General features: G+C 43.8%; 107 protein-coding genes and 1 pseudogene (1 of these 108 running past the window's edge). 40 read left to right on the top strand and 68 right to left on the bottom strand.

Translation table 11 applies throughout. The annotated features are described in order from the left end of the window. Positions 1 to 681: the 5' portion of an amino acid ABC transporter permease gene (locus R7Q39_RS17820; protein WP_005377325.1), read on the bottom strand. The gene continues 267 nt to the left of window position 1, outside the view; 681 of the gene's 948 nt are visible here — the first part of the coding sequence; it begins with the start codon at positions 679 to 681; the stop codon falls past the left edge of the window. A gap of 135 nt (positions 682 to 816) precedes the next feature. Beyond that, positions 817 to 1,605, bottom strand: coding sequence for a transporter substrate-binding domain-containing protein (locus tag R7Q39_RS17815; protein ID WP_005377324.1), 789 nt, complete (start codon positions 1,603 to 1,605; stop codon positions 817 to 819). A 461-nt stretch (positions 1,606 to 2,066) separates the two neighbouring features. On the opposite strand from R7Q39_RS17815, the gene R7Q39_RS17810 reads away from it, so the two are divergent. Next, positions 2,067 to 2,411, top strand: a complete 345-nt coding sequence (locus R7Q39_RS17810) for a DUF3316 domain-containing protein (RefSeq protein ID WP_005377323.1) — start codon at positions 2,067 to 2,069, stop codon at positions 2,409 to 2,411. Between the two features lie 606 nt (positions 2,412 to 3,017). On the opposite strand, the gene R7Q39_RS17805 is transcribed toward R7Q39_RS17810, so the two are convergent. Together R7Q39_RS17805 and R7Q39_RS17800 are read right to left on the bottom strand one after the other, a co-directional pair. Beyond that, a complete protein-coding gene (locus R7Q39_RS17805) occupies positions 3,018 to 3,992 on the bottom strand; it encodes a porin (RefSeq protein ID WP_053304411.1) in 975 nt (324 codons plus the stop codon). A gap of 140 nt (positions 3,993 to 4,132) precedes the next feature. Next, positions 4,133 to 5,056, bottom strand: coding sequence for a LysR family transcriptional regulator (locus R7Q39_RS17800; protein ID WP_005377321.1), 924 nt, complete (start codon positions 5,054 to 5,056; stop codon positions 4,133 to 4,135). Between the two features lie 378 nt (positions 5,057 to 5,434). On the opposite strand from R7Q39_RS17800, the gene R7Q39_RS17795 reads away from it, so the two are divergent. The 3 genes from R7Q39_RS17795 (at position 5,435) to R7Q39_RS17785 (ending at position 10,832) form a co-directional block, all read left to right on the top strand. After that, positions 5,435 to 6,604: an efflux RND transporter periplasmic adaptor subunit gene (locus R7Q39_RS17795; protein ID WP_318076510.1), complete on the top strand. Its 1,170-nt coding sequence runs from the start codon at positions 5,435 to 5,437 to the stop codon at positions 6,602 to 6,604. Between the two features lie 12 nt (positions 6,605 to 6,616). Further along, positions 6,617 to 9,757 carry an efflux RND transporter permease subunit gene (locus R7Q39_RS17790; RefSeq protein WP_170897337.1) on the top strand — a complete coding sequence of 1,047 codons (3,141 nt, stop codon included), beginning with the start codon at positions 6,617 to 6,619 and terminating at the stop codon, positions 9,755 to 9,757. A 145-nt stretch (positions 9,758 to 9,902) separates the two neighbouring features. After that, positions 9,903 to 10,832: a LysR family transcriptional regulator gene (locus tag R7Q39_RS17785; RefSeq protein WP_025768139.1), complete on the top strand. Its 930-nt coding sequence runs from the start codon at positions 9,903 to 9,905 to the stop codon at positions 10,830 to 10,832. Between the two features lie 1,240 nt (positions 10,833 to 12,072). Here the strand turns inward: R7Q39_RS17785 and R7Q39_RS17780 are convergent. After that, the gene (locus tag R7Q39_RS17780; RefSeq protein WP_170897336.1) at positions 12,073 to 12,963 is read right to left on the bottom strand and encodes a LysR family transcriptional regulator; all 891 of its coding nucleotides are present in this window, start codon (positions 12,961 to 12,963) and stop codon (positions 12,073 to 12,075) included. 112 nt (positions 12,964 to 13,075) lie between these two features. Here R7Q39_RS17780 and eamB point away from each other — a divergent pair, with 112 nt between their 5' ends. The 3 genes from eamB to queC all read left to right on the top strand — a co-directional run bounded on the left by eamB (position 13,076) and on the right by queC (position 15,031). Continuing rightward, positions 13,076 to 13,660 carry a cysteine/O-acetylserine transporter gene (gene eamB / locus R7Q39_RS17775; protein ID WP_318076509.1) on the top strand — a complete coding sequence of 195 codons (585 nt, stop codon included), beginning with the start codon at positions 13,076 to 13,078 and terminating at the stop codon, positions 13,658 to 13,660. A 308-nt stretch (positions 13,661 to 13,968) separates the two neighbouring features. Then, positions 13,969 to 14,307 (top strand): helix-turn-helix domain-containing protein, encoded by a 339-nt coding sequence (locus R7Q39_RS17770; protein WP_005388200.1) that lies wholly within the window; start codon positions 13,969 to 13,971, stop codon positions 14,305 to 14,307. Between the two features lie 67 nt (positions 14,308 to 14,374). After that, positions 14,375 to 15,031 carry a 7-cyano-7-deazaguanine synthase QueC gene (queC, locus tag R7Q39_RS17765; protein WP_213965647.1) on the top strand — a complete coding sequence of 219 codons (657 nt, stop codon included), beginning with the start codon at positions 14,375 to 14,377 and terminating at the stop codon, positions 15,029 to 15,031. Positions 15,032 to 15,298: 267 nt separating this feature from the next. Here the strand turns inward: queC and queE are convergent, their stop codons facing one another. Beyond that, a complete protein-coding gene (gene queE, locus R7Q39_RS17760) occupies positions 15,299 to 15,949 on the bottom strand; it encodes a 7-carboxy-7-deazaguanine synthase QueE (protein WP_005377296.1) in 651 nt (216 codons plus the stop codon). A 216-nt stretch (positions 15,950 to 16,165) separates the two neighbouring features. Here queE and R7Q39_RS17755 point away from each other — a divergent pair, with 216 nt between their 5' ends. Then, positions 16,166 to 16,975 carry a Cof-type HAD-IIB family hydrolase gene (locus R7Q39_RS17755; protein ID WP_318076513.1) on the top strand — a complete coding sequence of 270 codons (810 nt, stop codon included), beginning with the start codon at positions 16,166 to 16,168 and terminating at the stop codon, positions 16,973 to 16,975. Positions 16,976 to 17,135: 160 nt separating this feature from the next. Here the strand turns inward: R7Q39_RS17755 and R7Q39_RS17750 are convergent, their stop codons facing one another. From R7Q39_RS17750 to R7Q39_RS17705, 10 genes are all read right to left on the bottom strand, one after another. Further along, positions 17,136 to 18,581, bottom strand: a complete 1,446-nt coding sequence (locus tag R7Q39_RS17750; RefSeq protein ID WP_213986812.1) for a bifunctional NUDIX hydrolase/phosphatase PAP2 family protein — start codon at positions 18,579 to 18,581, stop codon at positions 17,136 to 17,138. Between the two features lie 385 nt (positions 18,582 to 18,966). Continuing rightward, positions 18,967 to 20,298 carry a trypsin-like serine protease gene (locus R7Q39_RS17745; RefSeq protein WP_318076508.1) on the bottom strand — a complete coding sequence of 444 codons (1,332 nt, stop codon included), beginning with the start codon at positions 20,296 to 20,298 and terminating at the stop codon, positions 18,967 to 18,969. 191 nt (positions 20,299 to 20,489) lie between these two features. Continuing rightward, positions 20,490 to 20,969 carry a GNAT family N-acetyltransferase gene (locus R7Q39_RS17740; RefSeq protein WP_005377290.1) on the bottom strand — a complete coding sequence of 160 codons (480 nt, stop codon included), beginning with the start codon at positions 20,967 to 20,969 and terminating at the stop codon, positions 20,490 to 20,492. A 189-nt stretch (positions 20,970 to 21,158) separates the two neighbouring features. Next, positions 21,159 to 23,036: a propionyl-CoA synthetase gene (locus R7Q39_RS17735; protein WP_318076507.1), complete on the bottom strand. Its 1,878-nt coding sequence runs from the start codon at positions 23,034 to 23,036 to the stop codon at positions 21,159 to 21,161. A gap of 57 nt (positions 23,037 to 23,093) precedes the next feature. Beyond that, positions 23,094 to 24,290, bottom strand: coding sequence for a 2-methylaconitate cis-trans isomerase PrpF (gene prpF, locus R7Q39_RS17730; RefSeq protein ID WP_017633776.1), 1,197 nt, complete (start codon positions 24,288 to 24,290; stop codon positions 23,094 to 23,096). Between the two features lie 9 nt (positions 24,291 to 24,299). After that, the gene (gene acnD / locus R7Q39_RS17725) at positions 24,300 to 26,891 is read right to left on the bottom strand and encodes a Fe/S-dependent 2-methylisocitrate dehydratase AcnD (RefSeq protein ID WP_318076506.1); all 2,592 of its coding nucleotides are present in this window, start codon (positions 26,889 to 26,891) and stop codon (positions 24,300 to 24,302) included. Between the two features lie 156 nt (positions 26,892 to 27,047). Next, positions 27,048 to 28,190, bottom strand: coding sequence for a 2-methylcitrate synthase (prpC, locus tag R7Q39_RS17720; protein WP_005377283.1), 1,143 nt, complete (start codon positions 28,188 to 28,190; stop codon positions 27,048 to 27,050). A 132-nt stretch (positions 28,191 to 28,322) separates the two neighbouring features. Further along, a complete protein-coding gene (gene prpB, locus R7Q39_RS17715) occupies positions 28,323 to 29,219 on the bottom strand; it encodes a methylisocitrate lyase (RefSeq protein ID WP_005395068.1) in 897 nt (298 codons plus the stop codon). 12 nt (positions 29,220 to 29,231) lie between these two features. Further along, positions 29,232 to 29,945 carry a GntR family transcriptional regulator gene (locus tag R7Q39_RS17710; RefSeq protein WP_005388183.1) on the bottom strand — a complete coding sequence of 238 codons (714 nt, stop codon included), beginning with the start codon at positions 29,943 to 29,945 and terminating at the stop codon, positions 29,232 to 29,234. Positions 29,946 to 30,209: 264 nt separating this feature from the next. Continuing rightward, a complete protein-coding gene (locus R7Q39_RS17705) occupies positions 30,210 to 30,608 on the bottom strand; it encodes a GFA family protein (RefSeq protein WP_053304399.1) in 399 nt (132 codons plus the stop codon). 266 nt (positions 30,609 to 30,874) lie between these two features. On the opposite strand from R7Q39_RS17705, the gene R7Q39_RS17700 reads away from it, so the two are divergent. From R7Q39_RS17700 to R7Q39_RS17680, 5 genes are all read left to right on the top strand, one after another. Continuing rightward, entirely contained in the window at positions 30,875 to 31,846 is a 972-nt protein-coding gene (locus tag R7Q39_RS17700; RefSeq protein ID WP_238854697.1) for a tripartite tricarboxylate transporter substrate binding protein, read from the top strand. A 238-nt stretch (positions 31,847 to 32,084) separates the two neighbouring features. Next, the gene (locus R7Q39_RS17695; protein WP_005388179.1) at positions 32,085 to 32,579 is read left to right on the top strand and encodes a tripartite tricarboxylate transporter TctB family protein; all 495 of its coding nucleotides are present in this window, start codon (positions 32,085 to 32,087) and stop codon (positions 32,577 to 32,579) included. Between the two features lie 19 nt (positions 32,580 to 32,598). After that, the gene (locus R7Q39_RS17690; protein WP_005388177.1) at positions 32,599 to 34,125 is read left to right on the top strand and encodes a tripartite tricarboxylate transporter permease; all 1,527 of its coding nucleotides are present in this window, start codon (positions 32,599 to 32,601) and stop codon (positions 34,123 to 34,125) included. A gap of 279 nt (positions 34,126 to 34,404) precedes the next feature. Next, on the top strand, positions 34,405 to 34,920 hold the full coding sequence (locus R7Q39_RS17685) for a hypothetical protein (RefSeq protein WP_064353969.1): 516 nt from the start codon (positions 34,405 to 34,407) through the stop codon (positions 34,918 to 34,920). Positions 34,921 to 35,001: 81 nt separating this feature from the next. Then, a complete protein-coding gene (locus R7Q39_RS17680; RefSeq protein WP_047102688.1) occupies positions 35,002 to 35,772 on the top strand; it encodes a sulfite exporter TauE/SafE family protein in 771 nt (256 codons plus the stop codon). A gap of 293 nt (positions 35,773 to 36,065) precedes the next feature. On the opposite strand, the gene R7Q39_RS17675 is transcribed toward R7Q39_RS17680, so the two are convergent. The 15 genes from R7Q39_RS17675 to sctW all read right to left on the bottom strand — a co-directional run bounded on the left by R7Q39_RS17675 (position 36,066) and on the right by sctW (position 48,711). Then, on the bottom strand, positions 36,066 to 37,037 hold the full coding sequence (locus R7Q39_RS17675) for a TAXI family TRAP transporter solute-binding subunit (RefSeq protein ID WP_005388171.1): 972 nt from the start codon (positions 37,035 to 37,037) through the stop codon (positions 36,066 to 36,068). A 259-nt stretch (positions 37,038 to 37,296) separates the two neighbouring features. Then, the gene (locus tag R7Q39_RS17670; protein WP_053350348.1) at positions 37,297 to 37,662 is read right to left on the bottom strand and encodes a hypothetical protein; all 366 of its coding nucleotides are present in this window, start codon (positions 37,660 to 37,662) and stop codon (positions 37,297 to 37,299) included. Positions 37,663 to 37,668: 6 nt separating this feature from the next. Beyond that, positions 37,669 to 38,691 (bottom strand): hypothetical protein, encoded by a 1,023-nt coding sequence (locus tag R7Q39_RS17665; protein ID WP_047009803.1) that lies wholly within the window; start codon positions 38,689 to 38,691, stop codon positions 37,669 to 37,671. 357 nt (positions 38,692 to 39,048) lie between these two features. After that, positions 39,049 to 40,053: a type III secretion system translocon subunit VopD gene (gene vopD, locus R7Q39_RS17660; protein WP_005377262.1), complete on the bottom strand. Its 1,005-nt coding sequence runs from the start codon at positions 40,051 to 40,053 to the stop codon at positions 39,049 to 39,051. Between the two features lie 10 nt (positions 40,054 to 40,063). Then, positions 40,064 to 41,263, bottom strand: a complete 1,200-nt coding sequence (gene vopB / locus R7Q39_RS17655) for a type III secretion system translocon subunit VopB (protein ID WP_054575027.1) — start codon at positions 41,261 to 41,263, stop codon at positions 40,064 to 40,066. 7 nt (positions 41,264 to 41,270) lie between these two features. Next, positions 41,271 to 41,756 carry a SycD/LcrH family type III secretion system chaperone VcrH gene (gene vcrH / locus R7Q39_RS17650; RefSeq protein ID WP_005377258.1) on the bottom strand — a complete coding sequence of 162 codons (486 nt, stop codon included), beginning with the start codon at positions 41,754 to 41,756 and terminating at the stop codon, positions 41,271 to 41,273. A gap of 12 nt (positions 41,757 to 41,768) precedes the next feature. Beyond that, positions 41,769 to 43,592: a virulence-associated V antigen gene (locus R7Q39_RS17645; RefSeq protein WP_318076505.1), complete on the bottom strand. Its 1,824-nt coding sequence runs from the start codon at positions 43,590 to 43,592 to the stop codon at positions 41,769 to 41,771. Between the two features lie 10 nt (positions 43,593 to 43,602). Continuing rightward, entirely contained in the window at positions 43,603 to 43,887 is a 285-nt protein-coding gene (locus tag R7Q39_RS17640; RefSeq protein ID WP_005395092.1) for an LcrG family type III secretion system chaperone, read from the bottom strand. Positions 43,888 to 43,947: 60 nt separating this feature from the next. Continuing rightward, positions 43,948 to 44,361, bottom strand: a complete 414-nt coding sequence (locus R7Q39_RS17635) for an LcrR family type III secretion system chaperone (RefSeq protein WP_005377252.1) — start codon at positions 44,359 to 44,361, stop codon at positions 43,948 to 43,950. After that, positions 44,361 to 46,487, bottom strand: a complete 2,127-nt coding sequence (vcrD, locus tag R7Q39_RS17630; protein WP_318076504.1) for a SctV family type III secretion system export apparatus subunit VcrD — start codon at positions 46,485 to 46,487, stop codon at positions 44,361 to 44,363. Before vcrD ends, R7Q39_RS17635 begins: the two co-directional genes overlap by 1 nt. Continuing rightward, complete coding sequence (gene vscY / locus R7Q39_RS17625) at positions 46,471 to 46,812, bottom strand: type III secretion system chaperone VscY (RefSeq protein WP_005377248.1); 342 nt, start codon at positions 46,810 to 46,812, stop codon at positions 46,471 to 46,473. The genes vcrD and vscY overlap by 17 nt, the downstream gene beginning before the upstream one ends. A gap of 5 nt (positions 46,813 to 46,817) precedes the next feature. Beyond that, the gene (gene vscX / locus R7Q39_RS17620; protein ID WP_005377246.1) at positions 46,818 to 47,195 is read right to left on the bottom strand and encodes a type III secretion system protein VscX; all 378 of its coding nucleotides are present in this window, start codon (positions 47,193 to 47,195) and stop codon (positions 46,818 to 46,820) included. Beyond that, positions 47,192 to 47,566, bottom strand: coding sequence for a type III secretion chaperone SycN (gene sycN / locus R7Q39_RS17615; RefSeq protein ID WP_017634544.1), 375 nt, complete (start codon positions 47,564 to 47,566; stop codon positions 47,192 to 47,194). The genes vscX and sycN overlap by 4 nt, the downstream gene beginning before the upstream one ends. Next, entirely contained in the window at positions 47,553 to 47,837 is a 285-nt protein-coding gene (locus R7Q39_RS17610; RefSeq protein WP_005377239.1) for a TyeA family type III secretion system gatekeeper subunit, read from the bottom strand. The genes sycN and R7Q39_RS17610 overlap by 14 nt, the downstream gene beginning before the upstream one ends. Next, the gene (gene sctW, locus R7Q39_RS17605) at positions 47,818 to 48,711 is read right to left on the bottom strand and encodes a type III secretion system gatekeeper subunit SctW (RefSeq protein WP_318076503.1); all 894 of its coding nucleotides are present in this window, start codon (positions 48,709 to 48,711) and stop codon (positions 47,818 to 47,820) included. Before sctW ends, R7Q39_RS17610 begins: the two co-directional genes overlap by 20 nt. Positions 48,712 to 48,896: 185 nt before the next feature. On the opposite strand from sctW, the gene vscN reads away from it, so the two are divergent. From vscN to R7Q39_RS17555, 10 genes and pseudogenes are all read left to right on the top strand, one after another. Further along, positions 48,897 to 50,219 (top strand): SctN family type III secretion system ATPase VscN, encoded by a 1,323-nt coding sequence (gene vscN, locus R7Q39_RS17600; protein WP_318076502.1) that lies wholly within the window; start codon positions 48,897 to 48,899, stop codon positions 50,217 to 50,219. After that, on the top strand, positions 50,216 to 50,677 hold the full coding sequence (locus R7Q39_RS17595; RefSeq protein WP_318076501.1) for a type III secretion protein: 462 nt from the start codon (positions 50,216 to 50,218) through the stop codon (positions 50,675 to 50,677). The genes vscN and R7Q39_RS17595 overlap by 4 nt, the downstream gene beginning before the upstream one ends. Before the next feature lie 9 nt (positions 50,678 to 50,686). After that, positions 50,687 to 51,898 (top strand): type III secretion system needle length determinant, encoded by a 1,212-nt coding sequence (locus R7Q39_RS17590; protein ID WP_318076500.1) that lies wholly within the window; start codon positions 50,687 to 50,689, stop codon positions 51,896 to 51,898. After that, positions 51,895 to 52,863, top strand: a complete 969-nt coding sequence (gene vscQ / locus R7Q39_RS17585; RefSeq protein ID WP_318076499.1) for a SctQ family type III secretion system cytoplasmic ring protein VscQ — start codon at positions 51,895 to 51,897, stop codon at positions 52,861 to 52,863. The genes R7Q39_RS17590 and vscQ overlap by 4 nt, the downstream gene beginning before the upstream one ends. Continuing rightward, the gene (vscR, locus tag R7Q39_RS17580; RefSeq protein WP_005377232.1) at positions 52,860 to 53,510 is read left to right on the top strand and encodes a SctR family type III secretion system export apparatus subunit VscR; all 651 of its coding nucleotides are present in this window, start codon (positions 52,860 to 52,862) and stop codon (positions 53,508 to 53,510) included. Before vscQ ends, vscR begins: the two co-directional genes overlap by 4 nt. Positions 53,511 to 53,523: 13 nt before the next feature. Beyond that, on the top strand, positions 53,524 to 53,790 hold the full coding sequence (gene vscS / locus R7Q39_RS17575) for a SctS family type III secretion system export apparatus subunit VscS (protein ID WP_005377227.1): 267 nt from the start codon (positions 53,524 to 53,526) through the stop codon (positions 53,788 to 53,790). Then, on the top strand, positions 53,787 to 54,572 hold the full coding sequence (gene sctT, locus R7Q39_RS17570) for a type III secretion system export apparatus subunit SctT (RefSeq protein WP_033906165.1): 786 nt from the start codon (positions 53,787 to 53,789) through the stop codon (positions 54,570 to 54,572). The genes vscS and sctT overlap by 4 nt, the downstream gene beginning before the upstream one ends. A gap of 15 nt (positions 54,573 to 54,587) precedes the next feature. Further along, positions 54,588 to 55,637 carry a SctU family type III secretion system export apparatus subunit VscU gene (gene vscU / locus R7Q39_RS17565; protein WP_318076498.1) on the top strand — a complete coding sequence of 350 codons (1,050 nt, stop codon included), beginning with the start codon at positions 54,588 to 54,590 and terminating at the stop codon, positions 55,635 to 55,637. A gap of 102 nt (positions 55,638 to 55,739) precedes the next feature. Beyond that, positions 55,740 to 56,450: a helix-turn-helix domain-containing protein gene (locus tag R7Q39_RS17560; protein ID WP_130546118.1), complete on the top strand. Its 711-nt coding sequence runs from the start codon at positions 55,740 to 55,742 to the stop codon at positions 56,448 to 56,450. Positions 56,451 to 56,582: 132 nt separating this feature from the next. Then, a pseudogene (locus tag R7Q39_RS17555) lies at positions 56,583 to 57,458 on the top strand (DMT family transporter); the annotation flags it as partial. An 89-nt stretch (positions 57,459 to 57,547) separates the two neighbouring features. Here R7Q39_RS17555 and R7Q39_RS17550 read toward each other — a convergent pair. The 20 genes from R7Q39_RS17550 to R7Q39_RS17455 all read right to left on the bottom strand — a co-directional run bounded on the left by R7Q39_RS17550 (position 57,548) and on the right by R7Q39_RS17455 (position 73,656). Then, positions 57,548 to 59,026 (bottom strand): CesT family type III secretion system chaperone, encoded by a 1,479-nt coding sequence (locus tag R7Q39_RS17550; RefSeq protein ID WP_318076497.1) that lies wholly within the window; start codon positions 59,024 to 59,026, stop codon positions 57,548 to 57,550. A 9-nt stretch (positions 59,027 to 59,035) separates the two neighbouring features. After that, positions 59,036 to 59,494: a CesT family type III secretion system chaperone gene (locus tag R7Q39_RS17545; protein WP_005377211.1), complete on the bottom strand. Its 459-nt coding sequence runs from the start codon at positions 59,492 to 59,494 to the stop codon at positions 59,036 to 59,038. A 230-nt stretch (positions 59,495 to 59,724) separates the two neighbouring features. Then, positions 59,725 to 60,702: a type III secretion system effector VopR gene (gene vopR / locus R7Q39_RS17540; RefSeq protein WP_054579503.1), complete on the bottom strand. Its 978-nt coding sequence runs from the start codon at positions 60,700 to 60,702 to the stop codon at positions 59,725 to 59,727. Between the two features lie 10 nt (positions 60,703 to 60,712). After that, positions 60,713 to 61,159: a type III secretion system chaperone gene (locus R7Q39_RS17535; RefSeq protein WP_033906168.1), complete on the bottom strand. Its 447-nt coding sequence runs from the start codon at positions 61,157 to 61,159 to the stop codon at positions 60,713 to 60,715. A gap of 255 nt (positions 61,160 to 61,414) precedes the next feature. Then, on the bottom strand, positions 61,415 to 62,578 hold the full coding sequence (locus R7Q39_RS17530; RefSeq protein ID WP_318076496.1) for a VopS family T3SS effector adenosine monophosphate-protein transferase: 1,164 nt from the start codon (positions 62,576 to 62,578) through the stop codon (positions 61,415 to 61,417). 3 nt (positions 62,579 to 62,581) lie between these two features. Continuing rightward, a complete protein-coding gene (locus R7Q39_RS17525; RefSeq protein ID WP_005377206.1) occupies positions 62,582 to 63,013 on the bottom strand; it encodes a type III secretion system chaperone in 432 nt (143 codons plus the stop codon). Positions 63,014 to 63,198: 185 nt separating this feature from the next. Continuing rightward, positions 63,199 to 63,837 (bottom strand): HrpE/YscL family type III secretion apparatus protein, encoded by a 639-nt coding sequence (locus tag R7Q39_RS17520; RefSeq protein WP_005387146.1) that lies wholly within the window; start codon positions 63,835 to 63,837, stop codon positions 63,199 to 63,201. Beyond that, the gene (gene vscK, locus R7Q39_RS17515; RefSeq protein ID WP_005377204.1) at positions 63,816 to 64,481 is read right to left on the bottom strand and encodes a SctK family type III secretion system sorting platform protein VscK; all 666 of its coding nucleotides are present in this window, start codon (positions 64,479 to 64,481) and stop codon (positions 63,816 to 63,818) included. Before vscK ends, R7Q39_RS17520 begins: the two co-directional genes overlap by 22 nt. Then, a complete protein-coding gene (gene sctJ, locus R7Q39_RS17510) occupies positions 64,474 to 65,220 on the bottom strand; it encodes a type III secretion system inner membrane ring lipoprotein SctJ (protein WP_086012989.1) in 747 nt (248 codons plus the stop codon). The genes vscK and sctJ overlap by 8 nt, the downstream gene beginning before the upstream one ends. Further along, positions 65,220 to 65,564: a SctI family type III secretion system inner rod subunit VscI gene (vscI, locus tag R7Q39_RS17505; protein ID WP_005377202.1), complete on the bottom strand. Its 345-nt coding sequence runs from the start codon at positions 65,562 to 65,564 to the stop codon at positions 65,220 to 65,222. Before vscI ends, sctJ begins: the two co-directional genes overlap by 1 nt. 8 nt (positions 65,565 to 65,572) lie before the next feature. Further along, positions 65,573 to 66,208: a YopR family T3SS polymerization control protein gene (locus tag R7Q39_RS17500; protein WP_005377201.1), complete on the bottom strand. Its 636-nt coding sequence runs from the start codon at positions 66,206 to 66,208 to the stop codon at positions 65,573 to 65,575. Further along, positions 66,205 to 66,564, bottom strand: a complete 360-nt coding sequence (locus R7Q39_RS17495) for a YscG family type III secretion system chaperone (protein WP_005377200.1) — start codon at positions 66,562 to 66,564, stop codon at positions 66,205 to 66,207. The genes R7Q39_RS17500 and R7Q39_RS17495 overlap by 4 nt, the downstream gene beginning before the upstream one ends. Before the next feature lie 3 nt (positions 66,565 to 66,567). Next, positions 66,568 to 66,816, bottom strand: coding sequence for a type III secretion system needle filament subunit SctF (gene sctF / locus R7Q39_RS17490; protein ID WP_005377199.1), 249 nt, complete (start codon positions 66,814 to 66,816; stop codon positions 66,568 to 66,570). A gap of 18 nt (positions 66,817 to 66,834) precedes the next feature. Continuing rightward, positions 66,835 to 67,038, bottom strand: a complete 204-nt coding sequence (locus tag R7Q39_RS17485; protein ID WP_005377198.1) for an EscE/YscE/SsaE family type III secretion system needle protein co-chaperone — start codon at positions 67,036 to 67,038, stop codon at positions 66,835 to 66,837. Beyond that, on the bottom strand, positions 67,025 to 68,326 hold the full coding sequence (gene sctD / locus R7Q39_RS17480; RefSeq protein WP_005377197.1) for a type III secretion system inner membrane ring subunit SctD: 1,302 nt from the start codon (positions 68,324 to 68,326) through the stop codon (positions 67,025 to 67,027). Before sctD ends, R7Q39_RS17485 begins: the two co-directional genes overlap by 14 nt. Before the next feature lie 5 nt (positions 68,327 to 68,331). Then, positions 68,332 to 70,206 (bottom strand): type III secretion system outer membrane ring subunit SctC, encoded by a 1,875-nt coding sequence (gene sctC, locus R7Q39_RS17475; RefSeq protein ID WP_411979164.1) that lies wholly within the window; start codon positions 70,204 to 70,206, stop codon positions 68,332 to 68,334. Next, positions 70,203 to 70,631, bottom strand: a complete 429-nt coding sequence (locus tag R7Q39_RS17470) for a YscB family type III secretion system chaperone (protein ID WP_005377195.1) — start codon at positions 70,629 to 70,631, stop codon at positions 70,203 to 70,205. Before R7Q39_RS17470 ends, sctC begins: the two co-directional genes overlap by 4 nt. A 12-nt stretch (positions 70,632 to 70,643) precedes the next feature. Next, positions 70,644 to 71,624, bottom strand: a complete 981-nt coding sequence (locus R7Q39_RS17465) for a T3SS regulon anti-activator ExsD domain-containing protein (protein WP_005377193.1) — start codon at positions 71,622 to 71,624, stop codon at positions 70,644 to 70,646. 148 nt (positions 71,625 to 71,772) lie between these two features. After that, positions 71,773 to 72,633, bottom strand: a complete 861-nt coding sequence (locus tag R7Q39_RS17460; protein WP_005377191.1) for an AraC family transcriptional regulator — start codon at positions 72,631 to 72,633, stop codon at positions 71,773 to 71,775. 609 nt (positions 72,634 to 73,242) lie between these two features. Next, complete coding sequence (locus tag R7Q39_RS17455) at positions 73,243 to 73,656, bottom strand: YscW family type III secretion system pilotin (RefSeq protein ID WP_031778954.1); 414 nt, start codon at positions 73,654 to 73,656, stop codon at positions 73,243 to 73,245. 388 nt (positions 73,657 to 74,044) lie between these two features. Between R7Q39_RS17455 and exsC the strand changes: the two genes are divergently transcribed. Then, the gene (gene exsC, locus R7Q39_RS17450; protein ID WP_318076494.1) at positions 74,045 to 74,491 is read left to right on the top strand and encodes a type III secretion system regulatory chaperone ExsC; all 447 of its coding nucleotides are present in this window, start codon (positions 74,045 to 74,047) and stop codon (positions 74,489 to 74,491) included. An 8-nt stretch (positions 74,492 to 74,499) separates the two neighbouring features. Further along, positions 74,500 to 74,805, top strand: coding sequence for a T3SS regulon translocated regulator ExsE2 (gene exsE2 / locus R7Q39_RS17445; protein WP_318076493.1), 306 nt, complete (start codon positions 74,500 to 74,502; stop codon positions 74,803 to 74,805). A 126-nt stretch (positions 74,806 to 74,931) separates the two neighbouring features. Here exsE2 and R7Q39_RS17440 read toward each other — a convergent pair whose 3' ends face one another. Further along, positions 74,932 to 76,452 (bottom strand): aldehyde dehydrogenase family protein, encoded by a 1,521-nt coding sequence (locus tag R7Q39_RS17440; protein WP_005377169.1) that lies wholly within the window; start codon positions 76,450 to 76,452, stop codon positions 74,932 to 74,934. A 239-nt stretch (positions 76,453 to 76,691) separates the two neighbouring features. Between R7Q39_RS17440 and R7Q39_RS17435 the strand changes: the two genes are divergently transcribed. Then, positions 76,692 to 78,458, top strand: a complete 1,767-nt coding sequence (locus R7Q39_RS17435) for a sigma-54-dependent Fis family transcriptional regulator (protein ID WP_005377167.1) — start codon at positions 76,692 to 76,694, stop codon at positions 78,456 to 78,458. Positions 78,459 to 78,519: 61 nt separating this feature from the next. On the opposite strand, the gene R7Q39_RS17430 is transcribed toward R7Q39_RS17435, so the two are convergent. After that, positions 78,520 to 78,657 (bottom strand): hypothetical protein, encoded by a 138-nt coding sequence (locus tag R7Q39_RS17430; protein WP_005377165.1) that lies wholly within the window; start codon positions 78,655 to 78,657, stop codon positions 78,520 to 78,522. Positions 78,658 to 79,235: 578 nt separating this feature from the next. Between R7Q39_RS17430 and R7Q39_RS17425 the strand changes: the two genes are divergently transcribed. Next, positions 79,236 to 79,439: a hypothetical protein gene (locus tag R7Q39_RS17425; RefSeq protein ID WP_005377162.1), complete on the top strand. Its 204-nt coding sequence runs from the start codon at positions 79,236 to 79,238 to the stop codon at positions 79,437 to 79,439. Positions 79,440 to 79,449: 10 nt separating this feature from the next. Here R7Q39_RS17425 and R7Q39_RS17420 read toward each other — a convergent pair whose 3' ends face one another. From R7Q39_RS17420 to zwf, 4 genes are all read right to left on the bottom strand, one after another. Continuing rightward, on the bottom strand, positions 79,450 to 79,977 hold the full coding sequence (locus R7Q39_RS17420) for a hypothetical protein (protein ID WP_005377161.1): 528 nt from the start codon (positions 79,975 to 79,977) through the stop codon (positions 79,450 to 79,452). Between the two features lie 226 nt (positions 79,978 to 80,203). Then, positions 80,204 to 81,652, bottom strand: a complete 1,449-nt coding sequence (gnd, locus tag R7Q39_RS17415) for a decarboxylating NADP(+)-dependent phosphogluconate dehydrogenase (protein WP_005377160.1) — start codon at positions 81,650 to 81,652, stop codon at positions 80,204 to 80,206. A 38-nt stretch (positions 81,653 to 81,690) separates the two neighbouring features. Continuing rightward, positions 81,691 to 82,407 carry a 6-phosphogluconolactonase gene (pgl, locus tag R7Q39_RS17410; RefSeq protein WP_005387158.1) on the bottom strand — a complete coding sequence of 239 codons (717 nt, stop codon included), beginning with the start codon at positions 82,405 to 82,407 and terminating at the stop codon, positions 81,691 to 81,693. Beyond that, positions 82,404 to 83,906 carry a glucose-6-phosphate dehydrogenase gene (zwf, locus tag R7Q39_RS17405; protein ID WP_213907339.1) on the bottom strand — a complete coding sequence of 501 codons (1,503 nt, stop codon included), beginning with the start codon at positions 83,904 to 83,906 and terminating at the stop codon, positions 82,404 to 82,406. Before zwf ends, pgl begins: the two co-directional genes overlap by 4 nt. 537 nt (positions 83,907 to 84,443) lie before the next feature. On the opposite strand from zwf, the gene R7Q39_RS17400 reads away from it, so the two are divergent. Both R7Q39_RS17400 and R7Q39_RS17395 read left to right on the top strand, forming a co-directional pair. Next, a complete protein-coding gene (locus R7Q39_RS17400) occupies positions 84,444 to 85,409 on the top strand; it encodes a helix-turn-helix domain-containing protein (RefSeq protein WP_318076492.1) in 966 nt (321 codons plus the stop codon). A gap of 99 nt (positions 85,410 to 85,508) precedes the next feature. Then, entirely contained in the window at positions 85,509 to 87,644 is a 2,136-nt protein-coding gene (locus R7Q39_RS17395; RefSeq protein ID WP_318076491.1) for a TonB-dependent siderophore receptor, read from the top strand. A 91-nt stretch (positions 87,645 to 87,735) separates the two neighbouring features. On the opposite strand, the gene R7Q39_RS17390 is transcribed toward R7Q39_RS17395, so the two are convergent. Both R7Q39_RS17390 and R7Q39_RS17385 read right to left on the bottom strand, forming a co-directional pair. Next, complete coding sequence (locus tag R7Q39_RS17390) at positions 87,736 to 88,422, bottom strand: response regulator (protein WP_167415241.1); 687 nt, start codon at positions 88,420 to 88,422, stop codon at positions 87,736 to 87,738. Continuing rightward, on the bottom strand, positions 88,419 to 90,038 hold the full coding sequence (locus R7Q39_RS17385) for a sensor histidine kinase (RefSeq protein WP_213898659.1): 1,620 nt from the start codon (positions 90,036 to 90,038) through the stop codon (positions 88,419 to 88,421). The genes R7Q39_RS17390 and R7Q39_RS17385 overlap by 4 nt, the downstream gene beginning before the upstream one ends. 476 nt (positions 90,039 to 90,514) lie before the next feature. Between R7Q39_RS17385 and R7Q39_RS17380 the strand changes: the two genes are divergently transcribed. The 5 genes from R7Q39_RS17380 to R7Q39_RS17360 all read left to right on the top strand — a co-directional run bounded on the left by R7Q39_RS17380 (position 90,515) and on the right by R7Q39_RS17360 (position 95,609). After that, entirely contained in the window at positions 90,515 to 90,742 is a 228-nt protein-coding gene (locus tag R7Q39_RS17380) for a hypothetical protein (RefSeq protein WP_005377125.1), read from the top strand. A gap of 130 nt (positions 90,743 to 90,872) precedes the next feature. Beyond that, on the top strand, positions 90,873 to 92,288 hold the full coding sequence (locus R7Q39_RS17375; protein WP_053306992.1) for a TolC family protein: 1,416 nt from the start codon (positions 90,873 to 90,875) through the stop codon (positions 92,286 to 92,288). A 3-nt stretch (positions 92,289 to 92,291) separates the two neighbouring features. Further along, the gene (locus tag R7Q39_RS17370; protein ID WP_054867010.1) at positions 92,292 to 93,272 is read left to right on the top strand and encodes an HlyD family secretion protein; all 981 of its coding nucleotides are present in this window, start codon (positions 92,292 to 92,294) and stop codon (positions 93,270 to 93,272) included. A 22-nt stretch (positions 93,273 to 93,294) separates the two neighbouring features. Then, a complete protein-coding gene (locus tag R7Q39_RS17365) occupies positions 93,295 to 94,461 on the top strand; it encodes an ABC transporter permease (RefSeq protein WP_318076490.1) in 1,167 nt (388 codons plus the stop codon). Further along, complete coding sequence (locus R7Q39_RS17360) at positions 94,458 to 95,609, top strand: ABC transporter permease (RefSeq protein ID WP_318076489.1); 1,152 nt, start codon at positions 94,458 to 94,460, stop codon at positions 95,607 to 95,609. Before R7Q39_RS17365 ends, R7Q39_RS17360 begins: the two co-directional genes overlap by 4 nt. A 286-nt stretch (positions 95,610 to 95,895) precedes the next feature. On the opposite strand, the gene R7Q39_RS17355 is transcribed toward R7Q39_RS17360, so the two are convergent. The 6 genes from R7Q39_RS17355 to aspT form a co-directional block, all read right to left on the bottom strand. Further along, positions 95,896 to 96,804, bottom strand: a complete 909-nt coding sequence (locus R7Q39_RS17355) for a LysR family transcriptional regulator (protein WP_017821360.1) — start codon at positions 96,802 to 96,804, stop codon at positions 95,896 to 95,898. A 142-nt stretch (positions 96,805 to 96,946) separates the two neighbouring features. Beyond that, positions 96,947 to 97,375 (bottom strand): hypothetical protein, encoded by a 429-nt coding sequence (locus tag R7Q39_RS17350; protein ID WP_047102715.1) that lies wholly within the window; start codon positions 97,373 to 97,375, stop codon positions 96,947 to 96,949. Between the two features lie 17 nt (positions 97,376 to 97,392). Beyond that, positions 97,393 to 98,562, bottom strand: coding sequence for a patatin-like phospholipase family protein (locus R7Q39_RS17345; protein WP_017634571.1), 1,170 nt, complete (start codon positions 98,560 to 98,562; stop codon positions 97,393 to 97,395). Between the two features lie 210 nt (positions 98,563 to 98,772). Next, entirely contained in the window at positions 98,773 to 99,630 is an 858-nt protein-coding gene (gene pdxY / locus R7Q39_RS17340; protein ID WP_005377109.1) for a pyridoxal kinase PdxY, read from the bottom strand. A 125-nt stretch (positions 99,631 to 99,755) separates the two neighbouring features. Next, the gene (locus R7Q39_RS17335) at positions 99,756 to 101,351 is read right to left on the bottom strand and encodes a bifunctional aspartate transaminase/aspartate 4-decarboxylase (RefSeq protein WP_053350320.1); all 1,596 of its coding nucleotides are present in this window, start codon (positions 101,349 to 101,351) and stop codon (positions 99,756 to 99,758) included. 95 nt (positions 101,352 to 101,446) lie between these two features. Next, on the bottom strand, positions 101,447 to 103,162 hold the full coding sequence (aspT, locus tag R7Q39_RS17330; protein WP_318076488.1) for an aspartate-alanine antiporter: 1,716 nt from the start codon (positions 103,160 to 103,162) through the stop codon (positions 101,447 to 101,449). A gap of 426 nt (positions 103,163 to 103,588) precedes the next feature. Between aspT and R7Q39_RS17325 the strand changes: the two genes are divergently transcribed. The 6 genes from R7Q39_RS17325 to R7Q39_RS17300 all read left to right on the top strand — a co-directional run bounded on the left by R7Q39_RS17325 (position 103,589) and on the right by R7Q39_RS17300 (position 111,798). After that, positions 103,589 to 103,801, top strand: coding sequence for a DUF1656 domain-containing protein (locus R7Q39_RS17325; protein WP_033005140.1), 213 nt, complete (start codon positions 103,589 to 103,591; stop codon positions 103,799 to 103,801). 10 nt (positions 103,802 to 103,811) lie between these two features. Then, positions 103,812 to 104,672 carry an HlyD family secretion protein gene (locus R7Q39_RS17320; RefSeq protein ID WP_318076487.1) on the top strand — a complete coding sequence of 287 codons (861 nt, stop codon included), beginning with the start codon at positions 103,812 to 103,814 and terminating at the stop codon, positions 104,670 to 104,672. 13 nt (positions 104,673 to 104,685) lie between these two features. Next, positions 104,686 to 106,041, top strand: coding sequence for an FUSC family protein (locus R7Q39_RS17315; protein WP_318076486.1), 1,356 nt, complete (start codon positions 104,686 to 104,688; stop codon positions 106,039 to 106,041). A gap of 301 nt (positions 106,042 to 106,342) precedes the next feature. Then, complete coding sequence (locus tag R7Q39_RS17310; RefSeq protein ID WP_318076485.1) at positions 106,343 to 107,995, top strand: hypothetical protein; 1,653 nt, start codon at positions 106,343 to 106,345, stop codon at positions 107,993 to 107,995. A gap of 210 nt (positions 107,996 to 108,205) precedes the next feature. Continuing rightward, on the top strand, positions 108,206 to 110,245 hold the full coding sequence (locus R7Q39_RS17305) for a carboxylesterase family protein (RefSeq protein ID WP_318076484.1): 2,040 nt from the start codon (positions 108,206 to 108,208) through the stop codon (positions 110,243 to 110,245). Positions 110,246 to 110,346: 101 nt separating this feature from the next. Continuing rightward, positions 110,347 to 111,798, top strand: a complete 1,452-nt coding sequence (locus R7Q39_RS17300; protein WP_318076483.1) for a phospholipase D family protein — start codon at positions 110,347 to 110,349, stop codon at positions 111,796 to 111,798. A 58-nt stretch (positions 111,799 to 111,856) separates the two neighbouring features. Here R7Q39_RS17300 and R7Q39_RS17295 read toward each other — a convergent pair whose 3' ends face one another. The 3 genes from R7Q39_RS17295 to R7Q39_RS17285 all read right to left on the bottom strand — a co-directional run bounded on the left by R7Q39_RS17295 (position 111,857) and on the right by R7Q39_RS17285 (position 115,112). Next, positions 111,857 to 113,515 (bottom strand): autotransporter assembly complex protein TamA, encoded by a 1,659-nt coding sequence (locus R7Q39_RS17295; RefSeq protein WP_285335375.1) that lies wholly within the window; start codon positions 113,513 to 113,515, stop codon positions 111,857 to 111,859. Between the two features lie 336 nt (positions 113,516 to 113,851). Next, the gene (locus tag R7Q39_RS17290; RefSeq protein WP_005377099.1) at positions 113,852 to 114,316 is read right to left on the bottom strand and encodes a DUF2846 domain-containing protein; all 465 of its coding nucleotides are present in this window, start codon (positions 114,314 to 114,316) and stop codon (positions 113,852 to 113,854) included. 169 nt (positions 114,317 to 114,485) lie between these two features. Next, on the bottom strand, positions 114,486 to 115,112 hold the full coding sequence (locus tag R7Q39_RS17285; RefSeq protein ID WP_215809988.1) for a LysE family translocator: 627 nt from the start codon (positions 115,110 to 115,112) through the stop codon (positions 114,486 to 114,488). Positions 115,113 to 115,343: the final 231 nt, after the last annotated feature.

The raw sequence follows: 115,343 nt of genomic DNA, 5'->3' as shown, positions 1-115,343 counted from the left end.
GGGATAATTCATTCCTAGTGAACGCGCCGCTTCCATTTGTCCTCTTGGGATTGACTGGATTCCTGACCGCACAATTTCTGCGACATAAGCAGCGGTAAACACGGAGAGCGCTATCACTCCCGCAGTAAAACGCTCAAGGTCAAGCACAGTACCAATAAAGAAGTAAACGATAAAAATCTGTACTAAAAGAGGCGTTCCACGAATAACCTCGACATACACAAGCGCCAGCTTTTTTAATGCCGGATTGCTGGATATGCGCATTAGTCCGACAACTAAGCCCAACGCTAGAGCAATGATAAGTGACCAGAGTGAGATTTTAATGGTCGTCACAACACCATCTAAAATTGGGCCAGAGCGCCACTCTTTTATAGTTGCTAAGGTATCTCCTTCAAAAATAAGATCACCTTCATAGACGTCCACAGACTTATATTGGCTTAGTTCAAGAACAATATCACCATGAATACTCTCCAGAGCCAGTTGGTTATTCTCGTCGAGAATGATGTTCCCATCGACAGGCGCGGTAATGGATGAAGCAGCGTTAGTGGCAATATAAGGAAGGACACGCTCCCAATTCCAGCTGTAATCGATTCGCTTACCTGACAGATAGACAAGACCGCAAATTGATAGCAAAACAAGAACAAAAACAGCGTTCCACAATAGGGATTTAAAGTTATTTTGCATGTGATTCCGAGAATGACTTTGATTAAAGTTGGTTGGGTATTTGAATAAAGAAAAGCGTTAGCTTCACAGCGCGAACCGTTTGGTTGGCGATGAACCAAGCCAGAAGCTAACCGCTCCTCTACAATAACAATATGATTACTTGACTTGCTTTAACCATTTATCGTCGTTAAACCACTTATCGTAAATGCGATCGTAAGTTCCATCGCCCTTAATTTGACGTAAATAGTTGTTTAAGAAGTTGAGCGTATCTGGATTTCCTTGCGGCACAGCCCAACCCAAAGGCTCGTAAGTAAACGGTTTAGCCAAGTGCATTAACTGCCCTTTGTTTTCCGCCACATAAATAGAGTTGTAAGGAAAGTCATAAACAAACGCATCTACCTTTCCGTTGGCAACCTCAAGTACCGCTTCAGACTGAGTTTCGTATAGATTTATCTTAGCTTTCGGAAGGTATCGTTTTACCGCTTGCTCACCCGTTGTCCCAAGCTTAGTTGCAACAACATATTCTGGACTATTGAGATCACGGTAACTAGACACTTTACCTTCATGTTTGAGATCTACGAGAATGGATTGGCCAATAACCACATAGGGATCAGCGAAATTCACCTGAGTATTTCGCATAGGTGTGATAGTCATCCCGCCCATAATCATGTGACACTTACCAGTCAACAGTGTTGGGATAATGCCATCCCATGAAGTGTTTACCGGCACAAACTTAACATCCATGGCACGCGCCATTTGCTTACCCAAATCGATATCAAACCCGATGTACTGCCCATTTTTTGCTGTCATTTCAAAAGGCATATACCCAGAATCAAAGCAGACTTTTAGCTCCCCTGTACTTTTGATGTCGTCTAAAATTGGGTCTGCATTAACCGTCGTCGAAACAGCTAACCCCAGTGCAGCAAAACACAATAACTTTTTCATGGATATTCCTTTATCATTTGTTGTAAAGTTTTTTTATACACGACAATAGAATAAAAAACCACAAAAAATGACTTTTTAATCACTAGAATTTGTAGGATCGTTACTAAGCTGGAAGATCTGAATGAAAATCTATACCAAGCCATTGCAATTGAATTGCATGCATTAAGTGATTAAGTTGTAGGCAGGTCACTATAACGACAAGAAACATACGCTTTGACTGAATAGTCAGCGTTTCCGAGAGTGGTTTAATTATTAACGAAACCATACAGATATTCACTTTTTCACATTGACCGTAATGTCAAAAGTGCTTGAGTTTTATTGTTGACAATTCTTCCATAGTCAATGGTCACAAATGTGATGTACAGCACATTTCTATAATGGCACTATCACCTTTGTCGAGAGATATTAACAAGGATTCGTTGGACATCTTGACTTTGTAATACAAATAAAAAGGTGACTATATGAAAAAACTAATGACGCTCTCATCACTATTATTATTCAGTTTATCTGCTACTGCTGGTATTCATGTCGAACACTCTACAAACAAAGTTGTTCTCAATGACTTTACGACAAAAGATGCCGCTTATAGCTCTGCGTTTGATCTTGTCGATGAATACCAAACGCTATCAAAACATGAACTTAGAAATCGTCTAAACATCATTGGAAGCGGTTTCCCTCGTGATATTGCAATCGATGATAGTAAGGTGAGAGTTGAAGAATACGCACTTAACCGTGATGAAGTTAAATATCGTGCAATCATAAACTTCGATTATCACTTCAGAACAAGTGACGGCGGTAAAAACTAAAAATCATCTGCACCTTTACTTTCTTAGAGCCCTTCCTATTTTAAGAAAGTAAAGGTGTCTAATCATATTGAAACGACGGCTTTTCATAAATCGCTCTCTCCTTACATAAGCAGTATCAATACCTACCTCTATCGTTTACATAAGAATCTTTTTTCCAATCTTCATTGAGATACATTTCGTCGTTTGGCGCTTTGTCATTCGCTTGGTGCGCCATATGGACTCCACATCACTTAAATGAAAAAGACACTTGAAATGGAGTTTAATTTTCTATGAAGATTAACTAAATCTAAGATCGACAATTGTCGTTACATTTTTATCGTTTGTAGCAATATATAAAATGACTATTTTTTTAATTAACCATAAAGCGTGAAAATAAAAAAGGCAACAAGACATTTCTTGTTGCCAAAGAAAAAATACATCATTCAAAAAATATGAAAATGAAAACTAGCAGTGGACTAGCTAACAAAACCATTATATTCAAAACACTTAAACAAGTAACGATCAATATAATCCATTATATATGGATGAAAATCAGCACTTATGAAATTACACCGACAAATAAAAAAGCCTGAAAATAGTTTCAGGCTTTTTAGCTTTATTAATTTTTTAGAATGAATATCTCGCAGCTATTGCAAGAATATCGTCTTCATTGTCTACATCTGTAATTCTGTATTCTGCTAGTGCTTTAAAATTAGAAGTCAAATCGTACTCTGCACCTAGTGAGTAGTAATCGACGACATCTTCATCATCACGCTCTAGATTGTTATAGCCAACTAGTGCCCAAAGCTTATCTGTTACTTCATAAGTGGCAACTGCTTCAATACCGGTGTAATCAATATTACTTTCAGAACCATCTTTAGCCCAGTTTTCACCATCACTGTATAAAACAGAGGCATAAAACTTGTCGTATTCAAATGCAATAGCACCCGTTAGCAGCTCTGCATCTTCTGCACCCGATTGCCCTTCACCTTCGTTGTAACCAAGCGCAACTTTGAAGCCATATGGCAACTTGTAGTCAGCCGCCGCACCATAAGAGGCTGCATCTGTTGACACTTCATCGTTTTCAGCCTGATAGCTAACATGAATATTCAAACCTTCATAGCTTGTCGTTAGCTTAAATACTGAATCGGAGCGACCGGTACCATATAGATCCGCACTTACGCCAGCAGCTTCATTACCAAACTCCGGGAAAATATCCGTGTAGTCAGATACTAAAGTGACCGCACCGTATTGACGTCCATAACTTACTGTTCCGTAATCTGCACCAACTCCTACATAGCCTTTTCGGATATCAAATTCATCATCTTCAATCCCATCAGCATCTCTGCGATTAGACTTAAATTCCAACTCATATAAGCCGAATGCATAAAGATCTTCATTTATTTTAGACTCACCTGAAAGTCCTACACGAATGTAGCTATTATCTCCGTCAGCATTTTTATCATCAGAGAAATAATACATCCCTTGCGCTCGGCCATGAATATTTAATACTGATTCTTGATCTTCATAAACTATGGCTGAATTTGCAGCACTTGCAGAGAAAAGTGCAGCGATTGCGATCGACGTTCTTGTCATTTTCATTTAATTACCACTACTTGTGTTGTTTGAATCGAGTGAAATTATGAACAGTGGCAATTATTTTTAAAGTGCAAATTCAACCATATTCTATGGATAAATATAAACAAGCCCTCAATCTAAAACATTATGTCCTAGTACTCATATTAGTTGAGATAATCCATCCAAACAGGAGGTGTCCCTATTATTTTTTGAACAGTATCAATGAACAGTTTGGCTAATGGTTGTTGATTTCGGTGAGTATACATTGCATATATTTCTCCTATTGCGGGAAGATTATAATCAGGAAGCAACTGTACAAGATCTTGTTTACTCAAACTCTCCTGAAGAAAGAACTGCCCTATTAAAGCATACCCTAGATCAGATTTTACGGCATCCAGCATTAACTCAGTTTCATTCACGAAGTACTGCCCGTTGATATTATACGTTCTAACGTCGCTTGATGACTGGCTTGGCGCTATACGTAGCTTATCCGCCTTAAAGTTAGCATTAGAGTATATTACTGCTGGCATTTTTATAAGCTCTTCTGGAGAGCTCGGAGTTCCATACTTGTCAATAAAACTCTTTGATGCAACCAGTGCCATATTATTGCTTGCCAACTTACGTACTATCATGTTGGACTCTCGGATTGGTCCGATACGAAACACAACATCAAAACCTTCGTGGATAACATCGACTCGATTATCATCGAGCAGCAGCTCTACAGTAATGTTTGGGTACTGTTTTATAAACTCTTTAACTGCCTGATTTAAGTATGCTCTGCCAAAGAAAGTGGAGCTTGATATTTTCAAGTTACCCTTCGGTTCATCCTGAAATGTAGCAGCAATACTACGAGTTTCAGTTAGAACCTCTCTTACTTTCTTAGCTTGCGCCACCATCTCAACACCTGCATTGGTCAGGGATAGAGAACGTGTGGAACGGTTTAACAGCCGTAAGCCCAATTCATCCTCTAGCTTTTTGATCTGTTTTGACAAAGCTGAACGATCTATATGATTTCTGTCAGCAGCCTTAGCAAAAGTTCCGTATTCAGAGACATCCAGTAGTAATTCAAGTTGGCTTGCGAGATCCACTGCACAATTCCTTATTTAGTTTTTATTCTTTATGTGATGGGAAATGGATTTTACAAAATTAATTTCAATTTTTTATGGTTCAAATTGCATCAGTGAATTGCAAATAATGCACGAATTAAAAACGCTTTAATTTTCGTCGCTATCTTTAGCTTCTGTTTAGTTATTCCTATCTATTATGGCTTATTACATTTAACAATACTCCACGTCTTTAAAACCCTAAACTGACCTTTTTCAAACCAAAAAGTGAGCATTTTGACCAATATTTAATCGTGCATTTTTATCACTACTCTATGTTCGCTGAGGGCCTATTTACCCATAGGTACAATGAATACAATGCCGTTCCTTTTAGTATGAACAGAATCATTTAGGGCGCGACAAATGTTAAAGAAAGTTTTCGGCATTGGCCTTTTATCCGTTTTAGCTGCTTGTGCAGACGAAGAGATAACCAAACAACCTAATACTCCCTTACCTATGATAGACGTCTCCAAAGTCATCTATGAGCCCGTTCAATCGTGGTTCACCTTTACAACAAGGCTTCAAGCACCAGAGAAAGTTTCTTTAATGCCACGCGTTTCCGGAGTTATTGAAACGGTAGAGTTCAAAGACGGACAGAGTGTCAACAAAGGCGACTTACTCGTCACTCTTGATGATCGAACCTTCAAAGCTCAGGTCTCACGACTTGAAGCGCAAGTTAAGAGTGCTCGAGCTGCGCTAGAGCAAGCAGCAAACGAACAAAAGAGAGCCGCTCAACTGGTTAAGCGAAAAGCCATCTCAGCGGAACAAGCAGAGGCCCGAGATACCGCAGTAAAGCAACGCTCTGCAGAACTAATGGCTTTGCGTGCTCAGTTAGAATCCGCAAAGTTAGATCTTGAGTTTACGAAGATATATGCCCCTATTAGCGGCACTATTTCAAGAGCATTCATTACTAAAGGAAACAATGTAAACGCAAATCAAAGCGTTATATCAAACATTGTCTCTAACGATCAGGTATATGCATACTTTGATGTCGATGAGCGAACTTGGAACCGTTACTTCTCGACAATCAATGCCGACTCTAACTTACCTACTCGTCTTGAACTATCTGGACAAAATGGGCAGGAGTTTTTTGGACGCGTTGACTTTGTCGACAACTCCATCAACGAAAACACCGGTACTTTGCAGGTTCGAGCGGTATTCGATGCAACAAAATCAAACTTAAAAGTGGGATCGTTTGGCCGAGTTCAGATATCAACAACCAAACCAGTTGAACGAGTTCTCGTTCCAGAGCGTTCTATTGGCACAGATCTAGAAAACCGCTTTGTATTAACACTCAATGAAGAGAATACGTTGCAATACAGCATCGTAACCTTAGGCGAACGTTACGGAACATTTCGTGCCATCGAGAATGGCTTGAACGCCGACTCAGTTATTGCGGTAAATGGCCCAGCAAAAGTTGGCCCAAATAGCAAAATCACACCAAAAAATGTCACGCTAGATATTAGCAACACTTCATTGATTATGGCTTCAAACTCAACATCGTTGCCAAACAAACGTTTAGCTCAAGACTAAGAAGACAACCGAATGAAATTTGCACACTTTTTTATTCAAAGACCCATATTTGCCTCTATGTTATCGCTATTGATATTAATAGTAGGCGCAATTTCACTTTTACAGTTGCCTGTGAGTGAATATCCAGAGGTTGTCCCTCCTACAGTGGTAGTTACAGCAAACTATCCTGGTGCGAACCCAAAAGTAATCGCAGAAACAGTTGCTACGCCTCTGGAGCAAGAAATTAATGGTACAGAAAACATGTTATATATGTTTTCGCAGGCAACCAGTGACGGCAGAATGACATTGACCGTAACCTTTGCTTTAGGTACGGACTTGGACAAAGCTCAGGTTCAAATTCAAAACCGCGTCACTACAGCTTTGCCCCGATTACCAGAAGCCGTCCAACGGTTAGGAGTTGTTGCCGAAAAAGCCTCTCCTGATCTCACTATGGTTGTGCATATATATTCTCCAGATTCTAGCCGTGAAGTCAGTTATTTAGCTAACTACGCTAATTTAAACTTGAAAGATGAGATAGCTCGGCTCGGAGGCGTTGGTGATGTGCGCCTTTTCGGTGGTGATGAGTACTCAATGCGCTTGTGGTTAAATCCAGATGAGCTCGCTTCTAGAAATCTAACCGTAATGGACGTTGTCTCAGCCGTCCGATCTCAAAACCAACAGGTGGCAGCAGGCTCATTAGGTGCGCAACCAGCCGCTAATGAAAACCAATTCCAAGTTTTGTTGAACGTAAAGGGCCGTTTGGAGAATATTGATGAATTCAACGACATTGTAGTAAAAGTTGACGAAACAGGGGCTTTGACACGTCTTAAAGACGTTGCACGCGTAGAGCTAGGTCAAAACTCTTATGCACTGCGCGCCTTGTTAAATGGTAAACCAGCGGTGGCGATGCCCGTATTCCAGCGCCCTGGTGCTAATGCTATTGAGCTATCTAATCAGGTTCGTTCAACCATGGACCGTTTACAAACAGCCTTTCCAGCTGGAGTTTCATATGAAATAGCCTACGACCCGACCGTCTTTGTTCGTGGTTCGATAGACGCGGTGGTTCATACTCTGCTAGAGGCAATTGTACTTGTTGTTGTCGTAGTCATTTTGTTTTTGCAAACATGGCGCGCGTCTATCATCCCTATCATTGCGGTGCCTGTTTCATTAATCGGTACGTTCGCCGTAATGCAAATGCTTGGAGTATCGATTAACACGCTTTCGTTGTTTGGGCTTGTTCTCGCCATAGGCATCGTCGTCGATGACGCCATTGTCGTCGTCGAAAACGTGGAACGGAACATCCATAATGGACTTGCACCACTAGAAGCAACGAAACAAGCAATGACCGAAGTTACCGGGCCAATTATTGCAATTGCTTTAGTGTTATGTGCGGTGTTCATCCCGACGACCTTTATTACAGGGTTATCCGGTCAGTTTTATAAGCAGTTCGCACTAACAATTACGATCTCGACGATTATTTCAGCAATTAACTCGTTGACGTTATCGCCTGCTTTATCAGCACTGCTATTACAAGATAAGAACGCAAAACCCGATCGGCTAACCAAGCTCTTGGATGCGGTTTTTGGTAAGTATGTTTTTGCGCCATTCAATAGAATTTTTGAGTATAGCTCGAACCAATATCAAGCTCTGGTCAAGAAGCTGATTCGCTATAGCCTTGTTGTTGTGGTGGTATACATTGCGTTACTCGGGGGAACGGTTTCTCTATTCAAAGCTGTTCCTGGAGGATTCATTCCTCAACAAGATAAGCAGTATTTAGTTGCGATCGCCCAACTTCCAGATGCAGCAAGTTTAGATCGAACAGAGTCCGTTATTAAAGAAATGGAAAACCTCGCGCTGGCAACACCTGGCGTAGCACAAACCATTTCTTTCCCAGGCTTATCGGTCAATGGTTTTACTAACAGTCCGAATAGTGGCATCGTTTTTGTTACGCTTGAGGACTTCGATAAACGAAATGATCCAACTCTCGGAGCAAATGCGATTGTTGCATCTTTGAATAAGAGCTTTTCAATCATTGATGAAGCCTTCGTTGCGATTTTTCCACCACCACCAATCCAAGGACTTGGCTCTACTGGCGGCTTTAAACTTCAAATCGAAGGCCGTGCGAACAAAGGGTTTGATGAGCTCTTCAAGCAATTGAACTTGATAATAAGTGAGGCATCAACAAGACCCGAGCTGATGGGATTATATTCTACATTTCGCATACAAGTGCCGCAGATGGACATCCAAATAGATCGTGAACAAGCGATGCTGCAAGGTGTTCCTCTAGAGCAGGTTTTTGATGCGCTTCAAGTTTATTTAGGATCATTATACGTCAATGACTTCAATATGTTTGGTAGAACATACAAAGTGAATGCCCAGGCAGACATGAACTATCGTCTCGAACCTGACCAAATACTTAACTACAAAGTAAGAAATGCTGCCGGACAAATGGTTCCTCTCGGCGCTGTACTGGAGATCATACCCACGATTGGGCCTGACCGCGTGATGCACTATAACGGCTACCCTAGTGCAGAACTAAACGGCAGTCCTGCTTTTGGTTACAGTTCAGATCAAGCCCAAACGGCTATTGAGGAAGTACTGGATAAAAACCTAGCAGAGGGAATGGTTTATGAATGGACTGATGTAACCTACCAGAAGATTTTGGCTGGTAACACGATGGTGTATATATTCCCACTTGTTGTTTTGTTAGTTTTCATGGTGCTAGCTTCGCAGTACGAGAGTTTAAAACTGCCATTCGCTATCATTTTGATCGTTCCTATGACCATTTTTTCTGCACTAGCAGGTGTTTGGTTCATTGGTGGTGACAACAATATATTCACACAAATTGCTTTGATTGTCCTTGTGGCTCTAGCGTGTAAAAATGCCATCTTGATGGTGGAGTTCGCTAAAGAACTTAAAGACAATGGCCAAGATACCTTATCAGCGATTTTGGAAGCATGTCGTTTACGTCTTCGGCCGATTCTAATGACATCAATTGCATTTACCGCTGGTGTTATTCCATTAATGATTGGTACAGGGGCCGGAGCGGAAATGCGACAAGCAATGGGTATTGCCGTATTCTCGGGTATGGTAGGCGTAACGGTATTTGGATTACTACTCACACCTGTTTTTTATATGTTAGTCAGTCGAAACAAAAAACGTCAAACACTATAACCATAATATAAATACTCATTTAAATTCATACTAAAGGGAGCTATTGCTCCCTTTTCTTTTGGTTATTAAGTATATTAATAATTTCTAGACAGAGCAGCAGTTATACATGAAACTAATACGCTAATATCTAACTTGGATAAACATTGTGGATTTAGCAAATAAACTACACCTGCTTTTAGAAGTCTCTAAAGCTGGATCTTTTGCAAAAGCAGCAGATGGGATGAATATCGACCGCTCTGTTTTATCTAAACACATCAAGCAGTTAGAAGAGCACTTAGGCGTTAGGCTATTAAACAGAACGACTCGCTCTCTTTCATTAACACAAGTAGGCAAGCAAATAGTAGAAAAAGCAGACCAAATATCTCAACTCCTTGATGATACTCAACAAATAGCGGAGAACTTTCAGACTGAGCCTTCAGGGAAAGTACGAATTTCAAGCTCAACATTATTTGGAAAACTCTATCTACAACCTTCGATAGAGAAGTTTTTACATAAGTACCCAAAAGCAAGTGTTGAACTAATGCTAGATGATCTTCATGTAGACGTGATTAGAAGTAATTTTGATATTGCTTTTCGAATCGGACCTATGAGGGATTCATCAATGGTAGCAAGAAAATTAGCAAAAAATACGACTGCAATCATTGCTTCTCGAAATTTAATTGAAAAACATGGTAACCCAGAAACGCCTGATGAGTTAGTTAAGCTACCTTTTATTATTTATTCAAATGGTAATTTTATTGTCGATAAACTTAAATTCTACGACAAAGCAAAATCAGATGGTTTAGATACATACCCAATATCAGGGTCATACATGGTAAATGAAGCTGAGCTAATAATTGAAAGCGTAAAGTCAGGTCTGGGCGCAGCACTTATAGGTCAATTTATGCTCCCTAATAACCTAGAGTCTTCTAATTTAGTTCAACTTTTACCAGAATATGAAACTCAAGATTTTGGTGATATTTATGCCATGTACTCACACCGTCAGCAATCACCATTGGTTAGGGCATTCATTGATATCGTTCAAGAAGAAATTGGCATACCACCAATATGGGAAAAGCATTTCAATAAAAGCTAGGTGATTCTATTTAACCAAAATTAACAGTAAATAAAAATCAAATAAAATCAATAATTTAAAACAGGAACATTTAAAATTCATAGAAGTTTAATGTTAAGTGAATTAAGTTCCATTCTAAATGGCGCTTAATTCACTAAATATAAAACATTCTTGATTTATAATACTAACAAATCCATCACCTATACAAGTTACGATGTATATTAAAGAAAAACACACCTCGGTCACTAGTTTGTTAGTATATAAAATATCTTATCTTATTTTTTTGGTTATTTATACGTTAGCAACGATTTATTTTAGCGTACAAATGGACAAAAGCACATCGGAGAACTCTCTTATAGAAATGACTCAAATAGCATTTGTGCTTTTTTCATCGTTAATGTGTTTGTATAAATCTAAGGAATATCTTGAACTCAAACACATATTAGTAATAATGTCTTCATTTTTTATGGTTATATTCGTTAGAGAAATGGACTACCACATAGAGCAGTATTTTCCTCACGGTTCATGGAAGTACCCTGCTTGGATTATAATAGTCTCGGTCTGTTATTTTTGTTTTAATAACATAGTTAACATAAAAAATGAGGTAAAATTTTTCATTTCTCATTCTAGCTTCACGACATTAACAATTGGATTTTTCATTGTTTTCTTATTCTCACGCTTTGCAGGGTATGGTGATTTTTGGGTCGAGTTCATGGGGAACTCATACAATAGAGATGTGAAAAACTTGGTTGAAGAAAGCTTAGAGTTACTAGGTTACGCGATACTTTTAAACGGTGTTTTACTTATTAAAGTAGAAAATCACTAAGTATAAATAAGAGTTCAGAGCTTGTAGTTCAAGCTTTGAACTTTTTGGTTAAAAAAAAGCAGCAAATTATATTTGCTGCAAATGATGAAAAAAACAATATGCGTAAGTTAACTTCCTAGCAATGGATGCGTTAACGAGTTAATAATAACGAACCGTAACAATTAAGTCTCGTTGAAAATAATCCATAAAGAATGGCATTTATTACACTGTTAATTATGTAACCTTATCTAATCTAGTTATCACACGCCGTCGTTTTTATATCTTATCTCTTTCCGTCAATAAATAGCTCTTCACCTCAGATCCCATTTATCATCCCACAACAGTCGGATTCACAACAAAGCAATAAAAATCAATAAATTATAAGTAGCCACTTAAAAAGTAAAAAGGAGTAAAAACGAAACTATGTCAGATAGAACATATTAAAGATCACCGACTCTAAGTAGAAAACCGTTCATACTCGTTACGCATACAATCAATAAAGACTTCCATCGCCGGCGTCACACACTTCCCAGCATGATAAGCACAGAGTGGCTTGATCATCTGTGAAAACTCGGTGAATTCAAGCTCTTGTAAACTGCCCTCTTGCAACTCTTTTTCAACCGTAAAACGAGGTAAGTAAGAGATACCAATATTACTCTCAACGCAATTTTTGATCGTATTAATACTGCTAAGTTCGATCATGTTGTCGATGCTAATATCACGCTCCTGAATAATGCTCTCAAACATCCGTCGAAAAAGGCACTTAGGGCCATTGCTTATAAACCCTAAATCAATATGTTGCTCTCTCTTCTTTAAATCTAGCCCTTTTAAAAGCGGTGAAGCAACCAATACCAGTGGCTCCTGCTCAAACTCGTGGACCTTGAGCGTATCGTCATTACCTACTCGATAAAACACACCTAAATCAGCTTTATCCGCTATCAACTCATCTCGAATCTGATAGCAATTTTGTGATTGCAGAGAGAGTCGGACATTGGGCGCCCTGATCCTGAACTCTTTTAAAACATTAGCCATCTTATAAGCAAGTTGAGTCTCAGCAACCAGCACTTTCAATTCACCGGTCGGCTCCGAGTTTTCTTGCTGTGCTGTTCCCTCAATATTTTCCATCACTCGCGCCAGTTCATAGACGTAAGGCAGTATCTTTTCTCCTGCTTGAGTCAAAACCATCTTACGCCCTATTTTTTCGAACAGCTGCAAAGACAGATCTTGTTCCAACTGCTTGATTTGAAAGGTGACGGTTGATTGCGTGCAATAAAGCTTCTGTGACGCTTTTAGAAACGATCCTTCTTCAACAATAGCTTTAAAAGTAAGAAAGCGTTTTAGATTCATGACTAGACTCCACAACCAACAGTTCAATAAATTAAAAGTCTAAGTTTTAATTTATTCAATTTTTTAATCAATTGTAGCGAAGTATAGTGCAGTAAAAACAGGAGAGATAGAGATGACCGCCATCTACACCGCATTTTTTACTTACGTAATCATTACTTCAATTACACCAGGGCCAAACAACATTTTATCGCTCAGCATCGCGACGCAATATGGACTAAAACGCTCTACAATAGTGATTTCGGGGATGTTTTGTGGCTATGTTGTTTTGATGCTACTTTGTGGCGCTTTCACGTATAACATGATCAGCCTCTTGCCCGTGATTACACCTTGGCTAACATGGATTGGAGCAGCTTACATTGTTTGGTTGGCTTGGGGGCTTGCTACGAGTGAGATCAAAACTTCATCGGATAATTCTAAAGGTATCAGTTTCTTAACAGGTTTAGGTTTGCAGTTCGTTAATGTGAAAATCATTCTTTATGGAATTACCTCTATTTCTACGTTCGTACTGCCCCACACTCAGAATATCTACTGGATCTTAGCGACTAGCCTCATTCTTGCTTTGATCGCACTTCTTAGCAACGTAGTTTGGGCCGTTGCAGGAAAGCTACTTCAATCGCAATTCCAGAGATATGGCAAAGTCATCAATATGAGCTTAGCAGCAGCTCTGATCTATTGTGCGACACAGTTATTTACTTAAGTATATAGTTGATCATCAAGAACAATATTGCTCTTCAACTTAGACGACTACGTTTATGTGAAGAGCAAATTCTGCTCTACAAATCGCTGCGGTTTCTCGTGCCCTTACTCGCTCCTCCCGCGCCTCCATACGGCAGTTTTTGAAGAAGTAGATTCAACGTCACTTAATCAACCTAAAGATACGAAATCTTGTTTAGCTATACATACACGGCCTTGGCGACCTCGGCAATAACTAAGCATTACTTAGTATACACAAATCAGAAAAACTAAGATAATCTTAGTCATCCAAGTCCTTCGTATGAACTTTAAGTGTTGTTTAATAACCCACTCCCAGCCCGCCTTAAGCATGCGCGTAAACAAGCGAATCTGTCCCAAAAAGCACTGGGCATCCGTATCGGCATGGATGATAGTTCTGCAAGTGCAAGGATGAACCAATACGAAAGGGAGCGCCATACTCCCGACGTAAAAACGCTCAAACTTATCGCAGATGAGCTAAACGTACCTCTAAACTATTTTTTTTGTGAAGATGAAATCACCGCTGAACTTGCTGTGAATCTCCACAAGCTGTCAAATGATGACAAGCAAAGAGTGCTTGAGAGCACAGCCCAGCTGATTGCGGACGCAATCGCCACGAAGTCGAGTACGTAATTGGGATTAAACGCCTAAGAATACGTATCAATACCAAAGAATCAAAGAGCATAACTAAGGGTTCAACATGGCTACAACAAAAGCACTTGTGGTTTTTTCCGGTGGGCAGGACTCTACGACCTGCTTAATCGATGCATTAAATAAATATGATGAGGTTCATGCTATAACGTTTGATTATGGCCAGCGTCATTCAGATGAAATAGATATCGCTATCGAATTAGGTAAGCAACTTAACATCAAAAGCCACAAAGTCCTGGATGTAAAATCAATTAATGAGTTAGCGATAAGCTCGCTGACAAGAGACAACATTCCGGTATCTAATGACTTAAGCGACGCTAACGTACCCAATACATTCGTTCCAGGGAGAAACATCCTCTTTCTTACTTACGCATGTATCCATGCTTACCAGCTCGGCATTCAAGACATCATTACGGGAGTTTGCGAAACAGACTTTAGTGGTTACCCTGACTGCCGAGACAACTTTATTCGCTCTCTAAATCTCTCTTGCAATTTAGGTATGGATAAAGCCTTCAATATTAAGACTCCTTTAATGTGGCTTACTAAAGCAGAGACCTGGGCTCTAGCTGATAAGCACAATATGTTGGAGTTTGTCCAAAACAATACGTTAACATGTTACAACGGAATCGTTGGTAAAGGCTGTGGTGAATGCCCAGCGTGCCTACTGCGACAAAGCGGCTTAGAAGAATACTTAGCGAGCAAATAGTCTTTGTTAACGGTAATAGCGGTGGGATGAAACCTTTTGCGTTAGCTTTTAAACGCTTTATCTCAGCGTGAAACTCCAGCCAACAGAGCTTCATTTTGATGCCGCCAGATTGGTGGCATCAATTAAATGCGAAACGATTGTCGAACCAAAGATAGCACCACACCACAGCAGTCAACACTTCTTAGCTTTTACAACGCTATAAACTGTTTAGATATATCGACAATGTTTCGATAGCAAAGCTACCTCGAATGATGACGAGTCTCTCGTCTAAGCAATACTCAAATATTTATGAGTTTGAACAGACAAACGCCAATTGCGGGCAATGCACGTATCAATACACAATTGCGTAGCACGAGGCTTCTGGCTAATTGGTTGTAGTGCAATGATAGTCTCAGCCGCTACGTTCGCATTTGCTAAAAGATCATCAAGGTGGTCGATGTCTTTCTGGGTACCGACTGGATGCTTAATCTCATTTGCCCGCTCTAACGCGCTATTAAGCACTGGTAATTTACCTTTCATTGCTACTTTTGGTGACACTGTCACCCACGTATTTTCTGAAGTAATCACTTCTGATGTGCCACTGGTTTCAATTTGGCATTGGCACCCCATATCTTCAAACGCCTTTGTTAAAGGGCGCAGATCATAAATACAAGGCTCTCCACCAGTAATCACGATATGCTTAGCATTAAAGCCTTGCTGTTGATATTGCTCTACGATGTTCTCGGCAGATGCAACACACCACGTCGGAGAGTCTTCCGTTTTCACCAGAATATCGCCTATTTGACGTTGATCATTCTCATCTGCATACCACGTTTGTTTGGTATCGCACCATGAGCAACCAACCGGACACTCTTGAAGCCGAACAAAAACAGCAGGGACTCCAGTGAAAACCCCTTCCCCTTGGATGGTTTCAAACATCTCATTTAGCTTATACAACGCAGAACTCACTCAACTCATAACATTTCGAGGCGAAGACCATAATGGACACGCGTGTCTAGGTCAATTTAAACCAAAAATTAATTGTTAAAATAGACCATTTTGTAGTTTCATAGCGTAATGAATATAGGTTTCTGGTTAACGTTAAACCAAGCCTTATTCACTGACAGCTCCCAAAAAACTTTAAGGTAAGAAATGATGTATAAACTGATCGCACTAGATATGGATGGCACGCTACTCAATAGTGATAAAGCCATTTCTGAAGAAAACAAACAAGCGATCGCAAAAGCTCGAGAAGCAGGCGTTACTGTCGTTCTCGCTTCTGGTCGCCCATTAGAAGGAATGCAAGACAAGCTCGACGAACTGAATATCCATTCCGATCGAGATTTTGTTCTTTACTACAACGGTTCGATGGTCAAGAACGTAGGCACAAACGACATCATCCACCAGCAAATCATAGAAGGTAAAGCTGCAAAATTGGTGGCGCGAAAAGCCGAAGAGCTAGGTGCGTACGTCCATGCTTTTAGTCAAGTTCATGGTTTAATCACCAACGAACACAACCCTTACACCGATATTGAAGCAAAGATAAATGGCTTAAATGTCACCGAGATGAACTTCGAATCACTAGAAGACGATCATCCAATCATCAAAGCTATGATGGTTGCAGAGCCAAGCAAACTAACAGAAGTTATAGCAGCACTGCCAGCTGAAATGCGCGAAGCGTTTACGGTTGTTCAAAGCGCTCCGTTTTTCCTTGAGTTTCTTAACCCTGTGAGCAACAAAGGTATTGGTGTTGCCGCAATTGCCGAGTATCTGGGAATTAAACCGGAAGAAGTTATCTGTATGGGTGACGCAGAAAATGACCACCACATGCTGAAATACGCTGGCCTTGGTATCGCGATGGCAAATGCAATGGAAGAAACCAAGCAAATCGCTGACTACATTACGGCAAGTAATGATGAGCACGGTGTCGCTAAAGCTATAGAAAAGTTCGTGCTCAATGCATAGCCCTTTCCGCCATGTCTGTTGCGTTAAGCCTCTTACGTTTAACACCCCTAGCCGTCCAAGATAGGCAAGCGGCGTTGTTCGTGGACTAAACGTGTAAAAGCCTTGCTGTAATGCAAGGCTTTGTTTTTACTAAAATACTAATAGATAACAAATACAGCCATCAATCTAGCAACGTTTTGCTCGGTTGGTTTTCACAAGTCAGCTGCCTTGCAAGCAGCATAAATAACAACATTAATAATGGATAATGTAACGTCGACAAGACTAATGACCACAAACCGCTAAACGATACGATATTAGCCGAGTACAAATAGAGTTGATCAACAAGCAACAATGCCAGCGTCACAAAGATCATCTGCCGAGTATCTAAATGTGCTTTTGACTCTTTAAATGTCATGACCAACGCTGATGCAGTGATTAAAATTGCTAGCCAGCGACCAAACACAGGTAATGGCCAGATGACGGAGATGACCGCTGTTGCCGCAGTCATAATTAACCAGACGCCTTTTGAGCTTAGAACTTGATCAACGTTCACATCTTGATTTGTTTCCAGTCGAAGAACATGCCAAGCCACCAAGCTGCCTAACAGCGCGCCAAATAACATATCTAAAATAAAGGCACTGCCGAGGAAAAACTTACCTAACACCACAGTAAGAGTGATGAACACGAAGACTGCCGTTGTTCCATTCAAACCAAAATACTGGGTTCTATGAAACAAGAACGTCAGCACACAAAACCACACAGCGATAGGCAAGCTAGGAAAACTAAAGCCAAAGCTGTGCGTTAACTCCATCATTGGTATATAGACATGTGGGCGCGGTAGCGAAAAGCCTTGTTGAGCGACAAGCACCATAAGCGACGTTGTACTAATTGCGAAAAAGAGTCGGTACACAAACCGGCTACCAAAGCGCATCATGGCAAAAGGAAATAGAAAGAGTAGTACCGTCGGTTCTATCAGATCTATAACGAGTTTCGAGATCTGACTAGCTACCTCGTAACTCGTTTCTGACAACGCCCCTACCCAACTCTGTAAATCTATCAGCCACGCCAATTCAACCTGACGAAATGAAGGCGCGGATTCGATCAACTGAGTCACATAAGATACTGATTGCTTGGTAGCTTGATCAAAAAACTGAGTGGCTTGTGGCCATTGCTCAGGATAACGATATAAAGATGATGGTAATTCAGATGGGCTAAGCAACATCGCTGACGCAACTTCTACTCCATAATGAGGGGCAAACCAAATAGGCAGTTCATTTCCACCTAAAGAATTATTCATAGAAAAAGCGATAATGTCAGAGTCTGATATACAGTCGTAAAAAACCGCAGTGTCCGTTCTGCCAAGCTCCTCTCCAACCGTAACCACTATACCGGTTTCTTCCCACGTTTCTCGTTGAGCAGCAACTTGTGGAGACTCACCATCAATAATGGTTCCGCCAGGTAGAGAAATCTTATCCGTTAATACTTCATGAACTAGCACTAACTTGTCATCAGCGCGAACAATACAGAGCGCTCCTTTAACTTCGCTCGCAGTGGCTTTAGCCGTAGAAATCGGTGAAACAGGTAACAAAATAAAACAAAGGATGAGTAATAACAGCTGTCTCAACACAAAATATGACCTTAAATAAACATAATGATAACCAATGAATCATGGCAGTTAATCTTATCTTTTTCGACAAAAATTAAGTAACGAGTTATGCCAAACTGAGTTGATCGCGTAAAACCTGATCTCAACGCTCACTGGAGAATAATTTAATGCAAACCTGACAAAAATCAGACAAAACATAAAATGTTGATCGCAATTCTGCCAGTTATATAAAGATAACGTCAGGACAAAGTCATACACATTTTGTGGGTTCTCATAGTTGACACAATAAAAAAGGGCTTATTATTCGCAAACAATAAACCCCAGTTATGGTAACTATGTACTGATCGTTGAAACCAAGAATGAATCTTATCTCATGGTCAACGAATCAAATTCACTGGCCCGATCGTTAGTTAGACGTGCAATTCGCATCGCCGACTTTTTGCCAAACACCCCAAGGCCCTGAGTCTGCTGGATTATCACCTTGAGTCCACCACTGCGCTTGCCAAACTTTACCATTCCAAGTAACCGTATCTCCTTTGAGATACACTAAGCTGGCTTGCCATACAGTTTTACAGCTATCTGTGGGAGGCGTTGTCACCGTTTTCGCTTGAGCGGATACTAACGCTTGGTATTGTGTGCTGGTCTTATCAACGTTGAAGTTCAAAGCCACTCTTGATTCTCCGCTCTGAGTAGCACCAAATTCAACATCAACACGACAACTTGCATTCATTGCTAACGTCGCCTGAGAGCACTGATCATTGGCAATAACAGCTGCATCAGTAACACCCGAAGCAAACGCGCGAACATTTTCCACAGTGAACGTGGTGTTCCCTGAATTCTGGATAACAAAGCTATGTTGCTGTAACTCCCCAACATTAAATGATGCCAGTGTCTGTTCGGTGGTGTATCCAACAGAAACATTTTCTTTTGGTGGTGTTGCTGTTCCGATAACACCATCGACAAAATTGCGCATAGCAGCGATATCGCTATAAACCCCATACATACCAGGACGAGCACAACCTATTCCCCAACTGACCACACCAAGTTGAGTAATTACACCACTGCGATTAATGACGATTGGACCACCACTATCTCCCTGACAAGAATCTATCCCACCTTGAGGAATACCCGCACAGAATGACACTTCTCCAACCGTTGTGTAGTTGCCACCGGCTTGACGGCAAGTCATATCCGACACAAGTGGGACGTCAACCTCTTGCAATCGAGACGGAGAGCTTCCTCCTTCAGAAGTTCGCCCTAAGCCAGCAACACTAAGCCAATCTCCGATGCTCGCGTATTGCGTTAGACTGCCATTCGCAATCTCAACTGAAGAAACACCTTGAGGCACTGAGTCGAGCTTCAATACCGCGAGGTCATGAGAAAGCGTCGCGCGGCGATATGCCGGGTGCATATGGATCTCACTGACGTTTGCACGAACACCGTCACTACCGTTATAAACAACGCCACCGATTTTAACCGCTATCTGATTCGGAGAATCACCCTCAACACAATGCGCAGCAGTCAGGACGTAACCATTCCCGATATAACTGGCCCCACAATATGATCGGTTACCATAACGACTAACAATTTGGGTGTAGAATTTCCAGTCACGTGGGTCGGCAGTTACTCCGCCTACGATCTGGGGTTGGATAGTATGATTTTGCGTCTGTGACAAATCATCAGCACTTGCGAACATTGGCAAAACGGCTAAAGCAAGTAACGATTTTATTAGTTTCAAAATATTGTCCTCTTGTTTTTGTAAGCACGATCCTCGTGCTACTAATAAACAAGCAGACAAAAACGCCGATACCAATGTGGGTGCATATCAATTTGTTAACATTGCGAGCAACTTATAGAGAAAAGTCTATTGACGAACTGAATGATTTCAATTCGATAGAACCTAAATCACAATATTAAAGTTAAATACGATTATTCGTTCAGCGGTTTTCTTAAATAGTGGATATGATGTGCAAATCCTTGTTTTTCATACAAAGATATTGCGCCCTGGTTAAAATGCCATACTTCAACAAACATCTGTTTTGCACCGTAATCAGAGAACGTTGACTCAATTTTATTAATCAATGCCTGCGCCGTACCTTGTTTTCGATATTCAGGCAGCACATAGAGCTCATCCACACTTCCCATCATAACTGGCTGGCTGACGGTAGAAATAAGTTCACAGAAGTGACCAGAGATAAAGCCAATAATTTCATCTCCTTGTTTTGCTACGTAAACAAGGCACTCAGGGTCATCAATATATCGAGCAATGCTTTTTTCTTGTTCTATCTCCTCTGCCGTTTTGAAAAGCTCAGGAGATTGAAGATGATGCTCATCATGAAGCTCGAACATAAGATCGTTGAGCAACTCTAGGTCGCTAAAACACGCAGGTTTAATCGCAAACGTGGTCATACAAAGGGTCACTAAAAATGGAATGGCTGTAGTTTGTGAGGAAAACGTCGTATTGGCAAGTCACAAATGCTTTCACGATACGTTTGTACTGTTTGAACAACAAAAAGGCCCCTGCACTTAATAAACGTACAGAGGCAGAACCAACCAACAGAGTTCGAGGATCAGGGGTTAGTTAGAATTGAGTTTTTCTCAGCGTCGTAGCACTCGCTCGATTTCGTTCAAGCTACTTGGGTCATCAATCGTTGACGGAACGGTGTATTTTTCACCATCAGCTATTTGACGTATAGTTCGACGCAAAATTTTACCTGAACGTGTTTTCGGTAAACGGTCTACAACCAACGCATGCTTGAAGCAAGCAACTGCACCTATCTCACTACGCACTTTGCCCACAAGCTCACCTTCAAGGTCTAGCTCATCCACTTTTACACCGTCTTTTAGTACCACAAAGCCAAGTGGAAGCTGACCTTTTAGATCATCGTGGATACCAACCACCGCACATTCTGCAATCGCTGGGTGGCCTCCTACTATTTCTTCCATTTCACCTGTCGACAATCGGTGTCCCGCGACATTAATCACGTCATCAATACGTCCCATAATAAACAGGTAACCGTCTTCATCCAGATAGCCACCATCACCTGACACGTAGTAGCCTGGGAATTGGCTAAGATAACCAGTTTCAAAACGGTCATGATTACGCCAAACCGTTGGCAGACAGCTTGGTGGTAGCGGACGTTTTAATGCGGCAAAGCCTTGTAGGTTAGGCCCGACAGCCTCTCCAAGTTCATTCAGAATCTCGACCTGATAACCCGGAATGGGCTTCGTCGAAGAACCAGCTTTAACTGGCATCATTTCGACACCTGTCGGGTTGCCCGCGATGGCCCAGCCCGTCTCGGTTTGCCACCAGTGGTCAATAACGGGCTTGTCCGCTTTGCTCTGAACCCACTCCAGTGTCGGAGGGTCAAGGCGTTCTCCCGCCATAAAGATGGTTTTCAGATTCGACAAGTCGTACCGTTTTAAGTGCTCGCCTTCCGGGTCCTCTTTCTTAATCGCACGAAACGCCGTTGGTGCAGAGAACAACGCATCTACTTTATATTCATCACACACTCGCCAAAATGCCCCAGGATCCGGTGTTCGAACAGGCTTGCCTTCGAATAGGATGGTAGTGCAACCGTGAATCAGTGGAGCGTAAACAATGTAAGAGTGCCCTACTACCCAGCCCACATCAGATGCCGCCCAAAAGACGCCATCTTGAGGAATGTTATAGATTGCGCTCATGGAGTACTTCATCGCGACAGCATGGCCACCGTTATCACGCACAACGCCTTTCGGCTTACCTGTCGTACCCGATGTATAAAGTATGTAGAGCGGATCGGTTGCTAACACCGGAACACAACCATGTGGCAGCGCTTGGTTGTACTCTCGCTGCCAATCTAAGTCTCTATCTTGGTTTAGCTCAGCGTCGCACTCTGGACGTTGGAAAACAAACACTTTCTCAGGCTTCCAACGGCTGTCCATAATGGCTTTGTCTACCATTGGTTTGTATGGAATGACTTTATTGATCTCAATCCCGCACGACGCCGTCATGATCACTTTCGGCTCTGCATCTTCAATTCGTACAGCAAGCTCATTAGGAGCAAAACCGCCGAATACTACGGAATGAATCGCCCCCAAACGCGCGCAGGCAAGCATCGCCATTGCGGCTTCTGGGATCATCGGCATATAAATAACGACTCGGTCGCCTTTTTCAACACCTTGAGCAGACAGCATGCCAGCAATTTTTGCTACTTGGTCACGTAGGTCGCTATAGGTGTACGTGGCTTTACGACCTGTCACTGGCGAGTCATAAATGAGTGCAGTATTATCACCGCGTCCTTGCTCGCAATGGTAATCTAATGCTAACCAGCACGTATTCATTACACCATCTGGAAACCAACGTTCTATGCCGTTTTCATCAGATTTCAAGATAGTTTTAGGAGATTCGAACCAATCGATATCCTCCGCTTGAGCGCGCCAAAAACTCTCCGGTTCGTTTTTCGCCCATAAATATTCTTTTTCGTATGAAGACATATTGCTTCCTCCAGTATGTCCTGACATTGCTCTCGTTCTATTCAAAGACCGTTCTTTTCACTCAAAGACATCAGAGGGTACACGCACAAATCCCTCCATTAGTATTCTCGCACTTCGGCTCATGATGGCTTTTTGCACCACCCAGCCCTGCTCAGTTTGCTTCGCTTGTGCCCCAACTTTTAACGTTCCTGACGGGTGACCAAAAGTCACGGACTCTTTTTCACCGCCACCAGCGGCTAAATTCACTAACGTTCCGGGCACACACGCAGCAGAAGCGATAGCAACGGCTGCTGTTCCCATCATTGCATGGTGAAGCTTGCCCATCGACAGCGCGCGAACAAGCACATCAATATCCGACTCATTTACGGCTTTACCACTTGAAGACAGGTAACTTTTCGGTTTAGAAACAAACGCTATTTTCGGCGTATGTTGGCGTGTTTGAGCTTCTTCTAAATCAGAAATCAGGCCCATTTTTAACGCGCCATATGCGCGGATGGATTCGAACATCGCTAATGCTGTGTCATCGTTGTTGATATCGTCTTGCAGCTCGGTGCCCTGATATCCAATCGATTCAGCATCAATAAAAATGGTTGGTATGCCCGCGTTAATAAAGGTCGCGTTGAACGTACCCACATCCGGCACCACCAAATCATCAACTAAGTTACCCGTTGGGAACATACTTCCTTCGCCATCGGAAGGATCAACAAAATCCACTTGAATTTCTGCCGCTGGAAACGTGACACCATCGAGTTCAAACTCTCCGGTTTCTTGGACGAAACCATTGACGATTGGCACGTGAATCAAAATCGTTTTGCTTATGTTCACTTGCCAAACACGCACCGTCACAATTCCATTTTCTGGAATGCGGTCTTGTGGGATCAGACCAGCATGAATGGCGAAAGGACCGACAGCGGCAGACAAGTTGCCGCAGTTACCACTCCAATCGACGAATGGTTTGTCGATCGACACTTGGCCAAATAAGTAGTCAACATCGTGATCGGCTCTGCTGCTGCGCGAAACAATCACTGTTTTACTGGTGCTTGACGTCGCGCCCCCCATACCATCAATTTGCTTCGCGTACGGATCAGGGCTGCCAATAACGCGTAACAACAGTTTGTCACGTGCGGCTCCAGCCACTTGCGCTTCTTGAGGCAAATCCTCTAGGTTGAAAAAGACACCTTTACTCGTGCCGCCACGCATGTACGTCGCGGGCACTTTTATTTGGCTTGTTTGATTCGGAGTATTATTTGACATACGCACTCCTTATTGTGCCAAGAAATCTTGCGCGAAACGCTGCAGAACACCGCCTGCGTTGTACACGTGAACTTCGTCAGCGGTATCTAAGCGACAAGTAACCGGAACATCGACTTTATCGCCGTTGCTGCGTGTGATAACCAGCGCTAAATCAGCGCCCGGCTTGATTTCTCCAACCACGTCGTAAAGTTCCGTACCATCCAGCTCTAGCGTATTGCGGTTAACGCCTGACTTAAATTGCAGTGGTAGTACGCCCATGCCAACCAAGTTAGTACGGTGAATACGCTCAAAGCCTTCAGCAACAATGGCTTCTACGCCTGCCAGTCGAACGCCTTTTGCTGCCCAGTCACGGGATGACCCCTGACCGTAATCCGCGCCAGCCACCACGATCAATGGTTGTTTACGATTCATGTAGGTTTCAATCGCTTCCCACATACGAACCACCTGCCCTTCTGGCTCTACACGCGCCAGAGATCCCTGCACGACTTCGCCGTTTTCCTTCACCATTTCATTGAACAACTTTGGGTTAGCGAAGGTCGCGCGTTGCGCCGTTAAGTGGTCACCACGGTGAGTCGCGTAAGAGTTGAAATCTTCTTCTGGCACACCCATTTTCGCTAAGTATTCACCTGCTGCGCTGCTTGCGAGAATCGCGTTGGATGGTGATAAGTGATCAGTGGTGATGTTGTCGCCCAGAATCGCCAATGGACGCATGCCAGACAATGTTCTTTCTCCCGCTAGCGCACCTTCCCAGTACGGTGGTCGGCGGATATAGGTACTCATCGGACGCCAGTCGTACAGCGGGTTGGGATTTTGCTCTTGATCATTCAGCTTAAACATCTGAATGTAAACTTGCTTAAACTGCTCAGGTTTAACATGAGTACCGACAACTGCATCGATCTCTTCATCGCTTGGCCACAAATCATTGAGATAAATTGGTTTGCCGTTTTGGTCCGTGCCCAATGCATCGCGCTCGATATCAAAACGAATCGTACCCGCTAGCGCATAAGTGACAACCAATGGTGGTGAAGCCAAAAAAGCTTGTTTGGCGTACGGATGGATTCGACCATCAAAGTTACGGTTACCAGAAAGCACCGCTGTCGCATATAAATCACGGTCGATGATCTCTTGTTGGATTTTTGGATCCAGCGCACCACTCATACCGTTACAAGTTGTACATGCGTAACCGACAATGCCAAAGCCAAGCTTCTCTAGCTCTGGTAACAAGCCCGCTTCTTCCAGATACAAGCGTGCAACTTTAGAACCCGGAGCAAAAGACGATTTCACCCAAGGTTTACGTATAAGACCAAGTTCGTTGGCTTTCTTCGCGACAAGGCCAGCAGCAACCACGTTTCTTGGGTTACTGGTATTCGTACATGAGGTAATAGCAGCGATGATCACTGCACCATCTGGCAACTCGCCTTCTTTCTCTTCCCACGCTCCAGAAATACCGCGCTGTGCCAACTCAGAAGTTGGTAAACGACGATGAGGGTTTGACGGACCAGCCAAGTTACGGCTAACTGATGATAAATCGAACTCAAGTACGCGCTCGTAAACGGCGCTATCAAGATCGTCTGCCCAAAGACCGGTTTGTTTTGCGTAATTTTCTACTAGAGCAACTTGTTCTTCATCTCGACCAGTTAGTTTCAAGTAATTGATGGTCTGCTCATCAATATAAAACATGCCAGCTGTTGCGCCGTATTCTGGTGTCATGTTTGAAATCGTTGCGCGGTCTCCGATCGTTAGATCACGTGCGCCTTCTCCGAAGAATTCAAGATATGAAGATACCACACGCTCATTACGCAGAAACTCAGTAATCGCGAGGACAATATCCGTTGCGGTAATGCCCGGTTGACGTTTACCCGTCAGTTTGACACCGACAATATCTGGTAGACGCATCATTGATGGTCGGCCAAGCATGACGGTTTCTGCTTCCAGACCACCGACACCTATCGCAATAACACCAAGAGCGTCTACGTGAGGTGTGTGACTGTCCGTACCCACACAGGTGTCTGGGTAGGCAATGCCCTGCTTTGCTTGTACCACAGGAGACATTTTTTCCAAGTTGATTTGGTGCATGATGCCATTCCCAGCTGGAATCACGCTGACGTTTTCAAACGCTGTTTTACACCACTCGATAAAGTGAAATCGGTCTTCATTACGGCGCTCTTCAATCGCGCGGTTTTTGTCGAAGGCATCAGGGTCAAAGCCCGCATGTTCAACCGCTAAAGAGTGGTCAACGATCAATTGTGTCTCAACCACTGGGTTCACTTTTGCAGGATCGCCGCCCTGATCTGAAATGGCATCGCGTAGACCCGCTAAATCGACTAGAGCGGTCTGACCAAGAATGTCATGACAAACAACGCGTGCTGGATACCAAGGAAAATCAAGATCGCGTTTGCGTTCAATTAACTGTTTCAGGCTATCTGTCAATGTGTTCGGGTCACAGCGACGGACCAGTTGCTCAGCTAGCACGCGAGAGGTATAAGGGAGTGTTTCATAGGCTCCAGGAGAAATGGCATTGACGGCTTCGCGTGCATCAAAATAATCCAGTTGAGTTCCCGGAAGCGGCTTACGATATTGAGTATTAATATTTGTGTTCATGGTTTGCTTCCATTCAGTCTTTACATCTTGCCTTCATCAAGGTTTTCCATTGCTCCAGAAACACAGTGATGAGAGGATCTCCTTCCTCTGCTAGAGAGAATGACAAAGGAAGGAGGTGGTCAACCAAAGCATATAATGCCCTCGTTGACCTTCGCGCTAGCGATTCTCGATAGGCACCCATTCTTGATGATCTGGGCCCGTGTAATCAGCACTTGGGCGAATGATGCGGTTATTGGCACGTTGCTCATAAACGTGTGCAGCCCAGCCCGTTAAACGACTCATCACAAAGATTGGGGTGAATAGTTTGGTTGGAATGTCCATGAAGTGGTAAGCCGATGCATGGAAGAAGTCCGCATTACAGAACAGACCTTTCTCTCGCTTCATCACTGATTCAACACGCTCAGAAACCGCATATAGATGTGTATCACCAACTTGTTTCGATAGCTCTTTGGACCAGCGTTTTATTAAGGCGTTGCGAGGGTCACTTTCACGATAAATTGCATGACCAAATCCCATGATCTTGTCTTTATTGGCTAGCATTTTCATGATGTTCGCTTCCGCCTCATCGGGCGTTTGCCAATCTTCAATCATTTCCATCGCCGCTTCGTTTGCGCCGCCGTGAAGTGGCCCACGAAGCGTACCGATTGCTGCCGTGATACAAGAATGAATGTCTGACAACGTTGATGCACAAACGCGTGCTGCGAATGTAGAAGCATTAAACTCATGTTCAGCATAAAGAATGAGCGAGCAATGCATCACTTGTTTGTGCAGCGCAGATGGCGCTTTGTCTGTAAGTAATCGTAAGAAGTAACCACCGATGCAATCTTCAGTCTGATCCTCGGTGTTGATACGCACGCCATCATGACTAAAGCGGTACCAGTAACAGATGATGGCAGGGAACAAGGCTAGCATACGTTCGGTTGCTTTCAGTTGCTCCTCGAAGCTCATTTCCTGCTCTAGGTTACCCAATACAGAACAACCCGTGCGCATTACGTCCATTGGGTGTGCGCTTGCAGGAATTAACTCTAAAGCTTGTTTTAGCTCGGCTGGCAAACCTCTAAGGCTGAGTAGGTGTGTCTTGTATGCATCGAGTTCTTGTTGATTCGGCAAGTGACCGCGTAACAGAAGGTGAGCCACTTCTTCAAACTGTGCGTTGTTCGCAAGATCAGTAATATCGTATCCACGATAAGTTAGACCAGTTCCCGTTTTTCCGACAGTACATAAAGCTGTGCTTCCTGCGCTTTGACCACGAAGGCCTGCGCCACCTAATTCTGCTTTCTTTTCTGCAGTTTGAGACATTGTTTGAACTCCTTTTCTGTCTGACTTTTCCCTCTCTGGGGTGTTTTTAGCCAAACGAATTTCACGTTATTAGATGAGATAAATTCCGATTATCTTTTTCTTGGGCTTCCGTTTATTTTTGCTTTTCCCCCGCTATTTCCCTTCAGAGAATAACTGGTCAAGTTTGTCTTCGTAGTCGTGGTAATTCAGGTGCTGATACAACTCTTTACGTGTTTGCATCGAATCAACCAGTGCTTCCTGATTACCCACTTCTAGCAAATGTTTGTAGACCGTTTCAGCAGCTTTGTTCATGGCACGGAACGCACTTAATGGGTAAAGCACCATATCGACTTTCGCTTTTGCAAGCTCATCGCAGCCGTACAGTGGCGTTGCGCCGAACTCGGTAATGTTGGCCAGAATAGGAACGTGCTTTCCAGTTGCTTGCTCAAGTGCGTTTGAGAACTGAAGGTACTGGTCCAGCTTGGTCATCGCTTCTGGGAAGATCATGTCTGCGCCAGCTTCCACACACGCAATCGCGCGCTCGATTGCGCTGTCCATGCCTTCAACAGCTAACGCGTCAGTACGAGCCATAATCACGAAACTTTCATCATTGCGTGCATCAACCGCGGCTTTTACACGATCAACCATCTCTTGCTGGCTGACTATTGCTTTGTTCGGACGATGACCACAACGTTTCTGTGCGACTTGGTCTTCCATGTGCACCGCTGCCGCGCCCGCTTTTTCCATCGCTTTGATCGTGCGAGCAATGTTAAATGCACCGCCAAAGCCCGTGTCGATATCAACCAAAAGAGGCAAATCACATGCGTTAGTAATACGGTCAACATCAACCAAAACGTCGTTTAATGTTGTGATACCGAGATCCGGCAATCCGTATGACGCATTTGCGATACCGCCACCAGACAAGTAAATCGCTTGGTGACCCAAGTTTTTTGCCATCATGGCGCAATACGGGTTTATAGTGCCGACAATTTGTAGTGGATTATTTTGTTCAATGGCGAGTCTGAATTTCGCTCCCGGTGTTAAGCTCATGACGAATTCCTTCTAGTCTTTGTCTAAACTTTCTGCATGTATAATTTGAGATTGGATGAGCTTTCGACTTCCTGATATGTGTCTTCTCATCAACATTTCTGCAAGCTCTTCATCGCGATTGCGAATGGCTTCCAAAATGAATTTGTGTTCGGTGAGCGCCTCATTCGGGCGAGATTGTGCACGTGGCGACTGGTAACGATACATCCGTAATAAGTGATAGAGTTCATCACACAGCAGAGATATTAACTTACTGTTTCTGCTCGCTTGGATGATGCGATAGTGAAAATCAAAGTCACCATGTTGATGGAAGTAAGACGCGCCTTCCATTTGGTCTATATGCTTGGAGTGTGTCGACAATAGCATTTCCAAGCTTAAGAGCTCTTCTTGCGTAATGTGTCGCGCAGCTAACCTTGCCGCCATGCCTTCCAATGCTTCTCGAACGGCATAAAGTTCTATCAGCTTTTCCGGAGAAAAAGTGGTCACTCTAGCCCCAACATGAGGAATTCGCTCGATGAGCCCTAGCCCCTCTAAGCGCATCAATGCTTCACGCAAAGGCCCACGACTGACTTGATATTTCTTTGCTAGCTCAGGCTCTGATATCTTATGGCCAGGCTTCACGTCGCCATTAACAATGACTTCAATGAGTGTTTCGGTCAGCGTTTCGGATTTGGTGTGTTCTTTCTCAGAACCCAGCACTTTATAACGAGCTTTCAACTCAGAGTTCATATTCAGATACTCTTGTTACCGACATCGAAATGTCTACAATTTCTTAACCTGAATATAAAGTAGTCGATCAAAGTGTCGACAATCAAGCAAATTGTCGACAATTTAGACTAAGGTCGTAATTTAAATTGGCCTAAAATGCCTATTAAGTGCCGTTTTTAGCAGAAATAAAGAATGGTGAGTTCACATTGTCAACAACTTATAAACCTTTAAGCTTATGATCTAAAAACTAAAAGCTCAGCTTTCGAACAATAATCGGATAAAAAACTATTCTTTAGGTACAAATTGATCAAAGACTTGTTGCGAAGTCATCTTTTGTGAAGCGGAATTGAGGTCATAATAAGCTGGCTTTTCATCGGTAAAAATCTCTAAAGTGAGTTTGAAATCTGGGTTATCGAACAAACCAGCGGAAAGAATGTACTCACCTGTCGGCAACAAATGATAGAAAAGGTTTGTGCCGCATTCGCCACAAAAACCTCTCACCGCCCAGTCTGACGACTGATAACGTTTAGGTTCGCCACCTTTAAACGTCACGTTAGGCCCACAATGCACCGCATGAAGTGCGCCACTCGACCATTTTCGACACATAGAGCAATGGCACAGGCTAACCTCATTTTTAACCTCAGCGATGACTTCAATTGCGCCGCACAAACACGTCCCTTTCATTCTATTTTCCTCGTTCATTTTCCGTCATTTTATTATGGCCTACCAAAGCGTAAAGCCGCGTGACCTAACACCAACTTCTCGCCGTGAACTTTATGAACAAAATAACCGAAATGCTCAATATTCTCTTTATATCTCTTTTACAGACAGATATTTAACACTTAATTAACCTTTACACCAAGTTCAGCTTTAACGCTTACAAGGCATGACAACTGAGCAAAAACAATAAGGCTCAACTAAATAGAGTCGCTAACATAAGGAACGTGAACATGTTAAAGGTACTCAAACCAACGCTCGTCGCTTCAATCATCGCAGCTTCATTTTCATTCAACGCTCTTGCTGCAGATATTGAAAAAATGCACTTTCTTATCCCTGGAGGTGCCGGTGGCGGTTGGGACATGACCGCCCGAGGTACTGGTGATGTATTAATAAAGTCGGACATCGTCGAAACCGTATCATTTCAAAACCTATCTGGTGGTGGCGGTGGCAAAGCAATCGCACATTTGATTGAAACGGCTGATCGTCAAGAAGATACACTCATGGTGAACTCAACACCGATCGTCGTTCGCTCGCTCAGTGGGATCTTCCCACAATCTTTCCGCGACTTGACTCCTGTTGCCGCAACGGTTGCCGATTATGGCGCCATTGTTACATCAGCCGATTCTCCTTATAGCTCTTGGGAAGATGTCGTTAAAGCTTTTAAAGAAAACCCTCGTAAAGTGAAGGTTGCTGGTGGCTCTGCTCGTGGTTCTATGGATCATTTGGTTATAGCAGCGGCTTTCAAAGGTGAAGGTTTTGATGCGCGCAAAGTTCGTTACATTGCCTATGATGCAGGTGGAAAAGCCATGGCTGCCCTACTTTCAGGCGAAACACAACTGCTCTCTACAGGGTTAGGTGAAGTACTCGAAATGTCTAAGTCTGGGCAAGTGAAAGTGTTAGCGATTACAGCACCAAAACGTTTAGAAGCTGCGCCTAACATTCCAACTCTCACCGAATATGGTAATGAAACTGTCTTTGCTAACTGGCGTGGATTCTTTGCAGCACCAGGCACAAGCCAAGAAAAGCTAGATGAATGGAATGCCGCATTTACTAAAATGTATAACACCGACGAATGGCAAGTCGTTCGAGACCGCAATGGTTGGATCGACAACTATAAAGCGGATAAAGCATTCTTCGCGTTTCTTGAAGATCAAGAGCAACAGATGGGTGACTTAATGCGCGAGTTAGGCTTCCTGAAGTAACAGTCGAATTGGGGTCCCTCAGATACCAACCTCAATGAACAACGTAGGTTGGTATTTCCCCATTGTATTTGCACTCTAAGTTTCACCGCATATGGACATTGTCGACAATCGGCATGCACACTCCTTTGTTTATATACCCAAAGCGGCTCGACTAGCAGCGAAATGCTTAATTGTTAATGGTTTAGTTTATTCATTGACGTCCATATGCGGTCTTTTTTACTTTTGTTAGGAGTTGAATATGCCTCGTTCAACCAACTTTTTCACCAAAGAGTATTTACTCTGTCGTGACCGCGTCGGCGCAATGATCTTTCTACTTTTCTGTCTTTGCTACGGTTATCAAACCTCACAAATTCCATTGTTTCCAGGTGATGAGTATGAACCATTCACCGCACGTACTCTGCCAACCATCCTGACTTACGTTGGTGTCGGCCTTTCTTTGCTATTGCTGGTGACAGGACAACCAGATAAACAAAGTGGCGCAGTGCTGACCTTCAATTGGAAGTTACTGATTGCCTTTTTAATTTTAATGGCGCTCTACGGCGTGGGCCTGACTTACTTAGGTTTTGTGATAGCTACTGGCTTCTTTTTATTGGCTGGCTTTTATCTGCTCGGGGAAAGACGTAAACCCGTTCTGTTTGGCGCGTCGTTTCCATTCGTGATCGCGTTCTACTTATTACTCACTCAAGGTTTGGACATCTATCTCGAACCGGGTTTGATTTTCACCATCTGGTAGTCAAAGAAAGGACTGAATTATGTTAGATGGAATTCTACAAGGTTTATCCACCGCAGTAATGCCAATGAACATTATGATGGTGATCGTTGGTTGCTTCGTCGGTACATTTATCGGCATGTTACCTGGACTTGGGCCGATCTCAGCCATTGCTTTGATGATCCCAATTACTTATGGCCTAGAGCCCTCCTCTGGCCTTATTTTAATGGCGGGTGTTTATTACGGTGCGGTATTTGGTGGCTCTACATCGTCGATTTTAATTAACGCGCCGGGTTGTTCTTCAACCGTGGTCACAGCATTTGACGGCTACCCAATGGCCCAAAAAGGCCAAGCAGGTAAAGCATTAGCTTTGGCAGCTTATTCGTCTTTCACTGGCGGTACGCTATCTGCCATTATGTTGCTTGTTGCCGCACCAGCATTGGCTAGCGTCTCCCTTAGCTTCCAATCGTCGGACTATTTTGCGTTGATGCTACTTGGGTTATCAGCTGTCGCGGCTTTTGCGGGGAAAGGTCAGGTAATCAAAGCGTGGATGATGACCATTCTTGGTTTGATGCTATCTACAGTTGGAATCGATAAAGGCGTAGGCGTTGAACGCTTTACCTTCGGTTTAACGGATTTAATGGATGGCTTTAGCTTCTTGTTGCTTGCAATGGCGACATTCGCACTGGGTGAGACACTGATGGGCATCCTTAAACCATCAAAAGACACCAGCGATGAAGAACAAGAAAAGCTGAGCAACATTGGCTCAATGAAAGTGACCAAGGAAGAAATCAAAGATGTTGCGCCTGTTTCAATTCGCTCTTCAATATTAGGTTTCTTCACTGGCGTTCTTCCTGGCGCAGGGGCAACCATTGCTGCTTTTTTAAGCTATGGTATGGAGCGCAACCTCGCACCTAAAGAGAAAAAGGATGAGTTCGGTAAAGGCAGTATACGTGGTTTGGTTGCGCCAGAGTCTGCGAACAATGCAGCATCTAGTGGTTCATTTGTACCGCTATTAACGCTTGGTATTCCGGGCTCTGGTACAACAGCAATAATGCTCGGTGCGCTGATCGCTTATGGTATTCAACCTGGCCCTCGCCTGTTTGTTGAACACCCAGATGTGTTCTGGTCAGTGATCATTTCCATGTACTTCGGCAACATCGTACTTGTGATCCTGAACTTACCGTTGATTCCGTACATTTCAAAGCTTTTGGCGGTTCCAAGAACGGTGCTTCTACCGATGATTTTATTCTTCTCAATCACCGGGGTTTATTTGGTCTCCTTTAACACTATGGATGTGTTCGTGATGCTGATTGTTGCTATGGCTGCCATTGCACTTCGGCTCGCTAACTTCCCGCTCGCACCTTTATTGCTGGGCTTCATCCTTGGAGGATTAATGGAAGAGAACTTACGCCGCGCATTAATGATTTCAGATGGAGAACTGAGTTTCCTATGGGAGCGCCCTATTACCCTTACCTTTACTGTTTTAGCTGTATTGGTATTGGCAAGTCCACTAATCGTAAAGCTGATTCAAAAGTTTAAAGCACAGCCAGTCAGCGTTGAGCAGTAATCGCTGTCTCTTTCAACCTAGATAAAGCCATCCATCGTGATGGCTTTATCTTCCCCCTTCCAAATCGTTCGCTTGTTGTACAGATGGTATTGACAAATCAGTGTCGTTATATGAAGGTGATTGTATGAACACACACTTAGCGCAACTTAACCAACGAATTATCATCATTCCATAGGAATGGTGGGATTTTTTGATGCGCTCAGTATTTATCGAACCCACCCATAGCGGTGGGTTTTCTGTCTCTACCGTATGGGAAAAGCTCTCTTGGAGGCGGTCACAATGCAAAAAATAGCAGTTTTTGGTAAACCCGGCAGTGGAAAATCGACGGTAAGTAAAGTAATCGCGTCGGCTACCGGTCTTCCTCTTCATCAATTAGATTCAATAGTCTATAAACCAAACGGTGATCCCGTTGAGCGTAACGTTTTTGATGAAGCCCATAGCAATATACTAAGCTCAGATCGTTGGATTATAGATGGCCTTGGACCGATCAGCTCTTTCAACGCTCGTTTAGATGCAGCCGATACTCTCATTTATATTGATCTACCATACTCAGTAAGCTATTGGTTTGTGACGAAACGTCTCCTTAAAGGACTATTCATTAAACCTGAAGGTTGGCCTGATGGTAGTTCGGTACTGAAAGGAACGTTACAAAGCTACAAAGTTCTTCAGCAATGCCCCGCATTCTGGAATGATGACTTTATGTATCGCCTCGAAGGGTACTCTCAAAGTAAAGCCGTTCATGTCATCAAAAACGTTACAGAACTGAACAATTTTGTTTTAGAGCGGGTAAAGTAAACCTCATATCAGAACATTAGAGCATGTGGGTTAGAGCATCTGAAGCTCTAACAATGAAAAAGAACATAACAAGGATTGTTTATGCTTTTAGAACTCTCACTTTTATTCATTGCTGGCGTAATTGGTGGGATCATTAACTCCATAGCAGGAGGCGGAAGCTTTATTACTTTTCCGGCTCTATTGGCAGTAGGTGTTCCTCCTATTATGGCTAACGCAACAAACACGTATGCTTCATGTGCGGGTTACATTAGCGGAGCCGTCGGGTTCAGAGAAGAGATCATGAAGAACAAGCATGAACTGCTGTTCACAGTCTCATTCAGTTTAGTCGGCGGCGCTGTCGGAGCATATCTGTTGCTCAACACGCCAGAATCGCTATTTATGGAAGCTATCCCTTGGTTACTCTTATTTGCCACCGTGCTTTTTCTCACCGGTTCTCGTTTAACAATGCTAATCAAAACTGTCGCGAAAGAGCACAAACATGCTGGCATACTCGGAGCAATCGCGTTGGGTTTATTACTTGTTGGTGTCTCTGCTTACGGTGGTTTTTTCAACGCAGGTTTAGGGGTTATTGTTCTGAGCTATCTGGTAGTAGCGGGCCACCAAGACATTAATTTAATGAACGGTTTGAAATTGCTCGTATCTACGTGTGTTTCACTCATTGCTATCGTGATTTTTGTTGCCAATGGCTCCATTGACTGGCACACAGGTAGTGTTGTTTTGGTCGGTACGTTGGTAGGTGGGTATCTTGCAGCTCGTGTCTCTCGTCAACTGAATCCCAATCATGTTAAAGGGTTTGTTGCTCTTTCTTCTATTCTCATCACTATCTACTTTTTCATTGATGTTTATGTTTAAGCAAAACTTGTACAAGTGGATAACAATCCTACAAAAACACCAGCGCGAAAGATTAATGCAGATAGCTTAACGATTTTTTGTGTCACTCCAGCGAGGTTAGGAATCTAATAGCACTACACTGAGCGGCTAATGAAACCATTTTGATCACAAAGTGCTCGGATAGAAGATCCTGTATCACGCTCCTTCGTCGCTGTACAGGATGACGAGAAATAGAAATATGCCACTCGCGGTTAAACGAGTGGCATTGATCGAGAAAGATGGCGTTTTACATCAATAATAAGAGAAAGTAACGCTTACTTAATCAGCCCTACTTCTTTGTAGTATTTGAGCGCACCTGGGTGAAGAGGCGCAGATAAACCGTCTTTTACCATTTCCTCTTTCTTCAAGTTTGCAAACGCTGGGTGGAGACGGCGGAAATCATCGAAGTTTTCAAATACCGCTTTAACCACGTTATAAACCACATCTTCTGGTACCGCAGTAGAAGAAACAAACGTCGCGCCCACACCAAAGGTTTGAACATCACTATCTGTGCCACGATACATACCACCTGGGACATTTGCGACACGATAGAAGCTGTTGTCTGCAACCAGTTTTTCTACATTAGGTCCAGCTACCGTTACGATATTACTATCACACGACGTAGTGGCTTCTTTAATCGCTCCACTTGGGTGACCAACGGTATAAATCATCGCATCAATTTTGTTATCACAAAGTGCTTTTGATTGCTCTGCTGCTTTTAACTCAGAGACAAGCTTAAAGTCGTCGTTACTCCAACCATACTGGTTCATTAGCACTTCCATAGTACCTCGCTGACCAGAACCAGGATTACCAATGTTAACGCGCTTACCTTTCAAATCATCAAAAGTTTTGATGTTCGCGTCTTTACGTGCAACGACAGTAAACGGTTCTGGATGAACGGAGAATACGGCGCGTAGCTCTTTAAAAGGCCCGCTTTCTTCAAACTTACTGGTTCCTTTGTAAGCATGATACTGCCAGTCTGATTGCGCGATACCGAGGTCCAATTCGCCAGCACGAATAGTGTTGATGTTATAAATCGATCCCCCAGTACTTTCTACCGAACAACGGATACCGTGATCTTCTCGCGATTTGTTAACCAAGCGGCAAATAGCGCCACCAGTCGGATAATAAACCCCTGTTACGCCACCGGTACCAATCGTGACAAACGTTTCCTCCGCAGACGCAGAAAAGCCTGTTGTGAGTGCAGCCAAAGAAGCCGCAAGTGCGATTTGCTTAAACTTAAACATTGAACATCCCTTTTACTTGTGTTGATGACCGTTTAAGTATAGCAATCGTTAACAATTTGATAACGTTTAAGTTCTCATCCTTGGCGGTTAGCTTAGTAATCACCATTTTATCGGCATATTCTGCCGTTATATAATGGCTCTATATAAGCGTAAACCGTATAGTCTAGAAAATTAAATCTTTAGACTGATATGTCCATTCTAAATTATCTATTAAATAGAAATACTCAGGTCAAATTACTATAATCTTGTTAAATAACCTTTATTCTATATAAATATGATGAATTATAACTCCAGCCAAAAGACATGATGCACTTGAAATAAATAATACGAATGAGAGAACAAACAATCGTTGAATATGAACTGGAACCTTATCCCTCTTCTCTAACATTTTATATCGTTTCGCATGAAAAGTGCTCAGAAAAACAGTTCCATATTGTAGTACTCCGTGACCTGATAAGAATATATTCAGAGTGTAGTATCGAACTCCATTATCAAGAGCATCTTCAAGATACTTCAACCACTTGGATTTCAAATAAATAACAAACAAAACCCAAGTAAATATACCTAAAATTCCAACCGTAGTCAGATAAATCACTAAATCTGATGCTAAACTGATATCTTCCATCTTCGACTACTTATTAAGTTGAGTTTTATATAATTCTGTTCCCAAATACTCACCAGTCGAACCTCCATACTTTCCTCCTAAGTATCCCCCAGTGCCTCCTGCTACAACAGAGCACCAAAAAGCACTAGTTCCACCTGATGGTAATCCAAAAACTAAAGTACACACTCCCCATGTAGCAAGCATGCCTCCAGCAGTTCCTCCCGCAATACTCGCAGAAGCCTTGCCTATTTGCGAGTACTTGGTTTCAGTGCATTGTTTTTCGTCTTTTACAGTACACGCTTTCTCGATAGATGCCGCAGCTTCAACTCCAGTCAAAGCGATACTAACATAACCAACACGTTTTAAATTCCGTGACATTTTAGCAACTGCTGCATAGTTTTTGGCAAAATCAGGAATGGCAGTTACCGTGCCTTGCTGCTTTCCCCAGCGATGAAGAATACTCTTGCTACTTAAGCCCAAGTTTTTCTTAATATCACCGGCAAGTAAATTATCATTTATTGTTGGCTGTCCAAACCTTTTTAAAGCTGTATTTAAACGCTGAAATTGTATATTACGCTTAGAAAAAAATTGTTGGTTATTTAAATTTCCACTACGGTTAAAACTTGATATGTAAGTTTTTTCGATATCTTTTAGGATTGACTTAACCTGAGTTACGTGAGAATTCCACACATTATTACTAACCCCTAATAGCAAACCGTTATAGCTAGCAACATTAGATAAAAAATCATAGCGTTTTACGAGGATCTCACGCTCAGCTCGATCTAATTCCATAAGAGATTTATCTACTGCATTTGCAAGACTCAAAAACTGAGCTTCCTCTAGCGTACATTCGATTGAGTTAGCTGGAGATAGCAAAACAACTTGTCCAACTTTAACCATATTATCTTTCAAATGAGGGTTAACAGCTCTAAAGTGTTCGTAAACTATCTTATCTGGTGAGTTATACATGATCATTATTAGCCGATCTATTGACATCGTTTTTTCGACTATATGTATCGCCATATCCTTTTTGTGTGATGAAATATCCATTGTTACTCCTCAATGTTGCTGATCCATATCCACACTAGTAAGCTTGCCGTCTTAAAAAGAAATTAGTTGTGTCAAACAACCATCAGATTCGCAGTCATCATCCGACAGAAAAGAACATTTAAAACACTTTCTTCGTAAGTTCAATGGCATTCTAACCCAGCAGTATGCAACAAAACCAATATCAGATGGTAAACTTTGAGCTGAGTTCAACAAAAACAGTAACTTTTATGCAATGTAACTCACTACGTTATATTGCTTTACAAACAAATCACCCAGTAAATATCCGTATCTAGTTTAGATAGCTGAAATAAAAAAAGCGTTGTATAAACAACGCTTTGTAGTTAGTGAAACGGATGGTTACACCGTTGGGACTGACGCTCGCCACGCTTGGTTCTGGCTATCTGAGATAGATCGGAACAAGTCACGTAGCTCTTTCAATAAACCTTCTTGGAAACCAATGTTTTCATCGGCTTTCTGTTTGGCTGCTTGTGCGCGAGTCGCTTGTACTTCATCATCTTTGCTGCGCGCTTGCGCTTTGGTTTGCTCTACATTCGATGCTGAGTTTGCCATCTGGCCCAAAGCTTGAAGAATCGCGTTCTTCGCTTGGTTTGAGCTCATCAACTTATCGAACTTACGGCCACCACTTGTCAGCTGCGCTGTCGTGTCTGCGATATTGTCTTTCGCTAGTGAGTGCGCACGCTTAACCTGATCTTGCTGAGTTTTAGACAAGCTATTGTTATTTAATAACTCTTCTGCTTGATCGAAGCCAGCTTTTTGCGTTTTCAGTACATTATTGCTCGCCATTTCATTCTTGATTTCTTTCCCTGCTTTGAAAGAACCAAGGGCACCAATAATTGCGGTAGCTCCCGCTAATACACCCGAAACGACTGCCATCGCGATCATTGCGCTTGCCGAGTTGTTGAGTTCTGCCGCTTGGCTTTCTAAACTCGCGACGTTTGCTTCAACAGCAATTTCACGTTGTAGCACTTGCTGCTCACGGCTCAGCTTTGATACTTGATACAACAATGTTAATAGCGTCAACGATTGTGATACCGCATCTGATGGTGACTTGATCACCTCCTCACCGTTAAGCGCTTTCATCGTTGTGCTCATTAATGAGCTCACCGTCGGTGCAAGAGCGCTCATTAGGTTTGCAACAACTTGAGCTTGGTTACTCACTGTAGGAGCTTTAGGTGTCTCTAACTGGTAGCGTGCTGCACCAGAAACACCTGACTCACTTTGGCTTTTAACGGCGCCCGCTTCAAGCTTTGTTTCCGGCGCTTTTTCTGCTTTGTTGGTTTTTATGGTATCGCCTAAACCGTATAGTTCACCACGACCCGTTCCGCCTACTTTATCTAGCATAATAAACTCCTTATACCGTTGCAGGACGGCTTAACACCGTTTGCATAGTTTCACTTTTCGCTTGAATCATTTGCATGATGAGGCTCATCAACTCTTGGAAGTCTTCCATCAACTTACCAATCTCTTCTTTGAGCTTATCAATGACAGCCTGGCTTAACGTCATTTTGGCTCGAAGGTCTGTGATATCAGCCTGAATCTCTGTCACGTGAGCATTGTTAGCAGCATGGACACTGTCCGTTGCGCCTTTCCCCACATTGACGGCAAGATCGACGGTTTCTGCGCCATAACGAATCGCTTTCGCTGTTGTTGTCGCAGCTTTTGTGCCCATATCCGCCACTTTCGCCATGTTTGCAGCGGCTTTCGTAGCGATTTCCGTGACCTTTTGAGCTACCTTACCAGCACCTTTTGCTGCAAGTTTCGCGATACCGCCAGCTGCTGCACCACCAAACGTCACAACAGCTCCAATAACCGCGACGGCGATTTCTAATGCCATTACGACTTTGTTTAGCACATCGACATTTACGCCCGCTTCTTTTAGCGCATCTTGAACGGCTGGCTCTTGCAACGCCATGCTCACTGCTCCCATAACGCCACCAGCGATCATAAGTGCACCGGCTGCTGCACCAACACCCGTTGCCACCATTACGGCACCAACAACAATAGAAACCACCGCACTGATCCAACCAAAGATCTTCGCTGCTAAGCCTGATTTTTGGGCTTCTTTTGCAGCGGCTTCCGATTCTTTGATTTTGTCTTGGTTTTCCACCATCTCTTTTTCGTGCTTAGCTTTTGCGACCTTCACTTCCTGAATTTTCAGCTCGTTTTGAGCACTTTTCAGTTTATCCGTGATAGCAGCAAGCTCTACTTCAAAATCATCAGCAGATCCTGCGATGATTTTGACGGCAATCGAACCTGTTTGGTCTGCAACTGCATGGAGAGATTTTGCAATGGTATCGACGATCTTTTGCAGCTGTGCCATGGCTTTTAGCGTCAAATCATTCACTTTGTCACTAACAGCTGCGTTAGGTGCATCTAACTGAACTTTTACTTTTCCGGTGTTCAGTACATCTGCATCTTTACTCTTCACGTTTTCTACCGTCACAGAAGGCGTCGCTGTAGACACCGTTTTCTGCACGTTATCTAACGTGGCTTGGCCAGATTCAGGGCTATAAACCTGTGTCTGGATGCGGTCAAGTGCAATAGAACTCATAGTCTAATTACTCCTTTTTATTTCTCACCGCTTCTAACATGATGCCTGCACGCTCATGCAAATCTGCATATTGTGATTTTCCGGCAGACATCTCCTTCGCGCTATAAAACCCACTCTCTGCTTCTGTCAGTTGTTCCAGTTTCAGGTGACATTCAGCAGAGTGAAAAGGTGGGCGTGGATCATTTACGTCCACTAGCGCTGCGTAGCTGTAGGCGTCTATTGCCTGCAGATACTCACCCAACTCCTGACGAGCCGCGCCAAGGCCAATGAAAAATCGCGCCTGATAATGATCAAGCATGCTGAGTAATTGAAATACTTTCGCTGCTTGCTCAATCTTTCCCGATTGGAAAAAGTTGTAACCTACGGCATAAATATGTTCGATGGTGTCCTGAGACACATCGTGCAACATTTTTAGCGTGCCTCCCTCTTCCAAAAAAGACAGCAGTTCTTCTGCTTGCATTTGAGATGGATCGGTCGCGTTTGTTTTAGTCATGGTTGGTTATCCTTAAATGGCTCGTAGGATTTCTTGTAAAATACTGTGGTACTTCTGAACAAACTTGTTCATCGCTTCAACGGTCGAGTTGTATTGAGAACTGGTGTCGTTCAGCTCAGTGGTTTTGATTTGCACTTCATCGTTAAGCAACTTGGATTTAGCACTGACAGAACTAGAAAAATTAGACAGTTTTTTAGACTTCTCTTCGTCTTGGTACGACGCACCATCACCGATAGTAATACCTTGTGTTTGAAGGAAGTCTCGATGGTTTGTTATTTTATTATCCGTCAAATACTTGTACTCAGGTGAAGCTTCAAAATCCGTTTGATTGCTGTAGTTAAAGTCACTCGCTTTGAAGTTACTTTCTGGATATCCCGGTTTATAAACCCCATCAACACTTTGCGTAGAGTGAATTTTTGATTGCACAACACCAAAAACTTTAAGCTGTATTGTGAGATCCTCTAATGCCTCTTTCTGGTCATTACGTTTCTCTAAACGGTTAACACGACGCTCATTTAGTGCAAGCAGCACTTGCTCATCAAAACGGTCTCCAATGCTGGACTCAACAACGGCCAACAAATCACGAGCCGTTAGAGAGTGCTCTGCTCTCACCTCGCGATCCGCTTTCTCTTTATCGGTGATATTGAGTAGACGCTCTTTCAATGCCCCTAAGTTCTTGCGCAATGCCTCGTATCGCTCAGTAAATGAAGCCCCGGTAGATTCACCTTTTACTATTTTTTCAAACTGTAATCGGATATCTCGTTCGGTGTTTTCTTTGATCAAATTAACTTGAGCTGCCGTTATTTGTGTCTTTTGGACATCGGCTATCGCTCTGTCCTGGTAAAAGTCGTCGATTTCTATATTTGTTAAACTCACCGCGAAGTTGGCGAACAGACTAGAAAGGGTCAAAGGCTCAGTTCCACCAATGACAGTATTAAGTGCTGCTTTTAGATTGTTCGTTCCACTCGCCTCACCATAAGCTGCGCTATATTGGCCTTTCACTTGAGCGGCCATTTCATCTAACGCTTCTTTAAGCTGCTGTTTAGAAATACCAGGAGTCCAGGTAATTCTGCTAGCTAGCGCACTTGCGTCATCGGTGCTTAAAGTAATACCGATGCCTTGAAAACTACTTTTTAATTGAGCTGAGACTTGAAGAGCGAAACTCTCTTTAGTCAACAGGAAATCCGAGCTCTTCAGTTGCGCGAGATTAACGGAACCTAAGCTACTAAAGGCATTGCGAAGAAAAGAAATAGAAGCATCTCTCACTTCACGGGAGCTCATTTGATTAGCAAGCTCTGCAACAAAAAGAGAAATTTCTTTGGTGGCATTAGCCAGACCTGTCTCGGAGAGGTTGGCGATCTGCTCCGCTTGGTTACTCTGAGTCCCCAAATTGAATTGACTAACAAACTCAGTAGATAACGAGCTATCTACATTGTCCGTCAGTAACTGACTAAACCAAGCCTGAAACTGATTTGATAGCGTTTGGTTTGTTTGAGCATTAAACTCGGCTGCGGTTAATTCGCCATCTGAGTTAGCACTTTGTAGCGACTTTAACCAAACAGATGCGGTGTCGGTCAATGATATACCAGCAAACGCGTTATTTTTCGCTTTTAGGTTTTCAAGCGTATCAACATAAAGCGCGATGCTTTGTGATTCCGTTTGTCCCGAGATAGTTGGCAATGAAGAGACTATCGAGGCAAGTTGCAGAGTCTCTGCTTCACCCCGTACAGGGGTAAATGCCTCTATCAAGTTTTGTTGGAAAGTGGGTAATGGTGCACTACTCGCAGCTGTGTCTGTTGCTCCTGTCGTAGAGCCAGTCGTTTTCATATTCGTCATTTCCAAACCTCTAAATCATCATGCCGCGCATCACTGTGGGACGCTTTCTGCGTTTACCTGACGTACCTTGTAGCTGATTTTGTTGTTGCCGGCGGCGCTGGACTTCGTCTATTAGCTCTTGCTCTGCACGTTTCATGGTATCTACTGGTGCTTTTATGCCGCCAAGTAAAACATCACCCGCAACAGGACCAACACCTAAGCCTTCCAATAGCTCGTTAAAAATATCGGTTCTGTCTTCAGCTTTTCTAATGGCAAGCTCAGCGTTCTCAATCGCATCGGTAAACGGTTGCTTCATCTTGATTCCTATCTTAAAGCGGGTCATCTCATCGGTGCTGTCAGTAACAGTCGCGAGTTTTTACTTTTTCAACTTTTTCAAAGGTCTATAATCTGCTAGGCGTAAACAGTACCAGTCTTCTAGCTCATCATGGCTTGCACCGCATGCTTTTAGATAGAACTGTGCCAATCGCTGGCTGCTCATGTTGCTACCACGTAACACATCGACGTTGCCGCGAATGACCCAATCGGAGGGATAAAGTTGAATGGCATGTTCAGCCAAGAGAAATAAGCCGGCAAAGGGGTTACTCAACCCCAATTTTGGACGAACGCGTTTCAGAAGAACGATGATGATTTCACCGTCCTCCACCCGAAAAACGAGCTCTAAGCCTTCAACTTCAATTCGATAACCAAGTTGAATTTCACTTTGTTGCCAAAAGTATGGCGTCACTTCGATCCCCGCTTGCGCCAGCGAGAGTATTAGTTTTGTTTTCATTACATCCCCACCCTTCCAAGTGGCTGAATATTGATTTGCTGGGTTAGTTCTTGAAATGACAAAACGGGCAGATCGTAGTATTCCGATTCAATAAGCTTTCGCACATATCGGCGTACATCCATAGACACAACTAGCACAGGTTTATTCGGCATGCGGCTTAAGTCACCAATGGTTTGTTTCACATCACTGACAAATTGTTGCGTTACTGACGGGTCTAACGCCAAGTAACTCCCTGCTGAGGTTTGACGAATACCGCTGCGTATTGTGTCTTCGAGACTTTGATCCAATAAGTAAGCGGGCAACATGTTTTGTCCGCTCGCGTATTTGTAGCAAATGTAACGTTTTAAGCTGGAACGAATGTACTCCGTCAGCTGTACAACATCTTTCTCTTTTTGGCCCCACTCAACCATCGCTTCCAAGATCACGCGAAGGTTTCGGATAGAAATGTCTTCAGAAACCAAGCGTTGCAAGATTTCCGTCATTTTTTGCAACGGAACAATACGCTGGGCCTCTTTGACTAGCTCCGAATAACTGCCTTCCATCTGCTCCAACAGATAACGCGTCTCCTGAATACCAATAAAGTCTTGCGCGTACTCCTTAAGAACATGAGACAAGTGGTACGTTAAAATTCTGTCGGGTGTGAGAAAACCTACATGACTGGCTACGAGTTTTTGCTCATAACTCTGTGCCACCCAAATGCTAGAAATACCAGGTAGAAAATCTTCATCTTGCTCATAAGGCACGCCTAATAAATCGATCTGTTCATTCCCTTCTGTCACCAAGAGTTGATCTTTAACAATTCGTCCTCGTGCAACCGGGACTTCTTGTAACTGAATTAAGTACTCGCCATTTTGCATCCCCTCGTTAAAGCGCAGGTGGATGCCTGGGAAAGGCACGCCTAGGTCGAGATATAGTGCGCGTCTAACCCTTGCTAGCTCTTCATTTAATGCGACCGCTTCCAAGCTTTCCTGAAGGCTCGCGTCAAGATCGATCAAGAGTGGGACCGTCATGGCAAACTCTTCTTGCTCACCTAATTTGCCTTTACTGTTTCTAGATGGAGTGGGTTTGTTTGGCTTCGCTGCTGGCGAACCGGCCCCTTGCGAAACAAAGCTTGATAAGTCGGTGCTATCTGATTCCGCTTGTTTTTTCTGTTGATAGAAAAGGAAGAAACCACCACCACCAACCACGGCGGCCAAGACCAGAAAAGTGATTTTTGGAAACCCAGGGATGAGTGCGAACAGCACCAAAAGCACACCACCAATAAGAAGCGCACGTGGCTGAGCAATGACCTGCCCACCAATGTCCGACCCAAGATCAGAAGAATCTTCATGAGAAACACGCGTCACGATAATACCGGCGGTAATCGCGATAAAGAGTGCCGGGATCTGCGATACCAAACCATCGCCAACGGTCAAAATCGAAAACAATTCAAGTGCTTCAGAAGCACTCATGCCTTTTTGCGTTACCCCGATCGTGACGCCACCTAAGATGTTGACCACAATGATGACCAGACCCGCAATGGAGTCGCCTTTAACGAACTTCATCGCGCCATCCATCGAGCCATACATTTGGCTTTCTTTTTCAATCAGTGATCGTCGGTGCCTAGCTTCGTGTACGTCAATTACTCCGGCACGCATGTCACCGTCAATACTCATCTGCTTACCAGGCATCGCATCGAGTGAGAAGCGCGCACTAACTTCTGCTACCCTCTCTGAGCCTTTGGTGATCACCATAAACTGAACAATGGTAATGATCAGGAACACAACGATACCGACCACTAAGTTACCGCCCACAACGAAGTTACCGAATGTATAAACGATTTGACCAGCATCGCCTTGTAGCAAGATCAAACGGGTTGTCGTGATAGATAAAGACAGACGAAACAATGTCGTGATCAATAGCACTGCAGGAAATGCAGAGAACTCAAGTGGCGTGGTGATGTAAATCGCTAACATAAGCAGCACCACCGCAATGCTCATGTTGGTGCCAATCAGCACATCCACCAGTGCGGTAGGAAGTGGCAATATCATCATAAAGACGATCGCGAGTAACATCACCGCAAGCATGATGTCTTTGCGTTGCCCTACTTTGTTTAGAATATCGATCAAATTATTCATGTGATTCACTATTTAAAGATTGCAGATAGCGTCGGTGCGCTTGGCGTGCCCCATCGACGTCATTTTGTTTCCAACGCGCTTGGCTTAAACAAAACCAGAGTCCTGCCGAATCAGGATGAAGGTCGGATTTTAATAGGTGCTCACACACCTCAATCGCCCGGGTATATCGACCACTTTGTAAACACGCCACAGCAAGTGTTTGCATCGCCTCTTTGTGCTGCGGTTCTATTTCTAGAACCGCATCGAGAATAGAAATGGCATGCTCTGGCTTTTGGTATTGAACTTGTAGCGCAGCGTGAACAAGTAAGAGTTCAATGTCTTTGGATCTCAACATGTTGGTTAGACCTGGATAAGGAGATTGAGCGCCATAGTGAGGTAACGCTGATCAAGTTGTGTACTTTGTAGCGTTTCAGATGCTTTGATAAAAGAAGCGGAGCCTGAATCCTGTGCAAGAACTTGCAGCTGAGCTAACGTTTCATCAAATTGTTGACGGTACTTTTCTGGACGCAACAACTCTGAGTGCAGCAGCTTGGGCTTAGTTAACGCGATGAGATATTGGTCTGAAGGCCGAAGGTCATAGAGCTTCTCTAAATGTGTAGCGACCGCCTGACCATCAGGAAGCAATTGAAATCGCTCTGGGAAATCGGCCTTAACTTCACTATGAGTAACATGCGTAAAGGCTTCGATGCCTACGTTTAAAGTGCTGACTCGAGTCATGAGCCTGCCACATCGTTATGTAGACGAGCCAAAAGCGTAAACGCTTGCTCTAAGGTCGGAAGTGTTACTTCTTCTCCTTTTAGCCTTGCTGAAAAAACCAGAGTTTGCTCATCTAACAAGCCGGTTTTAATTTCGAAAGGCCAGCCTTGATCGGCATGACACAAACACAGTGCACTTTGAATCATGTCACTGATTTGATGCCAAGATAACGCTCGAGACAACATCAAGAATAACTGCTCACCCTGTCGCTCAATATGCAGCGTACCACTTTGCTCAAAATCCAGCTGCACCCGTCCAGCTGATGAGAAATCGACGGCATCGAGCCCCATTCCTCGGCAAAATTCATCGACGGATGCATCAATCCAACTCATCTTCCCACGCTTCCTCTTCTTCTATATCAATGGCTTCGTCTAGCGCCTTTTGTACCGCTTGGATTAAATTCTGTCGTTGTTCTTCATCGGCGAATACGTCAATTGGGATTGCGCGAACTAACTTATGGAACTCTCGAAAAAAATCGATTTTTTGTTCTACAGCCGTCAATTCCATTGCGTTGGCGACTTTCCATATCTCATCACTGCTTACCCATCGCTGCTCTACCAACGCAATCACATCAGCCATCAAATTAGAAACTTGATAAGCCATAATTCGTCCTTTCCGGTTTAAACATTTGGAACAGCTGACTCACACGATCTTGCAACGTATTCAGAGTTTTGAGTTTTTGCATATCGGACATCAACCACTGCAACTTAACCGAATCGATACTGCTACCTTGAACACTAAGATCTGCACTCATGCCTTGCAGCATAAAGTCAACAGCAGTCGATACCTCCTGCTCACCAAAGCGCGCCACTACATCTTGATAAGCCGCGCCGAGCCCTTGATAACTATGAACGGTATCGCGGTAGAAGCCGCGCAGCTGATGCAAAGAGCTAAACTCTTGCTCTTGGCTGTATTCATCAGCAAAATTTGAGACACGGATTTCCGTATCAATTTGAGACCATGTATCTGGGTTTTGCTCGATTCTTAGAAGTGCTTGGTCAATCAGCGCTAGTAGGTGTTTACTTTCTGGACTCGCACTCAAAAACTTTTTCACGGCTTTTAGGGCGAGGTATTGATGGATTTTCTCCTCGGAAAACCCATTCAAGTAGGCTTGTAATTGCGCGATGGTCGAGATATTTCCTCCCGCCATTTTTGTAGCCAAATCTTTGATCTTTTGATTCTTTTCAAGATCAGGGACTTTTCTTAAATAGTCCGAAACGAGTTCATGTGCTTCATTAACTCGAACACCACTGTCTTTCACTTTGCGCTTAGTCAGATCTTTCTCTGCTTTTTCGGAACCGAGTGAAGTGAGTTCTTCCATCGCATCAAAAAGTGATTGTGTGGCATTGTGAACACGGACGGTTTCACCGCGATAATTGCCTTTTTGTGAAACGTCGGGACGAGACGATTCCAACCCGCTTTGGATAGACGCATCAAACTTTGGATTTGTTGCGATATGATTGTTGATAATACTCATTCACTTGCACTCCTTCCGCACAATACAGGCGAATTATAGGAAGTGCGCTTTTTTGAAGCTGTCAAAATCAGACGTGTTTTTTTAGTGCGCTTTCAGTTTTCTAAAAACTCCCGACTGATATTCACTATAAATTGATTCTTATACTTTCTATTCTCTCAGCATCAATCATTGCGCATATTTTTACCTTGAACGATTTCTCATACATCACTGATATCCAACAATCTGCGATTAAACACACGCGTTTGATCCAAATTCGCGGGCGCGTTACACAAGTCACCGGCACCATTATCAAAGCTGTCGTCCCTGGCGTTCGTGTAGGTGAACTGTGTGAGTTGCGTAATCCCGATCAAACTCTGTCTTTGTTAGCGGAAGTGGTTGGCTTCCAGCAGCATCACGCTTTGCTCACCCCATTAGGAAATATGTTTGGGATTTCCTCAAATACAGAAGTAAGCCCAATGGGCAAAATGCACGAAGTGGGTGTTGGCGACCACCTGTTAGGTAAAACGCTTGACGGGCTTGGACGTCCTTTCGATGGTACGCAAAGTCAGGAACCAAGTGCTTGGTATCCTGTTTATCGCGATGCGCCACCACCAATGCAACGTAAACTAATTGAAAAGCCAATCTCTCTTGGCGTTCGATCCATTGATGGGCTACTGACCTGTGGTGAAGGTCAGCGCATGGGTATTTTTGCAGCGGCTGGCGGGGGTAAAAGTACCCTACTGGCAAAACTGATTCGCTCCGCAGAAGTTGACGTGACCGTTCTCGCCTTAATTGGTGAACGCGGACGCGAAGTGCGCGAGTTTATTGAGCATGACCTAGGCGAAGAAGGAATGGCCAAATCGGTTTTAGTGGTCGCTACCTCTGATCGCCCAGCAATGGAGCGTGCCAAAGCCGCTTTTGTTGCCACTTCTATCGCAGAATATTTTCGTGATCAAGGTAAACGCGTGCTACTGCTGATGGATTCTGTAACGCGTTTCGCCCGCGCACAGAGGGAGATTGGACTAGCCGCAGGCGAGCCACCAACACGACGTGGCTATCCGCCTTCTGTTTTTGCCGCTTTGCCAAAGCTGATGGAACGAGCTGGACAATCAGACAAAGGATCAATTACAGCACTGTACACCGTGTTGGTGGAAGGTGACGACATGACGGAGCCTGTCGCGGATGAAACTCGCTCAATTCTAGACGGGCACATCATTCTCTCGCGCAAACTTGCGGCAATGAACCATTATCCCGCCATTGATGTACTTCGCTCAGCAAGCCGAGTGATGAATCAAATCGTTGAATCCGATCATCAGGCGTCTGCTGCTCATATTCGCGAAATGTTAGCTAAGTATGAAGAAGTTGAACTGCTAATCAAAATTGGCGAATACCAACATGGCGCAGATAGTCGAGCGGATTTGGCCATTGCACAAAGTGATGATATACGCGCCTTTTTACGCCAAGGCACTCATGAACCAAGCGATCTTGATGGCGCTATCGCTCAACTTAAAGGGATGGCGAAACAATGATAGAACGCTTATTAGAAATCAAAAAAATTCGCGCTGAACGTGCGGATAAAGCCGTCAAGCGTCAAGAATACCGAGTGTCAAACGCCGCAGCACAGGTTCAAAAGGCCGAACGTTCTGTCGCGGACTATCACGTTTGGCGCCAGGAAGAAGAAGAGCGACGTTTTGCTAAAGCAAAACAACAAACGCTCGTTTTCAAAGAGCTAGAAACATTAAGACAAGAAGTCGCGTTGTTAAGAGAGAGAGAAGCCGAACTTAAACAACGTGTGGCCGAATCAAAAAAAGCGCTTGAAATCGAACGCTCGGCACTTAAAGAAAAGCAAAAAGAGGCGCGACAAGCCCATAAAACCAAAGAAAAATTCGTTCAGTTGCAGCAACAAGAAGTCGCGAAAAAATCGCGAGAAAGGCAATACCAAGAAGAACTCGAACAGGAAGAGTTTCGCACTGTCGACATTATCTAAAGGTTCACTATGCGCATTACCACAACAACTGAAACATCGAATACGCTGCACAAATCAACGCCAGAACAAGCGCCTCTCGAGAAGGAGGCCGAGCTTCAATCACAATTCGAGCATGCAATGACGAAGAAGCCTAGCAAGGGAAAGGAGTCTATCGTTGCGAATCCCCAAAAGAATCATACTGGCGAAGAAGACATACCGCTAAGGCATAAGACATCTCAAGGTCTAGATAAGAAACATAACCTATCGAACCAAGAAGCCAACGCTGACAAAAACATCTCCACTTTAAAAGGTAAAAGTGACGTCGTCACTAAGAGAGACGTAGAGAAATCGAAAGACGACGCAGCAAATAGCGAAGAAATAATTAGTGAAAACAATAAATTGCTTAAACATGATGGAAAAAGCGATGGCGACACAGTTCTAAGCTCCCCTTCTACCGAGCGTGTTGATTCTCACTTTCAAGCTCAAGCTCATTTGAAAGATGATAAACCGACGCCGATGGATAAACATACCTCACCGGATTGTCTCTCTACGCTTGAATCTGGCTTGCTCCCCCAAAGTGCGACAGCGACAGAGCTCGCTCAAGATGGGATTAACATTGTTGGCTTAACGAAAAAGCAAACTGAAACAGCGCACAATAAGCGTGCAACTCCGCCGCTACAGAATACAGGCAAACGATCAGACCAAACTGATGGCCTGCCTGAAACCAAGCCCCTTGAAAAAATCGAGACGAAAAGCGCACTAGTCGCCGTGAAAACGGATGAAGAAAAAGTACCTTCTCAACCCTTTGCAAGTGCGGTAACACAAGGCGATGTCATCCTAAAAAGTGTTGCTTCGCAGGCTCAACCAAGCCCAACGCGAGACGTAAACCAATTACTCCAGCAATTGGTGGATAAAATCTATGTTGCTCTGCCAACCGCATCGGACAACAAAGAGGTTCGGCTGTTTCTAAGTGAAGGACAATTAAAAGGTGGCGAAATCCACATCAAGTTGGACGCTCAAGGGTATAGCGTGACGATTCGACAAGAGCATGCCCTTTCCATTATTAGCCAGCAAGCTAGACAAGATCTTGCTGAACGGCTAAACCGATTCGGTGGTGAGCAGCCACTTCGCTTAGCGATCAGCGAACAAACTCAACAGCTCGATCAACAACAACATGAACAACAACACTCACGCCAACAACGCAGCGTGTATGAAGAATGGCAAGCGGAGAATGACCTATGACACCGTTAATAATACCCAAAGTGGATGCAGAAAGTATCGCGCTCAGCAATCAACTTTGTGCAAAACAGTGCCACTTCCAAGGGACTGATGGTCAGAGCGTATCGATTACTGTTGCTCAAATCCCTTCATTTGAAGGGTTCCGTTTAACCACGTTGATTGGAGGGCAAACCCTACAAGTAGACTTTTCTCGTGCGCAGCTCCAACATTGGCTGAAATCGACCTTAAATGCTACTGCGTTTGAGTCCCTGCCTAACTCCCTCCAGTTAGCACTTTTGAGCTCACAGATAGAACCGCATAGTGAGGTAATCAAAGCGCTATTTGGTCAGTTACCCATTCTTAGTCAACTACAGCCGTTAGAGGCGAGCCAGGCCCAAGAGCATACTTTAATGTTAACCCTCAATAAGCCTAACGGCTCTCTTTGTTTGTGGGTTAGCGAAGGATCAGACGTGTTGTTGTATGCGCTACCAAACAGCGCTGCTCTACAAGCTCGACACCTCGCTTTACCTGTGTGGTTAAGTCTTGGAAGGACCCATTTGACGTTAAGCGAATTTAATTCGCTCGAGCTGGGAGATGTCATCTTTTTTGACGATGGTTACATCGCCAAGCAACAAGCCATTTTTCAAGTATCTAACCAGAATCTCTGGCGCTGCCAGCTAGATGACCAAACTCTTCACATTATTGAAAAAGAAACCAATATGAATGACGTAAACACTTCAGAAATGTTAACCGACCACCAGCAACTGCCTGTGGAACTCACGTTTGATATCGGCCATCAAACCATCACGCTAGAGCAGCTTAACCAGCTTCAGCCAGGGTACGTATTCGAGCTAAACCAGCCTGTATCTAAGCCGGTAACATTGCGTGCCAACGGCAAAATCATTGGTGAGTGTGAACTGGTTAATGTTAACGAACATTTAGGTGTGCGCGTACTGGAGCTGTTCGGTGGCACGCAGGAGCTAGCATGATCCAGTTACCCGACGAGCTCAATCTCATTGTCAGCTTAGCACTGCTGGCACTGATCCCATTTATCGCCATGATGGCGACGTCGTTTGTGAAACTCGCCGTTGTATTCTCACTGTTGCGTAACGCTCTCGGTGTACAGCAAATTCCGCCGAATATGGCGCTTTACGGATTGGCCATCATTCTGTCAATTTTCATCATGGCTCCCGTCGGGTTTGAAACCTACGACTACGTAAAGCAGCATGATATCTCCCTTGAAGATTCTGCAAGTGTAGAAGGCCTCATTGAAAGCGGTTTACAGCCTTATCGAGAATTTTTGAAAAAGCATATTCGGGAAACCGAAGCCATATTCTTCACTGATGCTGCACGCACATTGTGGCCACAGAAGTACGTAGACCGTTTAGAGTCGGACAGCTTATTGCTCTTACTGCCCGCATTTACCGTCAGCGAGCTTACTCGCGCTTTTGAAATTGGCTTTCTGTTGTACTTACCGTTCATCGCTATTGACCTAATTGTGTCGAATATCCTACTCGCGATGGGGATGATGATGGTATCGCCAATGACGATTTCCCTCCCCTTCAAATTGTTGCTTTTTGTCTTGCTTGACGGCTGGACAAAGCTCACCCACGGCTTAGTGTTGAGTTACGGTTAATCACGGAGAAAGTATGCATTCTGCTGAAATCATTCATTTCACGACTCAAGCATTAACCCTAGTGTTGTACTTGTCATTACCGCCGATTTTAGTCGCAGCATTGGTTGGTACATTGGTGTCGCTTATTCAGGCGTTAACTCAGGTCCAAGAACAAACGTTAGGCTTTGTGGTCAAGCTTATCGCGGTCATTATTACGCTGTTCGTCACAACGCAATGGCTAGGGGCAGAGCTCCACGCCTTCGCCTCGCTTGCTATGGATAAAATTCCTCAAATACGATGAGTTATCACGACTTACACCAGGCTTTATTTTTGTACAGCCTGACGTTACCTAGGTTAATGGCATGCTTCATCTTTTTGCCTATTTTGAGCAAGCAAATGTTAGGCGGCACCATGGTGAGAAATGGTGTGCTTTGCTCACTCGCACTGTTTATATTTCCGATGATTAATCAGCAAAGCTTGCCCGCAGAAACCGACGGCATTTGGCTGATAATGATTTTGGGTAAGGAGGTATTAATTGGGCTATTGATAGGGTTTGTTGCTGCTATCCCCTTTTGGGCGATAGAAGCGGCCGGTTTTCTGGTCGACAACCAACGTGGGGCTGCCATGGCAAGTATGTTTAACCCAACGCTAGGCTCACAATCCACACCAACAGCGGTATTACTGACCCAAACGTTGATTACCCTGTTCTTCTCTGGCGGGGGCTTTGTCACTTTTATCTATGCGTTATTCAAAAGCTATACATCTTGGCCGATCGTGGACTTTTTCCCAACCGTTAACGACGCATGGGTGAGTTTCTTCTACGCGCAATTTGAACAGCTTATGTGGCTTGGTGTGTTGATGTCCGCTCCACTAGTGTTGGCAATGTTTCTTGCTGAGTTTGGTCTGGCGCTTATCAGTCGTTTTGCACCGCAATTGAATGTTTTTTTCCTTGCCATGCCAATAAAAAGTGCCATCGCGAGTGTTTTACTGATCGTGTATCTCGGAATAATGATGGATCACTTTGAAGTACAGTTTTACGGCATTACCCGATTCGCAGAACAACTCAATACCATTTGGCAATAACGCTTAGGATTCTTTATGAGTGCAGAAAAAACAGAGCAACCCACCGCAAAAAAGTTACGCGATGCTCGACAGAAAGGTCAGGTTGCCAAAAGCCAAGAAATCGTATCGTCTGCATTAATTTTGGCGCTCATAATTGTACTGTTTGCGTTCGCCGATTATTACATGTCGCACATCTCAGCGCTTATTCTCCTACCAAGTAAGCTTGCTTATCAGGGTTTCCAAGATGCGCTAGTCGATGTCGCTATCGCCATCGCAAAAGAAATTGCCTATCTACTCGCTCCGATTATTCTGGTTGCTGCACTCGTCGCCATCTTTTCCAATATGGGGCAGTTCGGACTCCTATTTAGTGGTGAATCCGTTAAACCCGACATCAAAAAGATCAATCCCGTCGAAGGGGCCAAACGCATTTTTTCCCTTAAGAGTGTGATTGAGTTTATCAAGTCGATCCTTAAAGTCTCTCTTCTTTCCTGCATTATCTGGGTGACATTACGCGGTAACATCAACGCTTTAATGCAAATTCCAACTTGTGGGCTAGAATGTGTCCCGACCATTACTGGCGTCATGATTAAACAATTAATGATTATCTCTTCGGTAGGCTTCATCGTCATCGCTGCCGCAGATTTTGCGTACCAGAAATTTGATCACACGAAAAAGCTCAAAATGAGCAAGGACGAAGTGAAACGCGAATACAAAGAGATGGAAGGCAGTCCAGAAATAAAAAGCAAACGTCGTCAGTTGCACCAAGAGCTACAAGCCTCCAATCAACGCGAAAACGTTAAACGTTCTAATGTATTAGTTACAAACCCAACACATATCGCGGTTGGCCTTTATTACAAGAAAGGCGAAACGCCCCTGCCCGTCATCACTTTGATGGAAACCGATGCGGTAGCCAAACGTATGGTCGCAATCGCTAAAGAGGAAGGCGTGCCTGTGATGCAAAAAGTCCCTCTTGCTCGTGCACTATACGCCGACGGTAACGTCGACCAGTACATCCCAAGCGATCTTATTGAGGCAACTGCGGAAGTGCTTCGTTGGTTGGCTTCGTTAGAGTCCGAGGCGGACTAACAAACCACATCCCATTCAAGATCTGGGCTTACAACTGCCCAGCTTTCAACCTCGATACTTTCAACGCTATAATGCGGTATCCTTTAACTGTATGTTGTTTTTATGAAATCTAGCTTAAGCATTCGCTCCTACACGAAACGTATGAGCCGACATACTCATAGTGATTATCATCAACTCGTGCTTCCTCTCCAGGGCAACATACAGATTGATATGGATAGTTATGTCGGAAAGGTGGCGGTTGGCGACTGCATAGTCATCCCCAAAAGTTGTGCTCACGGTTTTAATGCCGAAGAGTCATCACGCTTTATTGTTGCGGATATGACCACTTTGCCCACTCATTTGATGGATAGTAGTGTGGCTGTGTTTTCGATTAGCCCGCCTCTACTGAGCTTTATCCAGTTTGTCGAAAAGCAACTTGAGTATCAGGTTAATGATGAAATTGAAAACTCCATGGTTGCAACCTTCTATCTGTTGCTGGAGCAGCAAAAGCGGTCTCGCTCCGTGGATTCGCGTATTCGAGATGTACAGGTTGTGATCGCCGAGCAGCTTGATCAGCCACTCACCATTGCCTCATTAGCGAATGCCGCTTGCTTGAGTCCGACGCAGTTTAAAAAGCTTTTTAAAGAGCAGCTAAAAATGAGCGTCCATAAGTACATTACACTACAACGTATGGAAAAAGCCAAAGCACTACTGACTCATACAGACCTTCCAGTCCAGTTGATAGCTGAACGAGTTGGCTATAGTGACCTTTCCGCGTTTAGTCGACGGTTTTCAATGCATTTTGGCATGTCTCCTAGAGAGTTTTCCCGGTAGCCACTAAAATAGTCCTCTGGAACAAGTATTCCGTCTTTTCAGCACAAAAATCTCTATCGCTTTCTTTTATTCTTTCTACCCTAAAACAGCCATTCACTAGGTAGAAATTACAGTGTTAAAAAACATTTCACCGACTATCAATTAGGAACTTTATCCATACTTTTTGCTTCAACCCTGTGGGGAACGACGGGCACCGCTGCCAGCTTGGCACCGGATGTCAGTGCTCTCGCCATTGGCGCATTTTCTATGGGTATTGGTGGGTTTATGCAAGCATGTCTATCTGCGAAGTCACTGAAGAGAGATTTTCGAAAAGTCGTACATAAGAAGAAAACGTTACTGGTTAGTATTATCGCCTTAGCCACCTACCCACTGGCTTTTTATTCATCAATGCGATTCGCCGGTGTGGCTATTGGTACGGTTATTTCTATCTCCACTGCACCTTTCTTTTCTGCTTTGTTAGAGTGTCTCTTTAGCCGAAATCAGACCATAACCAAGCGCTGGATGATGAGTTTCGCAATCGGGGTCATTGGCATTACCTTGTTGCTGGCTTCTGAGTCATCCGCAAATAGCTTATTTGATCATGATATGAAGCATTGGGGTGTATTACTTGGCCTATTGGCAGGTTTGACGTACGCCATTTACTCATGGGGAGTAAAGGCTATGATTGACCACGGCATTGAATCGCAAACGGCCATGGGAAGTGTTTTTGGTATTGGTGGAGTTTTGCTTCTACCAACACTTTTCATCACGGGTGATAATCTATTTGCATCGTCAACTAATACGACGGTCATGCTCTACATGGCCTTGATTCCAATGGGGTTAGGTTACGTCGCTTTTGGGTTTGGGTTACGATTTGTTACAGCCAGTGGAGCTAGCATACTCACGCTATTTGAACCTGTTATCGCAGCAGCACTAGCAGTTGCGATTGTTGGGGAAGAAATTTCTTTCATTGGTTGGGTTGGTATAACGTTGACACTTGTGTGTTTGTTTCTTCAGTCGAAAAGTTAAATTCAACCGATATTAGCCAGCCCCAAAAAGGAACGCTGACGGTAGATAAAGTAAGGAGCAGCACCTACTCCCTACTTTACCATTTGAAATTACACCCAGCCTTCTGCCAAGTACATCAATCGCAATTGACTTGGTGAGCCTAATTTTTCTAGCGCATCTAACTGGACGTCACTCAGGTTTGGGCATTTATCAAGATAAACTCGTCCGTTTGCTGCATCTAGGGGGAGCTTGTAGGTGAGCTTTTCGTTTATTTTACTTGCTTCCCCTTTGTCAATCGCTCGAACAGCTGGCATGAGCCAATCCCAATCTTCTCCTAACAGTTTTTTAAACGCCCCGTTAGCAATAGACTCGGTTTTACTTGGTGCATCCTCTGGGCTTAGCTTCAAGATAGAGTCTACGTCAGGAACCAAGTGCTCACTTGGCTCTGAACCCAACATCTTTTTCAGTGTTAATCGCGCGGCTTCCATCTCTTGTGCCTCTTTAGGCGCTTGAGGAGAAGTCATTGCAGTATTCTCCTTAGGACCAAGGTACGCCATTAATGCGCGGACAGAAGCCGGATCTTGCATACTGAAGGTAAAGTCTCCTTTTGCATTGGAAACTTCAAGTCTAGGTAAAACACCAGACATTTCACCTTGCATAAGTTGCTCTTTTACTTCCGTATTTAACCCGTATGCCCCAGCTTGGTTCGCCACAAAACCACCGCCGCTCATGATAGCAGTCGTTGCCGCAGAACCGATTGCCTCTTTTGCTATCGGTGTGACGCCCACCGTTGCTACAGAGCTAACACCGAACGTGCCCAGGCTCCCCGTCGCCATACCTAACGTAGCTCCAATGCCACCTTCAGCCGACAGTATCGCATGACCTTGAGCCAAGGTTTGCTGCATCGGCATAGAAAGACGTTGATCTCGCCCTGGCAGCTGTGAAATTTGTTCTAACTGATGATGGTAAGCCTCAGCATCACCATTTACGGCCGCTTTGTGCAACTCTCGACCTGTAGAAATCAATAAGCCAACGCCTGGTAATGCCAAGTTAATAACGGCGTTAACACCAGAACCTTTTAGCTTTTCTTTGCCCATCTGTAGCAGTTCAGCAGCGAAGCCATCCATTTTTCCTGGACACTGGGCTTCTAAACTCACCTGCATACGCGGATCTTTGCTGATCGAATCAAACGTATTTTTAAGCTGCTGGTACGTATCGCTGCTCACTTTTATTTCATCCAATAGGCTGACAACTTCTAAGATTTTACGCTCAGTAAGTGGCTCACCGCGATAGCCTGAAGGACTCACTAGGGAGTAAGCCAACAGCGCAACCTCAGGTTTTTCTTGCTTAAGTAGCGCCTGCTTTAAATCAAGGTGAGTTTTGATGTTTTCTTGGAAAAACTTAGTGTATTTGCTTCTCAATACGCCTTCGTGAATAGAAGCAAACTTGTGACCTTTGTGGAATGTGGAAGGTTCTTTTACTTCACCTCTTTTACTGATCACTCGGTCATCTTTTTGCGCAGCAACTGCACGAAACTGCTCTAGATCAGGTATTGGGCTTTGGCTGATTTTTTGTGTTGTATTAACCATTTTTCTCTCCTACACACGAAGTGATTGAACATGAGCTTGTTCATGATTAGAGGTGGTTGGAATCGCTTGATCCAACATTGCGAAACGCGCTTGCCACAGCTCGGCCTGTTCAATAACTTCGTGAAACCAAGCGGTAAGGTTCGTCGTATTTAGATGCTCAACGGGTTTACGTCCTGCTAAGACAAGCTGTCGACCATTTGGAGCTAAAGCAAGTGCGAGGTTGCCACTACCAATTCCTTGATAGTTAGCATGAGCAAGAAGCTCTAAACCTTTTAGTCGTTGTTCACCGGATTTTTCTAACCCTCCGAACGTTACAGACAACATCAAATCATCCGTATCTGTCGCGATGAAATACAACATGTAGCGATCATCGACCAGTAGCTGACAACGTTCATTTTCTTCAAAATTCAGTTCGGGCAACTCATTGAGTTGGCAAAACTCCAAGAGCAGTTGTTGAATCGTGTTCATAACTTTTTCCTTTTGTTTCAATAACTCTATTGAACAACGATTGCAGATTGAACGATGTCGGTAATGGCTTTATTTTTGTCACTTTTTCGCCTTCATTGTGAGGTTTTCCGCAGAAATCTCGCTCTAAGATCGAGTTGCCAGAGTAATAAAAAAGAGCAGCTCAGAGCTGCTCTTTCAATAAAGGTTAGATGCTTAGCATGGTGTATTTGCTCACTTCTTTTGCAGAGTGACTAACCCAGTTTATGGCTATCAAAAATGACTTCTGTTGGCGGGAACATATTCGAAACAGGTGGTCGTTGTGCATCTCCAAACATTGGTGCACCGAATGCAGATGTCGCCCACGGGTCAACAATTTTCACATCCTTACTCCACGTTGATGGATCTTTTATGTCGCTCCCCTCTTGTCGACCAACCAGTACATAAAGGTGTGTACCTGAATGACCCTTTTTAAACGCAACCACTTCTACTTTGGGTTCACTTTCAGGTGTTCCTGACATGCCTTGAATCATCTCAGCGGCGGCAGCAAAGGCAAATGTAGTACAGCAGCCGGCTTTCGCGGTTTGTACTGCCTTAGCAATGTTCTGTAGAGTGCTTAATTGCGGTGCGGTTCCTCTTTGTGCTGCAGCTTGAACTCCGTTTGCGGACATCGTCGCTCTGTGATCTTGCATGATTCGCGCTTGATCCGCGTGAAGCTCTTTTAGTCGTGGCTTTCCTTTTGTTTCATAAAACTGTGACCCCTTAACACCGAACGTATTTAAGTCCGTACAGGCAAAATCACCAAGCTTTTGAAGGTTGGCTTTATGTTCGTTGATAAGCGCGACACTCGATGAGGCTTTATTGGTTTTGGAAGAAGAGGCTGCCGTTTGTGCCGTTGGCCAATTTGAGCTAGGGCCAGACGACAATCTCTCAAGATTTTTCAGGCTCCCAAGCGTTAACTTGTTCTCACCGTTCAACACATTTTTCAGCATGAGCTTCGCAACATCTTTAGGAATACCCTGCTTAGTAAGCAGGTTCACTACAATATCTTTCGCTTTATTCTGGTGGCTAATACGCGCGCTGATACTTTTATTTTTTGGTGCACCCTCTTTAACAAAAATATCTTTGCCGTTGTGTGCTCGAACCTCTTTGTCGTCAGCCTGATTTTGTGTCGCCAAATGTGACGTTAACTGACTCAACGAGTGCATGTGCGATGTATTAATATTGACCATGTGTGATGCCTTAAACTTGAATAAATGCGTGTACGTCTGTTTGGCTAAAATCTACAACCGTGTTGTTTTGAAATAACTGTCCCCAAGTATCAACTAATTCATTCAACTGAATGATTAAGTTAGCAATGTTGGTGAGTTCACTTCCAGCCGCGATAGCAACTTGAAGAACAACGTCTTTGCGTGTTGGATTCACACAAAACTGCACACCACCTGTTTCTCGATACAAGAAGTTGTATTCAAGTAAAACTTGAAGTTTATCTAGCGTAATATCATCTTGTTCTATAAGCAGGTTTTTGGAAATCAATAACTCGCCTTTTTCCTCTACGAGCAGAACATCGACACTGTTGTTTTCAGCAAAATGCAGTGACCACATTTGATCGTCATACGCTGTCACGCGCTCAAGGTTCAGCACTTCTCCTAGCTCAGAGAGAAGCATATTAATCTTTCCTGTATCCATGTTGTGTCCTGTCTAATTTATTATAACTAAGTGACATCGATATATTTATTTCAGCGAAGCCACTTGGGTATAACGGCTCATTTAAATAAGCGAATAAGGATAAAAGAGATTTTATGGCGAGATAGAAACCGACACTTTATTTCAACGTCTCATTTTTATTGCTATTAGCCGTTTTATTGAGAAGAAAAATTAAGGTTAAGCTGGAAAATAAAAGAGCGGCAATCGCCGCTCCAAAAATTAAATAGAAGTAGAAAATCACTTAATACCGTGAAGGCTATTTTCTGCATCCATAGCTAAAGGATTGAACGAGTCGTTACGAAGTTCTGCTATCGCGTATAGCATGCGCCCCATGCGACCATTTCCATCGGTAAAGCCATGGTACCCGATAACTCCGGCGAACAAATGTTTACCTAAGTCTTTATCTTCTACAGGGTTCTCTTTCAAAAAGCCTTCAATGTGCTGCTTTAACATGCCCTCACCGCCAATACTTGACGGCAAAGTGCCACCCGAAATATTTGGCCCTCGGTAATCACGCTCAACATTAGGCACCAATCGAGCGTGTAGCTCTTTTAGGTTTTCCATATTCAATAAATCTTTACCATTAGACGCGTATTCTTTCAGTAAAGACGTAATATTTTCGGCATCGTTTCCTTTAGAGTTAGAAGCATTAATGATCCACGCCGCAGCTCTTTCAACATTATTGGTTACGCCACTTTTGTTAAACGCACCCTCCGCCAGTCCTTCAGCGTATACACCTTGGCTTAGATCGGTGCTTGCTAGACCTTCGATATGACGTTGCGCCGATTTAAGATGCATCACCTCCATATCAAACACCGCTTGCATTTGATTAATGCTACCTGCCGGGTTTTTCTGCGCTGCAGATACACCACCGCCGTAGTCTTTTACTACACGTCCAGCAAGCGACTTCGCTGCACTTTCGCCAATCAGTGATGTGAGGTTTTTACCAGAATCGGTTTCTAACATTGCCTCTGTCATCGCTCGCTCTGCTAACTGGTTTAGCTCAGCAGAGTTCGACTGAACTGATTTACTGTCTAACTTCGCAAAGGCATTTAAGACATCTGATGCGGTTTTTATGCTTCCATCTTTGAAGAACATTTGTCCATGCTCAACAGAAGAAGCAGCTTGTAAACGCTGAGCTTGTCCTTGCTCATTATCAAATACGGCTTTTGTAAGGGCTTTCGCTACCGATTGTGGGCTACCTTCGCGAAACAGTTTTCCTGTCGCTTCAAAAAATCGCGCTACCGCACCATTAGTAGGATTGGTACGAGTAAATTCTTGGGTCGCTGCGTTGATTTGGTATTCTTTGCCACCAATACTCAGCTTACCTTGGTTAAGTATCTCGTTACGAGCTTGCGGCATGGCAGCCTGCAACGCGCTAACACTTCCAAAACTGATCATGTTTTAAACCCTTAATGTGGAAAAATGAGTGGTATTCGTTTCCGGTACTTCGGTTGTTTTATTGGTTACTTCTTGTGTATTCGCACTTTTTAACCACTCGATGAAATTCGCAAATGACTCATCGAAAAAAGATGCAGTTAGCAGTTGCTGAGGCAGGTGTATGAAACCGATATATCCGGTCTCTTCCTCCCAGCATACCGCTGGAGAGCCTTGCGTTAAGGCATCTTTCATATGTTGATGCAAAATATCAGCACTCGGTTTATTACCTGAAATCAGCCCGATAAGCGTCACACGATCTTCTTGTGCACGAATTGTGATTGCTGTGTTTTGCTCAACGAGTAGATGGCAACAATCATCCTCATCAAAAACCAACGGCTCCAATTGGCAGCGGCTGGCAAAATCTGTCAGTAAAGAAGTTATAAATCCATTAGCCATTCGACTAAATAATCCTATTTTTGTTGTTTTAGATGCGCTGCTTAGTTGCAAGACTTATCAACTAAGCAGCTTTCTTAGGTGTATTCTTAAGGATTTATGGCAGTGAATATTTTAGAAATGGTCGGATTTTTTTTGTTTAAAGGCATTAAAATGAAAAAACTCAGCAAGTGCTGAGTTTTTGAGGTTCATTCATGAATCGTAATTTTACGCTCGCTGAGCTGCTTCACCATGGCTTGCTTTAATGCATGCAGCTGTCCATCAATACTAGCGTCGATGATCCCAACTTCTGTTTCCAAAATGCAGCCTCCATTTTTCAAGCGCGCATCTGCTACCACGTCAACGTAACCGACTTCAGGGAAATCACTTAATACACCAGCCACCTTTTCTCTCACCTCAACAACCTGCTCTGGGTGGACATGTAAAATGACCTGCTTTTGGTTACTCACCAGTTGCAACGCTTCTCGAACTACACTCACCGTGGTATCGACATCATCGAAGGTATCGATGATCTTACGTACTGCTTCTAACACCACACCTGTCATTTTTTCTTCGACTTGCTGATAGTAGTCATTACAACGTGCTAAGGTTTCAACCATCGTTTGCGCATTTTCAATCTTGGCTTGTGCAAGGCCATCTTGATAACCACGTTGTTTTTCGGTTTCGTAGGCTTGTTGGGCATTAGCAATGATGCTTTCAGCTTTGGAGTTCGCGGCTTCAACTAAGTGTTGCGAATCCAGATAACTGGCATAATCTTTCGCTTTCAGCACCTTTAAGCCAGGTGCCAGCTGCAAATTGTCTGTTTTTATTTCAACAAATGAAACCATTGAGGAATAACCTGTTTTGCGATTTTTTTTGTGAGTCGATACGCCAGATCTCGTTGATCCGCTTCCAACCAGTTAGCTGTTTCTGCGTTTTCGCTAAGTTGCTTTTCCAATTTGAATTGCCAACGAAGAACAACATCTTCCGGTGAGTTAATCAAAATAAACCTCATCCAAAAATATCCCAGCGCCCTCATGCTTGCTTCAACAGACCTTTCATCCAGTAGTTCTGGTAACGAACGCTGCCAGCCTTGCGGCCAGCAGGATAACAGCATCGGCCCGTTTTGAATTAAGAACCGAGCGCCTTCCAAACCAAAAACGTTGTTCAGAACCTGTTTAGGATGTTTTAAGACAACGCTTCGCATCGCAACACAATGCAAAGCTCCACCCACCATCAATACGAGTTGATTCAACGCGTCTGTCGGGAGCAATGCCAAACTATGACAAGGTCTGTTAAAAGCCGTCTCAGGAACGGGAGATAACGCCCACTCATTGATACACCATTGGTTGAACATGGGGTTATCTCTCCAGCCTTCGATATTTAGTAACCAAGGCTGCTTTTGCTCTATCCAACTTCTATGGATGTACTGGCAAGGCGCATAGTTAAACTGGTGTTGTACCTGCGCGAGTGGTGTTTCTGGTTTAACCACGCTTCGTGTTCCTACGACACCATGTAAAAGTAGCGATATTCGAGCCGATGAGTGCCGCTACCAAGAACACCAAAATGGCGATAAGATTATTCGCCGTCTCTTTGGTGACCTGAACCGACAAAATGCTTTTAAATTGATTGTTTTGAGTAGCAACTCGAACCTCTGATGAGGGTACCATCACTACGCTGATTCGATCGTAGTTCAGCCCCTCAATGCTATTGTTCACTAATAATTTGATCTGCGGAACATATGAATCAAGCGCAATATCTGCTGCGTGTTTAATAAATACGGAGGCAGAAGCTGGAGTTGGGCGCTCTCCTGGACGCAGATCTTGATCTTCCAAAACAACATGAACACGTGCCACCAGCACGCCATCAATCTGAGATAAGGTTGACGAGAGCTCTTGAGATTTCGCGTATACCAAACGTGCTCGTTCTGCTAATGGTGACGAGATCAAATCGTCTTTGGGAAACACTTCTTTCAGTGTGGAAAACTGCTCTCTTGGATAACCTTTTCGCTTTAGCGCATCTACCGCGAAGGCGATTTGAGAACTGTCTACCATTAACTTGACGGTGTTGTCTTTGTCAGGTTCTTTTGTTGCAACGACACCTTCGGATAGTAAGATCGACAACATCTCATTACCCTCTTTCTGAGTAACGTTGGTGTATAGCTCGGTCTGACAACCTACCAGAAACAACGTGAGCATGATGAAAACTGCTCTCATTTTATTCATCATCACTATTGTGCCTTCAATAACGTTTCTACGTTTTGTGTGGTTTTACCCACGGTTTTCGCGATCAGCTCTTCTTGAAAAGTAATGCGTGTCAATGCCCACTGCATTTGCAGCAATTGCGCCGGATCATCACCCACCATCTTCATGTTGTCTTGCAGGTTACTTTTCGCGTTATCGATAGTGTTTTTCAACTCGCTGATGTTTTCTAGCAAACCGCCCTCCAGGCCATTATTTGCCTCGGGAACCGACATAGCTTGCTCAAAACGTTCGCTTAAACCGTCTTCGACTTGCGCATCCTGTAACTTATCAATGTTGGTTTGCATCACCTCGGTGTACTGCGTGTTTATCATATGTACTCCTAAGATAAATCTAACTTGTGACTGTGAGTCATGATGTTTTTCACCATCGCATTTTTTTGGATCATGAAGCTAAGTTCATCACGAACCATGTCCAGTGTTGATGCCATATCAGGTAACGACTTCAACTCTGCCCAGCAATGCCATAAGGCTTGTTCTTTCTGGGCACCCAGTGGAAAATGCTGCGCTAGCATTGCTTTTAGTGCTGTTTTATCAGCAGGTGGTTCGGCAATAAGCTGTCCCGAAAAATTCCCTAGTAACTCCTGCTTCAACACCTTTAACAAATCAGATTGTGGCTGCTCGTTGCCTTTTGCACTCTTCGCCTCATGAAAGGCGTACCACATTGCCTCTCGTTTAACTTGAGGGTCGGAGAACGCTTCATTTAACGATGATAAGACACTTTGTTTACTGACAACCTCTGCGTCTTTTAATGATTCGTACCACGCTTTAATCTCCGCCAGTTTGGCTTCTGTTTTCTCTAGCGTCTCTTTTGGAGAAACATGTGAAACTTGCTCTTGCTTGTTACTTCGCTCCATGAGTGCTTTCATCTTGTCTTCATCGCTCCGCTCATAATGGCGCGACTCCGACTGACGCAAAGATTGGTGTTGAAGACTTAGGTTACTTGAATCAATGATCATCCAAGATTCCTAATGTCCTGAGAAAAGCTCGCAGCAAATGCTTGGCTTTCTTCGCTTCCTTGTGACGCAAGTTCTACCCAGCTTTCCGCTTTGCTCAGTAAACCGGCTTTGGCAGAAGCAAGAGCCGCTAAGCTGATCAGATCTGGATAGGCGTTACAAAGTGGTTCGAGTAATTGATGAGCCTCTTCATACAAGCCTTTATTCATGAGGCTCATTGCACGAATCATCGCAACGGTCTCTTCAGAACCTGAGCTTGCTTCAAGGCCATCTGCAATGGTGTTGGCTTCTTGATGACGATGCATACCTGTTGCCATCAGCGCGATTTCAGCCAGCAGTTGGCGCGTTTCTCGTTCCATGCTTTACACCTTCTGGAGAATCGACTGCATCACATCTTTAATCGCACGAGTGGTGGTCGCATTGATATTGTAAACAACAGACCATTTGTTGATCGCGTGCTGAAGCTCGGCAAGCTTTGATGGATCATCGGCATTGGTTTCTAGGTTCTTGATGGCTGCCGTCACTTCTGTATTGGCATCTTTCGCTTGTTGTTCTAACTTAGCTTTAACATCATCAAGGTTTACACTGTTACTAGCATCGTAAAATGACATAAGACTTCCTCGTATTTTTTAGTTAGCTTCGTATGATTCAACGACCGCATGGGCGGCTGTGTAAGCTTCATACTGTTTGAGTAGCAATTGGTACTGCTGTGGTGAGCACCCTAAATCCAACTGACGTTTCACCACCGCTTGTGCTTCTAAGAGCTTGCTCTTAATCTTGTGCACTTCCGCACCGTTTGTGTCGTTATTTAAAATTTGTTCAAGATTTGTCATTGTTCGTCTCACCTTCATATCCAAGTTCTATTGTTATCACCCGCCCGCCTTTAACCAACTCAATACCAGCAGGTGTAACACTGGATATTCGGTAGCCCTGAGGCGTTCTTGCACCGACCATATAGCGAACGTTATCGGTCAGAATCACATATGGAACCTGGCCAAAGTTGACGCTACGAAACGGGAAATCGATGTTGGTGCCTTTACTCACCTTAGGTATGGATTTCAAAACTAAGTACGGTTTCTCACCATATTGTTCCCGGAAGTCTCGGGTCACACCGTAAAATCGAGTCGTTTCGATATCATCAAGCTCACCACGAACTTCGATGCGATCACCGCTGGTGACCAACTGGACTTTTTTCAGTAACTCCGCATCCGTCAATAACGCTTTTAGCGTATCCATGTAGGCACCCGCTCGCTGCAGTTCAACCTTCCACGCAATAAGACCCGGCACGTCTCGCTCCAAGATTTGTTCAACTTGGTTCCAGCGGCTTGCATCATCGATATAGCCCGTCAGCAGCAGTGTGCCGGTCTCATCGCCATTTTCGACTTTCACTTGGTGATAGCCGAGGTTGCGCAAAATAAATCGAACCCCGCGACGGATTTCTTCCATCGTTCTTAAGTCACTTTTGTAATTGATGCCCAATACATCAATTCGACCAAGCAGATCGAGTTTCTGTGTTCGGTCTTCAACATAGCCCTCTAAGACTGCTTGGCGTGCGGCGGCATTCCATTCCACACGAACGTCGCTAAGTTTGAGCTCGCCTAAGATGTTACGTACCAAAACAATGGGTTCTGCTTCTGTAACAATTTCATTGTTGTTTCCGTTAGCTTGGCTGTACCACATACCGGCAAAAATGACACTCGGGACAAAACTACAGAGCAAAGCGATGAGCGTTGTTTTTTTCCAGCTAGAGCGTTGCACAGCAACCACAGGTGTATTCTGTTGGCTAGATTCGTCGCTGACGTTACTCACAATTAACGCATCTTCCGCGTATCCCAGAGCGAACTTCACAACGCCGACCGAGACAACAGCATGGCGTGACAACTCGATACCATCACCTGCAACAGCGATGTCTTCACTGTTAATATTTGCCTCTTCGCAGCCTCGTAAAATGACCGAGTCTTGCTGGCAAACGAGGGTGAAATGGTTCGCTTCGACCCCAGCATCAGACAGTACAAGATCAGCAATAAAGTCGTCACTGCCAAGCACGAGAGCACCTTCAGGTAAGGTGACTTCTACTCCGGTATGCACGCCTGATAAAATACGAATTTTCCATTGCTGCATCGCGGTTAAGACTCCTCTGAAGGGCGCACACACTCACTTTGTGAGTCATCACATTCCAATACTTTCACCCGCCAACCCTTTTGCCCTGTTGGTAATTGGCACTGCGTTAATTGAGACGACTTTTGCTGTGACAATAAGTCTTGTTGATAGCGCTCGGCTTGAACCCTCGATGTGCAGCTATATACTTCCACTACCGATTTAAATTCAGCGCTATTGTTGGAGATGTTGTTAAGCTTGCCGATACTTGGTCGCAAGTCATATTCGTTGCCAATCAACACACTATTGCCAATACCATCCACAACAATTCGAGGTTCTAAAATAAACATTCGTACTGTGCGGCGCTTAGTGTTGGTATTACTTCTAAACAGCGCGCCTAAATATGGGATGTCTCCTAGCAATGGCACTTTACGTAACTGATGGCTCACTTCATCTCGGTACACACCACCGATAAGTAAGCTTTGCCCTTGTTTAACCGTCGCTAAGGTGCTGATTTCAGTTTTACGAACGGAAGGAAGATCATCGACGCCACCATCAGCGATCTTTGCACCGTCTTCGAGATGAAGGCTCAGGTTAATTTCAGGTCGTGCAGCAAATCTATCACCAACGATACGTGGGACAATTCTCAGTAACGTGCCATACGTGACCTCTTCCAGCGCTGCGGTTTCTTTACCAACCAGCTTGACGTAAAAAGTGCTGCTGTTGTTCAGTACCGCTTCGACATTTTCCTGAGTTAACAATGTTGGTCTTGAAACCACTTGAGCACTGCCTTTGGATTCCAATAAACGAATTTGAGCCAGCAAGTAATTTAGGTTGGTTGAATCAAGCAAGGACTTAAAGTTCTGTCCACTGCCGAGCGTCACATCCCCCGAATTCACATCACCTGTTGTTTTGATATCGACAATGCGGTTGTTTCCGACAGACACTCCCGCTCGCCAATCCACGCCTAACTGACTTAAATCGTTGGCACTGATATCGACAATCGATAGCGCGACTTCAATTCTTGATTGCGGCTGGTCTAATTGCGCGACCAGTTTACGATAGAGCGGTAATCGTGCTTGAGTATCACGAACGATAATCGCATTAAGACCCGGCTCTGCTTCAACTGTTGCGCCACCATGAACTGAGGCGGTTTTATTACTTTTTACAGGCTTATCTGGACTGGTAACTTCTTTGCTAGACGCACTCGCCACTTGCGTTTGAACACCAGACACGACCCGTTGTAACACCGATGCGATGCCCGGGACCGTAATTGTCTGATCTCGATATGCAATTTCTCTATCCGTTGCAGAAGCGTACTTCAAAGGAATTATCTCAACGAATAATTCGTCGGTTGAATTCGATTTCTGCAGCAAGCGCGTTTCCAATGCCTCCGCCGTTTGTACCACTAAGTCGACATAACGTGGAGGACCCGCAAGATAGACTAACCCTTTGCTCTCAGCAGCTCTCCAACCATAACGAGAATCCCAAACGCCGGTGGAAATTAACGTACTGCGTAGCTCTCTAGCCGTAAGTAATTCCAATTGAAGTAAACGTGAGCGAGTTTCTGTCGCCTTATAGACATGTAAGACGGCTCCATCGAAATACCACATCAAGTTGTACACTTGCGATAAGTAATCGAGGAATTCCGCCGGATCTTCAGGGGTAAAACGCCCATTCACTCGATCGTTGACTTTGTCACTAACAGAAACCGAGACACGATAATTTGCACCGAAGTTATTCAACAACTCTTTTAATGAGTCATTATCTGCATAGTAGCGGAACGGTTGTTCGGGCCAGTGTAAGTCTGTTGCTTGCGCGTATCCCAAAGGAACAACACTCACTGCGCATAACAATGCCTTTGTTGCAGCACGCCTAATGTTGGGAAAGATTTTTAGCATCATGGTAACCACACTGTATGGTTGATTGTGTGGTTCACGCGTTCTTGTTCCAATAATGCAATGTAACGCTCACATAGATTGACGTGCTTAGAAAGCAAAGCAGAGAACCGTTCCACCGAACAGTCCTCAACCCTTACTTTACTTTGCAAAATCAATTGCTGATCATCATTGGTTGTCAGTACGCCGCCATCCTCACGAATGGTTTTTAATGAGAGCTGCATGCAACGTTGTAACGCTTGTTCTTGTTGATAATCTAGATGCTCTTTAAACTGGAAGGGTAACGTCGCTTCCCATAAAATCCATGACGCATGTTGCTTGATGGTCAGTGATAACTGGTCAACCTCGATGTTGTAAGAACCATTTTCTGAGGCAATAAAATCCCCTACCTTTAGCGCTTCCGCTAAAGATTTCATCATCTTATCTAACATTTAACGCCCTATTTAGATCTGGCTGAGGTGATTGCAAGCCTGCCCGCACTGACCACTTTGAGTATCAAAATAGTAGTGATCGATATCACCAACAGTTTGCATGTTCTTGAACCATTGCCATACTTTCGCAACCGCATTTTGGTCGTTGTAAACCACATCGCATGCATCCCAAACTTCGTTCAGCTCGGGGGCTTCAAGTCGCACTTCCGAACACCAATTTTTCCACTCAGAAATAAATTGTTCGGTTGTAGAGGTGTACTCCGCGAACCCTTTCAGCTCGTCTAAAGACGGTTGCCACTTCTCAATTAACAAACGATGACATTCAATCACTTGCAACTGTTGTTCGCTTAACGTCCCAAGTTGCTTTTTAAGTTGATGCTGCTGGCTCTTAATAAGATCGAGTTGCTGTTGAACAAAGACGGCACTGGTGTCTTCCCCTGATAGCTTCGACCAATATTCCTTCTGAATATCGAGTTGATTGATAAGTTGTTCAACTTTAATCGAAGCATGAAGAGCACTTTGATCGACTTGTCGGTTAATCCACTCGTTGAGTGATAAATGGAAACAAAGCATCAACGTTTTTGGGACAGCCAAATTAAAGCGAAAGCCCAGACGAGAGTTGATGTAGTCCAGCCTTTGTTCGAACGTTGTGATTGTGCTGCTATCACTGAGCTGCGATCCAATCTCCAAAAATAAACGCATGGCAAACCGGTCTATCGAAGCACCAAGTTTTTGATACGTTTTAACTAACTGGCTAGCGCATAGGCTATCGACGACATTTCTATCCAACAAGCGTTGAAGTAAAGATAACTGCTCATAATTTATGACGCCTTCACTCAACAATTGTCGGTGATTGACGTGCACAACATTGAGATCCTGCGTAGGTTTCGAGGCGCTTTCATAACGAGCTCCTCTTTGTAAAACAGTCACTTTCCGCTGTGTCACTATGCTGTCTGGAAAAAGCGAACGGCGTCGCCAATGCTGCTTTTTCATTTATGTTCGTCTCCGCACCCCTTTCGAACAATCCAGAAAGAAAGAGATGTAATAATTTTTAATCGTTCGTTGTTACACGATACATAATAGAATTTACACTGGTGAGTGACTTTCAAAATTAGTCAGAAAATTTTAGTCCCAAGTCATTTCATTTCGCGATAGCCACTTGATCGTCTCCCGAACGTACGCGGCTTGGGGTCGTTCCAAAACGACGACGGTAACTCTGCGTAAAGTAAGACTGACTGGAAAACCCTGCCTCCATCGCCACATCTACGATGCTCATCTTGCTCGTCAACAGCAGTTTATGAGCATGCAGTAGTCGACGCTCACTGATCCAAGCTCTTGGAGAAATGCCATAGTGCTCATTAAAAAGCTCTTTAAAAGTGGTTAAGCTGGCACCAAACTCCTGCGCGTAGTCTGTCAACTTCCATTCTTTTAAGTAATGCTGTTCCATAAATCGACGTAACCGTTCCGACGTACGGTTTGTTTGTTGTGACAGCAACGCATACAGTGATTCTCCTCCTTTGCTGTGTAGCAAGAGAATGAGTAGTTCTTCGTATTTTAGGCACATAATGGCATCAGGGTACGCTTGTTGCTCAAGCGTCTGCATGCTAGAAAGCACTTGTTCAACGAGTATGTTCAAACCAAAAGTAAACAAACCAGAACAAACTTTGTCTACCTTAGGCAGCATCATCAAGAGATCACTGTGTTTTTGCAGCAACTGACTAACGAGTTCATTGTCGTAAGCAATAATCGACGCTTTGTATGCCCCATCTAGCGGAGAGTACTCTAACAAGTAATCCCCTTGAGATAGAAATACCCCATTTTCTGCAGCAACATCGATTGTGCAATCACCTGTTTGAACTCGAAGCTGACCATTGTGAACGACAACAATGTGAGACTGGTCTGAGTGAAATACTTCGTCAGATTTTTCATAGCAGGAAAAACTACGAATTTTTCGTGAACTCGAGTCGACCCTTTCTGAGTTTAGTTGGCCTGACACATCCATTTTCTACCCTTCATTATTTTGAGTTTCTCAGTGCAAATGTTGAGAAACTTTCAAAGCACTACTTTGATCGTTGTTATTTCTAAGTACTGCTGTATGAATTAAAGAAGCAAAGAAAAGAGCATAGAAGTTCTATCACTTACCATACCCCCCGAATAATTAGCAAATAACCCAAGCATTACCTTTACCTGAAGGTAAAGGTTTGACTTAGTAAATTTCTGCTGTCCGTCTTTATTATTTTTATCAGATAGCGTTTATCATTAGCCAAAACTTAAATATCATTTCGTTATTTAAGTTTGGTTGTTTTGTTATACATTAGAATACAATTAAATAGATTTCGGCACCGTTTCGAGAACAAAATTAAATTTCCAAAATCATAAAAATGTATATTTTATAGCCTAAAACGCCAAGCCAACGTGTTCAAGGAGCGAGATATAATCATAAAAAATACTGTTTTTGCAACAAGTATGAGTCTAAAAAACAACTGACCCGATGACTTCAAAGTCATGTAATTAATGTTTATAAAAGACAACAAATCTTTCACAACAGGAAAGATATAGTCTTTATTTTTATAAATTAGAAAATTCTAATAAAAATGTAGTGCTTAAAATTTTATCTGTTTATTTTTGGAACAAGAATCAAGTTTTCTTGTTTATTTCCCTCTAAAAATAAATAGTTCTTTTCTTTTTCCGCAACGAGCTCACCGTTTGAATAAAGCTTTCCAATAATCTTCATTTTTCCTTCACCAGCTTGAATTGGTGCAATTAAAAACGAATACTGCACAGGCAACTGAACGCCTTGGTAGCTCTGAGATACCGATTTAAGACATTGATTATCAATAACTTTACATATTTCCACTTCAAGAGAAGTAATCGAAGGTGGAAAGTAGCCGTCGACAGAAACCCAACCATAGACTGATGCCTGACTCTGTGTATCAAAGTCATCCACCCCATTGACGGACACAGTCTGACTGCACCCACTCAGTATGAATAACCCAATAAAACCAGCCCATATAGAATTGTTCATTATGACCCCATAAACTTATTTTATATAATCTAGCTCATTTGAAATCCACACAATTCTTTATGTAAAAATATAAAAGATCAACTTATATTTATACTACAAGCGGACAATAAATCGCATTTTTCAACAACACGTAGTTAACATGGACTGTAATTTCAAAAGCAGTTTCTGCTCACTTTCATTCCTTCCTTAATTGAAGTTTATTAGAGAAAAATGATATTCATATATATCATTACCATCGAGATATGCATCTGAACACATTTACTTTTTCCTTTCTATTTCTCTCAACACATTTAAAAGCCAAAATATAATAACAACCGACTAATATTGATAAACATGAAGAGATACATCTAATATTTTCCTTGATAAAATTTCAAAAGGGACTATTCCTATGTCAGCACGCCAAACTATCGATGAGATTTTGCTAAAGTTTGCTCATCAAATAGGCTTGCCTGCACTGCATCTAACGGAAAATGAAGTAAGCTTAGCCTTTGATGATAATCTAAGGGTGCATATCATCTTTCATCCTGAATCGACAACTCTGCAGCTCGAAGCTGAGATTGTTGGCCTTCAAATTATAAATTCCGATCTTTATCGTTCTTTCTTGGCCTTTAATTATCACTGGCCTGAGCACCAGTTATTTTTTAGTTTAGATAACCACCGACATGTCCTATGTTTAAACCGACTCATTAACATTAGGCGACTGGATTACGAATATTTTGAAACAGCTTTAGCAGAATTGCTGACGCACAGCGAGTCGTGGGAAGCGTTATTGTCTTCTCATGTAACCATTGATGAGGCACCACCGATGCCACAAACTTTAGACTTGAGAGTTTAGGTGTCTTTATGTCCAATGACATCCAATCCACATACACCAATTCATCGGTTCATGACACTCAACAAGCGCAGCAAAGTGATGCAGTGCCGCAAGGAACGTTTCATGGCCGTAAAGTCACCCTACTCTCCTCATCAGAAAGCAGTCTGATGCGAACAAGCTCTAAAAGAGAGCTTGGTGAATGTTTAAATCAATTTGCCAGTCTCGAATCTTGCAATCGCGTTTTGGACTTTGATCCACAACTCAATATTGACAAGCAAAACGCCGCCGTAGAAAAGCTTATGGAACGAAAAGTGGCGATAATTCAACGTTCCTGATATCACAATATAAGCAGGTTAAACATCTAAGTTACCCTTCAGCCGACAAGCTCACGCTAATAAAAAACCCCGAAGATTCGGGGTTTTGATTCATACTGCTTTTTCTTTATTAATTACTTAGTTTCACTAGAAGAAGCCTAACGGGTCGATGCTGTAGCTAATCAGCAAGTTCTTCGTGTTCTGGTAGTGATCCAGCATCATCTTGTGCGTTTCGCGCCCGATACCCGATTTTTTGTAACCACCGAACGCTGCGTGTGCAGGGTAAGCGTGGTAACAGTTAATCCAGATCCGACCAGCTTCAATATTACGGCCCATACGATATGCAACGTTCGCATCACGTGTCCAAACACCTGCGCCTAAGCCATATTCAGTGTCGTTTGCGATTTCCAACGCTTCAGCCTCATCTTTGAATTTGGTGATAGCAATCACTGGGCCAAAGATTTCTTCTTGGAAGATTCGCATCTTGTTGTGGCCTTCCAACATGGTTGGCTGAATGTAGTACCCCTGGTTGATAGACTCTGGCTGTTCTGACACTCCACCACCAAAGACCACTTTTGCGCCTTCTTCACGGCCGATTTCTAGGTAACTTAAAATCTTATCAAACTGTTCTTGAGAAGCCTGAGCACCAACTTGAGTATCGGTATCGAGCGGATTACCTTGTTTAATCAGCTGTGCACGTTCCGTCAGTTTCTCTACAAACTTGTCATAAATCGCTTCATGAACCAGTACGCGAGATGGACAAGTACAAACTTCACCTTGGTTGAAGAAACCAAGTAACGTACCTTCGATACACTTATCAAGATACTCATCTTCGTAATCGAAGATATCTGAGAAGTAGATGTTTGGAGATTTACCACCTAACTCAACTGTCGATGGGATCAAGTTGTCTGCTGCACATTTCAGAATGTGGTTGCCAACTTGCGTAGACCCGGTAAACGCGAGTTTCGCAATGCGGTTGCTGGTTGCTAATGCTTGACCCGCTTCAGAACCATATCCGTTTACAACGTTGATGACACCAGGAGGAAGAAGGTCACCGATTTTTTCCATCAGAACCAGAATGGACGTTGGGGTTTGCTCTGCTGGCTTCAATACCACACAGCAACCCGCCGCTAGTGCCGGTGCTAGTTTCCAAGCCGCCATCAACATTGGGAAGTTCCAAGGAATAATTTGACCAACCACACCAATCGGTTCTGGGAAGTGGTAGCTTGCGGTGTGCTCATCCAGTTCTGCCGCACTGCCTTCTTGTGCGCGAATACAGCCAGCGAAGTAACGGAAGTGATCCACTACTAAAGGTAAATCTGCCGCCAGGGTTTCGCGAACTGGTTTGCCGTTTTCCCAAGTTTCTGCAACTGCAAGCTCTTCTAGATGCTGCTCAATACGGTCAGCAATTTTCAGCAAGATGTTCGAACGTTCTGTCACGCTAGTTTTGGCCCATTTTGCTCTGATGTTGTGCGCGGCATCCAGTGCTAAATTAATATCTTCCTCGCCAGAGCGAGCAACTTTACAATACGCTTGTCCGTTGATTGGTGAGATATTGTCAAAGTACTCACCACCCGTTGGTTTTACCCATTCCCCACCGATAAAGTTATCGTAATGCGATTTAAAGTTAACAATGGCATTTTCACTACCTGGCTGTGCATAGATCATAACTCTTCCTTTTGTTTCTCGTTCAATGTGTTATTGCAGTGTCGTATCGCACTGTTCACAAAGAGCATTACGCAAGTCACACGCCAACTACGCCACACTTGTTGTTAATTAAATGTAAAACTATGATTACCAAGCGATAACAAACCAAGTGAGCGATGTTTGAGCGGATGTATGGTGTGAACACCAATGTTCAAGTGTTCCAAAATGGCACACCCTCACTGTGACAAAATGGTACAGTCATGGAACTTCAACACATTAGCGATAACAATTGGCTTTCAACTTCATGGGTCAGAAGTGAACAAGCGGGTTTAAAACAGCGTCGACGCCCTGAAGATATTCGAGTAACGCCAGCAACGCTCCAAGATAGGCGTCACCAACTCAATTTTTTGCTAGAGGCAGTCACTCAATTTGCGCTCCCTCTGTTTAATCAGCTATTTGCTCATAGCGACAGTCGCTTAATTTTGACGGATTCAGATGGTGTCATCATCGGCAGTTGGGGACAGCCTAGATTTCGTGAAAAGTTAACGGAAATCTCGCTAAGCTCTGGTGCATGCTGGCAAGAAAAGGTCAAAGGCACCAACGCGATTGGTACAGCCTTGGTTGAAGCAAAGCCCGTTTCTGTTATTGGTGATCAGCACTTTATCCAACACCATCGTTTTATTAGCTGTTCGGCTAATCCTATTTTCGATCATCTTGGTAACCTCATTGGCGTATTAGATATTACGAGCGAGCAAAAGAGACATGACTTCTCAACGCAAGTACTAGTACAAAACATGGTCCAGCAAGTGGAGAATCAACTACTTAACTTGATTCCACAAGGGCATATTCGTGTGGATTTAGCGTGCGAAAAAGGTTTACTGAATAGTGGTTGGCAAGGAATTATCATTGCAAATGAAGACGGACAAGTTTTGGCTCACAATCAAGTAGCCTCTCAACTTTTTGCGCAAAAAAGTATCATTGGGCAATCCTTAGACGACATTCTATCCACTCGGGGAAATGAGCACCCTTTCGTTTTCAAAACAAAACCGCTTACCGATAAAGATAGCAAGGTCAAGTCTCGTGCTGTAGCGGCGTCCAATGATCTTCATTATGGCGACTCCGCTGTTGAGCACTGTTGGCAGCAAGCCAATCGCGTCATCGATAAAGATATCAGTTTGTTGATTCTCGGAGAGACTGGTGTTGGCAAAAACGAGTTTGTGAAAGCGCTCCATAAAAACAGCCAGAGAAAAACGGGACCGTTAGTTTCCGTCAACTGCGGAGCGCTACCAAAAGATCTGGTTGAATCTGAATTATTTGGCTACGTAGCCGGTGCCTTTACTGGCGCAAACAGCAAAGGCTATCAGGGAAAAATTCGCCAAGCACACAAAGGGATTTTGTTTCTAGATGAAATCGCAGATTTACCCTTGGAAGCTCAAAGCCGATTGCTCCATGTATTGCAAGATAAAACCGTGCTTCCCGTGGGTTCCAACCAAAGTATTCAAGTCGATACGCAAATCATTGCAGCCACGCATAAAGATCTGGAACATTTGGTCAGCGAAGGATTGTTCCGCCAAGATTTGTATTATCGCCTTAATGGCTTGATCATTGAGCTACCTCGCTTTGAGGAACGTGATGACAAACGACAACTGATTGAGAACATTCATCGGCGTCACGCCGAATCTGAACAACAGCTTTGCCCTCACCTCCTTTCTCTGATGCTGTCTTACTCATGGCCAGGAAATTTGCGTGAACTCGATAGTTTAATCAAAGTATCCGCCTTAATGGCGCAAGGTGAAGAAATATTGGAACTCACACACGTCCCAGCCCACCTAAGTAAGAAACTCAGCCAAGCTCAAGAAGGGGCAGCATCCGCTGAACCAACTTCAGAACTGCGTGCAACCGTCGAAGATAAGTTGCTCAAAACATATCAAGCCAATCAGGGGAACATTAGCAAAACGTCTCGTATGCTTGGTGTGAGCCGAAATACCATTTACAGAAAGTTGAAAAGCCTTGGCATATTAAGTTAATTCTACGACCTCAGATACAAAAAGAGCACCGTTGCGGTGCTCTTTCTCTTTGAAACCTAGCTTACAGGCCGCCTTGTTGTTGCGCCTGTTTTACTAATGCCTGACGTTGAGTTTCCTTCTCAGAGATCACTTGATTGTCCTTGTGCATTTCCTGTTCCAATTCTGCTGGAATGAAAACAAAGTACTTGTTAAGAGTCATCTTAGAACCTCAATTTGCTGTGTTAATTACCTTCTTGGTCGACGTAAACAAAACCAGAAAAACATGTTTTACTGGATCCTTGTTGCTAGTTTCAAAAAATAAAGGATGTTCATATAATAAACATCCTCCATGTGGGCGATAATTATAGGCGTAGTTTAAAGGCTTACCTAGCACTCTTTTTCACCTTTTGTGCAATCTGAGTTTCGATCGAAAAACGGATTTAGTTGCCCGTAATTACTAAGGTATTGTTAAAAAGAGAAAAAAGCTTTTACTGTAACTGACGACAGGGATGAGCTTACGAGTGTAGGTTCACTTGCAATTGTGTATCGTAGAGTTCGAATACGATAATAATAACGCTACATGCCCTTAATCTGCGTAGTTAAAAACTTTGAAGTGATAGACAACCGAAGTCATATCTGTGCAACTCAGTTTAACGATTTGTCTACCAGTTCAATATTTCACCTTTTTTGAGAAATCTTTAGCCACTTTTTTGTGTGAAACGCCCCAAAAGAGCAGACAATTAAAAGTGTGGCATATGACCACAATTGTCTATCCCCACTTAGCTTCGGGAGGCGTTTATGAAAAGTAACAAACTTGGCCATGTGATGTCTTTCAGCAGGATGTTTTCCTTCATCGCATTCTTGACGGCCACATTCGCATGGATTCTCAGCATGTACGCCCTATTTACTGTTTCTTTAGTGGCTCTTGTGGTCAGTGCAATTCTCTACCTAAAAGACAGGTTTTATCAAAACAAGAAAACGACCACTGAAAAGAGCGCCTAGGCGCCCTTTTCTATTGAATGTCATTTCTGTGTGACTTGATATAGTTATCAATCCGTTCGAGTTCGTGAAAATAACCATACATACCAATACGATTAATTTCTGGTTCTATACAGTATTTTTCTTCTTTTACCATAGCTTCTACAAACATTCCGCTTGATGCAATTGTGAAAGGTGGACACGCTGAGTAACCATTATTTTCTGCAATATACTTCAATCGCCCAAATTCAAAAATTTGACCTGGAATAGCAACGATAAGGGACAAGACAATTGTTATAGTTATCACTTTAATCGGCACTTTGACTAACTGAGTCATTCGATCAAATAAAATATAGACCAATAATGTAGGGCACAAGAGTAAGCTTGCGATACTTAAAACATATGACGCATCAATGTAGACCACTTGAAAACCACTACTGAGCTGAAGCGGTAGAGATTCGAAAACGAAATGATGATAAAGGCGATAGATGGAGTAAGTAATCAGTAATATGAACATAAGCAACACGAAAGCTGTGTGAAATGGATGCTTCTGTTGTGTCATTTCTATTACCTTATAGTTGAGGAGACGGCAGAGAGCGGCTTAGCTTCACTCTTCGAAGAGAAATATTAAACTGCTAGCAAATGCATGCTCTCCCATTTCTGAGAAGTGCGTGACGAATCAACGTTTAATGTAACTTTTAAATCTACCAATATCTTACAGACACAAAAAAGGATGCCACTTGGGCATCCCTTTATATCTTTATATTTAGTCGGTTTACTTAAAACGATTACACGTCGTAAGTTGTAGACGCTGTGTCGCCGCCTGTACCAGTCCAGTTAGTGTGGAAGAATTCACCACGTGGACGGTCAATACGCTCATAAGTGTGAGCACCGAAGTAGTCACGTTGAGCTTGAAGCAGGTTCGCTGGTAGACGAGCTGTTGTGTAACCGTCTAGGAAAGATAGCGCAGAAATCGTACATGGCATTGGGATACCAGACTCTAGAGACTTCGCTGCTACTTTACGCCATGCTGCTAGGCTGCCTTGTAGGATGTTTTTGAAGTACTCATCAGAACCTAGGAATGCGATGTCTGGATTCGCTTCGTACGCATCACGGATGTTGCCTAGGAACGCAGAGCGGATGATACAACCACCACGCCACATTAGGGCTACGTTACCGTAGTTTAGGTCCCAACCGTTCTCGTTCGATGCTTCGCGCATTAGCATGAAGCCTTGAGCGTAAGAGATGATCTTAGAAGCTAGTAGCGCTTGACGTAGTGCATCAACCCACTCTTGCTTGTCGCCTTCAACTGGAGTGATTGTCTTACCGAATAGAGATTCAGCTTCAACACGTTGGTCTTTCAGTGCAGATAGACAACGAGAGAATACAGACTCAGAGATAAGTGTTAGTGGAATACCTAGGTCTAGTGCGTTAATACCAGTCCATTTACCAGTACCTTTTTGGCCTGCTGTGTCTAGGATCTTCTCAACGAGAGGCTCACCGTCTTCATCTTTGTAGCCAAGGATGTCAGCCGTGATTTCAACAAGGTAGCTGTCTAGTTCAGTCTTGTTCCAATCAGCGAATACTGCTTGCATCTCGTCAGCAGACATACCAAGACCGTCTTTCATGAACTGGTAAGCTTCTGTGATAAGCTGCATGTCACCGTATTCGATACCGTTGTGTACCATCTTAACGAAGTGACCAGCACCGTCGTTACCAACCCAGTCACAACATGGCTCACCAGCGTCAGTTTTCGCAGCGATACCTTGGAAGATAGGCTTAACCGCTTCCCATGCTTCAGCAGCACCGCCAGGCATGATAGATGGACCGAAGCGCGCACCTTCTTCACCACCAGATACACCAGTACCGATGAAGTGGATACCTTTTTCACGTAGTGCAGCAACACGACGGTTTGTATCTGGGTAGTTAGTGTTACCACCGTCAATAATGATGTCGCCTTTGTCTAGCAGAGGTACTAGCGCTTCGATGAACTTGTCTACAACGTCACCAGCGCGAACCATCAACATTACTTTACGCGGCGTTTCTAGCTTCTCTACTAGTTCTTCTAGAGAGTATGCACCGATGATGTTCGTGCCTTTTGCTGGACCTTCCAGGAACTCGTCTACTTTAGCAGCAGTACGGTTGTGAGCAACCACTTTAAAGCCGTGATCGTTCATGTTTAGGATAAGGTTTTGACCCATTACTGCTAGGCCAATTACACCGATATCACCTTTCATTGTTTCTCTCCAATTTTATTTCATCGACGAGCAGCGTCTTAAGCAATTTTTGCTGCCGCGTCTAAATCTAAATACCATTCCGTTAGGCCCGATTTCGCTTGAATCTTAGCCGCTGGGTATGGCAGTGCGTGTGCTGGTGAACTGTTAATTTCTTCAACAATGTCCGCTTTTCCTGCACCAAGCACTAAGTAACTAATGCGTTTCGCTGCTTCTAATACGCGTGCGGTTTTCGACACACGAAGTTGGCCCGATTCAGGATGCGACGCCACAAGAGATAGGTTCGCATCATCATAATTCGTTTGGCCAGGGAACAGAGAAGCTGTATGACCATCTGCACCAACGCCTAATAAGATCCAGTCAAACACAGGTGTGCCGTTTTCATTCGGGATTACCTCTGCCATCTCTTTTGCAAAGCGCTCGGCTTCTGCTTTAGGCTCATCTTCGCCACGGATGCGGTGAATGTTTTCTGCAGGAATATTTACTTGGCTAAACAACAACGTGTTCGCTTCACCGTAGTTGCTTTCTGCATCGTCAGGGGCAACACAACGTTCGTCACCCCACCAAAAGTGGAGGTTTTCCCATTGAATGGAGGTTGCGTAAGCCTCTGAAGCCAGTAGTTTAAACAGCATTTTAGGAGTGCTGCCGCCAGAAAGAGAGATGTGAACAGGTCTGCCCATTTCGCTAAACGCTTTCATATCGTTAGCTAGGCTTTCAACTACCTGTTCTGCTGTTTGGTAGATCTTATGGTTGATCATAGTTCACAGTAATCCGTATCTGTTAAGTTTTTACATGGGAAACGCCAAGCGCGGCCATCACGCTGTAACAAGTCATCTGACTCTTTAGGTCCCCAAGTGCCGCATGCGTACCCGAAGAGGGATTGTGGATCTTGCTTAAAATCTAAGATTGGCTGTACGTATTGCCAGCACGCTTCCACCGCATCACTACGTGCAAATAGCGTAGCATCACCATTCAAAGCATCAAGTAGAAGACGCTCGTATGCCGTTAGCATTTGCGTTTCTTGCAGGTCAGCGTAATGGAAGTTCATTTTCACTTCCTTCGCTTCAAAGCCTGCGCCTGGCTCTTTCAAGCCAAAGCTCATTTGAATGCCTTCGTCTGGTTGAATACGAATGATCAGCTTGTTTTCTGGTGCGTTTTGACCAAACACAGGATGCGGTGTTTGTTTAAAGTGGATAACCACCTCAGTAACGCGTGTTGGAAGACGCTTACCAGTACGCACGTAAAATGGCACGCCATTCCAACGCCAGTTGTTGATGTACGCTTTCAAACCGATGTAAGTCTCTGTACGAGAATCGTCTGCAACTCCCGGCTCTTCACGGTAGCCGCGTAGGCTTTGCCCACGGACTTCAGACGCCGTGTATTGGCCTAATACTAGGTCATTGCGCAGAGCGTTTTCGTCTAATGGCTTTAGGCATTGAAGCACTTTTACCACTTCATCACGCATCGAGTCTGCATTGATTTGCGCTGGTGGTTCCATACCTACCATTGCTAATACTTGTAGCAAGTGGTTTTGGAACATGTCGCGCACAGCGCCAGAGTTGTCGTAGTAACCACCACGCTCCTCTACGCCAAGGAATTCTGCGCCTGTGATTTCAACGTAATCAATGAAGTTACGGTTCCAAAGCGGCTCAAACATCGCATTAGAGAAACGAAGCACAAGTAGGTTTTGTACCGTTTCTTTACCTAAGTAATGGTCAATTCGGTAGATTTGATGCTCTTGGAAGTGCTCGTGAATTTCTTTGTCCAGAATACGCGCCGATTCAAGATCATAGCCGAATGGTTTCTCAATGATCAGGCGTTTCCAGCCATCATCTTCACTGTTAAGACCATGTGCTGCAAGACTTGCAGGGATCACACTGTATAAACTTGGTGGGGTTGCTAAGTAAAAAAGCGTATTGCGTTGCTCGAATTGATATTCGTCCGCAAGTTGGTCTAAGCGAGAAGATAGCTTACCGTAATCTTGTGTGTCAGAAGTATTAATTGCTTGGTAGTGCAGATGGTTAATAAATGCATCAAGCGTTTCTGGCTCAGTCTTTTCCATTTCCTGAAGCGATTTTTTCAGCTTCGCGCGGTAAGACTCATCACTGTATTCAGTGCGACTTACACCCAGAATGGCAAAATTCTCTGGAAGCTGCTTGTTCGCGTAGAGGTGGTATAAAGCAGGAATGAGCTTACGGTACGTAAGGTCACCTGAAGCACCAAAAATAACGATGCTGCTGTTTTCTGGTATTACCATCATCTTTCCCTTAAAAACGAGGTACTTATTGTGTGCCCGGATACGGCTAGAGAATGAGCCAACCCTATCAATGGCACCTCAAAATAGAAAATTGGTCTTACCTATTACGTTGATAGGTAAAGTCTATGGGCCCAAAGAACCTCAAGAAGTTGCATTTCCGATTCTTGGAAACACGACGTATTGAGGTCATTTAAGTCACTTATGTCTCAAAAGTACACACTGTACTCGCTGGAGGAGAGTCCGACACGGGGCAATATTGTCTACGACTATTTGATTTACATCAACACTTGCCAGTGCAAACGTTTAAATAAGTTGCACAAAACGTCATAAGCGATTGTATTTTATTGATAAAAAAAGTTTCATCTGAACGCTCCAGAATTTAAGCAAAAACTCTAATATGGGCAATAATTACTCATACTTGCAATCCATTACAGTTTTATCGTGATCTGTGTTACTTACTTTTTATTTCATCATCCTATTGATAATGATACTCAATTAAAGATAATGAAATCACTATTAATGTGAAAGTAGAACGCCATGAAATCAAGCGCCGTTAACCCACACCCCATAAACCGAATACAATCGGTGCTTGACTACATTCACACCAACTTAGACAGCACTCTGAGCGTAGATGAAATATCGAAAGCAAGTTGTTGGTCGCGCTGGCAACTGCAACGCGTATTTCAACAACACACTGGCGTATCCGTCGCTCACTACATCAGGGAGCTTAAACTTAGCCTTGCGGCTGAGCGCTTAATCCATACTTCTGACCGCTCGTTAGATATAGCGATAGAAATGGGATTTACATCTGAACACGCATTTAGCCGAGCGTTCAGGAATATGCTTTCAAAAAGCCCCCGTGAATATCGAAAAACGCAACAGCTCTCCGGGTTGAGACAACCTTTGACGCTGCGTAAGACACCAAAAGAAGAGAAAAAACATCAGCGCTTTATTGAAGTTCGAATAGAAACAAAACCGGCTTTTGAACTTGCTGGTTATCATGAACCTATTCACGGATTGTTTTCCGCTGCGCCCGATTTCCAATCCAAAGTACCGTCACTTTGGTCACGTCTTTATTCATCTGAAAACCTTAACAATTCGGAAAGTAGTTACTTTGGCGTGATTGATGTGACTCAAGCGTATTCAAACAACCAACAACTTGAGTATTGGGCAGGTTATGAGTGCAGTCCAACAGCAAACGCACCAAGATCAACGAACTCTTCCAACTCGGGGCTAGACCTCTTGGCTGTTCCTGAGCAAACCTACGCCGTCATTACACACATAGGCAAAGCATCAGAGCTCGCCTCAACGCTGGAATGGTTTATTTTACATTGGCTACCCTACTCTAATTATCATGCTATCGATGGTTATGAGTTAGAGCTTTATCCAGAAGGTTATGATGTTGATAGCGAACAAGCACAAATGCAGTATTGGATTCCTGTCGAGCCAAACGACTCGCTATCTTTAAAACCTAAGAACAGAAGAATAAGTTCCAAAGATTAGTGTTTTGCACCAAATTGTTAACTTTTCCTATTTCTTTGAATATAGAATACAAATAACAATCATTATCAATAAATAGAAAAAGTAGTGGAATTTATAAATATGGAAAGTCCGATTCGATTTCATCGTTCAGCGGTTGCTATCGTCGTATCCGCATTGCTCGCTGGCCACGCCAATGCGACTGAGAGCGTATCCCAACACGAAACGATTACGGTGCTAGGAGAAACATACCGAAACACCGCAACTAAAACCGTTTTAGAACCGGAGGAAACACCGCAAGCAATCACGGTAATCACTAAAGATGACATGGACCTGCGCGGCGTAAACTCGGTGAGCGAAGCATTGCGTTACGCGCCTGGCGTAAATACAGAATTGCGTGGCGGTGCCGTTTCCCGACTTGACCTATTCAATATTCGTGGTTTTATTAACTACACCAACTTTTATGATGGTCTTCCTTTGCTGTACAACGGTTGGAACCTTCAACCGCAGGTCGATTCCGTTGCTCTTGAGCAAATCGAGGTTTTTAAAGGGCCAACGTCTGTTCTTTACGGCAATATTCCACCAGGAGGTATGGTCAACATTATCGCCAAGGCGCCTCAGTCAACACCCTCACACTCTGTCTCGATTAGTACAGGGACTAACAGCCTAAAAGAACTGACGTTCGACACCACAGGACAAATTGGTGATTCTAATGTGGATTACCGTATCGTCGGCCTGGCAAAACAGCGAGATGGTCAAGCCGATACGTCTGAAGATGAACGTTATGTACTCGCCCCATCTTTCAATTGGCAAGCGACAGAAAGCACATTAGTGAACGTGAATGTTTACTATCAAAATGATCCATCAGCAGGTATCTACACGACTGTGCCTGCATCTGGCTCAGTGATTAAAAACCCACTTGGCTCGATGTCACCAAGCACTTATTTAGGGGATGAGGACTGGAACACTTACGAACGCGAAGTTCTGATGATGGGTTACAAAGTCCAACACGACTTTAACAACAATTGGCAATTTCTACAGAATGCCCGCTACATGACCGCCGATGCCTATCAGGAAAACACATATAACGGTGCACTTGAAGCGGATAACCGTACCGTTGGTCGAAATGCCTATTTAACCGATGAAAAGTCCAAATCCTTTGTGATTGACAACCAACTATCTGGCTACGTTAAAACAGGAAATTTTGAACATAACTTATTGTTCGGGCTTGATTATCAGTATCTAGATTCAGATGTAAAATACAAAGACACGCTTGGGTATTCGCTAACTCAGGACATTTTTAATCCTGACCACAACAGCATTGATCGTAATGCACTGAATTTCCAATACAAACAAAACTTGGATATCAAAACGAAGCAGATTGGCGTTTATTTCCAAGATCAAGTTCGTTACGACCAACTTGTAATGATTGCAGGTCTTCGTTGGGATAAATACGATTCAAATACAGACGCCGTTAGCGATTATCTAGGAGCAGTATCCAACAGCAAGGAAGAGTTAGACGATACCAACGTATCTTTCCGAGTCGGTGGTTTGTATGAGCTAGACTTTGGCCTCTCGCCATACCTTACTTACTCGGAAAGTTTTGAGCCAATTGCGGGTGCCGACTCTTCTGGTAAAGCATTTGAGCCATCAACCGGTCATCAATGGGAGTTAGGCTTTAAATACGCACCATTATCTGGTGATATCTCAGGTAACTTAGCACTCTTCCATATTACGAAGAAAAACGCGATCTTGACCGATCCGAATAACCCATATGCACCGAACTATCAAGCGGGCGAAGTGGTATCACAAGGTATTGAACTTGAGGCAAAATGGCAAGCCACAGCACAAGCTGATTTCACTCTAGGCTATACATATACCGATATGGAGATTACCGAGGACAGTTATTACAACCAAGAAGGTAAAACGCCGGTTTGGGTACCTGAGCAAACGGCCTCTCTATGGGCAAATTACTTCTTTGAAGGAAATCTTTCAGGCCTTCGTACCAGTGCTGGCGTTCGCTATGTCGGAGAAGCACAAATTGATGCACAGAATAGTCAAAAAGTACCGGACTACACCTTGTTTGATTTAGCAGCAAGTTACGATTTCTCAACGGTATCTGAATCAATGAAAGGGGCTAGCGTCACGCTTTCTGCAAGCAATCTATTCGATAAAGAATACTATTCTTGTTACGACAAAAATAACTGTTGGTTTGGCGCTGAGCGCTCTATCGAAGCGGTGTTAGAATACAACTTCTAGCCTCTTAGAACGGAACAGCAGTAATTTGTAAAGCGATGGTTTCTAAAACAAGCCATCGCTTTTTATTTTGCATAGAGCATCAATATAAACGCTACCGTGTCACTTTTTTATAGCACCTTTCTGGCCTACCTACCGACCCATAGTTTAAATCAGCCTCTAGTTCACCAGTACTGATAAGAAACTCAAGATAACGTCTAGCGGTTGTTCGGCTCACTCCGATTTTTTCACCTGCCTCATCAGCGGTCAGCACACTGCCATTTGGGAACAACTCTCTGATCTTGTCTAGGGTTACACCATCAATCCCTTTTGGTAATCGGTTCGGCAAGTTGTCTTGATTGGCGTGAGACTGCAGCATTTTATCAACGAGGTTCTGATCCAAACTCTCTACGATGTCTAGTTGTTGGCGTTGGGACACATACTTTTTCAGTGCGGCATCTAAACGTGGAAACATCACTGGTTTTAACAGGTAATCGACAACGCCACCCCTCATCGCCTGTTGTAACGTATCGACATCCCTTGCGGCTGTAATCAAAATGACATCACAAGTTTGGTTACTTGCACGCAGTGTATTTAGTATCTCAAGCCCTGTGCCATCGGGAAGATAGACATCCATCAATAGTAAATCTGGCTTAAGAATGTCGAGTTGCATTTCTGCTTCCATTCTCGTGGTCGCAATTCCAACCACTTCCAAACCTGTCAGTTGGCTTAAGTATTTGTGGTGCAGCTCAGCAATAGCCAGATCATCTTCAATGATCATTACGCGAGTCGCCATACTCATATTTGTTCTTCCTTGGGTAAGTACACCGTTATTCTTGTCCCATAATTTGTATTGGGTATCATCTCAACATGGCCGTGATATCGAGTAGCAAGCTGATTGACAAGGTGTAACCCAACACCGCGATTTTGACGAGATTTCGTCGAAACGCCTTTTGTAAATAATGTTTGTGGATCCACTGTTTTTGGGAGGCCACAGCCATGATCTATCACCTCAAGTATCACTTCATTTCCGTAATCGCTAACGGACACATCAATGTTTCTGCGTTCTGACGCAACATTTGATTCATCGCGAATTGAAGTTAACGTGGCATCGAAAGCGTTATCAATCAAATTACCCAAAATTGTGACAAGGTCTTCCGAATTTAGCCACTCAGGTAGGGGCTCCAGACGACTGCCTTCCTCAACCACCAGTTGTAAGCCTAACTCGCGAGCACGTTCAGTTTTTCCAAGCAACATACCTGCAATTAGCGGGTCCTTAACGGTATCTCTTAAAAACTCAATCATTGCTTGATAGTGTGCTGTTTCTTGTCCAATTAACTTTTGCACCGCATCAAGCTCACCCATTTGTACTAGCCCGCTAATGGTGTTGAGCTTATTTCGATGCTCATGGGTTTGCGAACGTAACAAATCTGCATATTCCTTGGTTTGTGATAGCTGCTCGGTTAGATCATTGATTTCATCCCTTAAACGGAAACTCGATACCGCCCCCACAATTTTCCCATCAACATAAATTGGAGAGCGATTTGCAATCAGGCGCTTATGATTAAGGAATATTTCAATATCATGATCTTCCTGCCCGCTTTCTAACACTGTATATAGATCGCTATCACGCAGCGTATCAGTCAAAGGTTTATTGAGCGCTGATTCTCTATCAATACCGAGAATCTGGCAGGCACTACGATTTATCGAGCGAAGTATCCCTTGGGCATCAATGCTTAACACGCCCTCTTTGATAGTGCTCATCGTCACTTCTAATTCGCCGTACAACCGCCCTATCTCTTCAGGCTCAAAGCCTAAAATGGCGCGCTGAAACTTTCTCGACGCATAATTGGATACAATGGCATTAGCGACGACAACTACGATGACCATTAAAATCAAAAAGGCCAAAAATGGTTCGATGCGGTCTTGCAGTCGGTCGAGCAAATAGCCAACCGAAACCACACCAATGATGTTCCCTTGCTCGTCAAAAATCGCAGCTTTACCACGAACTGAATAACCTAACGAGCCCTGTGCCGTCGAAACATAAGACAACCCCTGTTCTAGCGCTCGACGATTGTCGCCACCTCTCATTGGCTTGCCCAACCGCTCATCAACAGGGTGGATTAAGCGTACTCCCTTATGGTCGCCAATAACGATGAATGCAGCACCTATGGCTTCGGTTAATTCTCTAAAGCGAAGTTGGTATGGCTGGGGGTTTTGGGTTTCGATCATTTCACGAACAACCGCTGAGTCCGCTAAAAAACGGGCAACACCCAGTGCTTTTTCTCCCATTTCTTGCTCTTGATTGATTTTGAGATAAGTGAACCCCGCGGCGACAAGCAATAACAGCTCTATCAACCCCGATAGCGTCATGATAATGAGCATCCGCTTACGAAAGCTGATGGTTTTCCAACTCATTGATACATCCTTGTGATTCACTCTTGAGCGTAACGTTAACACTCAGTTAACAGCATGACGTTGTCGCGGTGATAAATCTGTGAGGAAGGCAAACAAACCGCAGAGTTTACGGTTAATTAATCGACGAGCTGAAACATAAAATTACAACCATTCACCAAATTTAGCATTCCTCTCTGATACTCAATTCCATACATAAATTGCCCTTAAAATCATGATCGCGATCACATCGATTTTAGCGGTTTTTGAGGCGTTTTTAGACTTTACAACGTATAATTTTTAATCAACGAAACCAATGAGAGTTTCGGTTTGAAAGCAGTGAAGCTGGAAGTCTATTAAAAGCTCAACATTGATGTCAGTGGTTTGGACAAAAATAAAACAAAACACAAATACTGACTACATGACAAACACTTAGACACCATCTGAAAACTGGAAAACTATAAACAGAGGTGCATTTATAGTTAGAAGGAACACCAAACATGGAACGCGATACCTTTGGAATATGCCTGAATAAGGCGATGCTGTCAGAGAATATGTATTCAACATTTACACACGTCAGGGCTTATGAAAAAAACGGAGGCGGTACTTCTGATCTCAAAGTCCTGTTATCGTTCCCTCAAATGAGTGGAAAAGATCTATTGAATACGATGCGAGGTTCTCGTCAGCTCGAGTGGAGAGCGGAGTTTCACTGTCCATATACGAAATAAATTTGTAACATCTCCTGCGCCCAGCACAAATATAACTGGGCGCATACTACTGCCCAATTTTCCCTCCTACTTAACACTCAGTTACGAATCCTTTATATTAGAGCTAATACTCTACGACAAAGCAGCCATTATGAAAAAAACAGGAAAGTTTTGGATACTGGGCTTACTTAGCAGCTCGATTTCCCTTGCCTGTCATGCGGCACCGATCACTTTTGATACCGCATGGCAGCTATTGCTAGAAAACAACTATTCTCTTAAAGCTCAACGCTCAAACGTCGAGAACTACCAATACCAAGAGAGTGCCACCAGCAATCTCAACTTACCTCAAGTTACCATTGGCGCGAATTACACGCGTTTAGATACCGATATCACGCTGTCGGGAAAACAGATTCTAGACAGCACAGGAGCACACATTAACGTACCTCCTGCTTTTCAGCCTATTTTTGGTGCCTTAGCTAATACCACTTCGACCATAACCGAGCGCGATATTTTCTCTTCGTCTATTCGTGCCATTTGGCCAATTTTTACTGGTGGTAGAATTTCTGCGGCTCAATCAGCAGCAGAAGGCAAAACGGATGAGGCGAAAAGTCAGCTTTTAATGGAACAACAAGCGCGTTTTGAAGATTTATCGAAGTACTACTTTTCTGTCGTACTGGCAAAGGAAGTACTCGCAACGCGGCAAGCGGTTGAAGCTGGGCTAAAAAAGCATCGAGATTTTGCCATTAAGCTTGAAGAGCAAGGACAAATCGCGCACGTTGAGCGCCTGCAAGCCGAGGCTTCTTTAGATAAAGCATCTGTAGAAACACGTAAAGCAGCCAGCGATTTGAGTATCGCTCAGGCTGCATTAGGTAAATTACTCGCGCAAGATGATGCCGTAGAGCCCGCTGAATCTTTGTTTATCAACGACAGTCTTCCCCCTCTTAGCGCTTTTGTCGATCAAACGCTGCTTACCTATCCGGGGTTAGAACTTCTGAGCGCTAAACACAAACAAGCCTCTAGCTTAATCAAAGCAGAAAAAGGGAAATACTACCCTGAAGTTTATCTTTACGGCGACTACAGCTTGTATGAAGACGATTCTCTCGCAAGCCAAATGAAGCCTGACTGGTTAGTTGGTGTTGGTGTCAGCATTCCACTGATTGAATCATCAGGGCGAAGCGAAAAAGTCAAAGCCGCTCAAAGCGTCGTCTCGCAGGTCGACTCATTAAAGTCCCAAGCCAAACAAGACTTATCGCTGTTAGTCCAAAAGACATACTTGGAGGCTCAGCAAGCCATTGATGAAGTACAAGGGCTCGCATCTAGCATTGAACTCGCTAACGAAAATCTGCGCTTGCGTGAAAAAGCATTTACTCAGGGTCTGTCGTCTTCTCTGGATGTTGTGGATGCACAACTTTATGTCGCGAGTATAGAAACACAACGTTCAGCGGCGCGTTTCCGCTATTTAATATCTTTAACCAAGCTACTCGCATTGAGCAGTGAAATGAACAGCTTCGAACAATATCAAAATACCGCTTATATCCCTGCTTCAACATCCAAAGAGGTGAAATAAATCATGGCAGCTAAATCACTAAAACCCGTTTTACTCTCACTTTGTGCTTTGGGTGTTGTCTCTTGGGTTGGCTACCAATTTTACCAAGCCTATCAACCAGAACCGATCCGCTTACAAGGATTGATTGAAGCCCAGCAGTACAGCATTTCCTCAAAAGTTCCAGGCCGTATTGACGAGGTCATGGTCCGTAAAGGCGACGATGTAGAGAAAGGTCAGCTTATTTTTACCCTTCATAGTCCTGAAATTGAAGCGAAGTTAGAACAAGCAAAAGCAGGTGAAAAAGCGGCGGACGCCTTAGCTCAAGAAGCTGAGAAAGGCGCACGTGAGCAACAAATCCAAGCAGCAAAAGATCAGTGGATGAAAGCCAAAGCCGCTGCGAATTTAATGGAAAAAACCTACAATCGTGTGAATAACCTTTATAACGATGGCGTGGTTGCAGAACAAAAACGCGATGAAGCTTTAACTCAATGGCAAGCAGCGAAATACACAGAAAGTGCTGCGTTTCAAATGTATGAAATGGCAAAAGAAGGCGCTAGAAGTGAAACCAAAGTGGCTGCGGCGGAAAAAGCGCGCATGGCATCAGGTGCCGTAGCCGAAGTAGAAGCGTATGCGAAAGATACTCAGATCTACAGCTGGTTCGACGGCGAAGTCTCTCAAGTTCTGCTTCAAAGTGGTGAATTAGCACCTCAGGGCTTCCCAGTAGTTACTGTGATAGATACAGAAGATGCCTGGGCGACACTGAATGTGCGTGAAGATTACCTTCAACACTTTAAAAAAGGAGCAACCTTTGATGCCTATTTGCCTGCCTTAAATAAAAATGTTGAGTTCAAAGTAACGCATGTTGCCGTTATGGGTGACTTTGCAACTTGGAGAGCAACCGATGCTTCTCAAGGTTTTGATCTTCGTACCTTTGAAGTAGAAGCTCGTCCAGCTCAACCCGAACCTGAACTGCGTATGGGAATGAGTGTTGTCGTTGAACTTTAATCACAACCACTAGGTTAATGCTATGACGATTAAGATTTCACAGCGGCATATCTTACGACGAGACAAGTGGTTGCTTTCGTGCCTTACTTGGATACCGATTTTGCTCGCGATGATGATTTGGGGAGTGTTCTCTGCGGGCATTGCCCGGGATCTGCCAATCGGTGTGGTTGATCTACAACATTCCCAACTTTCTCGAAAGCTCATTCAATCTTTGGATGCGTCGTCGAGCCTGGCTGTTAACTATCACTACACCAGTGCAAGCGAAGCAAAAAATGCGATGATTGAAGGCGATATCTATGCTTACGCGGTCATCCCATCTAAGTTCGACCAAGATATTCTCCAGCACCGCCAACCTCAACTTTCTGTCTTTTACAACAGTCAGTACATTTTGGTAGCGAAACTGATCAACTCTGCCGTTGCGCAAGCACAAGGCTATTTCGACGCTCAGGTTGAAGTAATGGGAAACTTGGCTAAGGGTAACACCACAACGTTAGCAGCGGCTGGACAGGCTGTACCAGTGTCGACACAAATAACCGCATTATTTAACCGTAACAATAACTACGCACAATTTTTGGTAACGGCTATCGTGCCAGCCATTTGGCAAATATGTATTGTAGTAAGCACTATTTTGATTCTTGTCGCGCACTTTCGCATTTATGGTGGAAAGAATGGCTTTGCATTTTTGGGCGAAAAGCCATACGCCAGGCTCACTACCCTATTAAGTCAGTACATTCCGGTCTTTATGGCGCAAGGTGCGTTGTTCTTGTACTGGTTTTATTCCGTGCTTGATTGGCCAATGGAAGGCAGTTTTGTGGTTATGCTACTAGCACAATTGGCGACGGTTATCGCCTGTATCATTATGGGAGCGTTGTTCTTCTTCTTGTCGATGGATCCTGCACGTGCGATGAGTTTTGCTGGCGCGTTTACGGCTCCAAGTTTCGCGTTCATGGGAATTACATTCCCAGTTTCTGACATGAACACGCTCGCTTATGCATGGCGTTCATTATTGCCGATTACCCATTACATTGAAGTACAAGTGAGTCAAGCAAGCTATGGAGCATCGGCCGCACAATCTTTAAGCTCGCTATGGCCTATGATTGGTTACGTTATGCCTCTGCTCATTACCGCAGCCTTGATGGGTAAACATCGAACAGCTTCATCAACACGCCAAGCGAAGGAGGCGGTATGACATTGTGGCAACTGATTAAAGCGGAACTTAAGGCCGTTCTAACCAATCCAGTCGTTACGTTGACCGTGTTTGGTGGTGTCGTATTTTACTCGTTTTTATACCCTTTGCCTTATGCACAACAAACGCCTCGTGAACAACCAATCGCGATTGTTAATCTAGATGGTAGTCAGACGAGTTTAAAGCTAGAACGTATGGTTGATGCCACTCCGCAAGTCAACGTAGTCACTCGACTTCATACGATTGCCGATGCAAAGCAAGCATTTTTACAACGAGAGATCACCGGTTTTTTAGTCATACCAGAACACTTTTACAAAGACCTAATGCTAGGTAAAAGCCCGACTCTGGCCTACGCTGCGGACGCCTCGTATTTTCTCGTGTACGGAACCGTGGTAGAAGGATTGGCCCAAGCGGGAGGCACATTAGGGGCCCAAGTGAAAGTCAGTAAAATGGTGATAGATGGTGTGCCCATGAGTATGGCTAGCCATAATTACTCTGCTATTAAGCTTAATATGAAACCGACGTTCAACCCAACCATGGGTTACATCGAATACGTAGTGCCGGCAGTATTTGTTCTGATTTTACAACAAACGTTGATCATGGCGGTTGGATTGCAAACGGGAACACAGCGTCATGGTCGTGGCTATTGGTCACAAGTATCAACGGGATCGCTGCTGCTTGTGAGAACGTTAGTATTTGTGGCAATTTATTATTTACTCGGCGCCTATTATTTTGGTTTTAGCTTCGAACGCTTAAACGTAAACCATATCGCCAACGTGGGCGAATTGCTGGCTATGTTGTTACCGTTCTTTTTAGGTTGTTGCGGACTAGGCTTCTGGCTAGGTTACTTATTACCTCGGCGTGAACTTGTCACCTTAGTCGTCCTAGTGAGCTCTATGCCGCTCATTTTCTTGGCTGGTTTTATTTGGCCGATTGAAGCCATACCTACTCCCTTATTATGGATTGCTGATTTAAGCCCAAGCACTTGGGCGATAAAAGCTTTCTTAGCGCTAAACCAAATGGGGGCAACCTGGCAACAAGTCGCTCCACATTGGACGGCGCTTTGGGCACTCACCGTGCTTTGGGGTAGCGTTGCGTACTGGATTGCTAAGCGAAGTAACAAGCCAGTTGTAACAGAGAGCTTGGGGTGACAGCTGACATTTTCTATTACTATAAAAAAAGCCGGGTAACTAAACCCGGCTGAAAATCTGCGTCCTTGCAGCGGACATATGGTAAAAACACTTTTTGCTCTGGGCTTACCCATTGAGCGAGATTAGATTAAGCCAAAAAGTATGGATTCCATACTCTCATATAGAGGGTCATATCCTTCCAATAGACATTAGTCTTCGCTAGAAAGATAACGTTTTTCAGACACAAAAAAACAAGACTCACATTGAGTCTTGTTGTTGATAGGGATGAGCAAGATACATGTCGCCGCTAAGTCATATCGCGGATTATTTTCTCTCGGTATTCTGTAACGACCTTCATGATTGAATTTTTTACATCACCGACTTGCTTAGAGGGTTGGCACCATAGGCCAAAACCAAACTTAAAACCTTCCAATAATTCAGAAGCTTCCACTGGCTCTATATGATTATTAGAAAACTCCGAATGGGCAAACGTTCTGGGGAGAATCGCCCATCCTAAACCTGCTTCAACCATTTTCACTACAAGGGCCAATTGGTCGACCTCTTCATGGTTCGAACTTACGATGACTTTTTCGCCCATTCCCTCTTCAATAAGAGACCGCAGTACAAATTGTTTACTATTCCTCAAGGCTGTCAATACTCGATCTGGTGCCACAGAAGCGAGTTCACCACCTTTCTGGACGAAAGGAACAAATTCAAAATGACCTAAAAACGTCGCATCCAGACTATGTATTGCTCGACTATCATGTACATTGACAATACCGAATTGATACTCACCATTCTGTAAACCCTCTTTAATTTCGTTGCGATTACGAACAAGAAAGTTAACTCGCATCATCGGAAAATCTGCTGCTAATTGAATACGAAGCAATACAAGAAAACGGTGTGGTATAGCGCTTGAATAGGCGATACTAACATTCTCTAACCCACCGTAAGCTAGACTTAATGCGACTTTATCGAAAGTACGTGCTTGTTCGATGGTTTGCTTAGCATAGTGGTAAAGAAGATGACCATCTTCTGTCGGTTCTACCGAGCGCCCCACTCGCTCAAACAGGTTGACCGCCAGTTGGTCTTCAAGATTGGTAATCACCTGCCCTATTGTGGTTCGGTGCTTATTGAGTTTGACCGCCGCCTTACTAAACGAAAGCTGTTCATAAACGGTTACGAACGCGAGAAGTTGTTCAAAACTAAAATTCATAGGTTGTGCTTACTTTTTAGAGTTATCTAATTAAATTACCACAAGATCGTAGAATTGCTACTTGGTAACGGAAACAATCTGCGTTTGAATTCCTTCTCGACGACACAAAAAAACCTACTAGCTTCAGTAGGTTTTCTCTAACTTAGTTGTACTCAACGACACGAGCTAAATAGTTGAATTCTCCTGAGTCACCATGGTAATCGCGGTAGACATCGACACTGAAATATTTAGGTTGATCAGCGTAAATGTGGTCAACGACTTTTTGCTCAAGTGACTCCAACGTTTCACCGACCTGAGAGTACACGAACTGCTTGTTCACTTTTTCCAATTTACGTTGTTTCGCTTCTTTGTGTGACACATAGTTGTTGATCTCTTCCCACTTTCCCACGAACTCGACCGCCACGTAACTCGAGTTCTCGTCAATCATAATAAAGGCTGCACCTTCTTCTTTGATTGCAGACAGTTGCTGCATATCACTATCCACTTTTTGCTGGTCAAGATGGGCTCCACTTTGGGCGAATGCAGTCGCGGAAGCGGTAAGCATCATGAGTGTAAGAACGGCTTTTTTCATTGTATCGTTTTCCTGTATTAAGGGAGTTCAGTTACCCAAAGTTGCCCTTGGGTGGCTTTTTTGAATCCATATTCGTAAATCGTCAGCAAGTAGCGGTGATCGAACATATCTTTCGTTACTTTGGCGTATCTGAAATCTTGATCAATGTAGGTAAACTGCATCTCGATATCGTTGATTTCACTGATGTATTTCATTCGATAGAGATCACCACGAGTTTGCGCTAGCGTAAGGCTTGAGACACTCTTCGATACCAAGTCCAAACCTTTGTCTTTTAGTGGACGATACGGCGCTTTTAACGCACCATTGCGAATCACATCCAACTGAGGCGCTTTTTCTAACCCCAAAGCATCTGAGATTTGTTGATAGTTGAAGTTAGACGGATTAAAGAACACCTGCGCTGCGAGACCGCCATCTACGTGTAACTCCTCAAGTGTTTCTCCATCATGTTCAACATCGATAAATTGTGGAGGGAAAACACCAGGGATCGATGCGCTCGCAGCAAGCACCTTGTAAATAAGTTCAGATTTGTCCGCTAAATCACTGTTCGCAATCGCACCAATATTCCAAATCACCAGTTCGCCTGAATCAAAATGGGTACTGCCAATAAAGAGGCGTTTACCATTGCGGTGTTGCTGCGCCATCGCCTCGATCATGGGCTCAGGGTAAGCGTCTGCGATGAAATCATAGAGGTTCTCACCATCGGTAAACGCGTCCTTAAACAGGGTATTTAAGAAGTTCTTCTTACCCAAAATATTCTTATCATTGATGTTGAGCATGACTTCTTTCATCTTTGGCATCGCATCACCGCCAATGAAAACAAAAGGAGCGATTAGGGCACCCGCACTGACTCCAGTAATGATGGCATAATCTTTTAGCTCCCCCTTTTCCTGTAGCCCCATCAAAACGCCGGCCCCGTATGCGCCGTTTACGCCACCACCCGATAAGGCCAAAATATTGAGCTGTTCACCCTCTACTTTGATCGGTGTGGTTTGATTGTGCGCTGAGTAGAGAAAATCCGGCGCTTCATTGGCCCACATTCGAAGTGGCTCATTTGGTGTCGAACTCGCGATCTCGACATCTTTATAGTTGCTTTGAGAAACACGAACATCCAGCGTATGAGGTGAACTACAAGCTACTATCAACAGCGAAAGTGCAACCGTCACACCAGAGGAAATTAAACGATTCATAATCAGTCTCATTTAATGTTCTCTGGCGTATGACCAGAGACTCAGTTTGAAGTTAATTGGGTCAAAATGAAGTCCGTTTCGTTGTGTGGAGTTACTATAGCTAGGCACGGCTAAACCCCATAATCGCGATTGTAGGATGCTATCCATCAAAGCAATTATGCCAAGTTTCTATATGCTAACTTTACGCTTCTCCGTTAATTAGGTACTGCGCTAAGCAATTTTCACGACGTTGAACTCATGCGTCGGTTCGACAAATTCGTATTGGGCATTGATCGTCTGTAGCTCCCATGTGCCATAGCCTTTGGTGATCTCCAATACACCGTAAACGGCGTTATGTGTATGACGAAAGGCTGCGACAGGAGACATCTTCTTCACCAAACAAGAAGTAAAAATCGCAGAAATCAAATCACCGACACCGACTGGCTGCATAGCAAATTCAACACTAGGGCGTTGGGCCAAATAGCTTGCTTTCGGCGTGGCTAAAATCATACTGAAGGCGTCATCTGTTAGTGCATGCAGGTGTTTCACCAATACCATTTTCGGTCCCAGCTCTAGGGCTTTTTTACATGCAGTGACCGCATCATAAAGAGAGTCAATTTTCACACCTGTTAACTCGCTCAGTTCAAACTGGTTAGGAACAATCACATCAGCGATGGGCAACAAGCTATGGCTTATCGCTTCTTTGACACCGTCTGCCACAATGCAACCTTTGTCTGGATCACCCATAACTGGGTCACACACATAAAGCGCGCTGTGGTTACGCGATTTGACTAAACTTACCGCTTCGGCCACCGCTCGACATTGCTCTGCGCTGCCTTGATAACCGGACAGTATCGCGCCACATTCGCCTAACTTCTCAATGTTATCTAAGCCTCTCATTAGAGAATGAATTTCATCTGCCCCAAACTTCTGTCCAGTCCAACCTTGCTGGTACTGAGTGTGATTTGAAAACTGAACCGTGTGAATTGGCCATACTTCGAGGCCCATTCTCTGCATTGGGAAGACTGCAGAACTGTTTCCGGCGTGGCCATAAACCACATGAGATTGAATAGAAATAATGCTTTTCATAAGTCACTCTTAATAGGGAAGTTTGTTAGCTTGGCGACTAAATAAACACAATGCCGCGCACTGTGCTTATTTGGTCGGAATAGCCTCGACAACGCCGAGGCTTATTCTTAATCAGGCTGGATTCATTAGCCTTTGAATTCAGCAAAGTACTCATCCAACACTTTGCGTGTTGCACGACCGATAAGCTCGTATTCGTGGTGAGTAAGGTTTGCTAGCGAAACTCGAACTGATGCATGCACTACATCGAAGCCTTGGCCTGGAAGTAGGATAACGCCGGTTTCATGTGCAAGGCGGAACAGGAAGTCTTTGCCCTTCTCGCTCGCTTTGAACCATTCAACGAATGCTGGTCCGTACAATTTGCCGCCCAGAGTGTCGAGCTCAAGCAGTGTGTAGTAGTCCACACGATCTTTGTTTTCTTCAATTTCTACACCCATGTTTTTGTACAGAGTTTTGTAACGCTCGCGAATGATGCGTTTACATGCTTCTTTGTAGTTTTTCTCTGAGTCCATCAGACAATTCAATGAGAACAGCGCCATTTGAACTTGTTGAGGAAGCGACAAACCTGCTGTGTGGTTAAGCGCTACGCTACGGCTGTCGGCAACGATACGGTCAATAAACTTGATCTCACGAGGTTCCGGAGTCAGCGTTTTGTAACGATCGTCCAACTCAAGTTGACGCACTTCAGGAAGGCTACGCATTGCATCGTCAAACACGTTGTTGTGTTGAATCGCAATCGAGCCTAAACGCCAGCCTGTTGCACCGAAGTACTTAGAGAACGAATACACACAAAGCGTGTTGTATGGCAGTTTTGCAAACAGTGAGACAAAGTCGTCCGCAAATGTGCCGTATACATCGTCAGTCACAATGAACAGGTCGCTACGTTCGTTGTTCACAAAATTTGATAGGTTATCCAGAGTCTCATCCGAGAACTTCACAGACGCTGGGTTTGCCGGGTTAACAACACAAAGCAGTTTGATGCCTGTATCTGCAAGCTTTTCGATTTCAGACATCGGCAGTTGCCATGTTGTCTCATCCAGACGTAGTTCAACGATTTCCAGTTCGTATTCACTCAGTTCTGGAATCTCTAGGTAAGGCGTAAAGATTGGAGTGATTAGCGCAACCTTGTCACCTTTCTTCAATAGACCGTTGTTGAACATAGTTTGGAAGGTGTACGTCATAGACGCCGTACCGCCTTCCGTTGCAAACAGATCGAAGTCTGTTGTCATTGGCATTGGGCCGTACATCTCTTCTGCAATGTATTGCTTCACAACGGTTTCGATGTTCGTCAACATACGTGGTGGCACTGGGTAGTTACATGCAAGGTATGCGTTAACCAGTTCATTCAAGAATGCTTGTTTCTCTAGACCCAAACGGTCTTTTGCGTAGCTCAGCGACTTTTCCAAGAACTGTACGCCTTGGTCTTGTTTATTCTTGCTTGCAAACGTATCGAAGCGTTCAACAATGCCCACACCATCTGGAATGCCACCGAAACCACCATCTAGGTATGAATAAGTGCGCTCGGCTTCCAATATTGCGAACTCACCCAAACGAATGAACGCTTTACGTGGTAGTGTCGCAAGAAAATTAGGATTACCACGACCTGCATCTAATAACGCGCGGTCAGGAACAGTTTGTGCCACTTCAATTAGTTTATCTTTTAATTCAAATGGGCTTAAATCTGCAAATTTTGAAAAATCAATTGTTGTGTTTTGCGTAGTCATAATATTTACCTGAATCTATTATTTAGTAAAATTTGGATAATACTTCCCCTACCGCCTATTTAATTAGGCGATAAGCGTGTTCGAATTTATTTAAATTACATGCCTGCGTTTAAAGTAATAATGCCGACAATAATTGGACCCCATAGGGTAAGCAGTACATTGGCGACTGCATAAGTCACAGTGAATGAGAATACTGGCGTTGCGTTACCTGTTTTTTCCATTAAAGCCGCGAATGCTGGGTTCGCACTTCGTCCACCTGTCACACAGCCAAGTGCTTCAACCGGGTTCTTAATCTTCAATACAAAATATGAGAAGAAGAACGAAATAATCTGAGGGATAATCGTTACACCCATGCCAAGGAACAACAGAGACATACCGTGTTCTTTGATGGTGTCGACCGCTTGAGGCCCAGCCTCAAGGCCAACAATGCCTACAAATGCTGCCAAACCGAAATCTCGAATAAAGTTCGCGGCACCCACAGGAAACTGAGCAACATGCGGATTGCGGCTACGCAACCAACCGACGATCAAACCTGAGATCAAACAACCTGCACCAGAACCGATAGTGACGGGAATACCAGCAATCTTAAAACTGATTAGACCAATTAATAGGCCCACCACCATGCCCATACCAAGCACGATTAAGTCAGTCACGTTTGCTGAGCCCATTCGCTGACCAATGTTTTTCTCAACGCGATTGATATCTTTTGCGGTACCTGTAAGCTGGATGACGTCGTTTTTCTTCACCACAAGATCCGGCGTCATTTCAATTGAGTTGCCTTCACGAATATAGTCTGTCACATAAATACCGCGCATAGAGCCTTGGTTCGAAGCCTCTTTAATTTCTTGCAGCGACTTACCAATCAGCTTGCGGTTGTCTGCGATCAGTTGACGGTTTTCTTCAATAACTTCATAGCCTTCAGGAAGTGCAATCTCATTGTCAGCCAAACCATCTTGCAGCTGATGTACCGCATTACGGCGACCTGTTACAACAATGACATCCCCTTCTTTCAGTGCTGTGAATTTGTCCACTTCTTGCACTTTGCCATCACGTTGAATCAATTCAATACAAGCAGCTAGAGCGTGTTGGTTTAACTGAGCTAGGGTTTTGCCTGCTAGCCCGCCATCTTTGCTCACTTTAAATGCTCGTGTAACCAGCGCGGTTACTGCGTTGAATTCACCCGGCGCAAGATCGCGCTTACCATTTGAGTTTTTCTCTTCTAGAGCAATCGCTTCTGCTCGGATATCCCACTTCATCAGTGTTGGGAATACCCATGTCACCATAAGAATTGGACCAAGCGAACCAAAGATGTACGTAACTGCATAGCCGACTGCAACGTTGGTCTGCATTAGGTGTTTCGCTTCTTCTGTCACACCACCAAGACGTGCGATCGCATCACCCGCTGTACCGATGATTGCCGATTGAGTCAAACCACCAGCTGCAAGACCAGCTGCCGTACCTCTGTCTAGATCAAACATCCAAGCTGCCGCTAACACACAAAACAGACCTGAAACCGTCATAACCACGGCAGAAAGTAGAATGTTGATGGTTCTAAAGTTCAATGCTTTGAAGAACTGCGCACCACCTTGATACCCTACCGCGTAAATAAAGAGCGCAAAGAAAATGCTTTTTACGCCGGGATCAATATGAACACCAAATTGCCCAATAATTACACCCATTAATAATGTTCCGGCAACACCGCCAAGAACAAATCGACCAATGGTGATTTTACCAACCATATAACCGAGAGAGAGCGTAATAAAGAGAGCAACAAATGGTGCCATGTCAAAAAGGTTAGAAATAATTTCCATGACAATTTTACTCTTATTAATAAATATAAAACTCAAATAATCTAACGAATAATCTGTCACTCATATTTGTTGGATTATTTAATTTAAAAAGCATCTCGTTTGCTTCGAAGCGAATATTAGGAACAAAAACTCACAACTCGTAATCCCATTTGAAGGATGAAACCATCACTTCGTATATTCAAACGCAAACATTGAACAATAATTGTCGAAAATTGAATAACTTAGTGTTCTGCAATAAACACCAGATAAATCGAAAAATAATTTAATTTTTGTTTTCGCTCTCCAAAAAGCGGTTTGGTTGCATCATTCCCTCTATATAGCGCATAGCACCTTTAATTTGATGGATTAGATCCTCCAAAAGCGATTATCACGGATGCCATCATTTGCCTTATCTTCCCATTCATCAAGTTAATAGAGAAAAACACCATGAACTCAATGCCACATGAACTTGTGTGGGGCGAAGTTTACTTCCCACCCTTGTTGCTGGTTATTGCATTGGCTTACATGCTCACCATTTTGGTCGGAACCATTGCTACAAAACTGGGTATCCACAAATACGTTGCATTTCCTGCACTCGCAGAGCTGAGCCTAATTGTGATTTTTACTGGCGTTATTGGTCGATTCATTACCATCTTTTGAGGCAAACCCCGTGATTAAACGTTATCTCATCACATTGCTACTGCTTTGTGCCGCTGGCAGTGTGATTTTCAGCTATTACCAGTCGTACTCAAGCAACCCTTGGACACGAGACGGTCAAGTCAGTGCATACATTGTCTCAATCACGCCGCGTGTGACAGGACAAGTCATTAACGTGTATGTCGAAGACAACTCGCAAGTGAAACAAGGCGATTTACTGTTTGAGATCGACCCTAGCATCTATAAAGCGGCATACCACAAAGCGTTGGCGACTCAAAAGCAAGCGGTTGCTCTGCTAGCAAAAGCAAAAAACGAAGAGCAGCGCGCACTTAAGTTAGAAAAGCGCACACCTGGAGCCGTACCGGTACTGACATTGAACAACCTAAACAATGCGGTAGAAACAGCGGTTGCCAACGTAGAACTCGCAAAAGCCAATGTAGAGGAAGCCAAGCTGAACCTTGATTACACCAAAGTTTATGCACCAACGAATGGTTACATCACTAATTTGAACTTACGCGTCGGTTCTCAAGTGGTCGCCAACTCTCCGGTCGTAGCCTTAATTGATGAAGACAGCTTCTGGATAGAAGGTTACTTCAAAGAAACAGATCTGGTAGGCGTCAATCCTGAAGACACCGCTTACGTAACCTTGATGATGCACAACGATGTGCAACTAAAAGGTGAAATCAAAAGCATCGGCTACGGTATTGCAAAGCAAGATGGCAGCACAGGCAACGATCTCCTGCCAAACGTCAATCCGAACTTCCAGTGGATTCGTTTGGCTCAACGTATTCCCATCAAAGTAAAACTGGATGAACTGCCAGACGATCTGCAACTTCGCGTGGGTATGACGGCTTCTATCAAAATCATTAAATAATTCGGTGATTGTTATGTTCAGCGCCTCTACCAAAGAAGCGATCAAAGCTGCGCTCTCTATCGTTATCGCGATCTGCCTCGCCTTATGGTTTCAGTGGGAGAAACCTTACTGGGCGGCAATTGCGGTCGCGGTGATGGCATTGAACGAAAGCTTCGCACACTCGATAAACAAAGGTAATAACCGATTGCTGGGAACCTTATTGGGCATCGGTTATGCCTTCTTTCTTATCGCGATGTTCTCTCAAGACCGCTTTTTGTTCCTCACCTTCTTCACCTTGTTTTTGGGTGTGTGCATATTTATGTCGAGCGACGAGAAGTACGGCTATGTGTTTACGATTGGTTTTGCAGTGTGCTCAATTGTCGCCTGTATGGGTGGCTTTGACAATCAAGCAACGTTCCACTTCGCCGTCCTTCGTATGCAGGAGACGATTCTTGGTGTAATCACCTTTTCGGTTGTGTATCGCTTAGTGTGGCCAGTAAACACGGAACAAAACTTCATTCAGCGTTTTGAGACAAGCCGTGAGGTGATGCTTAGTGCCATGAATAACCCTCACCACATTGATATCGAAGCAGTGGAAACCAATACTGCCAACATAGAAAAAATGTTCCAATTGCTCGGTTTACCGCTTACTGGTAGCTACCGTTTAAAAGAGCATCGTCAGCTATGGCGCGCGCGTTTAAATGAGATGGCACAGCTCCAAGACCGATTGCTAGAACAAGCCGATAAGCCGCAACGTAACGAGATCGATTGGCCGACGTTAGCACAGCAACTTCAAAGCTTTGATATTAAAAAACCGAGTACATCGTTTGTTGGCGACGTCCCTTTTGTCATTCAAGGAGATAACAATACTGTCTGGCATCATGAGCACCGGACCTTCATCCAGCATTTGAATGAAGACGGTAGAAAGGTACTGCAAGGCGTCTCCATGTTCGTGACGTCACTGCTGATCTGGATTTACCTTCCTGTTCCCGGTGGATTCATTTTTCCGATGCTGGCAGGTGTGTTCTCATCACTCGTTCCTACCATGCCTCCGAGCATTATTAAGGATGCTTTTTTTGGAGTAATAGGCACGGGGACGGTAATCCTTCTGCAATACATTTTCTTAATGCCAATGATGACCGAGCTATGGCAACTTGCCTTATTCTACTTCATCAACATCATCGTGATTTGGAAGGTCTTTTCCACACCAAAACTGATAGTACATAGAATCCTAGGTATTAACTTATTGGTTGTTTTGACATCGGGTGCGCTCAACTTAACCCCAGTGTATCGAATTGAAACACCATTGCTGATGCTGGTAAACATTATGATCATTTTGATGATTGCCAAGTTGTTTACCGACCTGTTCCGTATTCGCGTCACGGCCTAAGCGTCACCTCCGTTCTTGAAACTAAAGCCCCGCATTGCTTTTGCTCTGCGGGGCTTTTTGCTTTGTTCACTGCCCTATTCCTGCCTCACCCTGAAAGCGAGGATAGTATCCATCAAAAGCGATTAACGGGATTTCTCTACCCACCATAAAATCCTCTCATTGATTTACGAAATGCAATTAAAAACACGGCATTCACAACATCAATCACAGCAAACACATCTATCTAACTGAACAAGAAGTTCAGTGACACATTAACTGTCTGAGTCTCGAAGGTTTGAGGCTATTCAGAGTGGAAATCGTCATGAGTTTTTTTGAAATACGCGCTAGCAAGACATCTTCTCTTACTGTGCTAGCGAGCGCACTAATGCTTACTACCCCCACTTTTAGCTTCGCCGCAGAAGAGACAACTTACAACGAAGTCATGGAACAAGGTCGCCAACTCTTCGACAAATACGGTATCAGCCATGATCTACCGAAACTGGCCATCAGTTCTCTAGTACAAGGCGAGCACTTGGTAGAGCATGCTCACCGAACCGTTCAAATCGGTAACGAAGTCCGTGATTCTTCGGTGTTCCTTGTAAAAAACACAGACAGCAAGGGCAATATCGATCTACGCATCAAGTACAACCCTGAAGAGTTGGATAAGAACGAAAAAGTACTCGATGAAATCGAAGCCTTCACACGCACAGAATATCGTCTGCGTAATTACGCAGAGAGCTTTGACTCTTCATCGGTACGAGCAAGAGAAGATCAAAACGGTAATGTCATTGTCAGCTTCAACTACTCAAAATACGGGCTTCCACAAGACATCGCCTATTTCCGTTTCTTAAGCGTCGATATCAAACTCGTTAACGGTGAACCAAAACGCATGGTCATCACTAACGAAAAGCCGTTCACACACCACAAATACAAGGTAGATACGTACCATCAAGAGATCCGCTTTCAAAAGTTGGATTCTGGCAAACTTGTGATTGCGAGCAAACACACTGAAATTGTTGGCTCAAGCAAAAACAAACCACTGAAAATGGTCAGCACTCTTAAACCTGTTGCCATCTATGAGGATGACATTGGTGTGCAAGTGTTGGATGAGAAGCGCTTGAACGAAGCTTCTGACCCACGCATGCAAGAAGCCAGTGTAAAACTTGATCGTATCTTCCCATTAATGGGCGATATGGTGCGTCGACAAGGCATCGATTTACCGCTGCCGTTTGGTGTATCAATGGCTTACCGTAACCAAGATATGAACATCCCATTCAATGACTTCACTATTGATGGCGTGCGTCTAAACGACCTATTCGACCCAGAAGACACCGTCGGGATTGTGAACGCAGAGAGTTTTAGTATTCGTGGTGACGTGAACATCCTTCCTTTTTGGAACGTGTTTGGTTACGTCGGCAAAATCAATGTCGATGCGAACGTGGATGCGGGATACACAGGCGAAGGTGGCCAGTATCTAAAAGACAAGCTTAATGATCGTCTACCGGGCTTAGGCGACAAGTTTTGTGATGGTTTGTCTGCCCTATGTAATCGCGGGCGACTGAACGTACCCATTCACCTTGAATACGATTTGCGCGGTGTCGGCACGACACTCTCGGTTGGTTACAAAGAGTTCTTTGCTTCTGTAACTGGCACGTACTCTCAGACACGTTTAAAAGGCTTGGATGACTGGGGTGACGGTATTGTTACTGTACAGCCGATGTTGGGTTATCAACTTGTCGATTATCGCACGCAGTTCTTTGTCGGAGCAGAATATCAAGGACTGGACGCTCGAATGGACGGGCATGTAAAAAGCGGTGATATCGAATTCGATTACGACATTGGTGTAGATCTTAATCAATGGGCGTTTTTGACTGGTTTCAATAAGCAAATCGGCAAAAACTACAACCTGACCTTTCTCTATAACAAAGGGGAAACTCGAGAGTCAGTAACCTTAAATCTTGGTTACCGTTTCTAGCTCTCATAAAGAGCCGGCCCCTAGACGATGGTAGGACTGCATCCTACAAAGGCGATTACTGAAACTGTCGCCGATGTCCTACCATTTGAGCCATCAATACAACAAGCCATCCAACCATTCACGGATTAATGCCAAAGCGTCAGGACGTCGCTTGTTAGATGCCGTTTAACATTTTCGGTGTACGCACCAAATGACTTTTTGGACATAACAATGACTTTACTCAATCGCTCAACTTTAGCCATTACCATCACTCTTGCCTTAGCAGCTTGCAGTGATGACTCTGGTAAACCTAGCGTTCCTAACGGCCCGAAGCCACTACAACCCTTACCACCAGAGCAAATCGCTTTGGAAATTGGCGATGCAACCATTCAAGCGACCAAAGAGTCCCTTGTCATCACGCCTCTTGATGCGGATGAAAAGCTGGCAGCGGTAGAGGCGTTCAAAGGTATCCAATTTGCGCAAGCAGACCGCTTTCAGCACAGCATTGCGGTCCCACTTGAAGGCGATATTGATGCGACTCAGTTCGGTGATGCGTGCCCGCAGTTAAAAACCACGGCACAAACGCAATCAGAAGATTGTTTGAACCTAAACATTTGGCGACCAGCAGGGACAGAAGCGTACGCAGATTTGCCAGTGTATGTCTTTATTCACGGTGGAGACTTTGAATACGGCTCGGGCTCAGAACCGCTGATTCATGGTGATATGGTGGTTGCACAAGGTGCTGACGATGGTAACCCGTTTATTGCAGTTACTTTTAACTATCGCTTGGGCTTGTTGGGCAGTGTTTGGGTCGATGGTTTGGACAACCCAGAGGGCGGTAACTTTGGCCTAGGCGATCAAAAACACGCGCTTGAATGGGTTCAACAAAACATAGAGGCATTCGGCGGCAATCCGCAAAACGTGACACTCATGGGTCAAGGTGCGGGTGCCATGTCGGTGGGAATTTTACAGCAATCAAAAGGCGATGCGGCAATCGCAGGTGAGCACTTTCAACGTGCCATCATGCAAAGCAACGCTTACGGCTTTGAATATAAAAGTTACGATGTTGCCAAGAGCCAAAGACTAGAGCAAAGCGTTGAAGATCTTGCGTTACTACCACTTGAAGAGATCATGAAGGTACAGAGCGAGATGCTTGATCCGATTCAACGTCTTAAGAACTGGGTACTGACCGCCGCGAATATTCCGGTTATCAGTCCAACACGCGACAACAGCCCATTATCTACGTTGATGCCATTTGCGCCTTACATCGAGCATCGCCCACCAGCGTTTCTAGTGAAAGAAGTACCAGGCTATCACTTTAATGAACAAGCGATTGAGAGTGAATGGATCGTACCGACGGTAATTGGCTCAAACAGTGCAGAAAGCAATACTCTGGGCATGCTGCCGAGCCTGACATTTTTGATCCCAACTATTATTGAAATCTTGAGCCAAGAAGCGCCAGAAATCATTGAAAGTGGTGACGAAAACTTAATCGTCGAATACATGGTGGAGTGGCTAGAATCGGAAACGAACTTAAACCGTTTACGCACCGAATATCGTTCATTACTCAGCGATTCAGCTTCGATTGAACTCGATCTTTCTAACTTATTGGAACTGCTGCCTAGCACCGCTTATGAGGCGATGACTAAGTTGTTTTTCGGTTTGGGGAACTCCGATTCAACCACTGAGTTACTTGCTCTGGCTGACTTCTTCCCTAACGATGAAAGCGAACTGAATGGCGCGGTCAAAAACATGCAGCAATTCAAAACCACGTTGCATGATTTGCTCTTCACGGGTCCAAACCGTCATAAGGTTTCAACTGAAGAAACAACAGGAGCAACGCCAAGCTTCTACTACTTTGACTACACACCTGGATTCAACGTATGGACTTACAATACCAAAGGTGAAAATGGCGATCTCGATGTTGGTGATTTACTCAAAAGCATCAGTTGTATTGTGGGCGCTTGTAATGCATCAGAATTACCATTTGTGTTTAACAAGACATTAAAGCTTGATGGTTCAAGTGTTCGTCCAGGTAGCAAAGACAAAGCAATGATGAACAAGCTCTCTCGTATGTGGTTTAGCGAACGTTTATTTGAAGACTTCCAATACAACAGTGCGACTGATCGAGTATTGCTGATCGATAACGATGGCGGTATTCAATCCACACAAGACTGGGACAATGCTCATCACTCAGGCATCGATCCAAAACTGCGCCAAGGTCGCCTCAACGGTCTCGAGGAACTTGGGCTGATTCTTAGCCACATGTAACTTCATCCTCAGCTACTCAAAACTCGTTCCCGAATACCTAAAAGCCAGTTCGCTGGCTTTTTTCATCCTCATTCCTTGAACATAATTAGGAAGGTTTACTCATGTTTCCTAACGCCCTTCGTGCTCTGCTACTCTTTATCTTCGGCGCGCTGTTGGTTGGCTGTGCTCAGCCCTACCCGCAAGTTGAACCGGATTTTGAAGCCAATTGGCAAACTACTCAGCATCAAGCCGAAGTTTACTTAATTCCTACCGCTCCAGAAGCCTTTGCTCGTCGTGTTGAACTGGTAAGAAACGCTCAGCAAAGCATCGATATGACTTACTTTTCTTGGGAGAGTGACACGCTTGGTTTGATGCTACTCAATGAACTCAAGCAAGCAGCAGATCGAGGCGTGCAAGTTCGACTCACTCTCGATGATTTATTGGTGTTTAACGAGAAATGGCTTGCTGATCTCAGCGCTCACGACAACATTCAAATCCGTTTATTCAATCCGTTTGATTCACGTAAGTCAGGTTGGATTGGTCGCGCCGTCAACTTCTCTACTCATCAACAACGTTTGGACAATCGTCTGCACGAGAAGTACTTCAACGTCGACCATCAATGGATGATTCTAGGTGGACGCAACATTGGCGACGACTATTTTGGTTACAGCCGCAAAGCCAACTTCTTTGATATGGATGTCTTGTTCAAAGGCAGCATTATTCGAGCGTTCGACCAGAACTACCAACAACTTTGGGACAGCGAGCATGTCACGCCAATAGAAAACATCGTTAACGTTACCCCAAACTATTCCGCGTTTACTAAAGCGCTTAATAAAGGTGAGAAAGACAAAAGCATCATTCTGGCTGAAGTTGAAAAACAGGTTAAACACCTGACCAGTCCCGACTTCATCGCTGCGCAAATCACCCCCGTTTTCGACTCATTAAACAAGTTAGAAAACAACAAACCCTACTTTAGAAAACGTACAGAACACCAAGTTTGGCAACAAATAACCTCTGCATCCAAAGCAGTGATATCAACGCCTTATGTGGTACCAAGTGATGGTGAATTTGCCTTTATTGATACCTTGATGGAGCAAAAAGCGGACATCACGTTAATGACGAACTCGTCTGCATCTAATGATTCTGGCTTTATTCCGGCTTATTACGAGGAGCACCGCCAAACCTTGTTGGATAAGGGCGTTCATATACTTGAGTACAAAAACCAAGCGAAAAATGATGACCATTACTTCCATGCGGATACTTATTATCACAATAAGACGGTGATACTCGATGATCGGCTGACTTATATCGGCTCATCAAACTTCGACCCAAGATCGGATTTCCTCAATGTGGAATTTGGTGTGTTGGTCCAAAGCGAAGCCTTTGCAGAACATGTCATGCACTACTTAACTCGACAACAAGATGAACTGTTTTGGCGAGTATCTCGAGATGGACAAGGCCAAACTCAGTGGCAATCAATGAATGAGATCCATACTAAGAATCCAAACTATGGTGGATGGCATAAGGCGCCTAATTGGATATTCAAGAAACTGAATGGTGAGTTCGAACTCTAAACAATCAAGACTTAAAAAGGCTCTCTATCTGCAAGGATGAGAGCCTTTTTAATGCACGCTAAAACTGCGTGCCTAGTGAGAAGTGAACGCGGAATTGGTCTCCTTGTGGGGCATCTAAACCATAAGCAAAGTCCACTTTGACAGGCACGTATTTTGAGTTCCATATCAAACTCAACCCTGTTCCACTTTTCCAATCCACCCTTTTGTTGAAGGCATCACCAACATCATAAAATGCCCCAAGCCACAGTTGGCGGTAGACCTGATATTGATATTCCAACCCAGCAGTAAACATGTAACGAGCACCGGTTAAATCGCCATTTTCGTCTCTCGGAGAGATAGACTCATAACCATAACCACGAAGATTGCCGTCACCTCCCGCAAAGAAACGTAATGATGATGGAATATCGCTCAAAGTGTCAGCGACATTAATACCGACATTGGAACGAAAGTGAAACTTGTGTTTTTCACTAATATCCCACGACAGCACACTGTTGCCTTCAATGCGCAGCAAACGAGAATCCGAGAAAAAATTAGGGTCTGAGTATTCCAATGAGTAAACGTGACGGTGCTTTACTTCTAATTGATCGTTCTTGCGATCAAGCAGTGAAAATGTCACCCCCGGTAATAACAACTGTGATTCGTTATTCTCCGACGCTTGTCGATAACTTTCTTGCAAATAACGAACGTGCATGGTGCTTTGCCAATCGCTGTCTAACTGCCAGTGTTTTTCAAACGATAAATCATTAGAAAAACTCGATGTGTCTCGATAGTCGACATGCTTAGATTCAAACTGAATCCCGTAGTAATCCGTTAGAACATTTTGGGTGGGAATTTTGTAACCAAGTAATAGCGATTGTTCCGGTTTGGAAGCGTACGCTTGTGCCTCAAAACTGTGTCCACGTGCGTTATACCAAGGCTTGGTCCAGTTTAGTGAAGCGCGTAATCCCAAGTCTGTCGAATACCCACCGCCGACTTGCACAATATTGCGTGAATTCGGCTCTGCGAGCACTTCTATCGGCACCTTATGACCATCGGATACCTCCTCGAAATCCGCTTTCACAATCACACTGCGAAACCAATCAGTACTGGAGAGGTCGGCCTGATATTGACTCAATTTCACAGTGTCAAAATCGTCGCCCCACTCAAATGTTCTCATCGCTTCTATTCGAGCCGTTTCGATACCCGACGTAAGAACAGAGAGCTCTCCAAATTGGTAACGAGAACCACTAGAGAAATGCAGATTCACATGGGCTTGATTCAAACTTGGAATGACTTCCAAAGACGATTCGATAAAACGTCCATCTAAATAACCTTTTTGCTGAGCCAATGAAATCAAGTTTCGCTTTAGCGTGTCGTACTCAGAATGAAGCAACGGTTGCCCTTGTTTAAGTTGAGCTTGATTGATTAGTTCGATGAAATCCTGATCGTTACTGGCCTCTCCCGACACAGCAATATTAGATTTTTTGACCAACATCACCTCCCCCGCGTCAACCTCAAGCGTGATGAGATCATTCTCTGATCTCTGAACATTGAGCTCGGAATGATAGTAGCCATAAGGGTTTAACGCATTATTAACCATCTGCGTTAGTCGATTTGAGTTAATGTTTGAAACAGAGAGTTTCGTTAGTGGTGTAAGGTGACTTTCAAGATTTTTCTCTAATATTGGTGTTAGCCCTTTGATTTTAAATTGCGCTCCGAGTGCATGATGTAAAGGCATAGAAGCTAAAACTGATATACCTATTATTTGTTTAATGAGAGGAGACACACCGCTACCTAGTTTAGCAATACACTCGACAAGGTTAATGATGGAATGGCATATCTGTTAATCGCGTTTGTAGGATTGCTCCCTACGAAATCCTCTCGAAAATTCACGTTTCACAAGTAGATTCTTTGAACAATAAGTGGGCTCAAGCTAGGAGGTGGCAAATCATGCGGTCTGAAATAGGTATACTGTTTGCCAAAAATACAAAACCCAACGCTGAATGGATCTCATCAAGCGTTGGGTTACATTGATAATGTGTTTTTTAATCTAAAAAGCGGTCTGTTTGTAAAACTAGATCGAAGAACAGTTTCCTTTTTCTGCCATGTCGACTTTTAGTACTTCTGCTTTACCTTTGCTTTCGTCTACGAGTTCTACGCCCGCACCACCAACAAATACACCCATTTTAATGTATTGATTAACGAAATAATTACGGCCCTCTTCCGTTAAGATAGTTAAGTGATTTTCAGAAAACTCAGACTCTGTACTTACTTGATGTTCTTTATTGCCTTCGACCTCATGGTAGAAGAATACACCAGGAGCGGTTTCACCAATACATTCCCCATCGACGTAAACATACTTTTTAAGCGCTGCTCCGACAAAAGCATCTTCTCGGTAAATGTAAATCCCTGCGTTCCCCTTTTGAGGTGCTTCAAATGATTTCATTTGATTTGATACTGTCGAATCAACAGTAGGAACAGAAGCACAACCTGACAAACCCAAAAGGAATGCGGAACACAGAATTACTTTATTTTTCATGTTATTAACCTAGCTACGATAAAATCGCGCCAACCATACTATAAATAAATACGTTCACTTATTGGTATTTTTGAAATTTGTGATTCAAACTATGCAATAGCACTCATTTAGCGTATAGATTGAGCAAACATTAGCCATATAATAATCACGAGAATAAAATGCCCTGTATCTAACGATCACTAAATGCCACTTTACTCGCTAGACTGATAAGTAGAATACCTGAAACACCTTCAAGAGTTCTTGAATAACGCTGAGAGTGTGGACGACTAAATACCCAATTACCCACAGAGGCGTACAAAACGTTACATGTCGTCGCAAGTACGCTGAACAGCAAGCCAAGTACTAATAATTGCATTGATGTTGAGCTTGCAGACGTATCAATAAATTGAGGCAGAAACGAGAGAAAGAATAGCGCTACTTTTGGATTCAAGACGCTGACGATAACCCCCTGAACAAACACATTTCTATTATTATCAACATTTTTGTTTTCAACGATTTTACTTTCTCCACGCCACATAGACAGTAATGACTGAACACCTAAATAAACTAGGTAAGCGGCCCCTAACCATTTAACAACGCTAAAAGCCAAAGATGAACTCAGAATTATTGCTGACAAACCTAAACATGCCGCTAGTGTATGAAAAAAGTAACCAACACCAAGCCCCAGAGCCGCTTTCAGCCCAGCAGATAATTTACCTTTCATTGTATTGGAAACAATATAAATTACATCAGGTCCAGGAATCATGTTGATAGCGAGACAAGCGACAACAAATAATAATAGTGAGTTTGAATCCATTCTTTTCTCCAAATTAACGTCTTGCGGGATAACATTTCATCGAACTACAAGTAATGCAACGTCCAGGTTTCAATTGGTTATATTTAGTATTAACAACACGTTACTAATACTACAGCACTGCGCGAAGAGCACAATCATGAACAGTGATACGAATCACGGAAAAATCATGAACATCCCCATCAATAAAGGCTTGCTAGCACCTTCAATAGGTACTCAGAATCCATGGCACAC

The sequence above is a fragment of the Vibrio sp. 947 genome, from assembly GCF_033339115.1.
Classification (GTDB): domain Bacteria; phylum Pseudomonadota; class Gammaproteobacteria; order Enterobacterales; family Vibrionaceae; genus Vibrio; species Vibrio alginolyticus.
Note: the sequence above shows the minus strand (reverse complement) of the source record. Positions and strands in the feature narration are given on the sequence as shown.

What these genes read in the sequence shown, in the direction of transcription:
- R7Q39_RS17815 (WP_005377324.1), bottom strand. Translation starts at nt 1,605, where the DNA reads ATGAAAAAGTTATTGTGTTTTGCTGCACTGGGGTTAGCTGTTTCGACG.
- R7Q39_RS17810 (WP_005377323.1), top strand. Translation starts at nt 2,067, where the DNA reads ATGAAAAAACTAATGACGCTCTCATCACTATTATTATTCAGTTTATCT.
- R7Q39_RS17805 (WP_053304411.1), bottom strand. Translation starts at nt 3,992, where the DNA reads ATGAAAATGACAAGAACGTCGATCGCAATCGCTGCACTTTTCTCTGCA.
- R7Q39_RS17795 (WP_318076510.1), top strand. Translation starts at nt 5,435, where the DNA reads ATGTTAAAGAAAGTTTTCGGCATTGGCCTTTTATCCGTTTTAGCTGCT.
- R7Q39_RS17790 (WP_170897337.1), top strand. Translation starts at nt 6,617, where the DNA reads ATGAAATTTGCACACTTTTTTATTCAAAGACCCATATTTGCCTCTATG.
- R7Q39_RS17780 (WP_170897336.1), bottom strand. Translation starts at nt 12,963, where the DNA reads ATGAATCTAAAACGCTTTCTTACTTTTAAAGCTATTGTTGAAGAAGGA.
- eamB (WP_318076509.1), top strand. Translation starts at nt 13,076, where the DNA reads ATGACCGCCATCTACACCGCATTTTTTACTTACGTAATCATTACTTCA.
- queC (WP_213965647.1), top strand. Translation starts at nt 14,375, where the DNA reads ATGGCTACAACAAAAGCACTTGTGGTTTTTTCCGGTGGGCAGGACTCT.
- queE (WP_005377296.1), bottom strand. Translation starts at nt 15,949, where the DNA reads ATGTTTGAAACCATCCAAGGGGAAGGGGTTTTCACTGGAGTCCCTGCT.
- R7Q39_RS17755 (WP_318076513.1), top strand. Translation starts at nt 16,166, where the DNA reads ATGTATAAACTGATCGCACTAGATATGGATGGCACGCTACTCAATAGT.
- R7Q39_RS17740 (WP_005377290.1), bottom strand. Translation starts at nt 20,969, where the DNA reads ATGACCACGTTTGCGATTAAACCTGCGTGTTTTAGCGACCTAGAGTTG.
- R7Q39_RS17735 (WP_318076507.1), bottom strand. Translation starts at nt 23,036, where the DNA reads ATGTCTTCATACGAAAAAGAATATTTATGGGCGAAAAACGAACCGGAG.
- prpF (WP_017633776.1), bottom strand. Translation starts at nt 24,290, where the DNA reads ATGTCAAATAATACTCCGAATCAAACAAGCCAAATAAAAGTGCCCGCG.
- acnD (WP_318076506.1), bottom strand. Translation starts at nt 26,891, where the DNA reads ATGAACACAAATATTAATACTCAATATCGTAAGCCGCTTCCGGGAACT.
- prpC (WP_005377283.1), bottom strand. Translation starts at nt 28,190, where the DNA reads ATGTCTCAAACTGCAGAAAAGAAAGCAGAATTAGGTGGCGCAGGCCTT.
- prpB (WP_005395068.1), bottom strand. Translation starts at nt 29,219, where the DNA reads ATGAGCTTAACACCGGGAGCGAAATTCAGACTCGCCATTGAACAAAAT.
- R7Q39_RS17710 (WP_005388183.1), bottom strand. Translation starts at nt 29,945, where the DNA reads ATGAACTCTGAGTTGAAAGCTCGTTATAAAGTGCTGGGTTCTGAGAAA.
- R7Q39_RS17705 (WP_053304399.1), bottom strand. Translation starts at nt 30,608, where the DNA reads ATGAAAGGGACGTGTTTGTGCGGCGCAATTGAAGTCATCGCTGAGGTT.
- R7Q39_RS17700 (WP_238854697.1), top strand. Translation starts at nt 30,875, where the DNA reads ATGTTAAAGGTACTCAAACCAACGCTCGTCGCTTCAATCATCGCAGCT.
- R7Q39_RS17695 (WP_005388179.1), top strand. Translation starts at nt 32,085, where the DNA reads ATGCCTCGTTCAACCAACTTTTTCACCAAAGAGTATTTACTCTGTCGT.
- R7Q39_RS17690 (WP_005388177.1), top strand. Translation starts at nt 32,599, where the DNA reads ATGTTAGATGGAATTCTACAAGGTTTATCCACCGCAGTAATGCCAATG.
- R7Q39_RS17685 (WP_064353969.1), top strand. Translation starts at nt 34,405, where the DNA reads ATGCAAAAAATAGCAGTTTTTGGTAAACCCGGCAGTGGAAAATCGACG.
- R7Q39_RS17680 (WP_047102688.1), top strand. Translation starts at nt 35,002, where the DNA reads ATGCTTTTAGAACTCTCACTTTTATTCATTGCTGGCGTAATTGGTGGG.
- R7Q39_RS17675 (WP_005388171.1), bottom strand. Translation starts at nt 37,037, where the DNA reads ATGTTTAAGTTTAAGCAAATCGCACTTGCGGCTTCTTTGGCTGCACTC.
- R7Q39_RS17670 (WP_053350348.1), bottom strand. Translation starts at nt 37,662, where the DNA reads ATGGAAGATATCAGTTTAGCATCAGATTTAGTGATTTATCTGACTACG.
- R7Q39_RS17665 (WP_047009803.1), bottom strand. Translation starts at nt 38,691, where the DNA reads ATGGATATTTCATCACACAAAAAGGATATGGCGATACATATAGTCGAA.
- vopD (WP_005377262.1), bottom strand. Translation starts at nt 40,053, where the DNA reads ATGCTAGATAAAGTAGGCGGAACGGGTCGTGGTGAACTATACGGTTTA.
- vopB (WP_054575027.1), bottom strand. Translation starts at nt 41,263, where the DNA reads ATGAGTTCTATTGCACTTGACCGCATCCAGACACAGGTTTATAGCCCT.
- vcrH (WP_005377258.1), bottom strand. Translation starts at nt 41,756, where the DNA reads ATGACTAAAACAAACGCGACCGATCCATCTCAAATGCAAGCAGAAGAA.
- R7Q39_RS17645 (WP_318076505.1), bottom strand. Translation starts at nt 43,592, where the DNA reads ATGACGAATATGAAAACGACTGGCTCTACGACAGGAGCAACAGACACA.
- R7Q39_RS17640 (WP_005395092.1), bottom strand. Translation starts at nt 43,887, where the DNA reads ATGAAGCAACCGTTTACCGATGCGATTGAGAACGCTGAGCTTGCCATT.
- R7Q39_RS17635 (WP_005377252.1), bottom strand. Translation starts at nt 44,361, where the DNA reads ATGAAAACAAAACTAATACTCTCGCTGGCGCAAGCGGGGATCGAAGTG.
- vscY (WP_005377248.1), bottom strand. Translation starts at nt 46,812, where the DNA reads ATGTTGAGATCCAAAGACATTGAACTCTTACTTGTTCACGCTGCGCTA.
- vscX (WP_005377246.1), bottom strand. Translation starts at nt 47,195, where the DNA reads ATGACTCGAGTCAGCACTTTAAACGTAGGCATCGAAGCCTTTACGCAT.
- sycN (WP_017634544.1), bottom strand. Translation starts at nt 47,566, where the DNA reads ATGAGTTGGATTGATGCATCCGTCGATGAATTTTGCCGAGGAATGGGG.
- R7Q39_RS17610 (WP_005377239.1), bottom strand. Translation starts at nt 47,837, where the DNA reads ATGGCTTATCAAGTTTCTAATTTGATGGCTGATGTGATTGCGTTGGTA.
- sctW (WP_318076503.1), bottom strand. Translation starts at nt 48,711, where the DNA reads ATGAGTATTATCAACAATCATATCGCAACAAATCCAAAGTTTGATGCG.
- R7Q39_RS17595 (WP_318076501.1), top strand. Translation starts at nt 50,216, where the DNA reads ATGATAGAACGCTTATTAGAAATCAAAAAAATTCGCGCTGAACGTGCG.
- R7Q39_RS17590 (WP_318076500.1), top strand. Translation starts at nt 50,687, where the DNA reads ATGCGCATTACCACAACAACTGAAACATCGAATACGCTGCACAAATCA.
- vscQ (WP_318076499.1), top strand. Translation starts at nt 51,895, where the DNA reads ATGACACCGTTAATAATACCCAAAGTGGATGCAGAAAGTATCGCGCTC.
- vscR (WP_005377232.1), top strand. Translation starts at nt 52,860, where the DNA reads ATGATCCAGTTACCCGACGAGCTCAATCTCATTGTCAGCTTAGCACTG.
- vscS (WP_005377227.1), top strand. Translation starts at nt 53,524, where the DNA reads ATGCATTCTGCTGAAATCATTCATTTCACGACTCAAGCATTAACCCTA.
- sctT (WP_033906165.1), top strand. Translation starts at nt 53,787, where the DNA reads ATGAGTTATCACGACTTACACCAGGCTTTATTTTTGTACAGCCTGACG.
- vscU (WP_318076498.1), top strand. Translation starts at nt 54,588, where the DNA reads ATGAGTGCAGAAAAAACAGAGCAACCCACCGCAAAAAAGTTACGCGAT.
- R7Q39_RS17560 (WP_130546118.1), top strand. Translation starts at nt 55,740, where the DNA reads ATGAAATCTAGCTTAAGCATTCGCTCCTACACGAAACGTATGAGCCGA.
- R7Q39_RS17550 (WP_318076497.1), bottom strand. Translation starts at nt 59,026, where the DNA reads ATGGTTAATACAACACAAAAAATCAGCCAAAGCCCAATACCTGATCTA.
- R7Q39_RS17545 (WP_005377211.1), bottom strand. Translation starts at nt 59,494, where the DNA reads ATGAACACGATTCAACAACTGCTCTTGGAGTTTTGCCAACTCAATGAG.
- vopR (WP_054579503.1), bottom strand. Translation starts at nt 60,702, where the DNA reads ATGGTCAATATTAATACATCGCACATGCACTCGTTGAGTCAGTTAACG.
- R7Q39_RS17535 (WP_033906168.1), bottom strand. Translation starts at nt 61,159, where the DNA reads ATGGATACAGGAAAGATTAATATGCTTCTCTCTGAGCTAGGAGAAGTG.
- R7Q39_RS17530 (WP_318076496.1), bottom strand. Translation starts at nt 62,578, where the DNA reads ATGATCAGTTTTGGAAGTGTTAGCGCGTTGCAGGCTGCCATGCCGCAA.
- R7Q39_RS17525 (WP_005377206.1), bottom strand. Translation starts at nt 63,013, where the DNA reads ATGGCTAATGGATTTATAACTTCTTTACTGACAGATTTTGCCAGCCGC.
- R7Q39_RS17520 (WP_005387146.1), bottom strand. Translation starts at nt 63,837, where the DNA reads ATGGTTTCATTTGTTGAAATAAAAACAGACAATTTGCAGCTGGCACCT.
- vscI (WP_005377202.1), bottom strand. Translation starts at nt 65,564, where the DNA reads ATGATAAACACGCAGTACACCGAGGTGATGCAAACCAACATTGATAAG.
- R7Q39_RS17500 (WP_005377201.1), bottom strand. Translation starts at nt 66,208, where the DNA reads ATGATCATTGATTCAAGTAACCTAAGTCTTCAACACCAATCTTTGCGT.
- R7Q39_RS17495 (WP_005377200.1), bottom strand. Translation starts at nt 66,564, where the DNA reads ATGGAACGAGAAACGCGCCAACTGCTGGCTGAAATCGCGCTGATGGCA.
- sctF (WP_005377199.1), bottom strand. Translation starts at nt 66,816, where the DNA reads ATGTCATTTTACGATGCTAGTAACAGTGTAAACCTTGATGATGTTAAA.
- R7Q39_RS17485 (WP_005377198.1), bottom strand. Translation starts at nt 67,038, where the DNA reads ATGACAAATCTTGAACAAATTTTAAATAACGACACAAACGGTGCGGAA.
- sctD (WP_005377197.1), bottom strand. Translation starts at nt 68,326, where the DNA reads ATGCAGCAATGGAAAATTCGTATTTTATCAGGCGTGCATACCGGAGTA.
- sctC (WP_411979164.1), bottom strand. Translation starts at nt 70,206, where the DNA reads ATGATGCTAAAAATCTTTCCCAACATTAGGCGTGCTGCAACAAAGGCA.
- R7Q39_RS17470 (WP_005377195.1), bottom strand. Translation starts at nt 70,631, where the DNA reads ATGTTAGATAAGATGATGAAATCTTTAGCGGAAGCGCTAAAGGTAGGG.
- R7Q39_RS17465 (WP_005377193.1), bottom strand. Translation starts at nt 71,624, where the DNA reads ATGAAAAAGCAGCATTGGCGACGCCGTTCGCTTTTTCCAGACAGCATA.
- R7Q39_RS17460 (WP_005377191.1), bottom strand. Translation starts at nt 72,633, where the DNA reads ATGGATGTGTCAGGCCAACTAAACTCAGAAAGGGTCGACTCGAGTTCA.
- R7Q39_RS17455 (WP_031778954.1), bottom strand. Translation starts at nt 73,656, where the DNA reads ATGAACAATTCTATATGGGCTGGTTTTATTGGGTTATTCATACTGAGT.
- exsC (WP_318076494.1), top strand. Translation starts at nt 74,045, where the DNA reads ATGTCAGCACGCCAAACTATCGATGAGATTTTGCTAAAGTTTGCTCAT.
- exsE2 (WP_318076493.1), top strand. Translation starts at nt 74,500, where the DNA reads ATGTCCAATGACATCCAATCCACATACACCAATTCATCGGTTCATGAC.
- R7Q39_RS17440 (WP_005377169.1), bottom strand. Translation starts at nt 76,452, where the DNA reads ATGATCTATGCACAGCCAGGTAGTGAAAATGCCATTGTTAACTTTAAA.
- R7Q39_RS17435 (WP_005377167.1), top strand. Translation starts at nt 76,692, where the DNA reads ATGGAACTTCAACACATTAGCGATAACAATTGGCTTTCAACTTCATGG.
- R7Q39_RS17430 (WP_005377165.1), bottom strand. Translation starts at nt 78,657, where the DNA reads ATGACTCTTAACAAGTACTTTGTTTTCATTCCAGCAGAATTGGAACAG.
- R7Q39_RS17425 (WP_005377162.1), top strand. Translation starts at nt 79,236, where the DNA reads ATGAAAAGTAACAAACTTGGCCATGTGATGTCTTTCAGCAGGATGTTT.
- R7Q39_RS17420 (WP_005377161.1), bottom strand. Translation starts at nt 79,977, where the DNA reads ATGACACAACAGAAGCATCCATTTCACACAGCTTTCGTGTTGCTTATG.
- gnd (WP_005377160.1), bottom strand. Translation starts at nt 81,652, where the DNA reads ATGAAAGGTGATATCGGTGTAATTGGCCTAGCAGTAATGGGTCAAAAC.
- pgl (WP_005387158.1), bottom strand. Translation starts at nt 82,407, where the DNA reads ATGATCAACCATAAGATCTACCAAACAGCAGAACAGGTAGTTGAAAGC.
- zwf (WP_213907339.1), bottom strand. Translation starts at nt 83,906, where the DNA reads ATGGTAATACCAGAAAACAGCAGCATCGTTATTTTTGGTGCTTCAGGT.
- R7Q39_RS17400 (WP_318076492.1), top strand. Translation starts at nt 84,444, where the DNA reads ATGAAATCAAGCGCCGTTAACCCACACCCCATAAACCGAATACAATCG.
- R7Q39_RS17395 (WP_318076491.1), top strand. Translation starts at nt 85,509, where the DNA reads ATGGAAAGTCCGATTCGATTTCATCGTTCAGCGGTTGCTATCGTCGTA.
- R7Q39_RS17390 (WP_167415241.1), bottom strand. Translation starts at nt 88,422, where the DNA reads ATGAGTATGGCGACTCGCGTAATGATCATTGAAGATGATCTGGCTATT.
- R7Q39_RS17385 (WP_213898659.1), bottom strand. Translation starts at nt 90,038, where the DNA reads ATGAGTTGGAAAACCATCAGCTTTCGTAAGCGGATGCTCATTATCATG.
- R7Q39_RS17380 (WP_005377125.1), top strand. Translation starts at nt 90,515, where the DNA reads ATGGAACGCGATACCTTTGGAATATGCCTGAATAAGGCGATGCTGTCA.
- R7Q39_RS17375 (WP_053306992.1), top strand. Translation starts at nt 90,873, where the DNA reads ATGAAAAAAACAGGAAAGTTTTGGATACTGGGCTTACTTAGCAGCTCG.
- R7Q39_RS17370 (WP_054867010.1), top strand. Translation starts at nt 92,292, where the DNA reads ATGGCAGCTAAATCACTAAAACCCGTTTTACTCTCACTTTGTGCTTTG.
- R7Q39_RS17365 (WP_318076490.1), top strand. Translation starts at nt 93,295, where the DNA reads ATGACGATTAAGATTTCACAGCGGCATATCTTACGACGAGACAAGTGG.
- R7Q39_RS17360 (WP_318076489.1), top strand. Translation starts at nt 94,458, where the DNA reads ATGACATTGTGGCAACTGATTAAAGCGGAACTTAAGGCCGTTCTAACC.
- R7Q39_RS17355 (WP_017821360.1), bottom strand. Translation starts at nt 96,804, where the DNA reads ATGAATTTTAGTTTTGAACAACTTCTCGCGTTCGTAACCGTTTATGAA.
- R7Q39_RS17350 (WP_047102715.1), bottom strand. Translation starts at nt 97,375, where the DNA reads ATGAAAAAAGCCGTTCTTACACTCATGATGCTTACCGCTTCCGCGACT.
- R7Q39_RS17345 (WP_017634571.1), bottom strand. Translation starts at nt 98,562, where the DNA reads ATGAATCGTTTAATTTCCTCTGGTGTGACGGTTGCACTTTCGCTGTTG.
- pdxY (WP_005377109.1), bottom strand. Translation starts at nt 99,630, where the DNA reads ATGAAAAGCATTATTTCTATTCAATCTCATGTGGTTTATGGCCACGCC.
- R7Q39_RS17335 (WP_053350320.1), bottom strand. Translation starts at nt 101,351, where the DNA reads ATGACTACGCAAAACACAACAATTGATTTTTCAAAATTTGCAGATTTA.
- aspT (WP_318076488.1), bottom strand. Translation starts at nt 103,162, where the DNA reads ATGGAAATTATTTCTAACCTTTTTGACATGGCACCATTTGTTGCTCTC.
- R7Q39_RS17325 (WP_033005140.1), top strand. Translation starts at nt 103,589, where the DNA reads ATGAACTCAATGCCACATGAACTTGTGTGGGGCGAAGTTTACTTCCCA.
- R7Q39_RS17315 (WP_318076486.1), top strand. Translation starts at nt 104,686, where the DNA reads ATGTTCAGCGCCTCTACCAAAGAAGCGATCAAAGCTGCGCTCTCTATC.
- R7Q39_RS17310 (WP_318076485.1), top strand. Translation starts at nt 106,343, where the DNA reads ATGAGTTTTTTTGAAATACGCGCTAGCAAGACATCTTCTCTTACTGTG.
- R7Q39_RS17305 (WP_318076484.1), top strand. Translation starts at nt 108,206, where the DNA reads ATGACTTTACTCAATCGCTCAACTTTAGCCATTACCATCACTCTTGCC.
- R7Q39_RS17300 (WP_318076483.1), top strand. Translation starts at nt 110,347, where the DNA reads ATGTTTCCTAACGCCCTTCGTGCTCTGCTACTCTTTATCTTCGGCGCG.
- R7Q39_RS17295 (WP_285335375.1), bottom strand. Translation starts at nt 113,515, where the DNA reads ATGCCTTTACATCATGCACTCGGAGCGCAATTTAAAATCAAAGGGCTA.
- R7Q39_RS17290 (WP_005377099.1), bottom strand. Translation starts at nt 114,316, where the DNA reads ATGAAAAATAAAGTAATTCTGTGTTCCGCATTCCTTTTGGGTTTGTCA.
- R7Q39_RS17285 (WP_215809988.1), bottom strand. Translation starts at nt 115,112, where the DNA reads ATGGATTCAAACTCACTATTATTATTTGTTGTCGCTTGTCTCGCTATC.